This is a genomic window from Streptomyces sp. NPDC006516 (genome assembly GCF_040611875.1).
Taxonomy (GTDB): Bacteria; Actinomycetota; Actinomycetes; order Streptomycetales; family Streptomycetaceae; genus Streptomyces.
Map to the genome: position 1 here is coordinate 1 of NZ_JBEXPD010000004.1, position 115,343 is coordinate 115,343.

97 protein-coding genes, 1 pseudogene and 1 riboswitch (1 of these 99 running past the window's edge) are annotated in these 115,343 nt (G+C 71.4%); of the genes and pseudogenes, 19 read left to right on the top strand and 79 right to left on the bottom strand.

The features are described from left to right. A partial coding sequence (locus ABZY45_RS14360) for an amino acid adenylation domain-containing protein (RefSeq protein WP_356739702.1) occupies positions 1 to 6,188 on the bottom strand: 6,188 nt, incomplete at its 3' end. Between the two features lie 757 nt (positions 6,189 to 6,945). On the opposite strand from ABZY45_RS14360, the gene ABZY45_RS14365 reads away from it, so the two are divergent. Continuing rightward, the gene (locus tag ABZY45_RS14365; RefSeq protein ID WP_356739704.1) at positions 6,946 to 8,154 is read left to right on the top strand and encodes a M23 family metallopeptidase; all 1,209 of its coding nucleotides are present in this window, start codon (positions 6,946 to 6,948) and stop codon (positions 8,152 to 8,154) included. A gap of 113 nt (positions 8,155 to 8,267) precedes the next feature. Here the strand turns inward: ABZY45_RS14365 and ABZY45_RS14370 are convergent, their stop codons facing one another. The 7 genes from ABZY45_RS14370 to ABZY45_RS14400 form a co-directional block, all read right to left on the bottom strand. Next, entirely contained in the window at positions 8,268 to 8,993 is a 726-nt protein-coding gene (locus ABZY45_RS14370; protein WP_356739706.1) for an ABC transporter permease, read from the bottom strand. Then, entirely contained in the window at positions 8,986 to 9,903 is a 918-nt protein-coding gene (locus ABZY45_RS14375; RefSeq protein WP_356739708.1) for an ABC transporter ATP-binding protein, read from the bottom strand. Before ABZY45_RS14375 ends, ABZY45_RS14370 begins: the two co-directional genes overlap by 8 nt. A 170-nt stretch (positions 9,904 to 10,073) precedes the next feature. Then, on the bottom strand, positions 10,074 to 11,258 hold the full coding sequence (locus tag ABZY45_RS14380) for a S8 family peptidase (RefSeq protein ID WP_356739710.1): 1,185 nt from the start codon (positions 11,256 to 11,258) through the stop codon (positions 10,074 to 10,076). A 266-nt stretch (positions 11,259 to 11,524) separates the two neighbouring features. Beyond that, a complete protein-coding gene (locus ABZY45_RS14385; protein WP_356739712.1) occupies positions 11,525 to 12,544 on the bottom strand; it encodes a HAMP domain-containing sensor histidine kinase in 1,020 nt (339 codons plus the stop codon). Positions 12,545 to 12,547: 3 nt separating this feature from the next. After that, on the bottom strand, positions 12,548 to 13,240 hold the full coding sequence (locus ABZY45_RS14390) for a response regulator transcription factor (RefSeq protein WP_356739714.1): 693 nt from the start codon (positions 13,238 to 13,240) through the stop codon (positions 12,548 to 12,550). A gap of 135 nt (positions 13,241 to 13,375) precedes the next feature. Then, positions 13,376 to 14,155, bottom strand: a complete 780-nt coding sequence (locus ABZY45_RS14395) for a PAS domain-containing protein (RefSeq protein ID WP_356739716.1) — start codon at positions 14,153 to 14,155, stop codon at positions 13,376 to 13,378. A gap of 571 nt (positions 14,156 to 14,726) precedes the next feature. Further along, complete coding sequence (locus ABZY45_RS14400) at positions 14,727 to 17,468, bottom strand: helix-turn-helix transcriptional regulator (RefSeq protein ID WP_356739718.1); 2,742 nt, start codon at positions 17,466 to 17,468, stop codon at positions 14,727 to 14,729. A 312-nt stretch (positions 17,469 to 17,780) separates the two neighbouring features. Between ABZY45_RS14400 and ABZY45_RS14405 the strand changes: the two genes are divergently transcribed. Further along, positions 17,781 to 20,204 carry a LuxR C-terminal-related transcriptional regulator gene (locus tag ABZY45_RS14405; RefSeq protein ID WP_356739720.1) on the top strand — a complete coding sequence of 808 codons (2,424 nt, stop codon included), beginning with the start codon at positions 17,781 to 17,783 and terminating at the stop codon, positions 20,202 to 20,204. A 30-nt stretch (positions 20,205 to 20,234) separates the two neighbouring features. Here the strand turns inward: ABZY45_RS14405 and ABZY45_RS14410 are convergent, their stop codons facing one another. Both ABZY45_RS14410 and ABZY45_RS14415 read right to left on the bottom strand, forming a co-directional pair. Continuing rightward, positions 20,235 to 20,942: a LuxR C-terminal-related transcriptional regulator gene (locus ABZY45_RS14410; RefSeq protein WP_356739722.1), complete on the bottom strand. Its 708-nt coding sequence runs from the start codon at positions 20,940 to 20,942 to the stop codon at positions 20,235 to 20,237. A 325-nt stretch (positions 20,943 to 21,267) separates the two neighbouring features. After that, a complete protein-coding gene (locus ABZY45_RS14415; RefSeq protein ID WP_356739724.1) occupies positions 21,268 to 22,641 on the bottom strand; it encodes a peptidase C39 family protein in 1,374 nt (457 codons plus the stop codon). A 184-nt stretch (positions 22,642 to 22,825) separates the two neighbouring features. On the opposite strand from ABZY45_RS14415, the gene ABZY45_RS14420 reads away from it, so the two are divergent. After that, positions 22,826 to 23,440, top strand: coding sequence for a hypothetical protein (locus tag ABZY45_RS14420; protein WP_356739726.1), 615 nt, complete (start codon positions 22,826 to 22,828; stop codon positions 23,438 to 23,440). Between the two features lie 367 nt (positions 23,441 to 23,807). Beyond that, a complete protein-coding gene (locus ABZY45_RS14425; RefSeq protein ID WP_356739728.1) occupies positions 23,808 to 25,712 on the top strand; it encodes an AAA family ATPase in 1,905 nt (634 codons plus the stop codon). Between the two features lie 47 nt (positions 25,713 to 25,759). On the opposite strand, the gene ABZY45_RS14430 is transcribed toward ABZY45_RS14425, so the two are convergent. The 11 genes from ABZY45_RS14430 to ABZY45_RS14480 all read right to left on the bottom strand — a co-directional run bounded on the left by ABZY45_RS14430 (position 25,760) and on the right by ABZY45_RS14480 (position 35,965). Continuing rightward, positions 25,760 to 26,845: a hemolysin family protein gene (locus tag ABZY45_RS14430; protein ID WP_356739730.1), complete on the bottom strand. Its 1,086-nt coding sequence runs from the start codon at positions 26,843 to 26,845 to the stop codon at positions 25,760 to 25,762. Next, positions 26,842 to 28,209: a hemolysin family protein gene (locus ABZY45_RS14435; protein ID WP_356739732.1), complete on the bottom strand. Its 1,368-nt coding sequence runs from the start codon at positions 28,207 to 28,209 to the stop codon at positions 26,842 to 26,844. Before ABZY45_RS14435 ends, ABZY45_RS14430 begins: the two co-directional genes overlap by 4 nt. A gap of 188 nt (positions 28,210 to 28,397) precedes the next feature. Next, the gene (locus ABZY45_RS14440) at positions 28,398 to 28,877 is read right to left on the bottom strand and encodes a PH domain-containing protein (protein WP_356739734.1); all 480 of its coding nucleotides are present in this window, start codon (positions 28,875 to 28,877) and stop codon (positions 28,398 to 28,400) included. A 127-nt stretch (positions 28,878 to 29,004) separates the two neighbouring features. Then, positions 29,005 to 29,853 (bottom strand): ATP phosphoribosyltransferase, encoded by an 849-nt coding sequence (hisG, locus tag ABZY45_RS14445; protein WP_356739736.1) that lies wholly within the window; start codon positions 29,851 to 29,853, stop codon positions 29,005 to 29,007. Between the two features lie 51 nt (positions 29,854 to 29,904). Next, positions 29,905 to 30,177, bottom strand: a complete 273-nt coding sequence (locus ABZY45_RS14450; RefSeq protein ID WP_031097852.1) for a phosphoribosyl-ATP diphosphatase — start codon at positions 30,175 to 30,177, stop codon at positions 29,905 to 29,907. Positions 30,178 to 30,212: 35 nt separating this feature from the next. Next, complete coding sequence (gene ribH, locus ABZY45_RS14455; protein ID WP_073751806.1) at positions 30,213 to 30,698, bottom strand: 6,7-dimethyl-8-ribityllumazine synthase; 486 nt, start codon at positions 30,696 to 30,698, stop codon at positions 30,213 to 30,215. A gap of 25 nt (positions 30,699 to 30,723) precedes the next feature. Further along, positions 30,724 to 32,013: a bifunctional 3,4-dihydroxy-2-butanone-4-phosphate synthase/GTP cyclohydrolase II gene (locus tag ABZY45_RS14460; protein WP_356739738.1), complete on the bottom strand. Its 1,290-nt coding sequence runs from the start codon at positions 32,011 to 32,013 to the stop codon at positions 30,724 to 30,726. Further along, positions 32,010 to 32,654: a nicotinamide mononucleotide transporter family protein gene (locus ABZY45_RS14465; protein WP_356739740.1), complete on the bottom strand. Its 645-nt coding sequence runs from the start codon at positions 32,652 to 32,654 to the stop codon at positions 32,010 to 32,012. Before ABZY45_RS14465 ends, ABZY45_RS14460 begins: the two co-directional genes overlap by 4 nt. Continuing rightward, complete coding sequence (locus ABZY45_RS14470; RefSeq protein ID WP_356739742.1) at positions 32,651 to 33,271, bottom strand: riboflavin synthase; 621 nt, start codon at positions 33,269 to 33,271, stop codon at positions 32,651 to 32,653. The genes ABZY45_RS14465 and ABZY45_RS14470 overlap by 4 nt, the downstream gene beginning before the upstream one ends. After that, positions 33,272 to 34,372, bottom strand: coding sequence for a bifunctional diaminohydroxyphosphoribosylaminopyrimidine deaminase/5-amino-6-(5-phosphoribosylamino)uracil reductase RibD (ribD, locus tag ABZY45_RS14475; RefSeq protein ID WP_356739744.1), 1,101 nt, complete (start codon positions 34,370 to 34,372; stop codon positions 33,272 to 33,274). It lies immediately after the preceding gene. Positions 34,373 to 34,534: 162 nt separating this feature from the next. Then, a riboswitch (FMN riboswitch) is annotated at positions 34,535 to 34,665 on the bottom strand. Positions 34,666 to 34,732: 67 nt separating this feature from the next. Continuing rightward, a complete protein-coding gene (locus ABZY45_RS14480; RefSeq protein ID WP_356739746.1) occupies positions 34,733 to 35,965 on the bottom strand; it encodes an ROK family transcriptional regulator in 1,233 nt (410 codons plus the stop codon). Between the two features lie 141 nt (positions 35,966 to 36,106). On the opposite strand from ABZY45_RS14480, the gene ABZY45_RS14485 reads away from it, so the two are divergent. Continuing rightward, on the top strand, positions 36,107 to 37,333 hold the full coding sequence (locus tag ABZY45_RS14485) for an MFS transporter (protein ID WP_356739748.1): 1,227 nt from the start codon (positions 36,107 to 36,109) through the stop codon (positions 37,331 to 37,333). Between the two features lie 262 nt (positions 37,334 to 37,595). Then, entirely contained in the window at positions 37,596 to 38,987 is a 1,392-nt protein-coding gene (locus ABZY45_RS14490) for a solute carrier family 23 protein (RefSeq protein ID WP_356739750.1), read from the top strand. 15 nt (positions 38,988 to 39,002) lie between these two features. Here ABZY45_RS14490 and ABZY45_RS14495 read toward each other — a convergent pair. Continuing rightward, positions 39,003 to 39,271, bottom strand: a pseudogene (locus ABZY45_RS14495) (glycoside hydrolase family 6 protein); the annotation flags it as partial. A gap of 107 nt (positions 39,272 to 39,378) precedes the next feature. On the opposite strand from ABZY45_RS14495, the gene ABZY45_RS14500 reads away from it, so the two are divergent. Continuing rightward, a complete protein-coding gene (locus ABZY45_RS14500) occupies positions 39,379 to 40,089 on the top strand; it encodes a DUF5995 family protein (protein ID WP_356739752.1) in 711 nt (236 codons plus the stop codon). A 102-nt stretch (positions 40,090 to 40,191) separates the two neighbouring features. On the opposite strand, the gene ABZY45_RS14505 is transcribed toward ABZY45_RS14500, so the two are convergent. The 5 genes from ABZY45_RS14505 to ABZY45_RS14525 all read right to left on the bottom strand — a co-directional run bounded on the left by ABZY45_RS14505 (position 40,192) and on the right by ABZY45_RS14525 (position 46,684). After that, the gene (locus ABZY45_RS14505) at positions 40,192 to 41,883 is read right to left on the bottom strand and encodes an NAD(P)/FAD-dependent oxidoreductase (protein ID WP_356739754.1); all 1,692 of its coding nucleotides are present in this window, start codon (positions 41,881 to 41,883) and stop codon (positions 40,192 to 40,194) included. Between the two features lie 50 nt (positions 41,884 to 41,933). Then, entirely contained in the window at positions 41,934 to 42,731 is a 798-nt protein-coding gene (locus tag ABZY45_RS14510) for a carbon-nitrogen hydrolase family protein (RefSeq protein WP_356739756.1), read from the bottom strand. 220 nt (positions 42,732 to 42,951) lie between these two features. Beyond that, the gene (locus ABZY45_RS14515; protein WP_356739758.1) at positions 42,952 to 43,407 is read right to left on the bottom strand and encodes an Lrp/AsnC family transcriptional regulator; all 456 of its coding nucleotides are present in this window, start codon (positions 43,405 to 43,407) and stop codon (positions 42,952 to 42,954) included. A 130-nt stretch (positions 43,408 to 43,537) separates the two neighbouring features. Next, positions 43,538 to 44,995: an aldehyde dehydrogenase family protein gene (locus tag ABZY45_RS14520; protein ID WP_356739760.1), complete on the bottom strand. Its 1,458-nt coding sequence runs from the start codon at positions 44,993 to 44,995 to the stop codon at positions 43,538 to 43,540. A gap of 222 nt (positions 44,996 to 45,217) precedes the next feature. Continuing rightward, positions 45,218 to 46,684, bottom strand: a complete 1,467-nt coding sequence (locus ABZY45_RS14525) for a GuaB1 family IMP dehydrogenase-related protein (protein WP_356739762.1) — start codon at positions 46,682 to 46,684, stop codon at positions 45,218 to 45,220. A gap of 294 nt (positions 46,685 to 46,978) precedes the next feature. Here ABZY45_RS14525 and ABZY45_RS14530 point away from each other — a divergent pair, with 294 nt between their 5' ends. Next, complete coding sequence (locus ABZY45_RS14530; RefSeq protein ID WP_356739764.1) at positions 46,979 to 48,031, top strand: terpene cyclase; 1,053 nt, start codon at positions 46,979 to 46,981, stop codon at positions 48,029 to 48,031. 79 nt (positions 48,032 to 48,110) lie between these two features. On the opposite strand, the gene ABZY45_RS14535 is transcribed toward ABZY45_RS14530, so the two are convergent. Both ABZY45_RS14535 and rpe read right to left on the bottom strand, forming a co-directional pair. After that, entirely contained in the window at positions 48,111 to 49,097 is a 987-nt protein-coding gene (locus tag ABZY45_RS14535) for a sugar-binding domain-containing protein (RefSeq protein ID WP_325748069.1), read from the bottom strand. A 139-nt stretch (positions 49,098 to 49,236) separates the two neighbouring features. Then, complete coding sequence (rpe, locus tag ABZY45_RS14540) at positions 49,237 to 49,920, bottom strand: ribulose-phosphate 3-epimerase (RefSeq protein ID WP_356739766.1); 684 nt, start codon at positions 49,918 to 49,920, stop codon at positions 49,237 to 49,239. Between the two features lie 659 nt (positions 49,921 to 50,579). Here rpe and ABZY45_RS14545 point away from each other — a divergent pair. The 4 genes from ABZY45_RS14545 (at position 50,580) to ABZY45_RS14560 (ending at position 54,418) form a co-directional block, all read left to right on the top strand. Continuing rightward, complete coding sequence (locus ABZY45_RS14545; RefSeq protein WP_356739768.1) at positions 50,580 to 51,473, top strand: ABC transporter permease; 894 nt, start codon at positions 50,580 to 50,582, stop codon at positions 51,471 to 51,473. A 75-nt stretch (positions 51,474 to 51,548) separates the two neighbouring features. Next, on the top strand, positions 51,549 to 52,601 hold the full coding sequence (locus tag ABZY45_RS14550) for an ABC transporter substrate-binding protein (RefSeq protein WP_356739770.1): 1,053 nt from the start codon (positions 51,549 to 51,551) through the stop codon (positions 52,599 to 52,601). Continuing rightward, on the top strand, positions 52,585 to 53,421 hold the full coding sequence (locus tag ABZY45_RS14555) for an ABC transporter ATP-binding protein (protein WP_356739772.1): 837 nt from the start codon (positions 52,585 to 52,587) through the stop codon (positions 53,419 to 53,421). The genes ABZY45_RS14550 and ABZY45_RS14555 overlap by 17 nt, the downstream gene beginning before the upstream one ends. 61 nt (positions 53,422 to 53,482) lie before the next feature. After that, on the top strand, positions 53,483 to 54,418 hold the full coding sequence (locus ABZY45_RS14560; protein ID WP_356739774.1) for a TauD/TfdA family dioxygenase: 936 nt from the start codon (positions 53,483 to 53,485) through the stop codon (positions 54,416 to 54,418). Between the two features lie 95 nt (positions 54,419 to 54,513). Here the strand turns inward: ABZY45_RS14560 and ABZY45_RS14565 are convergent, their stop codons facing one another. Together ABZY45_RS14565 and fmt are read right to left on the bottom strand one after the other, a co-directional pair. Further along, positions 54,514 to 55,947: a transcription antitermination factor NusB gene (locus tag ABZY45_RS14565; RefSeq protein WP_356739776.1), complete on the bottom strand. Its 1,434-nt coding sequence runs from the start codon at positions 55,945 to 55,947 to the stop codon at positions 54,514 to 54,516. 136 nt (positions 55,948 to 56,083) lie between these two features. Further along, on the bottom strand, positions 56,084 to 57,016 hold the full coding sequence (gene fmt / locus ABZY45_RS14570; RefSeq protein ID WP_356739778.1) for a methionyl-tRNA formyltransferase: 933 nt from the start codon (positions 57,014 to 57,016) through the stop codon (positions 56,084 to 56,086). 238 nt (positions 57,017 to 57,254) lie between these two features. On the opposite strand from fmt, the gene ABZY45_RS14575 reads away from it, so the two are divergent. Beyond that, positions 57,255 to 57,767: a hypothetical protein gene (locus ABZY45_RS14575; protein WP_356739780.1), complete on the top strand. Its 513-nt coding sequence runs from the start codon at positions 57,255 to 57,257 to the stop codon at positions 57,765 to 57,767. Positions 57,768 to 57,802: 35 nt separating this feature from the next. Here ABZY45_RS14575 and ABZY45_RS14580 read toward each other — a convergent pair whose 3' ends face one another. The 14 genes from ABZY45_RS14580 to pyrR all read right to left on the bottom strand — a co-directional run bounded on the left by ABZY45_RS14580 (position 57,803) and on the right by pyrR (position 74,672). Next, positions 57,803 to 59,947: a primosomal protein N' gene (locus ABZY45_RS14580; protein ID WP_356739782.1), complete on the bottom strand. Its 2,145-nt coding sequence runs from the start codon at positions 59,945 to 59,947 to the stop codon at positions 57,803 to 57,805. 263 nt (positions 59,948 to 60,210) lie between these two features. Beyond that, positions 60,211 to 61,419 (bottom strand): methionine adenosyltransferase, encoded by a 1,209-nt coding sequence (gene metK / locus ABZY45_RS14585; RefSeq protein ID WP_356739784.1) that lies wholly within the window; start codon positions 61,417 to 61,419, stop codon positions 60,211 to 60,213. A gap of 230 nt (positions 61,420 to 61,649) precedes the next feature. Beyond that, complete coding sequence (gene coaBC, locus ABZY45_RS14590; protein WP_356739786.1) at positions 61,650 to 62,861, bottom strand: bifunctional phosphopantothenoylcysteine decarboxylase/phosphopantothenate--cysteine ligase CoaBC; 1,212 nt, start codon at positions 62,859 to 62,861, stop codon at positions 61,650 to 61,652. Positions 62,862 to 63,037: 176 nt separating this feature from the next. Beyond that, complete coding sequence (gene rpoZ, locus ABZY45_RS14595) at positions 63,038 to 63,310, bottom strand: DNA-directed RNA polymerase subunit omega (protein ID WP_003970369.1); 273 nt, start codon at positions 63,308 to 63,310, stop codon at positions 63,038 to 63,040. Positions 63,311 to 63,412: 102 nt separating this feature from the next. Continuing rightward, positions 63,413 to 64,030, bottom strand: a complete 618-nt coding sequence (gene gmk / locus ABZY45_RS14600) for a guanylate kinase (RefSeq protein ID WP_356739788.1) — start codon at positions 64,028 to 64,030, stop codon at positions 63,413 to 63,415. A 38-nt stretch (positions 64,031 to 64,068) separates the two neighbouring features. Then, complete coding sequence (locus tag ABZY45_RS14605; RefSeq protein ID WP_014157387.1) at positions 64,069 to 64,392, bottom strand: integration host factor; 324 nt, start codon at positions 64,390 to 64,392, stop codon at positions 64,069 to 64,071. A gap of 244 nt (positions 64,393 to 64,636) precedes the next feature. After that, a complete protein-coding gene (gene pyrF, locus ABZY45_RS14610) occupies positions 64,637 to 65,476 on the bottom strand; it encodes an orotidine-5'-phosphate decarboxylase (RefSeq protein WP_356739790.1) in 840 nt (279 codons plus the stop codon). Next, positions 65,473 to 66,582, bottom strand: coding sequence for a quinone-dependent dihydroorotate dehydrogenase (locus tag ABZY45_RS14615; RefSeq protein WP_356740429.1), 1,110 nt, complete (start codon positions 66,580 to 66,582; stop codon positions 65,473 to 65,475). The genes pyrF and ABZY45_RS14615 overlap by 4 nt, the downstream gene beginning before the upstream one ends. Before the next feature lie 62 nt (positions 66,583 to 66,644). Beyond that, the gene (gene carB / locus ABZY45_RS14620) at positions 66,645 to 69,953 is read right to left on the bottom strand and encodes a carbamoyl-phosphate synthase large subunit (protein ID WP_356739792.1); all 3,309 of its coding nucleotides are present in this window, start codon (positions 69,951 to 69,953) and stop codon (positions 66,645 to 66,647) included. Continuing rightward, a complete protein-coding gene (gene carA / locus ABZY45_RS14625; protein WP_356739794.1) occupies positions 69,946 to 71,088 on the bottom strand; it encodes a glutamine-hydrolyzing carbamoyl-phosphate synthase small subunit in 1,143 nt (380 codons plus the stop codon). The genes carB and carA overlap by 8 nt, the downstream gene beginning before the upstream one ends. Beyond that, positions 71,085 to 71,696: a hypothetical protein gene (locus ABZY45_RS14630; protein WP_356739796.1), complete on the bottom strand. Its 612-nt coding sequence runs from the start codon at positions 71,694 to 71,696 to the stop codon at positions 71,085 to 71,087. Before ABZY45_RS14630 ends, carA begins: the two co-directional genes overlap by 4 nt. Then, a complete protein-coding gene (locus tag ABZY45_RS14635; RefSeq protein WP_356739798.1) occupies positions 71,693 to 72,979 on the bottom strand; it encodes a dihydroorotase in 1,287 nt (428 codons plus the stop codon). Before ABZY45_RS14635 ends, ABZY45_RS14630 begins: the two co-directional genes overlap by 4 nt. Positions 72,980 to 72,981: 2 nt before the next feature. Further along, positions 72,982 to 73,998 carry an aspartate carbamoyltransferase catalytic subunit gene (locus tag ABZY45_RS14640; protein ID WP_356739800.1) on the bottom strand — a complete coding sequence of 339 codons (1,017 nt, stop codon included), beginning with the start codon at positions 73,996 to 73,998 and terminating at the stop codon, positions 72,982 to 72,984. Between the two features lie 89 nt (positions 73,999 to 74,087). Next, positions 74,088 to 74,672, bottom strand: coding sequence for a bifunctional pyr operon transcriptional regulator/uracil phosphoribosyltransferase PyrR (pyrR, locus tag ABZY45_RS14645; protein WP_356739802.1), 585 nt, complete (start codon positions 74,670 to 74,672; stop codon positions 74,088 to 74,090). A gap of 221 nt (positions 74,673 to 74,893) precedes the next feature. On the opposite strand from pyrR, the gene bldD reads away from it, so the two are divergent. Further along, a complete protein-coding gene (bldD, locus tag ABZY45_RS14650; protein WP_014044812.1) occupies positions 74,894 to 75,394 on the top strand; it encodes a transcriptional regulator BldD in 501 nt (166 codons plus the stop codon). Positions 75,395 to 75,548: 154 nt separating this feature from the next. On the opposite strand, the gene nusB is transcribed toward bldD, so the two are convergent. The 13 genes from nusB to ABZY45_RS14715 form a co-directional block, all read right to left on the bottom strand. Next, entirely contained in the window at positions 75,549 to 75,980 is a 432-nt protein-coding gene (gene nusB / locus ABZY45_RS14655) for a transcription antitermination factor NusB (protein ID WP_356739804.1), read from the bottom strand. A 2-nt stretch (positions 75,981 to 75,982) separates the two neighbouring features. Next, complete coding sequence (gene efp / locus ABZY45_RS14660; RefSeq protein WP_311313502.1) at positions 75,983 to 76,549, bottom strand: elongation factor P; 567 nt, start codon at positions 76,547 to 76,549, stop codon at positions 75,983 to 75,985. 51 nt (positions 76,550 to 76,600) lie between these two features. Beyond that, a complete protein-coding gene (locus ABZY45_RS14665) occupies positions 76,601 to 77,707 on the bottom strand; it encodes an aminopeptidase P family protein (protein ID WP_356739807.1) in 1,107 nt (368 codons plus the stop codon). A 69-nt stretch (positions 77,708 to 77,776) separates the two neighbouring features. Continuing rightward, positions 77,777 to 78,616, bottom strand: coding sequence for a Pro-rich N-terminal domain-containing protein (locus ABZY45_RS14670; protein ID WP_356739809.1), 840 nt, complete (start codon positions 78,614 to 78,616; stop codon positions 77,777 to 77,779). A gap of 107 nt (positions 78,617 to 78,723) precedes the next feature. Then, positions 78,724 to 79,167, bottom strand: coding sequence for a type II 3-dehydroquinate dehydratase (aroQ, locus tag ABZY45_RS14675; protein WP_356739811.1), 444 nt, complete (start codon positions 79,165 to 79,167; stop codon positions 78,724 to 78,726). Further along, a complete protein-coding gene (gene aroB / locus ABZY45_RS14680; RefSeq protein WP_356739813.1) occupies positions 79,164 to 80,810 on the bottom strand; it encodes a 3-dehydroquinate synthase in 1,647 nt (548 codons plus the stop codon). Before aroB ends, aroQ begins: the two co-directional genes overlap by 4 nt. Beyond that, complete coding sequence (aroC, locus tag ABZY45_RS14685) at positions 80,807 to 81,991, bottom strand: chorismate synthase (RefSeq protein WP_356739815.1); 1,185 nt, start codon at positions 81,989 to 81,991, stop codon at positions 80,807 to 80,809. The genes aroB and aroC overlap by 4 nt, the downstream gene beginning before the upstream one ends. Positions 81,992 to 82,254: 263 nt before the next feature. Next, a complete protein-coding gene (locus tag ABZY45_RS14690; RefSeq protein WP_356739817.1) occupies positions 82,255 to 83,085 on the bottom strand; it encodes a shikimate dehydrogenase in 831 nt (276 codons plus the stop codon). Beyond that, positions 83,082 to 84,860 carry an endolytic transglycosylase MltG gene (gene mltG / locus ABZY45_RS14695; RefSeq protein ID WP_356739819.1) on the bottom strand — a complete coding sequence of 593 codons (1,779 nt, stop codon included), beginning with the start codon at positions 84,858 to 84,860 and terminating at the stop codon, positions 83,082 to 83,084. The genes ABZY45_RS14690 and mltG overlap by 4 nt, the downstream gene beginning before the upstream one ends. A 100-nt stretch (positions 84,861 to 84,960) precedes the next feature. After that, a complete protein-coding gene (gene ruvX, locus ABZY45_RS14700; RefSeq protein ID WP_356739821.1) occupies positions 84,961 to 85,446 on the bottom strand; it encodes a Holliday junction resolvase RuvX in 486 nt (161 codons plus the stop codon). After that, entirely contained in the window at positions 85,443 to 88,112 is a 2,670-nt protein-coding gene (alaS, locus tag ABZY45_RS14705; protein WP_356739823.1) for an alanine--tRNA ligase, read from the bottom strand. The genes ruvX and alaS overlap by 4 nt, the downstream gene beginning before the upstream one ends. Beyond that, the gene (locus ABZY45_RS14710) at positions 88,112 to 88,408 is read right to left on the bottom strand and encodes a DUF6167 family protein (RefSeq protein ID WP_356739825.1); all 297 of its coding nucleotides are present in this window, start codon (positions 88,406 to 88,408) and stop codon (positions 88,112 to 88,114) included. Before ABZY45_RS14710 ends, alaS begins: the two co-directional genes overlap by 1 nt. Positions 88,409 to 88,415: 7 nt before the next feature. Next, the gene (locus ABZY45_RS14715) at positions 88,416 to 88,865 is read right to left on the bottom strand and encodes a DUF948 domain-containing protein (RefSeq protein WP_356740431.1); all 450 of its coding nucleotides are present in this window, start codon (positions 88,863 to 88,865) and stop codon (positions 88,416 to 88,418) included. A gap of 264 nt (positions 88,866 to 89,129) precedes the next feature. Here ABZY45_RS14715 and ABZY45_RS14720 point away from each other — a divergent pair, with 264 nt between their 5' ends. Further along, positions 89,130 to 91,319: a regulator gene (locus ABZY45_RS14720; protein ID WP_356739827.1), complete on the top strand. Its 2,190-nt coding sequence runs from the start codon at positions 89,130 to 89,132 to the stop codon at positions 91,317 to 91,319. A 14-nt stretch (positions 91,320 to 91,333) separates the two neighbouring features. Here the strand turns inward: ABZY45_RS14720 and rpsD are convergent, their stop codons facing one another. Continuing rightward, positions 91,334 to 91,948, bottom strand: coding sequence for a 30S ribosomal protein S4 (gene rpsD / locus ABZY45_RS14725; RefSeq protein WP_014157362.1), 615 nt, complete (start codon positions 91,946 to 91,948; stop codon positions 91,334 to 91,336). Between the two features lie 188 nt (positions 91,949 to 92,136). Here rpsD and ABZY45_RS14730 point away from each other — a divergent pair, with 188 nt between their 5' ends. After that, positions 92,137 to 92,838, top strand: coding sequence for a DUF2470 domain-containing protein (locus tag ABZY45_RS14730; RefSeq protein WP_356739830.1), 702 nt, complete (start codon positions 92,137 to 92,139; stop codon positions 92,836 to 92,838). A gap of 10 nt (positions 92,839 to 92,848) precedes the next feature. On the opposite strand, the gene ABZY45_RS14735 is transcribed toward ABZY45_RS14730, so the two are convergent. From ABZY45_RS14735 to ABZY45_RS14755, 5 genes are all read right to left on the bottom strand, one after another. Then, entirely contained in the window at positions 92,849 to 94,222 is a 1,374-nt protein-coding gene (locus ABZY45_RS14735; RefSeq protein ID WP_356739832.1) for a replication-associated recombination protein A, read from the bottom strand. A 44-nt stretch (positions 94,223 to 94,266) separates the two neighbouring features. Next, a complete protein-coding gene (locus ABZY45_RS14740) occupies positions 94,267 to 94,902 on the bottom strand; it encodes a vitamin K epoxide reductase family protein (protein WP_356739834.1) in 636 nt (211 codons plus the stop codon). A gap of 12 nt (positions 94,903 to 94,914) precedes the next feature. Then, entirely contained in the window at positions 94,915 to 95,136 is a 222-nt protein-coding gene (locus ABZY45_RS14745) for a hypothetical protein (protein WP_356739836.1), read from the bottom strand. Between the two features lie 160 nt (positions 95,137 to 95,296). Continuing rightward, on the bottom strand, positions 95,297 to 96,559 hold the full coding sequence (hisS, locus tag ABZY45_RS14750) for a histidine--tRNA ligase (RefSeq protein ID WP_356739838.1): 1,263 nt from the start codon (positions 96,557 to 96,559) through the stop codon (positions 95,297 to 95,299). A 14-nt stretch (positions 96,560 to 96,573) separates the two neighbouring features. Beyond that, positions 96,574 to 97,260 carry an MBL fold metallo-hydrolase gene (locus ABZY45_RS14755; RefSeq protein ID WP_356739840.1) on the bottom strand — a complete coding sequence of 229 codons (687 nt, stop codon included), beginning with the start codon at positions 97,258 to 97,260 and terminating at the stop codon, positions 96,574 to 96,576. Between the two features lie 148 nt (positions 97,261 to 97,408). Between ABZY45_RS14755 and ABZY45_RS14760 the strand changes: the two genes are divergently transcribed. From ABZY45_RS14760 to ABZY45_RS14770, 3 genes are all read left to right on the top strand, one after another. Continuing rightward, positions 97,409 to 98,197 carry a peptidylprolyl isomerase gene (locus tag ABZY45_RS14760; RefSeq protein WP_356739842.1) on the top strand — a complete coding sequence of 263 codons (789 nt, stop codon included), beginning with the start codon at positions 97,409 to 97,411 and terminating at the stop codon, positions 98,195 to 98,197. A 187-nt stretch (positions 98,198 to 98,384) separates the two neighbouring features. Further along, the gene (locus tag ABZY45_RS14765; protein ID WP_145806219.1) at positions 98,385 to 99,614 is read left to right on the top strand and encodes a DUF349 domain-containing protein; all 1,230 of its coding nucleotides are present in this window, start codon (positions 98,385 to 98,387) and stop codon (positions 99,612 to 99,614) included. Positions 99,615 to 99,815: 201 nt separating this feature from the next. Then, a complete protein-coding gene (locus ABZY45_RS14770; RefSeq protein ID WP_356739844.1) occupies positions 99,816 to 100,430 on the top strand; it encodes an ALF repeat-containing protein in 615 nt (204 codons plus the stop codon). Positions 100,431 to 100,512: 82 nt separating this feature from the next. On the opposite strand, the gene ABZY45_RS14775 is transcribed toward ABZY45_RS14770, so the two are convergent. The 15 genes from ABZY45_RS14775 to pgsA form a co-directional block, all read right to left on the bottom strand. Continuing rightward, the gene (locus tag ABZY45_RS14775) at positions 100,513 to 103,164 is read right to left on the bottom strand and encodes a RelA/SpoT family protein (RefSeq protein WP_356739846.1); all 2,652 of its coding nucleotides are present in this window, start codon (positions 103,162 to 103,164) and stop codon (positions 100,513 to 100,515) included. 167 nt (positions 103,165 to 103,331) lie between these two features. Next, the gene (locus ABZY45_RS14780) at positions 103,332 to 103,889 is read right to left on the bottom strand and encodes an adenine phosphoribosyltransferase (protein ID WP_356739848.1); all 558 of its coding nucleotides are present in this window, start codon (positions 103,887 to 103,889) and stop codon (positions 103,332 to 103,334) included. Then, complete coding sequence (secF, locus tag ABZY45_RS14785; protein WP_356739850.1) at positions 103,886 to 104,995, bottom strand: protein translocase subunit SecF; 1,110 nt, start codon at positions 104,993 to 104,995, stop codon at positions 103,886 to 103,888. Before secF ends, ABZY45_RS14780 begins: the two co-directional genes overlap by 4 nt. Position 104,996: 1 nt before the next feature. Next, a complete protein-coding gene (gene secD / locus ABZY45_RS14790; protein ID WP_356739852.1) occupies positions 104,997 to 106,760 on the bottom strand; it encodes a protein translocase subunit SecD in 1,764 nt (587 codons plus the stop codon). Positions 106,761 to 106,907: 147 nt separating this feature from the next. Then, positions 106,908 to 107,366 carry a preprotein translocase subunit YajC gene (yajC, locus tag ABZY45_RS14795; protein WP_356739854.1) on the bottom strand — a complete coding sequence of 153 codons (459 nt, stop codon included), beginning with the start codon at positions 107,364 to 107,366 and terminating at the stop codon, positions 106,908 to 106,910. A 168-nt stretch (positions 107,367 to 107,534) separates the two neighbouring features. Beyond that, positions 107,535 to 108,620: a Holliday junction branch migration DNA helicase RuvB gene (ruvB, locus tag ABZY45_RS14800; RefSeq protein WP_145806237.1), complete on the bottom strand. Its 1,086-nt coding sequence runs from the start codon at positions 108,618 to 108,620 to the stop codon at positions 107,535 to 107,537. A 79-nt stretch (positions 108,621 to 108,699) separates the two neighbouring features. Then, a complete protein-coding gene (gene ruvA / locus ABZY45_RS14805; protein ID WP_356739857.1) occupies positions 108,700 to 109,326 on the bottom strand; it encodes a Holliday junction branch migration protein RuvA in 627 nt (208 codons plus the stop codon). Next, a complete protein-coding gene (ruvC, locus tag ABZY45_RS14810; RefSeq protein WP_356739859.1) occupies positions 109,323 to 109,856 on the bottom strand; it encodes a crossover junction endodeoxyribonuclease RuvC in 534 nt (177 codons plus the stop codon). Before ruvC ends, ruvA begins: the two co-directional genes overlap by 4 nt. 117 nt (positions 109,857 to 109,973) lie before the next feature. Beyond that, complete coding sequence (locus ABZY45_RS14815) at positions 109,974 to 110,726, bottom strand: YebC/PmpR family DNA-binding transcriptional regulator (RefSeq protein ID WP_356739861.1); 753 nt, start codon at positions 110,724 to 110,726, stop codon at positions 109,974 to 109,976. A 61-nt stretch (positions 110,727 to 110,787) separates the two neighbouring features. Then, positions 110,788 to 111,381, bottom strand: a complete 594-nt coding sequence (pdxT, locus tag ABZY45_RS14820; RefSeq protein WP_356739863.1) for a pyridoxal 5'-phosphate synthase glutaminase subunit PdxT — start codon at positions 111,379 to 111,381, stop codon at positions 110,788 to 110,790. 6 nt (positions 111,382 to 111,387) lie between these two features. Beyond that, positions 111,388 to 112,308: a pyridoxal 5'-phosphate synthase lyase subunit PdxS gene (pdxS, locus tag ABZY45_RS14825; protein ID WP_033304361.1), complete on the bottom strand. Its 921-nt coding sequence runs from the start codon at positions 112,306 to 112,308 to the stop codon at positions 111,388 to 111,390. A gap of 183 nt (positions 112,309 to 112,491) precedes the next feature. Beyond that, positions 112,492 to 113,037 carry a hypothetical protein gene (locus tag ABZY45_RS14830; RefSeq protein WP_356739866.1) on the bottom strand — a complete coding sequence of 182 codons (546 nt, stop codon included), beginning with the start codon at positions 113,035 to 113,037 and terminating at the stop codon, positions 112,492 to 112,494. A 73-nt stretch (positions 113,038 to 113,110) separates the two neighbouring features. After that, the gene (locus tag ABZY45_RS14835; RefSeq protein WP_356739868.1) at positions 113,111 to 114,271 is read right to left on the bottom strand and encodes a glycosyltransferase family 4 protein; all 1,161 of its coding nucleotides are present in this window, start codon (positions 114,269 to 114,271) and stop codon (positions 113,111 to 113,113) included. Next, positions 114,268 to 115,191 carry a phosphatidylinositol mannoside acyltransferase gene (locus tag ABZY45_RS14840; protein ID WP_356739870.1) on the bottom strand — a complete coding sequence of 308 codons (924 nt, stop codon included), beginning with the start codon at positions 115,189 to 115,191 and terminating at the stop codon, positions 114,268 to 114,270. The genes ABZY45_RS14835 and ABZY45_RS14840 overlap by 4 nt, the downstream gene beginning before the upstream one ends. Continuing rightward, positions 115,188 to 115,343, bottom strand: partial view of a phosphatidylinositol phosphate synthase gene (pgsA, locus tag ABZY45_RS14845; protein ID WP_356739872.1) — the 3' portion only. It continues 516 nt past the right edge of the window; the window shows 156 of its 672 coding nt (coding positions 517-672); the start codon falls outside the window, past its right edge — the gene reads right to left on this strand; the stop codon is at positions 115,188 to 115,190. The genes ABZY45_RS14840 and pgsA overlap by 4 nt, the downstream gene beginning before the upstream one ends.

Sequence of the window (115,343 nt, forward strand, 5' to 3'; positions counted from 1 at the left end):
TTCGACCACCGCTCCAACGCCCCGTAACTCAACTCCACATCACCGAACACCACCGCAACCCGATCCGGAAACGCACGAGCCCGCTCCGAGAACAGTGACGGGAGTGTCGCGGGGCTGAGCGCACGCTCGTTGTGGTCTCCGGTGCCCTCGTGGAGCAGCCGCGCGAGTTCGGTCCCTTCGAGCATCGTCAGACGCCGCACCCGTCGGCCGGGATCGGCCAGCGCGGCTGCCAGCAGGACCTCGAAGTGGTCGGCCATCCGCGCGACCGTCTCCGCCCGGAAGAGGTCGGTGCTGTACTCGAAGCCGACGTGCATCCCCTCGGGGGCGGCCTGGATCATGAGGGTCAGATCGAAGCGGGCCACGCCCACGCTCATCCCCTCGGCCATCAGCTCGTGCATCCACGGTTCCGGTTCCACCTGGTCGGAGGCGTGCTCGAGGAAGGGGAGGCTCTCGTCCGCGAACATCACCTGGAAGACGGGGTTGTGCGCGAGGCTGCGGGTGGGCCGCAGGGCGTCGACCAGTCGGTCGAAGGGCACCTCCTGATGGCTCTGCGCGTCGAAGAGCTGCTTGCGGACCTGCCGCAGGACGTGTCCGAAGCTCGGATCGCCTCGTAGATCCACCCGCACGGCGACCGTGTTGACCAGGAAGCCGATCATGGATTCAAGCTCGACGCGGTTGCGGTCCGCGATGGGCACGCCGATGACGACGTCGTCCTGACCGCTGTGGCGGGCCAGCAGGATCGCGTACGCGCTGAGCATGGTGATGTAGTTGGTGACCTGGTGCTCGCGGCTGACCTCGGCGAGCTGCCGGCTCAACTCGGGCGAGAGCTGCCGCCGCAGGAAGTCGCCCGTGAAGGTCTGCACGTCCGGGCGCGGGAAGTCGGTGGGCAGGGTGAGGAGTTCGGGAGCGCCCGAGAGCCGCTCCTTCCAGTAGTCCAGCTGGAAGGCGAGCCTGTCCTCCTCCTCCGGCCGGTTCTGCTGCCACACCGCGTAGTCGGCGTACTGGATCGCGGGATCGGGAAGCGGGGAGGGCTCGCCGGCGGCCAGGGCCTCGCAGATCCGGAGGAACTCCCGTCCGAAGAGACCGATCGAGTAGCCGTCGAAGACGGTGTGGTGCGCGCTGAAGGCCAGGAGCTGCCGCGCGTCCGGGAGCCTGAAGAGCCGGGCCCGGAGGAGGGGTCCCTCGACGAGGTCGTAGGGCTGGTCCCACCAGTCCCGGATCTCGGCCCGTGCTCGCTGTTGGGCCCGTTCGCCAGGGATCCCCGAGAGGTCGGTCTCGGGCAGCTCGGTCTCCCAGCGGTCCGCGACGACCTGCCAGACCTGGCCGTCCTCCTCCGTGAAGACCGTGCGCAGGGTCTCGTGCCGCCTGATCATCTCGTCCAGGGCGTCCCGGAGCACCGTCGCCCCCAGGACCGGGGGAAGGGGCACGAGCCAGTTGACGGTGTAGGAGGTGGTCCCGGGGCTCAGCCGGTCGATGAACCAGAGCCGCTGCTGGTCGGACCCGGCCGGCAGCAGGCCTCCCCGGGGGGCGGGGGTGAGGGGGCGCGGCTGCGAGGGCTGCTTCTCCTCCTGGCGGCGCTGCAGTTCGCGCGCGACCTCGGCGATCGTGGGCAGTTCGAAGAAGAGGCGGACCGGCACCTCCAGCGAGAACACCTGCCGGATCCGGGCCACGAGCTGCACGGCGAGCAGCGAGTGTCCGCCCAGCTCGAAGAAGTCGTCCAGGACGCCGACGGGGGTGCGGGACAGGGTCCGCTCCCAGATCGGGACGAGCAGGGCCTCGGTGGTGTTGCGCGCGGGGACGTGTGTCCGCGGCCCGGCGGAGGCGGGTGCCGCGGGGAGCAGCAGGGCGCGACGGTCCAGCTTGCCGCTCGGGGTGACGGGCAGGGCGTCGAGGGCGACGATCCCGGCCGGCACCATGTATCCCGGAAGCCGCTCGGCCAGATAGGTGTGGAGCCGGGGGATCAGCAGCTGCTGGATCTCCGCCTTGAGCGGCTGGTTGGCGTATGCGGACCAGTCACGGGATTCCGGGCCACGGAGCTCCCGGTCGCGGGGCTCTCGGCCGTGGGATTCCCGGGGCTCCCCGGAGCGGGTGACGTACTCCTCCGCGTGGGGCGCGGGCGGCACGTCGGAGCGGGTGAGCAGCACATGGAAGGAGCCGTCGGGGCCGTGGCTGCTCCAGTCGGCGGAGGCCTCGTAGCCGGCCTCGGCCGCGAGCTCCCGGACGTCCTCGGGGTCGAGGGCACGGCTGGGGTGGTCCTGCGCCCGCCACGCCTCGGCGGTGTCCGCTCCGGCCCCGCTCTTCACCCAGCTCAGCGTGCGGACCGCTGCCTCGACGCGGGCGTTGGGGACTCCGGTGAGCCTGAGCCTGGCGGGCCGCTCGCCGGCCAGCCTCGCGCGCAGCCCCGCGAGGGTGAGCCGGTGTGCGGTCCAGTCGAGTTCCGGCACCGGCCCGGGCGCGCCGTCGCCCGTACGGTCGTGGGCGGGGCCCACGTGCAGCACGGCCTGGTAGCGGAACATCGACATCTCGTTGCGGTGACGGCCGCCCCGGGGCCGGATCTCCACGCGGACGACCCGGCCGGTCGATGCGGCCCATTCCCTGAAGAGGGCCGGATCGAGGGCCAGTTCCTCCTCCTGCTGCATGCGGCGCCTCACCCGCTGCCGGAGCGTCTGCGGCGTCGTCGCGCCGGAGGCGTGGTGCAGCTCGACGTCGGCGTGGAACGCCTCGAGCAGCGGGAGGCTGCGGATGTCGCCGACGACGATCCGTCCGCCGTCGGCGACCCTGGAGAGTGCGTGGTCCAGCACGCGCAAGAGGTAGTGGACGTCGGGGAAGTACTGCACGACCGAGTTCACGACGACGGTGTCGACCTCGTCCAGCTCCAGGTCGTGGAGGGAGTCCGCCTCCCGCTGGTGCAGGACGACGGTGTCGCGGAGTTCGGGCAGGGAGTCGAGGCGTCCGCGCACGGCGGCGAGGGCAGCGGTGGAGAAGTCGGTGCCGTAGTAGCGGCGGCACTCCGGCGCAAGGGGGAAGAGCAGCAGGCCGGTGCCGCAGCCGATCTCCAGCACGGCGCGCGGCCGGTAGCCGCGGATCAGCTCCACGGTGTCGTCCTGCCAGGCGCGCATCTCCTCCACGGGGATGGGGCCGCCGGTGTAGCTGCTGTTCCACCCGGAGAAGTCGTTGCCGTCCTCGGCGTCTTTCGCGGCCTGCGGATCGAACGCGTCGTAGACCTCGCGCCAGCGGTCGACGCGGCCGTCCGTCAGCGCGTCCGCCTCGTCCTGGACGGCGCTGCGCGCACGCTGCGGGTGCAGGACGACGTAGGACATCAGGGTGCGGTCGCCGGACGCGTCCTCCCGGACCACGGTCGCGGCGTCGTGGACGACGGGGTGCTCGCCGAGCGTGCTGTCGATCTCGCCGAGTTCGATGCGGTAGCCCCGGATCTTGACCTGGGAGTCGGTGCGGCCGAGGAACTCCAGGTTCCCGTCCTCCCGCCACCGTGCCGTGTCACCCGTCCGGTAGATGCGCTCGCCCGGCGAGGTGACGAAGGGCGAGGGCAGATATTTGCTCGCGGTCAGTCCGGGTTCGTTCGCGTAGCCGGAGCTGAGGCAGTCGCCGCCGATGTAGAGGTCGCCGGGTACGTCGAGCGGGCAGGGGCGCAGGCTCTCGTCCAGGACGTAGTAGCGCGCGTTCTGGATGGGCTTCCCGTACGGGATGCTCGACCACGAGGGGTCCACCGTGCCGACCGGGAAGCAGTTCGACCAGACGGTCGCCTCCGTCGCCCCGCCGAGGCCCACGACCTGGACGTTCGGGAAGGCGGCCTTCATCAGCCCGGGCGAGTGGACCGGTATCCAGTCCCCGCTCATGAAGATCAGCCGCAGGGAGTGGGAGACGGTCCCGTTCGCGACCTCGCCGTCCGTGGGGAGGAAGGGTGCGAGCTGCATGAGGGCGGCGGGCGCGGAGTCCCAGAAGGTGATGGGCTCGTCCCTCAGGAGGGCCAGCAGGTCGGCCGGCTCCCGGACGTCCTCACCGGTGGCCACGCGGATCGATCCGCCGGCGGCGAGCACGCCGAAGACGTCGTAGACGGACAGGTCGAAGGTGAGCGCGGTGATGAAGAGGATGCGGTCGTCCGGACCCACCGAGAAGGTCTGGTTGACCCATTCGATCAGGTTCACCGCCGGGAAGTGCTGGACCGCGACGCCCTTGGGGGTTCCGGTCGAACCGGACGTGAAGATGATGTACGCGATGTCCTCGGGGGTGCCCTGCGGCGGGAGGTTCTCGCTGGGCAGGGCGGCGAGACCGGCCGAGGGGTGCACCGTGTACGGGCGGCCCGCGGGGTCGTCCTCTCCGGCGAGGGAGGCTTCTTCCTCGGGCGCGGGGCCCACGCAGACGATGTGGGCGAGGTCGGGCAGCGGATCGGCCTCCAGAAGGCGCGGCACCAGGGCGTGCTGGGTGAGGACGCAGGCGGCCTTGAGCGAGTCGATGATCCAGTGCCAGCGCTTGGCGGGGGCGTTGACGTCGAGCGGGATGTACGTGGCACCGGCCTTGAGGATCCCCAGCAGGGCCGGGATCATCTCCGCCGAACGCTCCATGAGGATCACGACCTGGTCGCCGCGGCCGAGGCCGAGACGGTGCAGCCGGTGTGCGACCTGGTTGGCCTGCTCGTTCACCTCACGGTAGGTACGGCGCTCGTCCCGGAAGAGCACGGCCAGGGCGTCGGGGGTCTGGGCCGCCCGCCGCTCGAAGAGCTCGTGGATACAGGCGTCGCGGGTGTACGGCGTGTCCGTGTCGTTCCACTCGTCGACGAGCTGCGTGTACTCGGCCGGGGTGAGAAGGGTGAGTTCTCCCAGGCGGGCGTCCGGCCGACGCACCAGCTCGGCCAGGATCCGTCCGAGGTGACCCGCCGTGCGCTCGACCGCCCGGGTCGTGAAGCGCCCCGTGTCGTGATGGAGGGTCAGCGTGAGCCGTCGGCCGTGCGTCACCACCAGGCTCAGCGGGTACCCGGCGTGGCTCTCCTCCCGGACCGGGCGCAGAAGGGTGCCCTGCGTGCCCTCCCGTTCGTCCTCGATCATCAGCACGGTGTCGAAGAGCGCCTCGCCCGAGCCGGCTCCGCCCCACTGCTGGACCAGCCGCAGCGGGCTGTACTCGTGCTCCAGGACGTCGGCGTACTTCTGCTGGAGGCCGCGCATCCAGTCGGCCCAGCCTGCCGAGGGCGGCACCTCGGTGCGCAGGGGGAGGGTGTTGATGAGCAGCCCCACCATGTCGTCGGCGCCGGGCAGCCCGGCGGGCCGGCCAGGGGTGGTCACACCCAGCACCACGTCGCCGGCGCCCCGGTAGCGGCTGAGGAGGAACGCCCAGGCGCCCTGGACGAGCGTGGTGAGGGTCAGGCCGTGCGAGGCGCCCACGGCGCGCAGCGCCTCCGTCTCCGGGCCGTCGAGGACCAGTGACACCTGCCCGTACGCGGTGGGCGGGGCCTGCGCGGCGGTGTCCTCGTCGGTGGTGGGCCTCAGCGCGAAGGGCAGCGGCGCGGCCGGCGGGGCCGATCGCAGCTCCTCGCGCCAGAAGGACTCGGACAGCCCCACGTCCTGGCGTTCCCACCAGTCGACGTACTCCTGGAAGGGCGTCACCTGCGGCTCCTCCAGGGGGAGTCCTGAGATCAGGGAGGCATAGGCCTGCTCCACCTCCCGGAGGATCCTCGCCTGGCTCCGGGCGTCCAGCAGGAGGTGGTGGAAGCTCCACAGCACCCGGTGAGCGGTGTCCGTCAGCCGAGCGACGTGCAGACGCCACAACGGCGCCTCCTCCAGGACGAAACCGCGCTCCCTGTCCTCGGCCGGCAGTTCGCGGAGCCGGGCGGAGCGCTGCTCCTCGTCGAGGGAGCGCCAGTCCTCATGGACGAGAGGCACCTTGACGTCGGCGCGGACCGTCTGCACCGGCCGCCCGCCCGGCCCGTCGTGAAATCCCGTCCGCAGGACGGCGTGCCGCTCCGTGACCAGGGCCCAGCTGCCGCGGAAGGCTTCGAGGTCGAGATCCCCGGCCACGTCGAACTCGGCCTGAGCGTGGTAAAGACCGGAACTGCTCCCGTGGCGGGACTGGAAGAGCATGCCCTCCTGTGTGGGGGACAACGGGTAGGACGTTTCCGCCCTCCGGTCGTCGGGCAGAGCGAGGGACATTTCCACCGGGTCACGAAAAGTACTCAAGGCCGCAATCCTCTGAAGTCATGAGAGAGGGAGCGCGCTTCCGGCCGGCCGGAACGGAAATGCGGTCATGGACCGTCCGTTCCTGGACGTGCGGGCGCGCCGAATCGGTCGTTCTTTCCGGACCCGGGCAGGGACCCGTCAATATCTCGTCAGTGAGGCGTAGGTGTACGGCACAATTCCTGATCCGGCGGTCCGCCGAATCGGCGCGCCGCTCCTGAGAAGCCGGGCACCGCGTCGGCCGGTGCGTGCGGGGACCAGGGGCCACCCTCCGCGGCGCCTAAGTCACCACGGCATGAAATCGCTGGTCAACAGCCCCGTACGAACCATGTCCCGATGGCTCGCCCGCTGGGTGCGAGCGCACCGTGCCGGATGTTCCACGTCTTCCCAATTCAAGTCTCCCCGACGCGAACAACGCGTGTACGACTCACGACGAATGGGACCTCGACGGCACGGCCCTCAGTGGGCCACACGCATTCGAGCCTTCGACAACGGTCGGTATGCTCATCCAGCCCTCGGAGCCGTGTCAACCGTCCCGTCGTGCCGCCGGACCGCATGATCGATATCCGGCAACGGTGTCGACCCGACTTTCCGGAACATCATTTCAGCAGGTCAATGCCGAAATCGCGGGGAAGACGCCGGAGCGGATCGCGGCCCGCGGCCGGCCACGCTCGGCGGAGGCCGGGAACCATGACTAGGTAATCAACCATTCTTTTGACGCGTGGAAACCGGACAGAGGCCCGGCGGCTAGGCTTGACACATGTCATGGACCGGCACGGCTCTTCCCTTTCTGACCGCCGCTCTGATTCTGCTTCTCCTGGCCGCTGTGCACCTGTACCTCTACCGGCGTGTGGTCGAGGACGTCTCGCGTGCGGGTTCACCGTGGCGGCGCGTGGGCGCCGTTCTGGTGGGGCTGTCCGCCGCGGCCACGGTGTCCCTGCTCCTCGCCGGGCCCGCGGAGCCTCCGTTCGAGGTCGCGCGCCTCCTGACCGTGACGGGTGACATCTGGCTGCCGCTGCTGGCGTACCTGACCGGGGCCCTGCTCCTGGGCGAACTGCTGCGCCCGCTGCTCCGACGGCTTCTCGACCGGCGTGCCGCGGCCCCGTCCCCGCTGCCCGCCGGCGGGGAAGGCTTGCCCCTCACCGACGGCGGGGCAAGCTCCACGCGGCGGATCTTCGTCGCACGTGGCGTCGCGATCGGCGCCGCCGCGTTCGCGGCGGCGGGCACGGCGGCCGGGGCCTCCGGTGAGCCCTCCGGGCAGCGCCCGGGGGCCCGGGCCGTCGAACTCGCGCTGCCCTTCACGGGGTTGTGGCGTGTCAGGAACAGCCCGGCGCGGCGGATCCCCAGTCATGGGACCGATCTCTTCGGCAGCAGTCACGCGGTCGACTTCCTCGGGGTGGACGAACGCCACCGCACGGCGGGCAGCCGCAGCTGGCGGACGTTCTTCGCCACCGAGCCCCCCGAGCTCTTCGTCAGCTTCGGCCGGCCCGTCCTGGCCCCCGGTGACGGCATCGTGGTCGCGGCCCACGACGGGGAGCCCGACCACGAGGCCCGCAGGTCCCAGGCGGCCCTGGTTCCGTACATGCTGGGCCAGGCTGCCCGCGTGCGCCGGGGGGTGAACGCGATCGCGGGCAACCACGTGGTCATCGCGCTCTCCGGGGAGGGCGGGAAGGGAGCGTACGTGGCCCTGGTGCACCTGCGTTCCGGCTCGGTCCGGGTGTCGGAGGGACAGCGGGTGGTGACCGGGCAGCAGCTCGCCGACTGCGGCAACAGCGGCAACTCCACCCAGCCCCATGTGCACATGCAGGTCATGGACAGCTCCGACCTGTCGGTCGCGCGGGGTCTGCCGATGCTGTTCCGGCGCTTCCGTGAATGGCCGTCCGGCCCGAAGGACTCCCGGATGCGGGATCTGGCGGTTCCTGGCGAGGAAGCCGTGATCGAGTCGTTCACGGCACCGCGGTCCGGCTGAACGGCCCATCCCCGCAGTCGCGTTCGCCACTCACGGACATGCGGGAGCGGCGCTCCCGGCCCAGGGGGGAGCCAGGAGCGCCGCAGGGGTGTCGGCCCGTACCGCTGAAGCGGTCAGGGCCGCCGGGCGGTCATCCGGTAGGTGATGGCGAACCCGATGAGGGACCAGACCGCCAGGACGGCGAAGGGGAGCCCCGCCACTCCCCCGGGTGGTGTGTCGAGCGTGTCCCGCACGGCCTCCGCCATGTACTGGAACGGCAGCACGGCGTGCACCGCGGCGAACCAGTCGGGCAGCCGGGACGCCGGGAAGGTGATCGGCGAGAACATCAGAGCCACGAACACGACGAGCTGGGAGATCAGGCGGGCGACCGCGGGCGACAGCCCGTACCCGATCCCGTAACCCAGGCCGATGGCGGTGAACGCCGTCAGCAGGACGGCGGGGAGGACCAGCGGACTGATGTCGAGGGAGAGGTCGAACCGCAGGCTGGCGACGACGAGGGCGGCCACCATGCCCGGCAGGGCGGTGAGCAGGGCCACCGTGGCGTCCGAGGCGACGAGGGCGCTGCGGGGCACCGGCAGCGACCGGTTGAAGTCGAAGATGCCTTCCTGCTTCGAGGAGGCGACTTCCTGCGGTCCGATCACCATGCCGACGGTGATCAGCCCCAGCACGGGGGCTCCTGTGGCGAGGTAGAGCGCGGTGGCGTCGTCCATCTCGGGCACGAGGTAGGCGAATCCGACGATGATGCCGACCGCCAGACAGGTCTGGATGACGAGGTTGAGGGGCAGCGTCGCGCGGCTGCGCAGCCCGGTCCACGCCAGCAGCAGGCCGTAACTACGCAACCAGTGACTCACTGTGCTCCCCCTTCTCGTCCTGTGCGCTCTCGTCGGATCCGGTCTCGCCGGCCAGGTGCAGATACACGTCCTCCAGGCCGACGGGGACGAGCGCGAACTCGTCGATGTCTCCGGCCTCGCGAAGTTGCTGGGCCCAGGCCAGGGCCGCCGAAGCGGCGCCGGAGTCCAGGGGGATCGCCACGCGCCGGGAGGCGCGTACCGGGGGCCCGGCGGCGGGGATGCCGGCGGGGAGAGGAGGAATGCCGTCGGCGCGCACGGCCGTCAGTTCCAGCCGGAACTCACCGACGGCGCGCGAGCGGAGCTGTGCGGCCGTGCCCTCCGCGAGCACCTTGCCGGAGCCCAGCACGACGATCCGGTCCACACTGCGCTCGGCCTCCGCCACGTTGTGGGTGACGAGCAGGACGGCGCAGCCCTGGTCGGCCAGGGCGCGGATCTGCTCCCACAGCAGCCTCCGCCGGACCGGGTCGACGTCGTTGGTGGGCTCGTCGAGCATCACGACCCGCCCGGGACGGGCCGCGGCCATACCGTAGGCGGTCAGTCTCCGCACACCGCCGGAGAGACGCTCGCCACTGGTGTCCGCCCAGGTGCCGAGGTCGAGGGCCGCGATCAGTTCGTCGGTGCGCACGCGGCTGTCCTGCTTGTTCATCCCGCGGATACGGGCCATGGTCCGGATCGCCTGACGGGGGGTCACACCGGCCAGGGGCGCGTGCGCCTGGGGCATCACCGCCACCATCCGGCGCACCTTCGCGGGCTCGGCGACCGGGTCGCACCCGTCGACCCGGATGGTGCCGGACGTGGGGACGGCGAGTCCGGCCACCTGGTTGATCAGGGTGGTCTTGCCGGCTCCGTTGTGCCCGAGGAGGCCGACGACCTCTCCCGCCGCCACCTGAAGGCTCACGCCGTCATTGGCGCGGGTGCCGTCCCGGTAACACTTCACGAGATCTTCGATGATTAACAAGTCTGCCGCCGTTGGGTCGGGAAAGAGGTATGGGCTGCGGGGCCGCGGGCGGCGCCCGCCCCGGCCGGCGGTGCCGGACCGGTCGGGGGAAGCTACCCGCGGCACCGGTGTCAGTACGCCACGCGCAGGAGTTTGTCGGCCGTGCCGGCCGGTACCCCGGTGAGCGCTCCCTTCACCGAGGCACGGTCCAGCGCGGCACCCACATCGGCGGGCGTGGCACGGGGGTGCCGGCCGAGGTGGAGTGCGGCCGCTCCGGAGGCGTGGGCCGCGGAGACGGAGGTACCGGAGGCGGTGAAGGTGCCGCCGCCGGGCCAGGTGGAGGTGATGTCGACGCCGGGGGCGTAGAGGTCGAGTCCCGTGCCGTAGTTGCTGAAGGAGGCGACATGGTCGGCACAGTCGGTGGAGCCGACGGTGATGGCCTCCGTCACCCGGGCCGGGGACGAGTGGGAGATGTCGTCGGCGCTGGCGCCCGCCGACATCGCGTAGGTGACTCCGGCGGCGAGTGAGTTGCGTACCGCCTCGTCGAGCACCTCGCTGACGGGGGCGCCGATGACGAAGTTCGCGACGGACGGTCCGTGCGCGTGCTCCGTGACCCAGTCGATGCCGGCCACCACCCCGGCCAGCGTTCCGCCGCCCTCGGCGTCCAGGACCTTCACCGAGATCAGGTGGGCCTTCTTGGCCACGCCGTGCTCGGTGCCGCCGATGATCCCGGCCATGTGTGTGCCGTTGCCGTTCTCGTCGCTGCCGTCCCCGCCGAAGGCGTCGAAGCCCGGGCGGGCACGCCCGCCGAAGTCGGGGTGCCCGTAGTCGATGCCGGTGTCGATCACGTAGACGTCCACCCCGGCGCCGGCCGAGCGCGGGTAGCTGTACGAGCCGCTGAGGGGCAAGGCGCGCTGGTCGATCCGGTCGAGTCCGCAGGACGGCGGGGACGACTGCGTCTTCGGGGCGGCGGGCGGGCGTCGCAGCAGGGAGTTCTGCTCGACCAGGCGTACGTCCGGGTCGGCGGCCAGGCGCGCGGCCTGGGCCGCGCTCCCCGTGGCCAGCACACCCTCCAGGGCGTGGTCGTACGTCTCCTCGGCCCGCATGCCGTACTCCGTGACGAGGTCCGGGCCGGCCCCCTCCTCGAGGAGCACCAGGTAACTGCCGTCCAGGGCACCGTCACTTCCGGCGTTCGCCACGGTCCCCGTGTCCTCGGCGTACCCCGGGGCGACCGCGGTTCCCATGCACAGGAGTACGCCCGCGGTGAGTACGGTGACGGTTCTGGCGCGGCGGCCGGTCGACCAGGCTGATGCCACTTCTTCTCCTCGGCTGAGTTCTGCGTTCCGCGACCACGCCCTCACCACGGAAAGCGGAGGTTCGAGCCCTCCGCTTCCCGGGCCGGGAGAACGCCACAGCGAATCCCGCCAGGTCGCCCGAGCCCGGTGGTCGGCCGCCCCCACGGTCCCAGTGACACCCGCGTTTCGGTCCCGAAATCCACGAGCGCTATAAGAACTCCCAGTTTTTCCGCGGTGTCCGGGCGCCGCCGAGGGCATGACACGCCTCACCGGCGAAGCTGTTCGCCTCAGCGGAACGAGGTGCTGCCGGACGGCCCGGGTCCGGCGCGGGGCAGGCGCACCGCGACGCGCAGACCATGGGGCGCGTCGGCGGTGAAGGTGAGCCGTCCTCCGAGGACGGCGGCGAGCTCGTCGGCGATACTCAGGCCCAGACCGGTCCCGGGGGCCTCCCCCGTCGCCGGGCTCCGCCAGAACCGGTCGCCGATCCGGTCGAACTCCCCCCGGGCGAGTCCCGGCCCCTCGTCGGCCACCTCGATGGTCGTCACGGGACCCGCGTCCCGCACGAGTACGGTGATCCGCCCGCCCCGGGGACTGAACTTGACAGCGTTGTCCAGAAGGCTGTCCAGGATCGAGCCGGCGAGGACCGCGTCGACCAGGAGCACGGCCGTCGAGTCGGAGTCGACCTCGATGCGGAGCGAACGGCTCTCGGCCTGGGGACGCCACGCCGTGACCCGGCTGGTCACCAGGTCCATGGCGGGGGTGCTTCCGGTCCCCACGGTGTGCGCCGCGCGTGCGGAGGCCAGTTCCAGGAGCCTGCCCACCATGGCGGCCAGCCGGTCCATCTCCTCCCGGATCAGCTCCACCTCCTGGCGGGTCTCCCCCTCCACGCTGAGGGACAGGGTCTCCATACGGAGACTCAGCACGGTCAGCGGGTTGCGCAGTTGGTGCGAGACGTCCGTCAGGAGGGAGGACTGCCGCTTGCGGCACCTGCGTCCGGCCTCGGCCAGGTCACCGAAGGCCGCGTTCATACGCCGCAGTTCGGGCGGCCAACGGGCGGGTGCCGGGCCGGAGCCCCTCGGGGGGCCGTCGAGGAGATCACGGGCCGCCCGCGCCAGTACGTCCAGCTGCCGTCGGTGCCCGGTCCACCGGGACCACGTGAGGACGGCGACCGTCACGGCGAACAGGTGGGGCATGTCCGCCGTACCGGGGAGGCAGGCTCCCTCGCGGGCCGCCCCGGCGGCGGAGGAAGGCGACCACAGCAGAAGGACGCAGCAGGCCGTCAACGCACTCGCCAGTCTCATCGTCATCGGCTACACGGCACCGTGGGCCGAGAGCCGGTGTCCGCCTCCTTCGACGGATTCGAGGAGGTGCGGAGCGCCGAGGCGTTCGCGCAGTGAGGAGATGTGGGCCGGGAGCGACTGTTCGAGTTCCGCGCGGTGGAGGCGCATCATCTCGTCGACGAGCCGGCCGGCGGGCAGCGTCTCGCCAGGCTGCCGTGCGAGGGCGACCAGGATGCCGAACTCCTCGGCGGACAGTTCGGTGGGGACGCCGTCGACCAGCACCACCCGTTCCCGCAGATCGATGCGTACGGGTCCGGCGAGCAGCAGCCCGCCGGGCGGGTCCTCGGCGTCCTGGTGCGCGCCCGCCCGCTGACGGCGCATCACCGCGCGTAAGCGGGCCAGCACTTCGGCCAGATTGTAGGGCTTCACCAGATAGTCGTCCGCGCCGAGATCGAGTCCTCGCACACACGAGTCGTGGTCGGCGCGGGCGGTCGTCACCAGGATCGGCACCGAGCTCACCGCCCGCATCCTGCCGCACAGGGCGAGCCCGTCGCAGTCCGGCAGACCGAGATCGAGGAGGACGGCGTCCGGACGGGACCGTTCGAGCAGCTCCATGGCGGCCTCGCCGGTGGTGGCGCACACGGCTTCCAGGCCCTGCTTGGCGAGCGCGGACCGCAGGGCCGCCTGTACGCGCTCGTTGTCCTCGACCACCAGTAGTCTCAACTTCGCCCCCGTAGCGCTCGGATCCCGCCGCGGTCACGGGTCAGCCGGCGCGTCCCGCGCGGCCGAGGGGCGTTGCGTCACGACGGTGGCGCACCGCACCACGGGCCCCACCCTACGAGGGCCCCGGACCGGCGTCTACGGTCGCGGATCCGGGCGGCCGTCCTCCGGCCGCTCCCCCGCGTCGGGGTCGGCCCGGATGTGGTCGGGAAGGAGCCGGGGCGGCCAGCAGCCGGGGGTGAAGACGCCCATCGCGTACGCCTTGGCCGCCAGGGCCGTGCGGTTGGGTACCTCGAACTGCCGCAGGAGGACCCCCACGTGGTACTCGATGCCCTGTCGGCTCAGGAAGAGCTTGGCCGCGAGACGTACCGTCGGGTCCCCCGCCGCCACTCCCTCCAGCACCTTCGCGGTGAGGGGTGCGAGCTTCCACCTGCCGTCCACGGGTGACGCCCTGTCGCGCCCACCGGTCTCCGCCGGGGTGAACTGGACGATGAGCACCTTCACCTGGCCGGCGTCGTCCCGCACGGGGTGGGCGGTGAGTCTTCCGGAGACCGCCGTGCTGTGCAGGGAGGTTTCCACGGAACGGTCGCCGGAGAGGGTCTCGGCTCCCTGGACCAGCCGGCCGAAGCTGCCGAGGACGTGCCGGCGCACACTCGGATGGAGGAAGTCGGCGAACTCACGCCCGCGCATCTCCTCGGGCAGCCGCCCGCAGCGGGCACTGAGCGCGCTGTTGACCGATCTCACCCGGAATGCGGTGTCCAAAAGGGCGAGTCCGATGCCGGATCGCTCGAACAGTAAGAGGAACGCGTCGCGGTAATCCTTGCAGGGAATATCCGCGTGCGGCAAAGACGGATCGATATCACGCAATGCGTCGATGGAGTTCAGCACATCGACGGGTTCCAGCACGTCGGACTGCACAGGAGATCTCCCTTCAGCGCTCCGCGGAGGCCCGCTCTTCACCCTGCTTCCTGCCTCGGCCATGTACACCAGACATTCCTCGCTTTCGCCATTTCGTGTATTCGGCCGACGTCCAGCACAGTAATGAGGGCGAACGCCGGGGTGCAATGGGCACCGTGGCCGGGGGCGCAACACTGTGGTCGGCGTGACTCGGTTCGGAGCAGCCCCGGCACACCGCGCCGACCGGCGAGGACGCCCCGGTGCCGCGGGCGGATGTCCGTTCCGGCACACGGTGATCACCGCGCGATGTCCGGACCGCGCCGTTGCGGCACCTGAATGCCCGAACAGCCTGCTCCGGCTACCCGAAAGTAGCCCGTTCGGTGCACCGATCGGTCAGCCGGCGATCCCGTTCGGGCGGACGGGACGGACCGGGGCCCCTGGGCGGGTGGCGCGGTACAGGTGCGCCTGAGCGTGCGGGCGGTAGGGAGCGGTGGCGCGCGGGCGCACGACAGCACGGGCGATACGGAGCGGCGCGGGCGCACGACGGTATTGGGCGGGTACGGATCAGCCCGGCGGCGCACGACGGTGCGTGTCAGAGCCGCTCGGAGAGCATGCCCGCGGCGAAGGCGGCCCTGCCCGCCATGCGCCGTACGACCGGCACGAGTCCGCTCCTGCCCTCGACGTCCATACGGCGGTAGACCCGGGTCAGGGTCTTCTCCACGGCCCGCCGCGTGACGCCGAGCGCGGCTGCCGTCTCCTGGTTGGTGTGCCCGAGCACGACGAGGGCGGCCACCCGGCGTTCGGTGTCGCTGAGTCCGCGGCCTCCGGGCGGAACGGCGTGCCGGGGCTCGCCGCGGAGGGTTCCCGTCCAGCACCACAGCACCGATTCGCCTGCCGCGTCGGCGATCCGGTCGGCCTCCGCGAGGAGTTCGGCCGAGCCCGGCCTGCCCGCGGCCCTGAGCCGGCTGCCGTACGCCGTCAACGCCCGCCCCAGCTCCAGCGTGTTGCCGGTCTCCCGGAGTACGGAGACCGACTCGGCGAGCAGGGACAGTGAATACGCGCCACCGACGACGGTGCCCCACAGGCGCAGGGTCCTGCCGACCTCGGAGTGGGATCCGGCCGTCCTGGCGGCCTCGCAGGCCCGGGACAGCAGGCGGAGGGCGTCCTCCTTGCGCCCCGCGCGGAGCAGCGGAGCCACCGACCACAGGTCCACCGGGAACAACGCCCGGCTGGACCAGGCCTTCTCCTCGGCCAGACGCGCGGCCTTGAGCAGTTCGTCCAGCAGGAGCGGCAGTTCGGTGACCGGCGCCGAGCGGGCACGCAACGCCCGGTCGGCCAGGCCCGCCAGCGAGATACCCACCCCCTGACGCTCCTCCAGGAGGGCTCCCAGCCGGCCGGAGAGCTGGGTGTCACCCGCCTCCAGGGCGACGGACGTGAGACCGACGACAGCCGGCCAGTCGTCGTCCGTCAGGGGCCCCGGCGCGACCGCGCAGGCGTCCGACGCGTCCGCCCAGGCGTCCGCCAGCCGGCCGGCCTGGAGCGCGCCGTACGCGCGCCAGCTCAGCAGCCGTGTCACCAGCGCCTCGTCCCCCCGTTCCCGGGCCGCGACCAGGGCGGAGCCCAGCCAGCGGCTCACGGGCCCGTCCACCCCGGTCGCCGTGCCGGCGGCGATCAGGAGTGCGGGCGCCGCGTGGGCGGAGGCCTCCTGAGGGGCCTCCTGGCCGAGCAGCCGGCGCACCAGACCGGCCGCCTCGGCGCGGGGCAACCGTCCGCCGAGGGTACCGGCGAAGACCAGGGCCGAGGAGAGTTCGCGTTCCGCCGCCGACCCGGGTCCGCGAACCAGCGTGCGCAGTCGCTCGACCGCGTCCTGCGGTGCCTCCGGGGCGGCCACCGTGCCCAGCCGTACGCGCGCCTCCAGCCGCAGCGCGAGACCCTCCGTGTCGGCGCCGGAGTCCCGCAGGGCCTCCGGTCCCCCGGCCGAGGCCAGCACCGAGGCGGTCTGCGGGGCGGTGAGGAACAGGGTGAGCGGGACGCCGGCCACGACCTCGGCGCGTTCCCGGACCGAGGTGAGCAGCTGGTTCGCCTGGACGGCGTGGCGCAGCGCAGCGGAGGTGTCCACACCCTGCTCCGCCGTGGAGAGGGCGGCGAGGAAGGTGCCGCGTTGCGCGCTGTCGGGCGGGAACTCCCGCAGTGCCCGGCGGAGGCAGCGGATCGCCAGGTCGACGGATCCGCGCCGCAGCAGGTCGTCGGCCGCGTCCCCCAGCACTCCGGCGGTTCCGGCCCATTCGCCGGGGCCGATCTCCAGGAGGTGGGGGACGATCCGTTCCGGCGGCGCTCCGCTTCCGTGGAGCAACTCCACGGCGCGGGTGTGCAGCGCGGCGCGGCAGGCGGGCGGGAGCCCTTCCTCGGCGATCTCGCTCACGCAGTCCCACAGGACAGGGGGCTCGCGGTGGTCCACGTCCCAGCCGAGGCGGAGCAGTGCGCGCCTCCCCTCGGCCAGTTGGGCCGGATCGAGGCCCGAGAGCCGGGCGAGGACGGCGGCGTCGCCGGTGTCGCCCAGGATCACCGCACAGTGGGCGAGCCGTCGCGCGGACTCCGGCTGACCGTTCATCACTTCGGACACCCGGCTCCGCAGACTCTCCGGGGCCGGCCGGGCGCGGGTGGCGTCCAGCAGGTCTGCGGGGGCGACAGCACGTGAGGTCCTCGCGCGGTCCAGCAGGGAGACCAGCAGGGCGGGGTTGCCGCCCGTCGCGTGGGTCCAGTCGGAAAGCTGGGTTCCGGTGAGTGTTGCGCCGCGCTCACCGAGCAGTGCCCGGACGCCCGCACGCCCGAGCGGCGCCATGCTGATCACGTGGTCGGCGGCTGCCAGCAGATCGTGTACGCACGGCCGGTCGGTGCGCGGGTCCCCCCGCCGGAACGCCGCCACCACGAGAAGCGGGACGGTCCGCGGGCCGTCGCACCAGCGGGCGAGCCCGGCGAGGGAATCCCGGTCGGCCTCGTGCAGGTCGTCGAGCAGGTAGACCTCCGGGGGGCCCGAGTGCGTGCCGGGTCCGGGCGGACCGAGGAGTCCGGTGGGGCGTGGATCCCTTCGCGTGCCCACGCCACGGCCGTGGCGTACGGCGAAGCCCTCGCCGGCGGCCAGGCCGGCGACGGTGGCGAGGAAGGCCGTACGGCCCGCGCCCGGTGGGCCGACGACCGCCAGGAACACGGCGCTGCCGCCCCGTACCCGGCTCATCGCCGCCCGGACGGACGCGACACCGTGCGTCCGGCCGCGGGTGACCGGATCCCCGCTCGCGGTGGGCGCCGTGAGGCCGTCGTCCCCCTGAGCCGTCATGTCCGCACCGCCTCCGGGTGCCCGGCCGCGAGAGATCGCGGACATCCGGTCCGAGCTTCCTCCGGGGGCACTTCGGTCCGGCAAAGCTTCGGGGCACCCTTCACGGTCTCGGCACGAGGCCGTCTACACATGACACAAGATTTTCATATAGTAACCAACGTGAGCTCGAGCCGATCAGAGCACGGACGTCATTTGAACCCTCCTCCGGCCTTTCGAACCACGCCCCAGCCCGCGGACACATCCCCGGCGCGTTCCCTCTCCACGGGGACCCAGTCCCTCTGGATCCCGCCGGGTCGATACGGCGCCCACTGCGTGGTGGTGGTCGGCGGCGTCGGGCACCGGCCCGCGGACGCGCTGGTGCGTCACGTCGGCCGGCTGAGCGGACGGGAACCGAGCGTCCGCCGCGTCGTGTGCCGCCACGAGGAGGCCGTCGCCGAACACGCGGCGCTGCGCCGGTTACTGAACCTGCACGGGTGCGATTCCCACCCGCGTACGACGCGGCGCACCGCTCAGCGTCTGGTCGAACGGTCGCTGAACCGCGCCCCGTTGGTGCTGGCTGTCGACGACGCCCAGTGGTGCGACGAGGGCACGATCCGCTGGATCGACGGGCTGATGCACGGCTCGGCCGGGGCCCCGCTGACCGTGCTGCTGAGTCTGACCGACGACATCCCCGCCGTCTCGGCAGCGGCGTTCGAGGCACTCGTGCTGCGCGACACCTGCACGGTGGCAGGGGGGCCTCCCCTCTGGCGGCCCGGCGTCAGAGGGAAGGCCCCCGCGCCGCCCGGCGCCGGCCCCGCCTCGGCCCCGCCTGGGACCGCTGGGCCCACCGGGGCCCCCGCTCCGGAGACTGCCTGGTCGCCCGGCAGCCAGGAGAACAGGCTGCTGCGGATCGTCCGGGCGGCCGTGCTGCTGCGCAGCACCGATCCCGATCTCGTCAGTCAACTGGCCGGACTGCCGCGGCAGATGACGGACCGGCTCCTCGGGACGGCCCTGGACCGCGGCCTGCTCCCCCGGCTCGACCCGGTGCTGGGCGCTCCGGCCGAGCTCGACCGGCTGATGGCTGCCCTGCCCCTCGCGGAGCGCGAGCAACTGCGCGCCCAGGCCGCGGAGATACTCAACGACGCGGCCCGCCCGGCCCGGCAGGTCGCCGAACTGCTGCTGGGCCTGCGCACCCTGGACCGCCCTTGGATGCGAACCCTGCTCAGGGAGGCGGCCGTGGCCGCCTTCCGTGAACAGCCGGCCACCGCCGTGTCCTTCCTGCGCCGGCTCCACGAGGCCGTGCCGGACGACCTCACCGTGCGCGCGGAACTGGCCGCCGCGCTCACCGACATCGACCCGGCGGACGCACTGCGGCACCTCGACGAGGTACTGGCCCGCTGCGACGACCCCGAGGTCAGGACGTTCGCCTCGGGAGCCCGGAAGCTGACAGCCCTCATGACACATCGCCTCTCCGATCGTCCCGTAGCGCTCGGCGCCCTGTTGCGCGAGCTGCCCCACCCTGCCTCCTCCTTGTCGTGCGGAGGTCCCGCCGACGACCTGGCGCTCTCCGCCCGGGCCCTGCGCACCGCGCTGACCGGCACCGACATCGGTGCCGCCGTCGCCGATGCCCAGCGGGTCCTGCGGACCGACCGTCCGCGCGCGGCGTGGGCGGCCGTCGCGGCCTCGAGGGTGCTCGCGCTGAGCGACGACACCGGCTCGGCACTCGCCCATCTGGACCGGGTGGCCGCGTACAGCCTGCGCCGGGAGGAGGACTGGGCCCTCGGCCACGCGGGAGCGAACCGGGCACTGCTGCTGCTGGAGTCGGGACGTACGGACGAGGCGGCCGAGGCGGCGCTGGCCGCCACCCGGCTCGCGGAGGCGCAGGGCGGTGCGGCCGGTAACCCTCTCGCATCCATCGCACTGGCCCTGACGTCGGTGGCCCGCGCCGACATCACGGGGGCAGCGGCGGCCCTCCGCCGCCTCGACGGCCTCGACCTCGGCGATTCCGTCTGGGAACACCATCTCCGTCTGACGGCCAGAGCCTTCGTCGAGCGGGCCCTCGGCCGGCCGGCCGAGGCCCTGCGGCTGCTGGAGGCGTGCGGTGCGGGTCTCGACGCGGCCGGAATCGGCAATCCCCTGTTCACGACCTGGTGGCTGCACAGCGCGGAGCTGCACATGAGCCTGGGGCTGCCGGGCCCCGCCAGGGAGCGGGCCGAGCACGGCCGGCGGCTGGCCGAGCGCTGGCCCACGGCCCGTAGCACCGGGCTGAGCCTGCTGGCGCTGGGGACCGTGGCCACGGGAACGGACCGGGTGGACCTGCTCACCGAGAGCGTGCGGGTGCTGCGCGACTCCGCCGACCAGCACGCACGGGTGCTGGCGGAGATACGTCTCGGCAAGGCGCTGCTGCGGCGTGGGGACGACAAGGCGGCACGAGGCAGGTTGCACGCCGCACGGGGTACGGCCGTGCGGTGCGGCATGACCGCCGTGGCGGGTCAGGCCAGGGCGGCGCTCGCGGCGGCGGGCGGCCGTCCCGCGTCGGTGACCCTCACCAAGGCGGAGCGGCCGGTCGCGGAGATGGCCGTGGCCGGTGCGTCCAACCGGTCGATCGCGGACACCCTGTGCTTGACGGTGCGCACCGTCGAGTACCACCTGACCAGCGTGTACCGGAAGCTCGGCGTTACCGGGCGCGCGGGCCTCGCGCAGCGGCTCGCCGCGTCCACCGGACACGGAGCGAGCCCGCCCGGCGAGGAACGCTGAGCGCGGAGGACCTGCCGCAGGCGGCGTCGCTCACCCGCAGTGCGCGCCGCCCGTACCCACGAGCCCCTCGCGCAGGGCGACCGCGACGGCTTGCGTGCGGTTCGGGCAGTTCAGCTGGGAGAGCACGAGGGCGACGCTGCGCTTGGCCACGTGTTCGGAGACACCGAGCGCCTTGCCGATCTGCTTGTTGCTCAGCCCGTCGACGAGAAGTTCCAGCACCTGTCTCTCCCGGTCGCCGAGGCGACCGGTCGACAGTCCGGCCGCTGTCCGCGCCCCCACGGCCCGCACGGGTGCCGCGGCCACCGGCGCCGGACGGGGCAGCAGGCGTTCGCCGCCGGCCACCCTGCGCAGGGCCTCCTCCAGGCCCTCGGTGGTCAGCGCGTCCTGGTCCAGCACGCCGTCGCACGCCAGGGCACCGCCGGACGCCACGCGCCGGACCTCCGCTCCGGGCAGGATCAGCACCACCCGGATCCCGTTCCTGCGGACCACGGCGGCCAGGTCGGCCGCCCAGCCGTCCTCACCCGCCCCGTCGCCGTTCACACACCACAGGGCGAGCACATCGCAGGACAGGACCAGCATCTGGAGCGCGTCGACGGGGGCGGCGGCCCCGAACTCCCCGGGCGGATGGACGGAGTACTGCTCCACGAGGGGGGCCTCCTCCAGCATGGCGGCGAGCCCCTGGCGGGCCACCTCGCCTCTGGCGACGACCGCCACTCTGACCGACTCCGACGTGTTCATGTGCCGCTCCCCGTCCGCCCGACCGACTGCACGGCGCGATCCGGCCAACTCCCGGCACCGTCGCACGCATTGGCGATTATCACTCGGCACGGAGCTCCGCCGTTCCCTCCGGTTCGTCGCGATCTCCTCACGGACGCAACCGCCTGGTGACGCGCGTGGAGCTTCCGCACCGGTACGGTCACGAGGGTGTGACAGCCGGGCCGACGGACTCCGGAGGGCGCGGATTATCAGCCGTCTCCGGCCTCCGGCGGGGTGGGGCCGCACCCGGGTGGACGAGCGGGCCGCCCACGGCCGCCGGGATCCGGCGGCCGTGGGCCTCACACGGTCACATCAGGCCGAGCGCCCGGAGCACGAGACGCTGACGCGCCGTCGGCAGCGCGGGCCAGTAGACGTAGCAGACCCCGCCCGTACCGCCCCTGACCGCCCCGTTCGCGTCGTAGCGCTTCGTGCGGAGCCAGATGTTCTCCCATTCCCGCCGCCGGTAGACGTGGCGGACCGCGTCGTTGTCCGGCGACGCGGGGTCGTTCGCGATCACGTCGCCCTCGGCCGTGAAGCCGATGACCGTCATCAGGTGGCCCGAGGTGCCGTAACCCGCGCCGGTCAGCTCGCCCTTGAAGAACGACTGGGACGTTATGACCGGGATGCCCGCGCCGATCAGCGCCTCCAGTTCGGTCAGCGACCCGAGCCGGGTGACGGCGGCGCTCATGTCCCGGTAGGTCGAGGCGTAGGCGGCGTTGAACGGCCAGTTGCCACACCCCTCGTACTGGTAGTCGAAGGTCTGGCGGGCGGCGTGGCAGACCTGTGGGTCGGCGATGCCCGGCTTGACCCACGCGAGGTCCTCGGCCGTGGGCCGCCGTCCCCAGTACTCGATGATCATCTGCGAGGAGGTCGGGCTGCACCAGGCCTCGCCACCGTTGTCGTACTCCGGGTACTCCCCCACGTGGACGTTCTGCGAGTAGCGGGGCACGGCGAGTTCCCGTACGACCCGGGGCTCTGTGGCCGGGACCGTGAAGCGGTCCGGGACGTCCGACGCCATGGCGCCGATCCGGTGGACGGTGGGGGTGATGCGGCTACCGGGTGTGCGGTACAGGGTGAGCCGCAGCCGGTACGAGACCAGGCGCAGCCCGCTCGCCGGGTCGTCCAGCGAGAAGGTGTCGGTCCAGATCGTGCTCCTGCCGTCGGTCTGGTCGTCCACGGAGGTCCGGCGGATGTCGGTGTCGCCGGCGGCCCAGCGGCCCATCACGTACCAGGGCGTGTCCGTGCCGTCCGAGTAGCTCCCGCGCAGTTCGATCTGGATCCAGGTGCCCTGCGGGGTGTGCGCGTTCCAGGAGGCGATCACCTCGGTGGCCGGGACGGCGGAGCGGTGGACCGGCGAGGTCCAGGTCGCGTACTCCCAGGTGGCGCTCGTACCGGTGTGCGGGTCGGTGTAGTCGGTACTTCCGACGGGAGCGGAGATCACCAGGCCGGCCCGGCGGCCGGCGACCGCGCGGGTGCCGTCGGCCGTCCCGCTCCGCCAGTCGGAGTACGTCGTCCAGAAACGGTTGTCCACGAGCGAGGCGGCCGCCGGGGAGGAGGAGCGGGAGCGGGAGGTGCCGGAGGGAGCGGCGGCGGCCTGAGCGGCGGAGGCCGCAGCGCCGGCACCGGCCGCTGCCGCGATCGCGGCGGCAAGCACGGTCCTGCGTGATGTCGGTCTGGTCATGGGCGAGACCCCCGGTCGGGTGAGCGGATTGGGGCTACGGGTGCCGATCGGGCCAACTATCGCGGGTCGGGGCCGGATCCTGCCAGTGATTCGACTCGCGCCGCGGGAGCAATATTGGTCTGGTCCACTGGCGTGACCTGCGGGAGACCGGGGCCGGGGCCGGCCGCTCTCGTAGGGTGGAGCCATGAACGACCTGGCGGACCGCGCACGCCGGCTGCGCTCCCTGCCGCCGTCCTGCGGGCCGGTGCGGCTGATCGCGGTGGACGGCCACGCCGGTTCCGGCAAGAGCACCTTCACGGGCCGGCTGGCCACCGCGCTCGGCGGCGCCCCCGTGCTCCACCTGGACGACCTGGCCACCCACGACGAGCTCTTCGCGTGGACGGACAGGCTCAGGGACCAGGTCCTGGATCCCCTTTCACGGGGTGAGCCCGCGCGGTACGCGCCGTACGACTGGACGGCCCGGCGGTTCGGGCCGCGCAGGACACTGGAGGCCGCGCCTGTGCTGCTGGTCGAGGGAGTGGGAGCGGGCCGCGCCGCTGTGCGGCCGTTCCTCGCGGGACTGCTGTGGATGGAGGGCGCGAGCTCGGCGTCCTGGGCGCGGGGCAGACTCCGTGACGGCCCGGCGCTCTCGGAGTTCTGGGACGGCTGGACGGTCGCCGAGCGGCGGCATTTCGCCGACGATCCGTCCTACCCGTTCGCGGACGTGGTGATACGGCGGATGCCCACGGGATACGCGTGGCTGAAAGGGCCTCGCATGGCAGCGGGGACGAGTCGGATCATCACAGAGGGTGAAGGATGAGGGTCGGCATACCGGCCAGTAGGAAGATGCCTCGGATGTGCCCCAACTCGGCTTGACCGAGGGGCCGTACAGGTCTTACGTTCTGGATGTGCGGCTTTTCGAAGCCCCCGCAGTCGCGAAGCCCCCGGTTGTTCCCCCGTGACCGGGGGCTTCGTTCTGCCCTTCCGCGCCGCCGGAAAGGGCCGTTCATTCACGCTCGGTGACCGCCCCCGAAGCGCCGGTAACGCCCTTAACCGCTCACTCCCTGTGCAGGTACGATGCGTCTCGGTGTGGTCAATTCCCGTCCACCGGACGGTGATTAGGCGCGCTGCGCTGGGCATGCTGTGCGGGCGGGACATTCGTGGGGGCACGGTTTGTGGGGGACCTGATGGACATCGGCACGCAGGGCACGCAGGCCCCGGCCGACCTCGCCTGGCTGCGCGGGGTGGACGCCTACACCATGGGCGCGTACCCCCAGGCCGAGGAGGAGTTCAGGACCGCGGTGCGTTTCGACCCCGGCATGGCGGACGGCTGGCTGGGCCTCCACGCGCTGCGGATCGACACCACGACGGCGCTGTTACGCATGTACCGCCACCGCGACCGCTTCGGCGAGCAGCGCAGGCGCCATCGCCGCACGCTCAACTCGTGGTACTGGCTGGGCTGGTGGGTACAGCCGGTGCTGGAGAGCCCTCGCGACCTGCTGCTCGCGCACGCCTCACACTGGCTGGACGGTCGCCATGTGCCAGAACTGGACCGCGCGTTGGCAGGTCTGCCGCCGGTCGACGCCGATCCGCAGGTCCGCTTCCTGCACGCCTGCCGCTCCTATCTGGTCAAGGACTGGGAACAGCTCGTCCGCACCACGGAACAGCTCATCGACGATCCGCTGCTCGGCATCGAGGCGGGGCTCTTCGGCGGGATGGCCCGGGTGCGCCTGGAGATGTACGGACAGGCGGAACCCCTCCTGTCCGCCGCGCTGATGCGCTGTCGCAGCGAACAGCCGCAGCGCAAGGAACTGCGCTACTGGCTGGCGCGGGCGCACGAGGGCACCGGCCGCAGCGCGGCGGCCCTGCCGTTGTACCGGGCGGTGCACCGCGTGGACCCGGCCTTCATGGACACCTCCGCCAGGCTCGCCGCCATCTCCGAAGGAGACGGTTTCGACGAGGCGGCCGATCTCGCCGCGGTCTCGCTGGCCGGCTTCGGTTCGGACGGCGCGGGCACGGAGACCCAGCCCGACGGGGACATGATCCTCGGCACCGACCTGGTGGACGGCCGGGAATCGTGGCCGGGCAGTGATCCGCAGCTGCTGTCCGGCGCCACCGTGCCGCCCCCCGGGACCGGCGGGGGTGCGCGGGAGAAGCCGGGCTCGCCGAGGGCCGCGGTCTTCCCCGCCGGCCCCAGCGATCCCGCGCTGCTGGCCGAGGCCCTGGCCGAACTGGAGCGCATGGTCGGCCTCGAACCCGTGAAACGCCAGGTCAGAGCCTTGTCCGCGCAGCTGAACATGGCGCGGCTACGTGCGGAGCAGGGCTTGCCCGTGCAGCCGCCGAAGCGCCACTTCGTCTTCTCCGGCCCTTCCGGCACGGGCAAGACCACGGTCGCCCGCATTCTGGGCCGGGTGTTCTACGCACTCGGACTGCTCGGCGGCGACCATCTGGTGGAGGCCCAACGGTCCGATCTGGTGGGCGAGTTCCTCGGGCAGACGGCGGTGAAGGCCAACGAGCTGATCGATTCGGCCCTGGGCGGGGTGCTGTTCGTGGACGAGGCGTACAGCCTCTCCAACTCCGGTTACAGCAAGGGGGACGCGTACGGCGACGAGGCGCTGCAGGTCCTCCTCAAGCGGGCCGAGGACAACAGGGACCACCTGGTCGTCATACTCGCCGGCTATCCGGAGGGCATGGACCGGCTGCTCTCCACCAATCCGGGACTCTCCTCGCGTTTCACCACCCGGGTGGACTTCCCCAGCTACCGTCCCCTCGAACTGACCGCGATCGGCGGGGTGCTGGCCGCCGAGAACGGCGACGTGTGGGACGAGGAGTCCCTGGACGAACTGCGCAGCATCAGCGGGCACGTGGTGGACCAGGGCTGGATCGACGAGCTGGGCAACGGCCGATTCCTGCGCACCCTGTACGAGAAGAGCTGCGCCTACCGCGACCTGCGGCTCTCCGGATACACGGCCGCGCCGACGCGGGACGACCTGGCCACCCTGCGGCTCCCCGACCTGATGCAGGCGTACGGCGAGGTGCTGTCCGGGCGGGGTCCGGCGGGCCGGGGGAAGCAGGAGCCGGGCGGGCTGTAGGGGCGTGACCGCCGGACGGACCCGAAGGGCCCGCCCGGCGGTGGTGATCAGCCCAGAGGTGCCATGACCTTCGGCGCCTCCACCGTGCGGCGGGGCACCGAGACCCGGTGGGCCGGGTCTCGGACCTCGCCCACGAGCATCTCCAGGACGTCCTCCATGGCGACGAGCCCGAGCACCCTGCCCGACGCGTCGGCGACCTGGGCGAGGTGCGTGGCCGCCCGGCGCATCACCGTCAGCGCGTCGTCCAGCGGGAGTTCGGCCCGTACGGTCGCCATCGGACGCCAGATCTGCTGGGGTACGGCCCGGTCGGTGTCCTCGAGATCCAGCACGTCCTTCACGTGCAGATAGCCCATGAACGGGCCGCCGCCCTCCGCACAGACGGGGAAGCGCGAGTAGCCGGTCCGTACGGTCAGCTCCTCGATGCGGCGCGGGGTGACCGAGGGATCCACCGTCACCAGCGCGGCCCGGTCGAGCAGCACATCGGTCACGGGACGGCTGCCCAGTTCGAGAGCGTCCCCGAGGCGTTCCTGGGCCTCCGGTTCGAGCAGGCCCGCCATGCCGGAGTCCTCCACCAGCCGGTTGAGCTGCTCGCTGGTGAAGACGGCCTCGACCTCGTCCTTCGGCTCGACCTTGAAGAGCCTCAGCACCAACCGGGCACAGGCCCCGAGCGCCGAGGTGACCGGCCGGCAGAGCCGGGCGAAGCCGACCAGTCCGGGGCTGAGCCACATCGCGGTCTTCTCGGGGGCGGCCATCGCCAGGTTCTTCGGGACCATCTCGCCGATGACGAGGTGGAGGAAGACGACGGAGACGAGGGCCACCGCGAAGCCGAGCGGGTGGATGAGGCCTTCGGGCACGTGCACCGCGTGGAAGACGGGTTCCAGCAGGTGGGCGACGGTCGGCTCGGCGACGGCGCCGAGCGTGAGCGAGCAGACGGTGATGCCGAACTGGGCGGCGGCCATCATCTGCGGCAGGTTCTCCAGGCCGTACAGGACCTGTCTGGCCCGGCTCGACCCGGCGGCGGCAAGCGGTTCGACCTGACTGCGCCGTACGGAGACGAGCGCGAACTCCGCGCCGACGAAGAAACCGTTGGCGAGCACCAGGAGACCGGCGAACATCAGCTGTACGAGACTCATCGCACGGCCTCCAGCAGATCCTGGGTGAGGCGCTCAGGCGGCGCGGGCGGTATGTCCGCCAGCCGGACGAAGCGGACCTGCTCCGCGCGGTAGTGGCCGACCTGGCGGACGGAGATCCGCCATCCGGGCAGTTCCGCGCGGTCGCCCGGAGCGGGGATGCGCCCCAGCAGATCGGCGACCAGTCCCGCCACGGTCTCGTACGGCCCTTTGGGCACGTCGAGCCCTGTCCGCCGCAGGCTCAGCACCCGGGTGCTGCCTTCCACGTCCCAGCCCGGGCGCCCGTCTTCGGCGACGACGGGTGTCAGCTCGGGACGGTCGGCACCTTCGGCGTCGTGCTCGTCCCTGACCTCGCCGACGAGCTCCTCGATGATGTCCTCCAGGGTGACGACCCCGGCGGTGCCGCCGTACTCGTCGACCACCACCGCGATCGGCTGCTCGCTGCGCAGCCGCTGGAGGAGCTGTTCGACGGGCAGGGATTCCGGCACCAGGAGCGGTGGTACGGCGATCGTGCTCACCGGGGTGCGCAGCCGGTCCTGGCCGGGGACGGCCAGGGCGTTCTTGAGGTGGACCATGCCGACGACCTCGTCGATGCGCTCCCGGTAGACGGGGAAGCGGGACAGCCCGGTGGCCCTGGTGAGGTTGAGGACGTCCGCCGCGGTCGCCGAGGACTGCAGCGCGCTGACCTTCAGACGCGGGGTCATGACGTGCTGCGCGGTGAGGCCGGCGAGGGACAGGGTCCGTACGAAGAGGTCGGCGGTGTCCTGCTCCAGGGTGCCGGCCTCGGCGGAGTGCCGGGCGAGGGAGACGAGTTCGCCCGGGGTGCGGGCGGAGGCCAGTTCGTCGGTGGGTTCGACGCCCAGCAGCCGCACCAGCCGGTTGGCGACGGTGTTCAGCGCGGTGATCACCGGGCGCAGAAGAGTGGAGAAGCGGTGCTGGGGTCCCGCGACGAACCGGGCCACCTGGAGCGGCCGGGAGACCGCCCAGTTCTTCGGTACCAGTTCGCCGACCACCATCTGGACGGCGGAGGCGAACAGCATCCCGATCACGACGCTCACTCCGGGGACGGCCCCCGCGGGCAGTCCGACGGTGGTGAGCGGTCCGGCGAGCAGCTGGGCGAGCGCGGGTTCGGCGAGCATGCCGACGACCAGCGAGGTGACGGTGATGCCGAGCTGGGTGCCGGAGAGCTGGAAGGACAGTTCACGCAGGGCCGCGACGACGGTGCGGGCCCGGCGGTCGCCTTCGGCGGCGGCGCGCTCGGCGTCCGGCCTGTCCACGGTGACGAGCCCGAATTCGGCTGCCACGAAGAATCCGTTGGCGAGGATGAGAAGGAATGCCGCGAGGAGCAGCAACAGGGGGGTGGTCATGCCGCCGCCTCCGGAGAGAGGGCGGCGCAGGTACTACCGGACGATCCGTCCATTGCTGGAGGGAGTCACTCCTTGGGTCGCAGGAAAGTGCCCCGCGGGCCCAGGGGGCCGTCTGCTGCGGGGCGGGGCGCACCCGGTGCGCCACCGGTCCAAGAATAATCGGGATCCGGCTCGGCGGGGCAGGGGGCTCAGCCGTTCTCCGTGGCGTCGTTCACTCCGCTGCCGTGGAATTCGGCGAGAGCGCGCAGGGTGCGGGCGTCACGGATCGCCCGCTCCTTGGCCATTCCGGGCTGGATTCCGAGTGCGGGCATGCTGGTGCCGTCGCTGAGGTCGAGGAAGACCCAGGGGTCTCCGGCACGCAGGTTGACGCGGAGGATCTCCGCCCAGGCCAGCCGCCGGGTGCGGGTGATGTTGACGACGGTGACCCCGTCCTCGTCCACGGTGATGTGGGGCCTGCTGAGCAGGGCGAGGACGCCGAAGAACAGCAGGGCGACGAGGACGAAGCTGGCGCGCTCCCCCGTACCGAGGTTCTCCAGTATCAGCGCGATCGCGGTGATGACGACGAATGTCGCCGCCCCCACGGCGAGCAGGACCACTCGGGTGAGGGTGGGCCGGAAGGTGGCCGGAAGGGAGGGAAGCCCGGGCGGCCGGGTCGCGGGAGCGGACATGGCGGCGCTGTCGTCCTTAGGTGTGCGGAGTTCCGGGTCTGCGGTGGTGCGGGGAGCACGGTGGTCCGGAGATGTGCGGTGGCCCGGTCGGGTGTGCTGATCCGGCCGGGCCCGGTCCGTCCGGCTGTCAGAGGCGGCAGGCGTGGATGGCCGTCGTGAGGATGGCGCGCGCCCCCAGCTCGTACAGGTCGTCCATGATCCGCTGGGCTTCCTTGGACGCGACCATGGAGCGGACGGCGACCCAGCCCTCGTGGTGCAGCGGGGAGATGGTCGGCGACTCAAGGCCCGGGGTGAGGGCGACGGCGCGCTCCAGGTGCTCGACGCGGCAGTCGTAGTCCATCATCACGTAGGTGCGGGCGACCAGTACGCCTTGCAGGCGGCGCAGGAACTGCTGGACCTTGGGGTCCTCCGCGTCGGCTCCCTTGCGCCGGATCACGACGGCCTCCGACGTCATGATCGGCTCGCCGATCACTTCGAGCCCGGCGTTGCGCAGGCTGGTGCCGGTCTCCACGACGTCGGCGATGACCTGCGCGACCCCGAGCTCGATGGCGGTCTCGACCGCGCCGTCGAGGTGGACGACGGAGGCCTTGACGCCTGCCTCGGCGAGGTGGGCCCCGACGATGCCCTCGTAGGAGGTGGCGATCGTCATGCCGTCGAAGTCCTGGGGACCGTCGGCCGTGCCGGGCTTCGTGGCGTAGCGGAAGGTGGAGCGCGCGAAGCCGAGCTGGAGGATCTCCTCGGCCTCGGCGCCCGAGTCCAGGAGGAGGTCGCGGCCGGTGATGCCGATGTCGAGGCGGCCCGAGCTGACGTAGATCGCGATGTCGCGCGGCCTCAGGTAGAAGAACTCGACCTCGTTCGACGGGTCGACGAGGACGAGTTCCTTCGACTCCTTGCGCTGCTGGTAGCCGGCCTCATGGAGCATCGCCATCGCAGGCCCGGAGAGTGAACCCTTGTTGGGGACGGCGATGCGCAGCATGAGGTCAGGTTTCCTTTGTGCGGAGGGATGTTCGGGGACGTTCGGCGGGGCTCAGAGGTGGGCGTAGACGTCGTCGAGGGAGATCCCGCGGGCGACCATCATCACCTGGACGTGGTACAGCAGCTGCGAGATCTCCTCGGCGGCGGCTTCCTTGCCCTCGTATTCGGCGGCCATCCAGACCTCGGCGGCCTCCTCGACGACCTTCTTGCCGATGGCATGCACGCCCTTGTCCACCAGTTCGGCGGTGCGGGAGGTGGAGGGGTCGCCGTCGGCGGCCTTGAGCTGCAGCTCGGCGAAGAGCTCTTCGAAGGTTTTGTTCGCCATGATGGTCCTTAGAATACGGGGTCCCGGAGCACTGCTCAGCGCCAGGGTTCGCTTACGGTCCGCAGCGTGGCCGCGGTGGCGACGGCCGCGGTGACCGCTTCGTGCCCCTTGTCCTCGTTGGAACCCTCGAGTCCGGCCCGGTCCAGGGCCTGTTCCTCGTTGTCACAGGTGAGGACGCCGAAGCCGACGGGTACTCCGGTGTCGACCGTGACCTGGGTGAGGCCGTTGGTGACGCCCTGGGACACGTACTCGAAGTGGGGGGTGCCGCCACGGATGATCACGCCGAGGGCGACGATCGCGTCGTAGCCGCGGCCGGCGAGCACCTTGGCGACCACCGGGAGCTCGAAGCTGCCGGGGACCCGCAGCAGCGTCGGCTCGTCGATGCCCAGGTCGTGCAGGGCGCGCAGTGCCCCGTCGACCAGCCCGTCCATGACCTTCTCGTGCCACTGGGCCGCGATCACCGCCACCCGCAGGTCTCCGCAGTTGCGTACGGACAGTTCGGGTGCGCCCTTGCCGCTCATGTCTCTCCTGTGTGTTCGTCGGTGGTTACTGGTTGCCGCAGGCGGACACGACGGTGGCGTCGAGCCACGGCAGGTCGTGCCCCATCCGGTCCCGCTTGGTGCGCAGGTAGCGGAGGTTGTGCTCGCCGGCCTGGACGGGCATGGGCTCGCGCCCGGTGATCCCGAGGCCGTACCGGACGAGCGCGGCGGTCTTCTCCGGGTTGTTGGTCATCAGCCGCAGGGTGCGCACGCCGAGGTCCCGCAGTATCTGCGCGCCCGCCGCGTAGTCCCGGGCGTCGGCGGGCAGGCCGAGTTCGAGGTTGGCGTCGAGCGTGTCGGAGCCGCGCTCCTGGAGTTCGTACGCGCGCAGCTTGGACACGAGCCCGATGCCCCGGCCCTCGTGGCCGCGCAGGTAGACGACGACCCCGCGCCCCTCGGCCGTGACACGCTCCATGGAGGTGTGCAGCTGGGGGCCGCAGTCGCAGCGCTGGGACTGGAAGATGTCGCCGGTCAGGCATTCGGAGTGCATCCGGACGAGGACGTCCTCGCCGTCCCCGATGTCGCCGTGGACGAGCGCCACGTGCTCGACGCCGTCGACGGTGGAGCGGTACCCGTACGCGGTGAACGGGCCGAAGCTGGTGGGCAGCCGCACCTCGGCCTCACGGCGCACGGTCGGCTCGGCGCTGCGACGGTAGGCGATCAGGTCCTCGATGGAGATGATCGTGAGGCCGTGCTTGCGGGCGAACGGGACGAGTTCGGGCAGCCGCAGCATCACGCCGTCCTCGCCGGCGATCTCGACGATGGCTCCGGCGGGGCGCAGCCCGGCGAGCCGGGCCAGGTCGACGGCGGCCTCGGTGTGGCCGTTGCGCACGAGGACACCGCCGGTGCGGGCGCGGAGCGGGAAGACGTGACCGGGCCGTACGAAGTCGCCGGGGCCCGCCGTGCCGCCCGCCAGCATCCGGAGGGTGGTGGCACGGTCGGCTGCGGAGATCCCGGTGGTCACCCCGTGTTCCGCGGAGGCGTCCACGGAGACGGTGAAGGCCGTCTTCATGGACTCGGTGTTGTGCGTGACCATCTGCGGGAGTTCGAGGCGTTCCAGCTCGTCGTCCTCCATGGGCGCGCAGATCAGGCCCCGGCACTCGCTCATCATGAAGGCGATGATCTCGGGGGTCGCCTTCTCGGCGGCGATGACGAGGTCGCCCTCGTTCTCCCGGTCCTCGTCGTCGACGACCACGACGGGCCGTCCGGCGGCGATGTCGCGGATCGCCTGCTCCACGGGGTCGAGCGAGAGGTCGTCGAGGGTGCGGTCGTGCAACCAGGCGGGCTGGGCTGTCATGCCGTGGCTCCCTTCAGAGCGGGTGTCCGCGTACGCAGCCACCAGTCGCGCATGCCCCACAGGACGAGCGCCCCGTAGACGACGTAGATGAGGCCGGAGAAGGCGAGGCCGCTGTGGAAGTTCAGCGGTACGCCGACGAGGTCGACGAGCAGCCAGGCGAACCAGAACTCGACCATGCCGCGCGCCTGGGCGATCATCGCCACGAGGGTCCCGGCGAAGATGTAGGCGTCGGCCCACGGGCTCCAGGAGAGCGACGGGAAGGCCGTGAACAGTCCGCCGACCGCGAGGGTGCCGAGTGCGGCGCCGCCCACCAGATACCCGCGCTCGCGCCAGGTGGCGAAGCGCACGGCGATGGAGCCGTCCTGGGCCTGCTGCCTGCCGCGGGTCCACTGCTGCCAGCCCCAGACGGCGACGGCGATGACGATCAGCTGCTTGCCGACGCTGCCCGCCTGCTGCACGGAGACGTTGGCGGCGACGAGGACGACGCCGGACAGAAGCTGGGCGGGCCAGGTCCACACCGAGCGAAGCCAGCCGAGCGCCAGGGCGATCAGGCCGATCGTGTTGCCGATCATGTCCGACCAGATGATGTGCTGCCCGAAGGCGGTGAAAGCCTCCGAGTTCAGCCAGTCCAGGGCGCTCATGCGACCGGCTCCCCGGCTTCGGGGGCGGAGCCGTGGGCGAGCAGCCGCTCGACGTACTTCGCGAGGACGTCCACCTCGAGATTGACCGGGTCGCCTGCCTTCTTGATGCCGAGCGTGGTCAGCGCGAGGGTGGTGGGAATGAGGCTGATGGTGAAGTAGTCGGGACCCGCGTCGACGACGGTCAGGCTGACGCCGTCGACGGTGATCGAGCCCTTCTCCACCACGTAGCGGGTCAGACCGGCGGGCAGGGAGATCTTCACGATCTCCCAGTTCTCGGAGACGGTGCGTTCGACGATGGTGCCCGTGCCGTCCACGTGCCCCTGCACGATGTGCCCGCCGAGCCGGCCGCCCAGCGCCATGGGGCGCTCCAGATTGACCCGGGAGCCCGCCGCCAGCGCGCCGAGGCTGGAGCGCTCCAGCGTCTCGGCCATGACGTCGGCGGTGAACTCGTTCTCCCCGAGGTCCACGACGGTGAGGCATACACCGTTGACGGCGATGGAGTCGCCGTGCTTGGCGCCCTCGGTGACGACGGGACCGCGCAGTCGGAAGCGGGAGGCGTCGTCGAGTTCCTCGACGGCGGTGACCTCACCCAGTTCTTCGACAATTCCGGTGAACACTCAGTTTCCCTTCCGAGCAGGGACGGGGACGGCGGTGATGCGCAGATCGGGGCCGATTCGGACGGTCTCGGTCACATCGAGGCGCAACGCCTGGGAGATGGTGGAGATTCCGGCGTCGGCGAGGGCCGCCGGGCCCGAGCCGAGGAGGACCGGAGCGAGATAGCCGACGACGGTGTCGACCGCTCCCGCGGCGACGAACGAGCCGGCGAGGACCGGCCCTCCTTCGAGGAGTACGGAACGGATGCCGCGCCCGTGGAGGGCGGCGAGCAGCGCGTCGATGTCCAGGCCGGGGCCTGTGGCGGCGCGCGGGAGGCGCAGCACGGCCTCCTCGGGGAGGTGACCCGCGTCGGCGTCGGCGGCGACCGCGACCAGGGTGGGCGCGGTCCCGTCGAGGACCCGGGCTCCCGGCCGTACGGCGGTGGCACCGGTGTCGACGACCACCCGGAGCGGCTGGGTGGCGCCCTCGACGCCGCGTACACCCAGCTGGGGGTCGTCGGCGCGGGCGGTGCCCGAACCGACCACGACCGCGTCGGCCTCGGCGCGCAGCCGGTGGACGTCGGCGCGGGACTCGGGGGAGGTGATCCAGCGGCTGGTGGAGTCGGCGGCGGCGATCCGGCCGTCGAGGGTGGCGGCGTACTTCCACAGGACGTACGGGCGGCCGAGGCGGACCGAGGTGAGCCACGCGGTGTTGCCGGTCTCCGCCTCGTCGGCGAGGAGACCCTGCTCGACCTCGACCCCCGCGGCGCGCAGGGTGTCCGCGCCGCCGGTGGCCTGCGGGTTCGGGTCGCTCACCGCGTAGACGACACGGCGGACGCCGGCCTCGATGAGTGCCTGGGCACAGGGGCCTGTGCGTCCGGTGTGGTTACAGGGTTCGAGGGTGACGAGGGCGGTCCCGCCACGGGCCCGTCCGCCGGCCTCACGCAGGGCGTGGATCTCGGCGTGCGGTCCCCCGGCGCGCCGGTGGAAGCCCTCTCCGGCCTGTTCCCCGGCGGCGTCGAGGATGACGCATCCGACGACCGGGTTCGGGCTGGTGGCGCCGAGTCCGCGGGCTGCGAGCGTGATCGCCCGCCGCATGGCGGTTCTTTCGGCTGCGGTGGCCACCGGGTCCTCCTGCCTCTTCGGGCACGGACTCCGGGGCCTGTCGATGACGACAGATGAAGCGGAACGCGAACAGGCACACGCCGAGTCCCGAAGGGACGGATGTGCTCGCCCCGGGACACCCCGGAACGCATCCGCCTACGGCGGCATACCTGTGACGGCCCGCCGCGCACTGCCTCCCATCCGGACTTTCACCGTCGGTCCAGGAATCTCACCTGGTCAACCGGCCGCTGGATGCGGACGGGTCGCGGACTATAACCGCCGGTTCGGAATTACACCGACCCCGGAGTGCGCTGCTGCTGGTACAGAGGTCATTCTGCCACGTATGGCAACGGTCCATACGGGTGACTTCTGTGGGACGGCTCACAGGTGACCGCGAGCCACGGGGTCGGCGGACCCGGCCCCCGGGGCGAAGAGAGCGTCCTGGGCCGCGTCCCGGGCGGCGATCAGTGCCCCGCTCATGACCGCGCCGCCGCCGAGCATCCCGGCCCTCACCTCGGTGCGCAGGGGTGACATACGGGCAAGCCGCTCCTCCACCCGCGCGGCGAGCGCGTCGCCCCCGGCGCGGCCGACCTCACCGGCCAGGACGAGGCAGCCCGGGTCGAGCACGGAGACGACGGCGGCCGCACCGAGGGCGAGGCGGTCGGCGAGTGCGGCCAGAAATGCCTCGCCACGCGCACCGCCGTCGCGCAGGGCGGCCCGTACGGCGAACGCGGCGGCGGGGTCCTGCTCCTGCGCCGCGTCGGGCGAGGGGGCCCAGGCCCTGATGCCGTGCTCCGTGGCCAGCTCGCAGACGGCCGCCGATCCCACCAAGGAGTGGAAACCGCCGTCACAGTTGACCGAGGAGGGGACCCCGGACGTTCCCGGCACGGGCAGGAATCCGATCTCCCCGGCCCCTCCCGAAGCACCGCGGCGCAGCTTCCCGTCGAGCATGACGGCCGCGCCGATTCCGTGGCCGAGCCAGAGCAGGACGAAGGTGTCGCGGTCCTCGGCGGCGCCGATACGGTGTTCGGCGACGGCGGCGAGATTGGTCTCGTTCTCCACGAGGACGGTCGCGGGCAGCCGTCGCTGGAGCTCCTTCACCAGGCCCCGGTGCCAGGCGGGGAGCCCCGCGGTGGACCTGAGTTCGCCGCTGAGGGGGTCGATCAGGCCGGGGGCGCCGATTCCCACGCTGTGGAGCGGGGCCGGGCCCGCGCTGCGGGCGGTGCGCTCCAGCATCGCCACGGCCCTCGCCACGGCCGGCCCCGTCCCGGTGTCGCTGCCGATCGGCAGGGTGGCCTCGGCGAGCGTGACACCGAGCAGGTCGGCGACGGCCACGGCGACGCTGTCCGTACGGACGTCGAGGGCGGCCAGGTGCGCACGGTCGGCGACGATCCCGTACAGACGGGCATTGGGCCCACGACGGTCCGCGCCGCTCTCCCCGACCACCCGGACCAGGCCGGCGTCCTGGAGCCGCTCCACCAGATCGGCGACCGTGGGGCGGGACAGCCCGGTCAGGGTCTTGAGCTGAGTGGCCGTCAGCGGGCCGTCCTGCTGGAGCAGTCGCAGGGCGAGCCGGTCGTTGATGGCCCGGGCGGTGCTCGGGGATGCGGGCATGCCGGGATCCTTCCAGATCGCTGACGGTCCGCCGCCAGGGGGTTATTTATCAGGCAGGGTTCCTGATAGTTTACGGCCCGCACCACGCGACGGGCGCCGGAGTCACCGGCGAGCGAGAATTCCCAGGGGAGGGCACGGCGTATGACAACGGACCCAGCGGTCCCGGTCTTCGGTACGGAGCAGATCAGACGGGCCAGGTACGCGGTCGCCGCGGTCTTCGCCGTGCACGGGGCGGTGACCGGCAGCTTCGCTACCCGGGTCCCCTGGATCCAGGACCACGCCTCGGTGAGCGCGGGGCAGCTCGGTCTCGCCCTCGCCTTCCCCGCCATCGGCGCGTCACTGGCCATGCCCCTGGCGGGCAGTGTCAGCCACCGTTTCGGGGCCCGGACCGCCCTGCGCGGGCTGCTGGCCCTGTGGACGCTCGCGCTGATCCTGCCCGCGCTGGCGCCGAACCTGCTCACGCTCTGCGCCGCGCTGTTCGTGTACGGGGCGAGCGCCGGGATGTCGGACGTGGCGATGAACGCGCTCGGTGTCGAGGTCGAGAACAGGATGGACAAGTCGATCATGTCCGGGCTGCACGGCATGTGGAGCGTGGGCGCCCTGGTCGGTTCGGCGGCGGGCACGGTCGCGGCGCACATCGGGGCCGACGCCCGGTTGCACCACACGCTGGCCGCCCTGGTGCTGACGGGGCTCGGCCTGGCCGCCTGCCAGGGGGTCCTGGACCTGCGCAGCGAGCCCGACGAGGAGCCGCCGCCGCGCTTCACCCTGCCGCCGAAGTCCGCGTTGGTCATCGGCGCTGTGGGTTTCTGCGCGGTGTTCGCCGAAGGGGCGAGCATGGACTGGTCGGCGGTGTACCTCCGTGACGTGATGGGCAGTTCGGCGGGTCTGGCTGCGGCTTCCACCACGGCGTTCGCCCTCATGATGGCCATCGCGAGGATCGCCGGCGACAAGGTCGTCGACCGGTTCGGAGCGGTGCGCACCGTCCGGGTCGGAGGCGTCCTGGCCACGGTCGGCGGACTGCTCGTGGTCCTGTCTCCCGGCCCGGCCCTCGCGCTCTGCGGCTTCGGACTGCTGGGCCTCGGCGTGGCCGTCGTCGTACCGCTGGCGTTCGCGGCGGCCGGTCGCAGCGGTACGAACCCCAGCCGGGCCATCGCCGGTGTCGCCACCATCACGTACACCTCGGGGCTGATCGCCCCGTCCGCGATCGGTTCGCTGGCCGAGGCGACCTCGCTGCTCGTGTCCTTCGGCCTGGTCACGGTGCTGGCCTTCGGGCTGGTCCTCGGTGCGGGGGTGCTGCGGGCCGGCGACCGCACGGTCGCGGGGGGCGTCCCGAAGCAGGCCCCGGCCGAGAGCCCGACGGGCGGCTGACGGCCGCCGCCAGGACGGCGAGGAGACCGGCGGAGCCCTCGCCCCGGCGCATCCCGGCGTGGTGGCGGGGTCCGCACGCCGGCTTCGCGGACCGTGCCCCGCCCGGGCGTGGCGCGGTCCGCCGCCCTCTCGTGACACGGTCCCGCGCCGGGGGTGGCGGGGCCGAGCACGAGGTCACGGCGCTGCGGCACTACCATGGCTCTGATCTTTTTCCGCGGATGGACCCACAGGGCGCACCGCACACACCAATCAGGGAGCGACCATGGGCCTCGGCGTGCGCTGGACCTTGCACGGCGACGGAAAGACGCCCGCACCGGGGGCCGTGGTGCGCCCCGACGAGCGGCTCTCCTGGCCCCGGACGTTCGGCCTGGGCGCCCAGCACGTGGTGGCGATGTTCGGCGCGTCCTTCGTCGCGCCCGTCCTGATGGGCCTCGACCCGAACCTCGCGATCATGATGTCCGGTGTCGCGACCGCCATCTTCCTGCTGGCGACCCGGGGCAGGGTCCCCAGCTATCTCGGCTGCTCCCTCTCCTTCGTGGGCGTGGCCGCCACGATCCGGGCCAGTGGCGGCAGCAGCGCAACGGTCACGGGCGCGGTCCTGGTCGTCGGCGCCGTGCTCTTCCTGGTGGGGCTCCTGGTCCAGCGGTTCGGGGCGCGAATCATCCACGCGGCGATGCCTCCGGTGGTCACGGGCGCGGTCGTCATGCTGATCGGGTTCAACCTGGCCCCCGTCACCGCGTCGACGTACTGGCCCCAGGACCAGTGGACCGCTCTGCTGGTCATGCTGTTCACCGGGCTGGCCGTGGTCTGCCTGCGCGGGTTCTTCTCCCGTATCGCGATCTTCCTCGGGCTGGTCTTCGGATACGTCCTGTCCTGGGTACTCGACCTGGTCTTCGGGAAGATCCACTCCCCGGCCGGCGGCGCCGAGGCCGTCGACCACTGGCGGCTGGACCTGTCGGCCGTCGCGGACGCGGACTGGATCGGGCTGCCGTCCTTCCACGCGCCGAGCTTCGAGTGGTCGGCGATCCTGGTCGCGCTGCCCGTCGTCATCGCGCTGATCGCGGAGAACGCGGGTCATGTGAAGGCCGTGGGGGAGATGACCGGCGACTCGCTCGACGACAAGCTGGGCACCGCCATCGCGGCGGACGGCGCCGCCTCGATGCTGTCCACGGCGGTGGGCGGCCCGCCGAACACCACGTACTCCGAGAACATCGGGGTCATGGCGGCGACCCGGGTCTACTCGACCGCCGCCTACTGGGCCGCGGCCTGCTTCGCCCTGCTCTTCGGTCTCTGCCCCAAGTTCGGCGCGGTGGTGGCCGCGATCCCCGGTGGGGTGCTCGGCGGCATCACCGTCATCCTCTACGGCATGATCGGTCTCCTGGGCGCCCAGATCTGGCTGAACGCCAAGGTCGACCTGCGCAACCCGCTCAACCTCGTACCGGCCGCCGCGGGCATCATCATCGGGGTCGGCGGGGTCAGCCTGAAGATCAGCGACAACTTCGAGCTGAGCGGCATCGCGCTCGGCACGCTCGTCGTGATCACCGGCTACCACGCCCTGCGGGCGTTCGCCCCCGCCCATCTCAAGACCCAGGAGCCCCTGCTGGACTCGGGCACCTCCCAGTACGACGAGGAGCCGCCCGCCGGCAAGGCCTGAGCGAGGCCGTGGCGCTCAGCCGGTGGCCAGTTCGTAGGCGTGGTCAGGGGTGAAGGATCCGGCCGAGCCCCTGCAGCCGTCGGACTCCCCCGGCGGTTTCACCCAGACATACGCGTCGGTCCCGGCCGCGCCGGTGTCCGTGGTGGGGGGGCCCTGCCCAGGGCCCGTCCGGCCGGGTCGCACCACTCAACGGCCGCCGGCGCGCCGTTGCCGTTGCGGCTGGTGTCGATGACGGCACCCATTCCGGGCGGGCCGCCGAGCGCGGCCGGCACCCGCCGCCCGTACACCCGACACCCCTCGTCCCCTCCTCCGGCGCCCGCTGTTCGTCCGTTCCGATGAAGTCTCCGGCCCGTCGGCGCCGTGGCGAGCCCATGGCTGGGAGGCTGCCCGGATGGACCGGATCGAGCAGTTCGCAATTCCGGCCGGCGCTGCCGGCACGGTGTCCGACGTCGGCGCGGTGATCGAGCGGATGCGCGCGTTCCGCTCCGACTGGCCCCCGGGTGACGGGCTGGGAGTCTTCAACCAGGTGTATCTGACGGTCACGGAGACGCTCCGCCGGAACCTGAGGGACGGGACATTCGGGGACGCCGAGGCCGTGTCCGCGCTGGACGTCCGGTTCGCCCGGCGTTATCTGACGGCGGTGGACACGGCCGCCGCGGGCGGAAGCCCGCCGGCGTGCTGGCGCCCGCTGTTCCAGTTCCGCCGCCATCCCGGCGTACGCCCGCTGCAGTTCGCCCTCGCCGGTATCAACGCGCACATCGGACACGATCTCGCGCTGGCCGTCGTGGACACCTGCCGTACGCTCGGCTGCGCTCCGGCGGACCTGGAGGAGGAGTTCGACCGGGTGGGCGATCTCCTCGTGATGCTGGAGGAGCGGATCCGCGACGATCTGATGCCCGGTCCCGATCTGCTGGAGATCGCCGATCCGCTGACGCATCTGGCGGGTGCCTGGAGCCTGGAGCGGGCCCGTGAGGCGTCGTGGACCGCTGCCGGCGTGCTGTGGCGTCTGCGCGGACTGCCGCTCCTGGCCGAGGAGTTCAGGGTGCGGATGGACGCGGGGGCCGGGCTGGTGGGCCGCTTCCTGCTGACTCCGTGCCGCTGATACGTTCCTCCTCGGCAGGGTCCTGCCGAGGAGGAACCGGCCCCGCGACCGGGGCGGCGGGTGGTCTCAGCCTCCGCGAGAGCGAGCCGCGCGACGGTGGTCTCAGCCCTCCGGGAGCTCGACCGGTGCGATCTCGTCGAAGACGTCGCCCGGCCCCGGGTTCGTCGGATCGGTGGTGCCGCCGAACTGGGCCATCACGCCCCACACGGCGTTGAGTGCCGTCTGCACAGCGCCCTCGGCCCATCCAGCGGTCCAGGAGATGTCGTCGCCGGCGAGGAACAGGCCGCGCTTGTCGGCCGGCAGCCGGTCCTGCATGAAGTGGGTGAACAGGCGGCGCTGGTAGCGGTAGTGCCCGGGCAGGTTGGCCTTGAACGCGCCCATGAAGTACGGCTCGTTCTCCCACGACACGGTGACCGGGTTGCCGATGACGTGCTTGCGGATGTCGACACCCGGATAGATCTCGCCGAGGGACTTGAGCATGACCTCCATGCGTTCCTCCGGCGAGAGGGGCAGCCACTTCAGGCTGTCGTCGCACCAGGTGTAGGAGAGACAGATGACGGCCGGCTTGTCGGGTCCGTCGTCCAGGAGGTAGGTCCCCCGGGTCATCCGGTCGGTGAGCGTCATGGACATCGTGTCCCGGCCGGTGGCCGCGTCCTTGTCGAGCCAGAACGGACGGTCGACCGGCACGAACAGCTTGGACGACTCCATGTAGTGGGTGCGCTCCATCGCCGTCCAGTGGTCGATCGGGAAGAGGGCGTCGTCGCAGGCGATCTTGGAGAGCAGCAGCCAGGACTGTCCGGTGAAGACGGCGGCCCGGTAGGTGCGGATGTCGCCGGTGGCGTCGGTGACGGTGATCCGGTTCCCGGCGGTGCGGTCGAGGCGGGTCACGGCGGTGCGCGGGTGCCCCCCGTGCAGGGAGGACAGCGACGTGCCGAGCGGCCAGTGCGTGATCTTCTGCGGCTCGCGGTCCCAGAGGCGCAGCGGCAGTTGCTGGCTGCCGCCGACGATCCCGCGGTGGTGGTCGTCGGCCTCGGTGTAGACGACGCGGAGGATCTCCAGGATGGAGTTGGGGAAGTCGGTGTCCCAGCCGCCGGTGCCGAAGCCGACCTGCCCGAAGATCTCGCGGTGCCGGAAGGAGGAGAAGGATTCGGAGCCGCAGAGGAAGCCGTAGAAGGTCTGGTCGTCGAGCTTCTCCACGAGCTTCGACCAGATCTCCCGGATGCGCGGTACGTCGCGCTCGCGCATGGCGCGGTTCATGTCGGAGAAGTCGGCGCCCTCCTCCAGGCAGGTGTTCCAGGCGTCCATCACCTCGCGGTACACCGGGGGCAGGTCGTCGATGGTGCGCGCGTAGTGGGACTCACCCTTGAGGTCGACGACGGTCGACGGGGTGGCCGGGGAGAGCGGGTTGGGAAACGGCTTCGTCTCCAGTCCCACCAGGTCGATGTAGTGCTGGAGCGCCGTGGACGAGGGCGGGAAGCGCATGGCGCCCATCTCGGCGGTCAGCGAGGGGTCACAGCCGTCGAAGCCGACGGTCCGGAGCCTGCCGCCGATCCGGTCGGCCTCGTAGACGACCGGCTTCAGGCCCATCTTCATGAGTTCGTACGCGGTGATGATGCCGGAGAGCCCGCCGCCGATGACGGCGACCTCGGTGCCGTGCTCGGTCGCCGGTATCTGCCCGATGCCCGCCGGATGGGCCAGGAAGTCGTCGTAGGCGTAGGGGAAGTCCGGCCCGAACATGGTGATCGGCGGCTGCGCGTCGGTGTGCTGGACGGCGTTGGGCACCGTGGACGTCATGGGGTACGGACTCCTAGCGGGGGAAGCGTGGGACGACGGGGGCGGAGGGCTCAGACGAGGGAGCCGTACAGACCGGGTACGCGGTCCCGCAGATAGGGGTTGGCCGCGCGGGACGCGGCGAGCAGGCCGGGGTCCACCTCGCCGAGGACGAGCTCCTCGCCCCGGCCGGCGCGGGTGCGGACGGCACCGTCGGGGGCGGCGATGCAGCTCAGCCCGGTGAACTCGAACTCACCTTCGCTACCCGTCCTGTTGACGTAGGCGATGTACATCTGGCTCTCGAACGCGCGGACCGGTACGAGGGATTCGGCGACGAACGGGTACGGGTGCATCAGCGCGGTCGGCACCAGCAGCAGCTCTGTCCCGGCCAGGGCGTGGGCGCGCACGTTCTCCGGGAACTCGACGTCGTAGCAGATCAGCAGTCCGATCCGTACGCCGTCCAGCTCGGCCTGCACCACGGGACGCTCGCCGGGGGTGAACCACTTCTGCTCGAAGGCGCCGAAGAGGTGGGTCTTGCGGTAGGCGGCGAGCCGGGTGCCGTCGGGGCCGATCAGCTGGGCCGCGTTGAAGAGCCGCTCCCCCTCCCGCTCCGGATAGCCGTAGTGGACGGCGAGCCCGTGGCGTACGCAGATGTCGGCGACGGCCCGCGCGCCGGGGCCGTCGGCGGGTTCGGCGAGCTCGAGGAGCGCGTCGCCGACGGCGTACCCGGTGAGGAACAGCTCCGGGCAGACCAGCAGCCGGGCGCCGGCGGACGCGGCACGCCCGGCGGCCTCGTCCAGGGTCGCCAGGTTGTCGGCCACGGAGCCGGGACGTCCTGAGCTCTGGAGCAGGGCGGTACGCAACGGCGGCATGGCTGACCTCGGGCGGGACGGGCGGGGTGGGAGACGTATCGAAGGTACGGCGCGGGCCGCACGGGCGACAAGACGCGTTTGTTGCGCGTACACCGTCGATCCGTTGCGTGCCCGGGCCGCTGTGCGAAGATTCGTTGCGTGCGGCGTCATCGCAGGTCAGGCAAGTGATTTCGGTCTCGGTACGCTCCGCCCGGCCACCCGTGGGCCGGGGGCGGAGGGCTCAGGCGGGTGGGCCCGAGGTGTAGCGCCGAAGGAGCGGGGAGAGCACGAGCACGGACTTCGTCCGCTCGATGTACGGCTCGCCCGCGATCCGCTCCAGCACCTGCTCGAAGTGCCGCATGTCGGCGGCGAAGACCTGCACGATCGCGTCGGCGTCGCCGGTCACGGTGGAGGCGGACGCGACCTCCGGGTAGGCGGACAGCCCACGCTTGATCGCCTCGGGGGCGGTGTTGCGGCTGCAGTAGATCTCGATGAAGCCCTCGGTCTCCCAGCCGAGCGCCGCCGGGTCGACCCGCACGGTGAAGCCCGTGATGGCACCTTCGGCGCGCAGCCGGTCCACTCGGCGTTTGACCGCGGGTGCGGAGAGGCCGATGAGCGCGCCGATGTCCGCGTAGGACCGTCGGGCGTCTTCGGCGAGGGCGTGGACGATGCGTTCGTCGAGGTCGTTCAGGCGCACTTCGGGTGGGTCACTTCTCTGCGACGGACGGTTCGGGGGCGGCGATGGCCGCCCCCGAAGTAGACCACGGGTCCGCCGCGCGGGGCGCGCCCGCCGCGGGGAGGGTAAGTCCGCCCCGCGGGGAGGTGGGTCAGAAGGGGAACTGCGAACGTCCGTGCTGGACCGAGATCCACTTCTGCGTGGTGAAGGCCTCCAGCATCGAGTCGCCGTTGAGCCGTCCGAGGCCCGAGTTCTTCTCCCCGCCGAAGGGGACGATGGGCTCGTCGTGGACCGTGCTGTCGTTGACGTGGATCATGCCGGTGCGGATTCGCTGCCCCACCCGTACGCCGCGCTCGACGTTCGCGGTGTGGACCGCGCCGCTCAGCCCGTACGGCGTGTCGTTGGCGATCCGGACGGCCTCGTCCTCGCCCTCGAAGGGGACGAGCAGGGCCACGGGGCCGAAGATCTCCTGCTGGAGCACGGGGGAATCGGCGGCGAGGCCGGTCAGTACGGACGGGCTCACCACGTTGCCCTCGGCCCGTCCGTGCAGCAGCGCCGTGGCGCCGGCCTCCACGGTCTCGTCGACGAGCCTGGACACCGCTTCGGCCTGCGAGGAGTTGATCAGCGGGCCGATGTGGGTGGCGGGGTCGGCTGGGTCCCCGACGTGCAGGGAGGCGACCTTGGCGACGAACTTCTCGGTGAACTCCCGCTCCACCGCGCGGTCCACCAGGATGCGGTTGGCCGCCATGCAGACCTGCCCCTGGTGGATGTAGCGGCTGAAGACGGCGGCGTCGACGGCGTAGTCCACATCGGCGTCGTCCAGGACGATCAGGGCGCTGTTGCCGCCCAGTTCGAGCACGGCGCGCTTGAGGTTGGCCGCGCAGACCGTCGCGACGTGCCTGCCGACCTTGTCGGAGCCTGTGAAGGAGATCACCTGCGGGACCGGGTGCTCCAGCAGGCTGTCCCCGATCTCGGCGATGTCGGTGACCACGACGTTCAGCAGGCCGGCGGGGAGTCCCGCCTCCTCGAACACCCTGGCTATGAGCGTGCCGCCGCAGACCGGGGTGTTCTGGTGCGGCTTGAGGACCACGGCGTTGCCCAGGGCGAGGGCGGGCGCGACCGACTTGAGGGACAGCAGGAAGGGGAAGTTGAAGGGGCTGATGACTCCCACGACGCCCACGGGCACCCGGTAGACGCGGTTCTCCTTGCCGTCGGTCGGCGAGGGGAGTATCTGGCCGGTGGACCGCAGCGTGAGCTGGGCCGCCTCACGGAGGAACTCCTTGGCCAGGTGCAGCTCGAAGCCCGCCTTCAGCCGGGTGCCGCCGAGCTCCGCGACGATCGCCTCGGCTATCTCGGCCTCGCGCTCCTCGACGACGCGCAGCGCCTTCTCCAGCACGGTCCGCCGGGCGTACGGGTTGGTGTCCGCCCACTGCTCCTGGGCTCGCTCGGCGGCCCGGTAGGCCTGGTCGACCTCGCCCGCCGTGGCGACGGTGATCGAGGCGAGCTTCTCCCCGCTGTACGGGTTGAAGTCGATGATGTCCCAGGACCCCTTCCCCGGCCTCCACTCGCCGTCGATGTACTGCTGGGCCAGTTCGGTGAAGAAGGTCATGAGATCCCTTACCGCAGAGACGAGGGGGCCGTTGATTGGCGCTCATATTACTTACCCTTCAACCAAGTTGAGGGAAGTCCGGCTCGCTCATACGTGAAAACAAACAGTCACCCAGCGGTCATCGACGTACAGAAGTCGACTGCGTACAGAAACAGGTGCCCCTTCCGGGAGACTCCCGGAAGGGGCACCTGTGGAGCACGGCGGCCGACAGCCGCCGCGCCGTCAGCTCCAGCTGGCGTGCAGCGGCTTGCCCTCCGCGTAACCGGCGGCGCTCTGGACACCCACGATCGCCTTCTCGGCGAACTCCTCCAGCGAGGCGGCGCCCGCGTAGGTGCAGGACGACCGCACACCGGCGATGATCGAGTCGATCAGGTCCTCCACACCGGGGCGGGTGGGGTCGAGGAACATCCGCGAGGTGGAGATGCCCTCCTCGAAGAGCCCCTTGCGGGCACGGTCGTAGGCGGACTCCTCCGAGGTGCGGTTCTTGACCGCGCGCGCCGAGGCCATGCCGAACGACTCCTTGTAGTACCGCCCGTCGGCGGACTGCTGGAGGTCACCGGGCGACTCGTACGTCCCCGCGAACCACGACCCGATCATGACGTTGGACGCACCGGCGGCAAGGGCCATGGCCACGTCGCGCGGGTGCCGGACGCCGCCGTCGGCCCAGACGTGCTTCCCGTGCTTCCTCGCCTCGGCGGCGCACTCCAGCACGGCGGAGAACTGGGGCCTGCCGACACCGGTCATCATCCGGGTGGTGCACATCGCGCCGGGGCCCACACCGACCTTGATGATGTCGGCGCCCGCCTCGATCAGATCGCGTACACCCTCCGCCGCCACGACGTTGCCCGCGACGATCGGCACCTGCGGGTCGAGCGCGCGTACGGCGGCGACGGCGCTGATCATGGACTCCTGGTGGCCGTGCGCGGTGTCCACCACCAGGGTGTCGACACCGGCGTCCAGGAGCTGCTTGGCCTTGCCCGCGACGTCGCCGTTGATGCCGACCGCGGCCGCGATGCGCAGCTTGCCGTTCGCGTCGGTCGCGGGGGTGTAGAGCGTCGCGCGCAGCGCGGCCTTGCGGGTGAGGATGCCGACGAGCCGTCCGTCCGCGTCGACCGCGGGAGCGAGCTTGCGGTTGGCTCCGTCCAGTCTGTTGAAGGCCTCGCGCGGGTCGATCTCCGCGTCGAGCACGACGAGGTCCTTGGACATGACCTCGGACAGCTGGGTGAAGCGGTCGACACCGCTCAGGTCGTGGTCGGTGACGACGCCGACCGGCCGGTGCTCGGCATCGACGACGACACCGGCGCCGTGTGCCCGCTTGTGCAGGAGGGACAGCGCGTCGGCGACGGTCTGGCCGGGGGCCAGCACGATCGGCGTGTCGAGCACGAGGTGGCGCTTCTTGACCCAGCTGATGACCTCGGTGACGACCTCGATCGGGATGTCCTGGGGGATGACGACCAGGCCTCCGCGGCGGGCGATCGTCTCCGCCATGCGGCGGCCCGCGATGGCGGTCATGTTCGCGACGACGAGGGGGATGGTGGTGCCGCTGCCGTCGGGCGACGAGAGGTCGACGGCCTGCCGGGATCCGACCGCGGAACGGCCGGGGACCATGAAGACGTCGTCGTACGTCAGGTCGTACGGGACCGAGGGGGAGGCCGTGTAGCGACCGGTGCCGGGTTCAAGAAAACGCATAACACCCATTTTTTCATACGAATCGGTGCAGGTCGCTTCCACGAAGACACAGCAATGCGCCCCCTCGTTCGTCGGTTCCTCCAAGGAGCCGCTTCGGGGACCGGGCAAGTGGAACCCTGCCTTACCCATGGACCTTACCCGAACAGGATTCGAGCACTCCCGATCATTATCCCTGGACCAGGTGACGAAGGGTCAGGTAGCTTCAAATTCGCAGGTCTCTGGGGTAAAGGCAACGCCGCCCGACAACCGGAACACCTGCCACACGCTCGACCGGAGAGGATGTGGGGTCTGCCTGTGGAGAGCGAACTGCCGGACATCTACTGCCCGTTCCCCCAGCGGAGTAATCCGCACGTGGAACACACCCGCGAGCATCTCGGCACATGGACGCGACGCACCGGCCTGGTCCACCGGGAGGCCGCCAGAGAGCGGTTCGAGCAGGCCGACTTCGGCGCATTCGTCGGCATGGTCTACCCGACGGCGAACGAGGAGCATCTCGATCTGGTCGCCGACTGGTTCGTCTGGCTCTTCCTCGTCGACGACCAGCTGGACGACGGTCACCTCGGACGCGACCCCGAGCGGGTACGCCATGTGGTCGAACGCATGCGCGCCGTGGTCGAGGGCACCGCCCCCGGCCTCCTGCCGGACGAGGAGGCCCCGGCCGCCGTCGTGGCCCTGATCGATTTGTGGGAACGTACGGTCCCCAAGGCCGCGCCGCACTGGCGCAGCCGGTTCTCATGGCACCTCATGGCCTATCTGACGACGGCCACCACCTGGGAGGCGGGCAACCGCGCCGCCGACGTCGTGCCGTCCGAGGCCACCTACATCACCCGGCGCCGGCACACCGGGGCCATCCACGTCTGCATGGACCTGATCGAGATCGTGGCGGGCATCGGCGCGCCCGAGTGGGTCCACAACGATCCCCGCTTCATCACGGCGCTGGAGGCCTCCTGCAACGTCGTGTGCTGGGCCAACGACGTCTATTCCTACGAGAAGGAGCAGGTCCTCGGCGAGATCCACAATCTCGTCCACCTGGTCCGGCACCATCGGGGCTACGGCAAGCAACAGGCACTCGAGCACGTGTGCGCCGAGATAGCCACCGAGACGGAACGGTTCCTCACGGCCGAGGAGGAGCTGCTCGAGCTGTACCCGCAGCTGGCGGGGGTGCTCGTGCCCTATCTCGACGGGATGCGGAGCTGGATGCGGGGCAATCTCGACTGGTCGCGGCAGACCCCGCGCTACAACCCGGACGCCGTCAGCCAGTACGCGGAGCCGGGGGCGTATCTGGAGGAGGCCGTACTGGGCGTGCGCACGGAGCACGCGCGGCAGACGGCGGGCGAGAGCCGCTGAGCCCGGACAGCACGGAGGCCGGACCCCCGCCCGGGTGTCCGGCCTCCGTGCTGTCCGGCCTCGGCCGGCGTGATCCGTCTCAGTCGTCGGGGTCGGCACGCTCCAGCGCCGGGCGCTGGCCCGCGGCGGACTCCGTCAGGAGGTAGTCGGCCGCCGCCGTGTCCGTGACGAGGCTGGTGACCAGGCCCGAGCGGAGTACCGCGCCGATCGCCGCCGCCTTGCGCTGGCCGCCGGCGATGGCCACCACCTCGGGAATCCGGCGCAGCCGGTCGGCCTCCACCGTGATGCACCGCTCGCCGAGATCCCGGCCGACCCTGCGGCCGTCGGCGTCGAAGAGGTGCGCCGACATCTCCGCGGCGACACCGAGCGAGGCGTAGTGGCCGCGTTCCTCGTCCGAGAGCATGTCGTGGACGGTGGAGATGCCCGGTTCCCACGACCCGATCGAGACCGCCGCCACCGTCACCTTGTCGAAGTACTCGAAGGCGCGTGCGATACCCGTCTGGTGGCGCAGGGCGGCGGCCGTGGCCGGGTCGGGCAGCAGCATCGGGGCGTAGATGGGGTGCGCCTCGCCTCCGGACACCTGGGCCGCGCGACGCACCGCCTCGACCGACCCGCGCTCCGCCGTCCCCGCGTCGTAGACGCCGGTCAGCTGCACGACCGTGCACGGCGGCAGCCGGTCGAGGGCCGCCGCCATGTGGATGGTGGAGCGGCCCCAGGCCAGCCCCAGCACATCTCCCTCGTTCACCAGCTCACCGAGCAGATCGGCCGCGACCTCACCGAGGTTCTCCGGGTCGGCGGCGTCGTCCTGCTCCTCCGCCGGGGATTCGACCACGACAGCGTGCCGCAGGCCGTAACGCGCCCGGAGCGCGTCGGAGCGCTCCGCGTCGAGCTCCGCCGGTACCCGGATCTCGATCCGTACGAGATCACGCTCGAGGGCCGTCTCCAGAACCCTGGCCACCTTGAAGCGGCTGACGCCGAACTCCTCGGCGATCTGGATCTTCGACTTTCCCTCGAGGTAGAACCGGCGGGCCATGGCCGCCGCCTGCACCAGCTCCGCGGGTCCCATCCGCATGGCTGACCGACCCGCCGAGATGCCAGACACCGCGATCTCCTCACTGCTGTTCACACGCCCGATACGCCGCTCATCCTGTCAGATCCGGCGATCCTTGATCCGGCCCGTCGGGCCGCGTTCATCTGCTCTTGTCTCAGTGGCCGCACGCCCAGGCGGCCGCGGCCGTGGCCGTGTCCGCCTGCGCGCGCAGCGCCCGCACCGCCTCCGCCGGGTCCTCGGCCCCGTACACCGCCGAGCCGGCGACGAACACGTCCGCGCCCGCCTCGGCGCACCGCTCGATGGTGGTGGCGGAGACGCCGCCGTCTACCTGCAGCCACAGTTCGAGTCCGTGCTTGGAGATCAGCTCACGGGTGCGGCGGATCTTCGGCAGCATGATGTCCAGGAACGCCTGGCCGCCGAAGCCCGGCTCCACGGTCATGATCAGCAGCATGTCGAGCTCGGGGAGCAGGTCCTCGTACGGCTCGATGGGCGTGGCGGGCTTCAGCGCCATGGAGGCGCGGGCCCCCTTCGCCCTGATCTCCCGCGCGAGCCGCACGGGCGCGGCGGCGGCCTCCGCGTGGAAGGTCACCGACCCCGCACCGGCCTCGACGTACTGCGGGGCCCAGCGGTCCGCGTCCTCGATCATCAGGTGGCAGTCCAGCGGGGTGTCCGTGGCCTTGCTCAGGGCCTCGACGATGGGCACCCCGAGCGTCAGGTTGGGCACGAAGTGGTTGTCCATGACATCGACATGGAGCCAGTCGGCGCCATCGACGGCCTTCGCCTCCTCGGCGAGGCGGGCGAAGTCGGCGGACAGGATGCTGGGGTTGATCTGGGCCATGCACCCAAGCCTGCCATGCTCCGCGCCACTTCCCCGCCTCGGTGCGCCCCAAAGCCTCACGGGATCATTACGGTTCTCACGATCCCGGCCTTTTCACCCCGCGATTCCGTCTCCCGGAGCCGGCCGGGGAGGCGGCTCCGGCGGGCAGGGTGGGATCCCACCGCCCTCACCGTCTCCCTTCCTCCCCTCCGCCCCGCCCGCTCGGCACACCCCGCGGGCCCCGCGGGAGCGGTCGAACCCGCCTCGGGCCGTACCAGGGCGCGGACAGCCTCTGGTGCCGGCCTTGAGGCTGTGTTAGAAACGCTGCGTGATCAGCGACCAGTTCCTGAGGGAGCGCCTCAGCATCGATCTCTGCCGCGTGACCAGCTGCTCCTGTTGAGCCTGGCCCGGCAGCGCTGAGCGCTTCCAGAACTGTGCGGCGTCGTCCGCCCGCCTTCCGGCCGCCCCTCGGGTGAGCCGGCGATCCCCTCCAGAACTCCGTCCGCGAGCCTGACCGGACCTGTGTCCGCGTACGGCGAGCCGGCGCACGCACGTTCTGCGGGGCCCCTCCCCCGTTGCCGCGGGCGCCCCACTCCGCGCCCCGCACCCGCCTGCCCGGCCCCGTCCGCCCGTTTCTTTCGGCGGCCGGGTGCCTTCGGCACCTCCCGACGGAGCCCGCCATGACCACACCCACGACGGAGCAGCGGCCACCCGGCCCGGCACCCTCCCGTGATCCCTCGGCCGTACCCCCGCCGAGCCGCCGCTCGCCCGGGAGCACCGCCGAGAGAACCGCACGGCTGCGGCGCGTGGGGCTGCGGCTCCTCGCGCTGGCCGTACTGCTCGCCCTCTGGCAGCTCGTCACCACCCTGCGCCTGTGGTCGCCGTTGCTGGTGCCGCCGCCGTCGGCCGTCTGGGACGCGCTCGTCGCGGCCTCCGGCACCCATGACGGGGTACGCGGCTACCAGGGCCACACTCTGATCGAGCATCTGGGCATCAGCCTGCGCCGGATCGCGATCGGCGCGGGCGCCGGTGTCCTGGCCGGGCTCGTGGCCGGGGTGCTGATGGGCACGCTGCCCTGGGTGCGGGTGGTGTTCGAACCAGCGGTGGCCTTCCTCCGGACGCTGCCGCCGCTGGCCTACTTCAGCCTGCTGATCATCTGGTTCGGCATCGACGAGGCACCCAAGCTGTGGCTGCTGGCGATCGCCGCCATGCCGCCCGTGGCCGTCGCCACCGCGTCCGCCGTCGCCTCCGCGCCCGCCTCGCTGGTGGAGGCGGCACGGGCCATCGGGGCCCGCCGCTCCCAGGTGGTGGCCTCCGTCGTCCTGCCGTCCGCGCTGCCGGAGATCCTCGTCGGCGTACGGCTGGCGTTCGGGATCGCGTACTCCTCGGTGGTCGCCGCCGAGACCGTCAACGGACTGCCCGGCATCGGCGGCATGATCCGTGACGCCCAGCGCTACAACCAGTCCGACGTGGTCGTTCTCGGGCTCTTCGCCATCGGTGTCTCCGGCCTGCTGATCGACGCGCTGCTGCGGGGTGCCGAGAACCGTTTCGCCCCCTGGCGCAGGCTCTCGTGAGCCACCTGCGCCGTACCACCCGAGCTTCCTGCCCGTGCGGATCCCACGATCGACGAACGAACGAAGGACTACGCCATGCCCGGAACACGCGGTCTGCGCCGCACCTCCCTGCTCGTAGCGGCTCTGGGGGCTCTCGTCGTCACCACGGCCTGCGGAACCGGCGGCGGAGGCGGTGACGGCCAAGGCGGCGGCAGCACGATCCGGATCGGCTACCAGGCCTTCCCCAGCGGCGACTTGATCGTGAAGGAGAAGGGCCTGCTGGAGAAGGCCCTGCCCGGCCACACCGTCAAGTGGATCAAATTCGACTCCGGGGCGAGCATCAACACCGCGTTCGTCGCCGGCTCGATCGATCTGGCCGCGATCGGCTCCAGCCCGGTGGCGCGCGGACTGTCCGAGCCGCTGAACATCCCGTACCAGGTCACCTGGGTCCTGGACGTCGCCGGTGACAACGAGGCGCTGGTGGCCCGTGACGGCTCCGGCATCGAGGACGTGGAGGACCTGGTGGGCCACAAGGTCGCCACACCCTTCAGCTCCACCTCGCACTACAGCCTGCTGGCCGCGCTCGACAAGGCGGGAGTAAACGCTTCGAAGGTGGAACTGCTCGACCTCGAACCGCAGGACATCGTCGCGGCCTGGTCGCGGGGCGACATCGACGCCGCCTACGTGTGGCTGCCCACGCTCGACGAACTCGGGAAGACCGGCAAGACCCTGCTCTCCAGCCGGGAACTGGCCGCGTCCGGGAAGCCGACGCTGGACCTCGGGGTGGCGTCCACCGCCTTCATCGAGAAGCAGCCCGAGGTGATCGCCGCCTGGCGCAAGGCGCAGGCACAGGCCCTGGACCTCATCCATGACGACCCGTCGGCCGCCGCCGACGCCGTCGGCAAGCAGCTCGGGATCGACCCCGGCGACGCCGCCACCCAGCTGAAGCAGGGCATCTTCCTCAAGCCTGCCGAACAGGCGGACGACAAGTGGCTGGGCCGCCCCGGAAAGGTCGGCGGACTGGCGGAGAACCTGCACAGCGCGGCGGAGTTCCTGGCCGGGCAGAAACAGATCCCCGCCGCGCCGGAGCTCTCCGAGCTGGAGAAGGCCGTCTACGTGGAAGGGCTGAGCGATGCCGTCTCCGGATGACCCCCGCGAGAACACCCGGGACGGTGCACGGGAGGCCGGACCCGCGACCGTCACTCCCGCCGTCTCCGTCCGTGACGTGACCCATCGCTACGGTCGCGGCCCGGACACCGTCACGGCCCTCGGCCCGCTGTCGCTCGATGTCCCGGCCGGCGAGTTCCTGGTGCTCGTCGGCCCTTCGGGAAGCGGCAAGAGCACACTGCTGCGGCTGATCGCCGGCTTCGAACGGGCCTCGTCCGGTGACGTGAGCGTGCACGGCGGGGCACCCGAGCCGGGGCGTCAGGCGGGAGTCGTCTTCCAGCAGCCACGGCTGTTCCCCTGGCACACGGTCGGGGAGAACATCTCCCTGGCGCTGCGCTACGCGGGGATCCCTCGAGCCGAACGCCCCTCACGCGTCGAGGAGTTGCTGGAGCGGGTCGGTCTGGCCGGCACCGCCCGGCGCAGGACGTGGCAGATCTCCGGGGGCCAGCAGCAGCGGGTGGCCATCGCCCGGGCCCTGGCCGGCGGCAAGGACCTGCTCCTGCTGGACGAGCCGTTCGCCGCGCTGGACGCGCTGACCCGTGAGCGCCTCCAGGAGGACCTGAGAACGGTGAGCGCGCGTACGGGGATCACCTCGGTCTTCGTCACGCACAGCGTGGACGAGGCCGTCTTCCTGGGCACCCGCGCGGTCGTCCTGAGCGGTGGCCCGGGCACCGTGGCCCTGGACGTCCCGATCCCCCTGCCCCGTACGGGCGCCGACGACCCGGACGGGCTACGCGGACTGCCGGAGTACGCCGCGTTGCGCGCCGAGATCGGCGCAGCCGTACGCGACGCGGCCCGCTGATTCCCCGGGGCCGCCCGTCCCGGCGGGCGGCCCACACCCCCCGACGGAGACAGGAGTCCCCATGTCCCTCACCACGCCCCTCGGTCCCGCCCCCGCACTGCGCTCCACCCGGCTGCCTCCGGACGGACTGTACGAGGGCACCCGCGAGCTGCGCAGGCTGGCGCCGGGTCAGCCCGACCGGCCCTACACGCTGTTCGACGTCGTTCCGCTCGGGCCGCTCATCGGCGCGGAGATCGGCGGTGTCGACCTGACCCGTCCGCTCACGCCGGCCGTGCGCGGGGAGCTCGACCGGGCGCTGCTGGAGTGGAAGGTGCTCTTCTTCCGGGGGCAGCACCCCAGTTCGGCCGAGCAGCGTGCCTTCGCCCGCAACTGGGGCGAGCTGGAGACCAACCCCCTGCTGGCCACCGGCGACGATCCGGAGGTGGCGCGCTTCGACCGCTCGGCCACGCCGAGTTTCGAGAACGTCTGGCACACCGATGTGACGTTCCGCGAGCGGCCCGCGCTCGGCGCGGTCCTCCACCTGCGCGAGGTGCCTCCCTACGGCGGGGACACCATGTGGGCCGACATGGCCGCCGCGTACGACAACCTTCCGCCGGAGACCAGGGCACGTCTGGAGGGGGCGCGGGCGGTGCACGACTTCGTGCCGGGGTTCGCGCGGTTCACCCCTCCGGAGCGGCTGCTCCCCTTCCAGGACCGCTTCCCGCCGGTCGAGCACCCGGTGGTGCGGACGCATCCCGCCACCGGACGCCGGATGCTCTTCGTCAACACCTCGTTCACCACCCGGATCGTGGGCTGGGACCAGGAGGAGAGCGACCGGATGCTGCGGCTGCTCTTCCAGCAGGCACACGTCCCCGAGTACCAGGTGCGCTTCACCTGGCGCGCGGGTGACGTGGCGTTCTGGGACAACCGGGCGACGCAGCACTACGCGGTGAACGACTACGCCCCGCACCGCCGGATGGCCGAGCGTGTCGCCGTCGCCGGGGACCGCCCGCGCTGACCGGGAACCCGCGCGACCTGAGAGCCCGTGCGGCACCGCGCCGCGTCGGTCCGTACGGAGCCGCTCGGCGCCGGCCCGTGCGGCACCGCGCCGCGTCAGCCCGTTCGGCGCAGCAGGGCCAGGTACATCGCGTCGGTGCCGTGCAGGTGCGGCCAGAGCTGGATGTCGGGCCCGTCGCCCAGCGCCGGCACTCCGGGGAGCAGCGGACGGGCGTCGATCCACTCGGCCTCGGCCGGTGCCCCTCCCCGTCCCTTGAGCACGTCCTCGACGACGACACGCGTCTCGGCCAGATGCGGCGAGCAGGTCGCGTAACCGACCACCCCGCCGACGCGTACGGCCTTCAGCGCCTCGCGCAGCAGACCGCGCTGCAGGGGTGCGAAGCCCTCCAGATCCTCGGGCCGGCGCCGCCAGCGGGACTCGGGGCGCCGGCGCAGTGCGCCGAGGCCGGAGCACGGGACGTCCATCAGGACCCGGTCGAAGGAGCCGGGCCGCCACGGCGGCCGGGTGCCGTCGGCGGTGATCACCTGGTAGGGCCCGGGGTTGCCGGCGAGCGCGCGCTCGACGAGCCGGGCCCGGTGCGGCTGCTTCTCGGCCGCGAGCAGGGTCGCGCCGCGCCCCGCGGCCAGCGCGGCCAGCAGCGCGGCCTTGCCGCCCGGTCCCGCGCAGCCGTCGAGCCACCGGCTGTCCTCGCCCTCGACGGGCGCGGCGGCCAGGGCGGCGGCGACGAGCTGACTGCCCTCGTCCTGCACACCGGCGCTGCCGTCCCGCACAGCGGCCAGGGCCCCGGGCTCGCCGCCCTCGGCCATCCGCACGGCGTACGGCGACCAGCGGCCGGGCAGGCCGCTCTCCTCGCCGAGGGCGTCCAGCAGTTCGTCGGGGGTCGAGCGGCCGGGGCGCGCCACCAGCGTGACCTCGGGCCGCTCGTTGTCCGCCTCCAGCAGGTCCTCGATCCCCGCGCGGCCTCCGCCGAGGGCGTCCCAGAGCGCGGAGACGACCCACCGGGGGTGCGAGTGGACGACGGAGAGGTGCTCCTCGGCGTCCTCCTCGTACGAGGGGGCGACACGCTCCATCCAGCCGTCGAGGTCGTGCGCGGTGACCTTGCGGAGCACGGCGTTGACGAACTTGGCGCGCCCCTCGCCCAGCACCACCCGCGCGAGCTCCACACTGGCCGAGACGGCCGCGTGGGTCGGGATGCGGGTGCCGAGCAGCTGGTGCACACCCATGTTGAGCACGTCGAGCACCGGCGGGTCCACCTCGCGCAGCGGCCGGTCGATGCAGGCGGCGACGATCGCGTCGTAGGTGCCCTGGCGGCGCAGCGTGCCATAGACCAGCTCGGTCGCCAGCGCGGCGTCCCGGCCCTCGAAGTCGCCCTTGGCGCGTGCCTTCTTCAGCAGCGGCGGGAGGACGAGGTTGGCGTAGGCGTCGCGCTCGTCGACGGCCCGGAGCACCTCGAAGGCGAGGAAGCGGACCGGGTCCTTCTTCGGGCGGCGGTGGGGCTTGGCGGGACGGCGACGCTGCTGGTCGTTCACGTGAAAGGTGCTCCGCTGATGGTGAGGGGGCGATCCCGTCCAGCGTACGTCGCCGGTCCCCGCCGGCCGGTCCCGAGGCCGCCGACGGGTCCCCGGGCCGGGCGGCCGGTCCCGAGGCCGCCGGCCGCCCGGGGCCTCAGAGGCCCAGCAGCTCCCCGTGGGCGATGCGCACCCCGCGGGCCCAGTCGGCGGCGCGCATCGGCTTCTTCCCCTGCGGCTGCACCCACAGGAGCTCCACGGCGTGCGAGCCGGTGCCCACGTACACGTTGTTCTTGCCCACGGACAGCTCGCCCGGGGCGAGATCCGTGCGGTCGAGGACGGGCACGACCTGGACCAGCTTCAGGCGTTCCCCGCGGAAGAGGGTCCAGGCGCCCGGTGCGGGGGTGCAGCCGCGCACCACGCGGTCGACCCGGAGGGCGGGCGCGGACCACTGCACCTGGGCGTCCTCGACCGTGATCTTGGGGGCGAGCGTCACGCCGTCGGCGGGCTGCGGGACGGCGTGCAGGGTGCCGTCCTCGATACCGTCCATGGTCGCGGCGAGCAGCCCGGCGCCCGCGAAGGCGAGCCGGGTGAGCAGGTCGCCGCTGGTGTCGGTGGGCCGGACCTCCTCGGTCAGGACGCCGTACACGGGTCCCGAGTCCAGCCCCTCCTCGATCAGGAAGGTCGAGGCGCCGGTGACCTCGTCCCCGGCCATCACGGAGTGCTGCACGGGCGCGGCCCCGCGCCAGGCGGGCAGCAGCGAGAAGTGGAGGTTCACCCAGCCCCTGGCCGGGACGTCCAGCGCGGTCCTGGGCAGCAGTGCGCCGTAGGCGACGACGGGGCAGCAGTCGGGTGCGATCTCACGCAGCCGGGCCAGGAAGTCCTCGTCGCGCGGCCTGACCGGCTTGAGCACCTCGATCCCGGCCTCTTCGGCGCGCTCCGCCACGGGGCTGGCCACGAGCCGGCGCCCTCGCCCGGCAGGGGCGTCGGGGCGGGTCACCACGGCGGCCACCTCGTGGCGGCCGGAGGCGATCAGGGCGTCCAGGGCGGGAACGGCGACCTCGGGGGTGCCTGCGAAGACGAGCTTCATGGGTGGCGGACTGCCTCTCGGGCCGGAACGTACGTGGCGAGCAGCACACCAGTCTAGGGCCTCGCGTGAACCCGGCCACGGGGAGCGTACGCGGGCGTCGTGCGCCCCGCGCACATGCACATACGCCCCTATTGCGTGACCACATGGCCGGGTGACGCGTTGGTCAAGTGAGATTGACCGAAGTGGACCGCCCTCACGCGGTCCGATCCCTTTCAACGCCGGTTCGAGAGGCTTCTTCATGGCCGACCACGCAACCCACGACGCCCAAGCGCGTGCCAGCCTGCACCTGTTGGTGCGGGACATCGAGCGGGTCCGGCGGCAGGTGGACGCCCTGCGCACCCTCACTGCGCAGCTGGGCAACGTCTACCGTCCGCGCCGCTCCGGCCCGTCCGCGGGCTTCGTCGTCTACGGGAGGGCGCCGGCCCCGACGGTGCGGCTGGCCCAGGAACTGCGGGACAGCGTCGAGACGCTGGTGACGGCGGCGGTGGACTTCGACCGTTCGCTGGGGTTCTCGTGGGACGCGGTGGGTTCTGCCCTCGGCGTCACCAAGCAGGCGGTGCACCGCCGTTACGGCGCGCGCCGCAACACCCCGCAGCCGGGGTCGGCGGAGGCGGCTGCCGAGACCGTGAACCGCCCGCTGCCCGCGGCGCAGAACTCCTCCCCCGCGCTGCCCTCCGTGCCCGCGGCCCGCTCCATGCCGCCGCAGCCCTCGGACCGCCCGGGAGCGTTTCCGGGGCCCCGTAACGGCTGAGGAGCGCCAGGACCCAGGACCCGGCCCAGGCGTCGTCAGCCGATGTCCAGGGGGTCGATCCTGATCCGTACCGGATCGCCGGTGCCCTTGGCCGTCCGGGCGGCCTGTGCCGTCTTCAGGGCGGTCGCCAGCGCCGCGCCCCGCCCCGGCGGAACCCTGATCAGCGCCCGCTCCCAGGTGTCGCCGGGCGGGGCGTCACCCTGCCTGCGGGGCCTGCCGGGAGCGGCGCCCGGCACCTGTACCGGTCCGAGCACCTGCGCCTCAGGGGGCAGCTCGGCACCCGCGAGGAAGGCGGCCACCGCCTCGGCGGGGCCTGTCACCGAAGCCATCCGGGACACGGGCGGGAAACCGAGCTCGGCCCGTTCCGCGAGCTCTCGGCGGGCATGGCCGACCGGGTCCCAGCGGACCAGGGCCTGGACGGGCCGCAAGGTCGGTTCGGCCACGATCACGACCGTGCCCCCTTCCGGCTGGCCCCGCACCAGCGCGGCGGCGGCCGTCCAGCGCCGCAACGCCTCCTCGCCGGCCCGCAGGTCGGGCCTGCCGACCATCGCCCAGCCGTCCAGGAGCAGCGCAGCCGCGTACCCGCCCTCGGCCACCGGTTCGGCCCCGGGGGTGCTGACGACCAGGGCCGGCTGTCCGGGCACGGAGTCCAGCACGTGGTCGCGGCCCGACGTCCGCACGGGAACGGCCGGGAACGCCCGGCCCAGCTCCTCGGCGGTCCGGCGGGCCCCGACGATCTGCGCCCGCAGCCGCACACCGCCGCAGGCGCCACAGCTCCAGGCCGTTTCGGCGCGCCCGCACCAGGCGCAGTCGAGCTTCCGCTGGTCCGGCGCTTCCAGGGGACCCGCGCAGTGCCGGCACCGCGCGGGTTCGCGGCAGCGCTCGCAGGCCAGTCGGGGGGCGTACCCCCTGCGCGGGACCTGGACGAGCACGGGCCCGCTGCGCAGTCCGTCCCGTACTGTCTGCCAGGCCAGGCTGGGCAGTCGCGCCGAGCGGGCCGCGCCGTCGCGTGCGAGCTCCCCGTCGCCGACCGTACGGACCAGGGGTGCGGCGATCCGCAGCTGGTCCCGGTCCGCGCGCAGGGGCAGGGCCCAGCCGCTCTCGACCAGCTGCGCGGCCTCGACCGTGCAGGTCGTCCCGCCCAGCAGGAACGCACACCGGCCGTGCGCGGCCCGCAGCTCCAGAACCTCCCTGACGTGCGGGAAGGGGGCGTTGTCGTCGCTGTGGCTGGAGTCCCCGTCGTCCCAGACGGCCACCAGCCCGAGATCGGTGACGGGGGCGAACATGGCGGCCCTCGTGCCGACCACCGCGCGCACCGATCCGCGCCGGACGGCGAGCCACTGGCGGTAGCGCTTCTCGGGGCCTGACTCGGCCGTCAGCAGCGCGTGCCGCCCCTCCCCCAGCACCCCGGTCAGGGCCGCGTCGACCCGCCCGGCACTGCGCCCGTCCGGTACGACGACGAGCGCGCCGCGGCCGGAGGCCAGGGTTGCGGCCACGGCGCGGGCGATCTCCTCGGGCCAGTGCGGTCCGGGCAGCGCGGTCCACACGGCGCGTGGCGCCCCGCCCTCCGCCAGAGCCCGCAGGAAACCGGGCCCCTGGGCGTAGCGCTCCCAGGTACCTGGTTCCGGAGCGGGCGGGGGCGGAAGGGGCGCGGGCGACGGTTTGGACTCGGCTCGGCCGTTCCTGGGCGGCACGGCGAGCTGCAGCACATCAGCGAGGCTGCCGGCATAGCGGTCGGCGACGGCCCGGGAGAGCTCCAGCAGCTCGGGCCCGAGCACCGGCTCGGGTGAGACGACGTAGGCCAGGGCGGCGAGGGCGCCCTGGTAGTCCGAGGAGGCGCGCCGCTCGATCAGGAAGCCGTCGATGAGACCGCCGCCCTCGCGCCGCCCGCCGCGGACCTGCCGGCCTCCGGCGCCGAACCGGACCCGGACGCGGACACCGGGCTGTGCCGCGGCGTCGAGCTCCTCCGGGACGGCGTAGTCGAAGTACTGGTCGAGGTGGAGCGCGCCCTTGTTCACCAGGACACGGGCGACCGGCAGCTCCGCGGCCAGCGCAGCTCCCCGCCAGGTCCTGGGCTTGGCGCGCGGCACCTTGGCCTGGCGCACCGTCTCCCGGATGAGCGCAAGCTGCTCCGGGGCCCCTGCGCCGGGGTCGTCGGACCGCTCGTTGTCGCTGCTCACAGCCAAATTCCTACCAGACGCCACCGACAGAGGCGCCGGACGGCGAAACGGCCCCCGAGATCAGGATCGGCCGCGGCGGGGTTCTTTCACTGCGGGGACACCGCCCCGCTCCAGAAGTATCCGCAGCCTTCGCACCGGGAGCCGGAGCCACCATGGGGCACGGCACCCGCGCACCGCACCCCGATTTCCGGGCCCTGGCACACGCCCGGGGCCCGGACCCGCGTCGCGGTGTCCGGGCCCCGGGCGAGAACGAGGGGCTCGGCTCAGAGCCCCGCCGCCTGGCGCAGCGCGTCCACGCGGTCGGTGCGCTCCCAGGTGAAGTCGGGGAGTTCCCGGCCGAAGTGGCCGTACGCCGCGGTCTGGGCGTAGATCGGGCGGAGCAGGTCGAGGTCGCGGATGATCGCGGCCGGGCGGAGGTCGAAGACCTCGCTGATGGCGTGCTCGATCTTCTCCGTGTCGACTGCGGCAGTGCCGAAGGTCTCGACGAACAGGCCCACGGGCTCGGCCTTGCCGATCGCGTAGGCGACCTGGACCTCGCACCGGGTGGCGAGTCCGGCCGCGACGACGTTCTTGGCGACCCAGCGCATGGCGTAGGCGGCCGAGCGGTCCACCTTGGACGGGTCCTTGCCCGAGAAGGCACCGCCACCGTGGCGGGCCATGCCACCGTAGGTGTCGATGATGATCTTGCGGCCGGTCAGACCGGCGTCGCCCATCGGGCCACCGATCTCGAAGCGCCCGGTCGGGTTCACCAGGAGGCGGTAGCCCTCGGTGTCGAGCTTGATGCCGTCCTCGATGAGCTGCGCCAGGACGTGCTCCACGACGAACTCGCGGATGTCGGGCGCGAGCAGCGAGTCGAGGTCGATGTCGGAGGCGTGCTGCGAGGAGACGACGACGGTGTCGAGGCGGACGGCCTTGTCGTCGTCGTACTCGATGGTGACCTGGGTCTTGCCGTCGGGGCGCAGGTACGGGATGGTCCCGTTCTTGCGGACCTCGGACAGCCTGCGTGAGAGGCGGTGCGCGAGGTAGATCGGGAGCGGCATCAGCTCGGGCGTCTCGTCGCAGGCGTAGCCGAACATCAGCCCCTGGTCGCCGGCACCCTGCTTGTCGAGCTCGTCCTCGTCGCCCTCGACACGCTTCTCGTACGCCGTGTCGACACCCTGGGCGATGTCCGGGGACTGCGCCCCGATGGACACGGAGACGCCGCAGGAGGCTCCGTCGAAGCCCTTCTTGGAGGAGTCGTAACCGATCTCCAGGACCTTGTTGCGCACGAGGTTGGGGATGTCGGCGTAAGCCTTGGTCGTGACCTCACCCGCGACATGCACCAGACCAGTGGTGATCAGGGTCTCGACGGCGACGCGCGAGGAAGGGTCCTCACGCAGGAGCGCGTCCAGAATCGTGTCGCTGATCTGGTCAGCGATCTTGTCGGGGTGGCCCTCGGTGACGGACTCCGAGGTGAAGAGACGGCGGGACACATCGCTCCCTGGGGTTGCAGCGGCTGCTGGCTGATCATTGGTGGACCGCCGGGAGCTGCGCCCGGCACATTCCGTCGACCAGTTTATCGGTCGCTCCCGGTGAATGGGCGACACGTCTCGCCCCTTGGAGGGTCTGTGACCTGCGGCACCGTTGACGGCAGTACGAAAATTCGCCCTTTCGGGGGCACAATAAGGCTGATTGTCGTGAGATTCCTCCCAGTCGGTCCGGCCTAGCCGGTCTGGCCGAAACGGGCCGCCACCAGGTCCCACACCGTGTCGGCGAGTGCCTCCTTGGGACCGTACGGCACAGCGGTCTCCGCTCCGTCCGCCGCGAGCACGACCGCCTCGTTCTCCTCCGAGCCGAAGGTCTTGCGCTCCCCTACCTCGTTGACGACGAGGAGGTCGCAGCCCTTGCGGCGGAGCTTCTCGCGGCCGTTGGCGAGGACGTCGTCCGTCTCCGCGGCGAAGCCCACGACGATCTGCCCCGGCCGGGCACGCTCCGCGGCGACCTCGGCGAGGATGTCGGGGTTGCGGACGAGGGCGATGGGCGCGGGCTCCTGGCCGTCCTTCTTCTTGATCTTGCCCGAGGCGTAGGCCGCGGGCCGGAAGTCGGCGACCGCCGCCGCCATCACGACCACGTCGGCGTCGGCTGCGGCCTTCAGCACGGCTTCACGCAGCTGCACGGCGGTCCCGGCGTGCAGGACGTCGGCGCCCGCCGGGTCGGGGAGCCCGGTGTTGGCCTCGACGAGGGTCACCCGGGCGCCACGGGCGACCGCCGTGCGGGCCAGGGCGTACCCCTGCTTGCCGGAGGAGCGGTTGCCCAGGTAGCGGACCGGGTCGAGCGGCTCACGGGTGCCGCCCGCGCTGATCACCACATGCCGGCCGGCGAGGTCGGCGGCCACGGGGCCACGGGCCAGGACGCCCCGGCAGACCTCGAAGATCTCCCCGGGGTCGGGCAGCCTGCCCTTGCCCGTGTCCACGCCGGTGAGCCTGCCCACGGCGGGCTCGATGACGACGGCGCCACGGCGGCGGAGGGTGGCGACGTTCTCCTGGGTGGCGGGGTGCTCCCACATCTCCGTGTGCATGGCGGGCGCGAAGACGACCGGACAGCGCGCGGTGAGCAGGGTGTTCGTGAGGAGGTCGTCGGCGAGGCCGTGGGCGGCCTTGGCGAGCATGTCCGCGGTCGCGGGCGCGACGACGACGAGATCGGCGGCCTGGCCGATCCTGACGTGCGGCACCTCGTGCACACCGTCCCAGACCTCGGTCGACACCGGGTTCCCGGAGAGGGCGGACCAGGTCGCCGCTCCGACGAAGTTCAGCGACGCGGCGGTCGGGACGACCCGGACGTCGTGGCCGGACTCGGTCAGCCTGCGCAGCAGCTCGCACGCCTTGTACGCGGCGATGCCTCCGCTGACCCCCAGGACGACCTTCGGCTTCTCCACTGCGTCTCCCCGCACTCGTGTCTCCGCGCACTCGCGTGCGGCCTCATGACGTACGTACTCCATGCTGCCTCACCGCGCCCTCGGCACTGCGGCGGGCCCGGCCGCGGACACACCACAGGCCCGGCGGACGTGCCGCCGGGCCTGTGGTGAAGGTGCGTTTCCTGCGTACCGCCTGATTACTGCGCGGGGCCCTCGATGGCCTCGGAGGTCAGCAGGCCCGCGTTGATCTCGCGGAGCGCGATCGAGAGCGGCTTCTCGTGCACGTGGGTGTCGACGAGCGGACCGACGTACTCGAGGAGGCCTTCGCCGAGCTGCGAGTAGTACGCGTTGATCTGACGCGCGCGCTTGGCGGCGTAGATCACGAGGCTGTACTTCGAGTCGGTGGCCTCGAGGAGCTCATCAATCGGCGGGTTGATGATGCCCTCGGGCGTGGTGATGGAAGAGGACACTCTCTGCCTTCCGAAGGGGATAGAGATCAAAGAGATCTTTGATCATGCTGGGTTCCGCAGTGGTGCTGCTCTGCGTCCGTGGACCGGTGAGGATCTGTGAGATCAGCCGTCGGTGCCGCGGAGGCCGGAAGCCTGCAGCATCAACGTTAGCAGCTCGCGTGCGACGTCCTCGACGGAGGTGTTGACGAGCGTCGTGTCGAACTCCGCCTCGGCGGCCAGTTCGACCTTCGCCGCGGCGAGCCGGCGCTCGATCACGTCGGGCGCCTCCGTCCCCCGGCCGGTGAGCCGGCGCACCAGCTCGTCCCAGCTGGGCGGCGCGAGGAAGACGAGCCGCGCATCGGGCATCGACTGGCGGACCAGCCTGGCGCCCTGCAGATCGATCTCCAGCAGCACCGGCTCACCCGCCTCCAGGCGGTCGAGGACCGCCCGGCGGGGGGTGCCGTAACGGTTGCCTGCGAATTCGGCCCACTCCAGCAGTTCGCCGTTGGCGACCAGCTTGTCGAACTCCTCGTCGTCCACGAAGAAGTAGTGGACGCCGTTGCGCTCGCCGGGGCGGGGCTTACGGGTCGTGGCGGACACCGAGAGCCAGACCTCGGGGTGAACCTTGCGCATATGAGCGACGACCGTGCTCTTACCGACCCCGGAGGGGCCGGAGAGCACGGTCAGCCGCGGACGTGCGTCCGGGGGCACGGGGGACGTCCCCCGGGATGTTGCAGCCATGGGGCGATTATCCCCGTTCTCAGGAGTGCCTGAGAACGTCAGGCGGCGCTGCCGCCGAACTCACGCTCCAGGGATGCGATCTGGTTGGAGCCGAGACCCCGGACCCGGCGGCTCTCGGAGATGCCGAGCCGCTCCATGATCTGCTTGGCGCGGACCTTGCCCACGCCCGGCAGGGACTCGAGAAGAGCGGAGACCTTCATCTTGCCGATGACGTCGTTCTCCTGGCCCTGCTTGATGACCTCATGGAGCGAGGCGCCGGAGTGCTTGAGTCGATTCTTGACCTCGGCCCGCTCCCGGCGAGCCGCGGCGGCCTTTTCGAGCGCGGCTGCGCGCTGTTCAGGGGTAAGGGGCGGAAGAGCCACGCCTACGTCACCTCGGATGTCGATCTGTCGGATACGGACCGGTGAGGAACCCTGTAGCCCCACACCTGGTGAGCAACGAACAACGAGTGCTCGTTGGCTCTCGACGGAGACTAGCGGCCATGGCCGCCTGAGTCAGCGAGAACAGACGAAAAGTCCTGGTCAGCCTTGGCCGACCGGGACATTTCGGCCATAACAACCCGGATTTCTGGTCAGGATTCCGTCAACCGCCTGTTACGTGGCATCGTCAGTCCTCCGAGACGGCCGCACGGACCTCGTCCGCGAACCGTCCGGCGGCTTCGCGCAGCCCTGACGCGTCCGGTCCGTGGCACAGCACGCCCCGGCTCACGCTCGGCACCACGTTGCCCACGGCGGCGCCGAAGACCCGGGGAAGATCCGCGGGGGTCGCGCCCTGGGCGCCGATGCCGGGAGCGAGCAGCGGACCGTTGATCGACAGATCGGCCCCCGCGTCCCCGAGCGTGGCACCCACCACCGCGCCGACGGAGCCGAGCGGCGTCGCGCCGGCGTTCTCCGCCGCCATGTGGTCGAGCATCAGCTGGGCCAGCGAGCGCCCGTCCGCCGCGGTGGCGCGCTGGACCTCCGCGCCCTCCGGGTTGGAGGTGAGCGCGAGCACGAAGACCCCCGCCCCGGAGATCGCCGCGGCGTCGAGCGCCGGGCGCAGCGAGCCGAAGCCGAGGTACGGCGAGACGGTGACCGCGTCGGAGAACAGCGGTGAGTCCTTGTCGAGGTAGGCGGCCGCGTAGGCCCCCATCGTGGAGCCGATGTCGCCGCGCTTGGCGTCCATGAGCACCAGGGCCCCGGCCGCGCGGGCCTCCTCGACCGCCTTCTCCAGGACGGCGATGCCGCGCGAGCCGAAGCGCTCGAAGAAGGCGGACTGCGGCTTCAGCACGGCGACGCGGTCCGCCAGGGCATCGACGACCGTACGCGTGAAGCGCTCCAGGCCCGCGATGTCGTCGTTCAGGCCCCAGGAGGCGAGCAGGGAGGCGTGCGGGTCGATGCCGACGCAGAGCGGCCCGCGGGTGTCCATGGCGTGGCGCAGGCGCGCGCCGAAGGGTGCAAGGGTCACTGCATGACCTTCCGTGTCTCGGCGCCGACGGCTTCGGCGAGGGTGGCGTACGGGGAGGCGGCCAGCCGGGCGGCCAGGCCCTTGTGGATCGCACGGGCGTAGAACGGGCCCTCGTAGATGAAGGCGCTGTAGCCCTGCACCAGCGTGGCGCCGGCGAGGATGCGCTGCCAGGCGTCCTCGGCGTTCTCGACGCCCCCGACCCCCACGAGGGTGAGCCGGGTCCCCACGCGGGCGTACAGGCGGCTCAGTACCTCCAGGGAGCGCTCCTTGAGGGGTGCGCCGGAGAGCCCACCGGTCTCCGCGACCAGGGACGCCGCGGAGCTCAGGCCGAGACCTTCGCGGGCGATGGTGGTGTTGGTGGCGATGATGCCGTCCAGGCCGAGCTCGACGGCCAGGTCGGCGACCGCGTCGACGTCCTCGTCCGCGAGGTCCGGGGCGATCTTGACGAGCAGCGGGACCCGCCGGTCGGTGACGGTGCGGTCAGCCGCCTCGCGCACGGCGGTGAGCAGCGGGCGGAGCGCCTCGGTGGCCTGGAGGTTGCGCAGGCCGGGGGTGTTCGGCGAGGAGACGTTCACGACGAGGTAGTCGGCGTGGGCGGCGAGCCGCTCGGTGGACTTCACATAGTCGCCCACGGCCTCGGCCTCGGGTACCACCTTGGTCTTGCCGATGTTGACGCCGACGGTCGTGCGGAAAACCGGGGTGCGGGCGGCGAGGCGCTCCGCCACGGCCGCGGAGCCCTCGTTGTTGAAGCCCATGCGGTTGATCAGGGCCCGGTCGGCCACCAGGCGGAACAGCCGCTTCTTCGGGTTGCCGGGCTGCGGCTCGCCGGTGACCGTGCCGATCTCGACGTGGTCGAAGCCGAGCATCGACATGCCGTCGATCGCGACGGCGTTCTTGTCGAAGCCGGCGGCGAGCCCGAAGGGTCCGTGCATCCGCAGGCCGAGGGCCTCGGTGCGCAGCTCCTCGTAGCGGGGGGCGAACGCGGCGGCGGCGAACGTGCGCAGGACCGGGGTGCGGGCGGCGAGGCGGATCCAGCGGAAGGCGAGGTGGTGCGCCCGCTCCGGGTCCATCCGCTTGAAGACGAGGCGGAAGAAGAGTGTGTAGATCACAGGTGTCCTCATGAAGAGGGGGACACCGTTTCCGGTGTCCCCCTGTGGGCGGCTGGCCCTCAGTCGCGGGCCGCGGTCAGGTGTTCCGCGTGTTCCTGGAGGGAACGTACGCCGACGCCGCCGTGGTTGAGCGCGTCGATGCCCTGGACCGCGGCGGCCAGCGCCTGGACCGTGGTGAGGCACGGCACGGACCGGGCGACGGCCGCGGTGCGGATCTCGTAGCCGTCGAGCCGGCCGCCCGTCCCGTACGGGGTGTTGACGATGAGGTCGACCTCGCCGTCGTGGATCAGCTGGACGATGGTCTTCTCGCCGTTGGGACCCTCGCCCTCGGAGAGCTTGCGCACGACCGTGGCGTTGATGCCGTTGCGCTTGAGGACCTCGGCGGTGCCGGAGGTGGCCATCAGCTCGAAGCCGTGGGCGACCAGCTCGCGGGCCGGGAAGATCATCGTGCGCTTGTCGCGGTTGGCGACCGAGATGAAGGCACGGCCCTTGGTGGGCAGCGGTCCGTAGGCGCCGGCCTGCGACTTGGCGTACGCCGTGCCGAAGACGGAGTCGATGCCCATGACCTCACCGGTGGAGCGCATCTCCGGGCCGAGGACCGTGTCGACGCCGCGGCCCTGGATGTCGCGGAAGCGCGACCACGGCATGACGGCCTCCTTGACGGAGATCGGCGCGTCCAGCGGCAGGGTGCCTCCGTCGCCGGTCTTCGGCAGCAGGCCCTCCTCGCGCAGCTCGGCGATGGTGGCACCCAGCGAGATGCGGGCGGCGGCCTTCGCGAGCGGGACCGCGGTCGCCTTCGAGGTGAAGGGGACGGTCCGCGAGGCGCGCGGGTTGGCCTCCAGGACGTAGAGGATGTCGCCGGAGAGCGCGAACTGGATGTTGATCAGCCCCCGTACGCCGACGCCCTTGGCGATGCCCTCGGTGGAGGCGCGCAGCCGCTTGATGTCGTAGCCGCCCAGGGTGATCGGGGGCAGCGCGCACGCCGAGTCGCCGGAGTGGATGCCGGCCTCCTCGATGTGCTCCATGACGCCGCCGAGGTAGAGCTCGGTGCCGTCGTAGAGAGCGTCGACGTCGATCTCGATCGCGTCGTCGAGGAAGCGGTCGACCAGGACCGGCCGGGTGGGGCTGATCTCGGTGGACTCCTCGATGTACGAGGACAGGCGGGTCTCGTCGTAGACGATCTCCATGCCCCGGCCGCCGAGCACGTACGACGGACGGACGAGGACGGGGTAGCCGATCTCGTCGGCGATGGCCTTGGCCTCGGTGAAGGTCGTGGCGGTGCCGTGCTTCGGGGCCGGCAGGCCGGCCTCGGCGAGAACCCGGCCGAAGGCGCCGCGGTCCTCCGCGGCGTGGATGGCCTCCGGGGAGGTCCCCACGATCGGCACGCCGTTGTCCTTGAGCGCCTGCGAGAGGCCGAGCGGGGTCTGGCCGCCGAGCTGGACGATCACACCGGCGATCGGGCCGGCCAGCGACTCGGCGTGCACGATCTCCAGGACGTCCTCGAGCGTGAGCGGCTCGAAGTAGAGCCGGTCGGAGGTGTCGTAGTCGGTGGAGACGGTCTCCGGGTTGCAGTTGACCATCACGGTCTCGTAGCCCGCGTCGCTCAGGGCGAAGGAGGCGTGGACGCAGGAGTAGTCGAACTCGATGCCCTGGCCGATGCGGTTCGGGCCGGAGCCCAGGATGATCACCGCGGGCTTGGTGCGGGGCGCGACCTCGGTCTCCTCGTCGTAGGAGGAGTAGAAGTACGGCGTCTTGGCGGCGAACTCGGCGGCGCAGGTGTCGACCGTCTTGTAGACCGGCCGGATGCCCAGCGCGTGCCGGACCTCGCGCACGACGTCCTCGCGCAGGCCGCGGATCTCAGCGATCTGGGCGTCGGAGAAGCCGTGCCGCTTGGCCTCGGCGAGGAGGTCGGTGTCGAGGCGCTCGGCCGCGGCCAGCTCGTCGGCGATCTCCTTGATCAGGAAGAGCTGGTCGACGAACCAGGGGTCGATCTTCGTGGACTCGAAGACCTCTTCCTGGGTGGCGCCGGCGCGGATCGCCTGCATCACGGTGTTGATGCGGCCGTCGGTGGGACGGACGGCCTCGGCGAGAAGCTCGGCCTTGTCGCCGGGCTCGCCGGTGAAGGCGAACTGGGAGCCCTTCTTCTCCAGGGAGCGCAGCGCCTTCTGGAGCGCCTCGGTGAAGTTGCGGCCGATCGCCATGGCCTCGCCCACCGACTTCATGGTGGTGGTGAGGGTGGAGTCGGCGGACGGGAACTTCTCGAAGGCGAAGCGGGGGGCCTTGACCACGACGTAGTCGAGCGTCGGCTCGAAGGAGGCCGGCGTCTTCTCGGTGATGTCGTTGGGGATCTCGTCGAGCGTGTAACCGACGGCCAGCTTGGCGGCGATCTTGGCGATCGGGAAGCCGGTGGCCTTCGACGCGAGCGCCGAGGAGCGGGAGACGCGCGGGTTCATCTCGATCACGATGATCCGGCCGTCGGCCGGGTCGATCGCGAACTGGATGTTGCAGCCGCCGGTGTCGACGCCGACCTCGCGGATGATCGCGATGCCGATGTCGCGCAGCCGCTGGTACTCACGGTCGGTGAGCGTCATCGCGGGCGCCACGGTGATCGAGTCGCCGGTGTGGACGCCCATCGGGTCGAAGTTCTCGATGGAGCAGACGACCACGACGTTGTCGTTCTTGTCGCGCATCAGCTCCAGCTCGTACTCCTTCCAGCCGAGGATGGACTCCTCCAGGAGCACCTCGGTGGTCGGCGAGAGCGTGAGGCCCTGTCCGGCGATGCGGCGCAGCTCCTCCTCGTCGTGGGCGAAGCCGGAGCCGGCGCCGCCCATGGTGAAGGAGGGGCGGACGACGACGGGGTAGCCGCCGAGGGTGTCGACGCCTGCGATGACGTCGTCCATGGTGTGGCAGATGACGGAGCGGGCGGACTCGCCGTAACCGATCTTGGCCTTGACGGCCTCGACGACCCCCTTGAAGAGGTCGCGGTCCTCGCCCTTGTTGATGGCCTCGACGTTGGCGCCGATGAGCTCGACGCCGTACTTCTCCAGGACACCGTTCTCGTGCATGGAGATCGCCGTGTTGAGCGCGGTCTGCCCCCCGAGGGTCGGGAGCAGCGCGTCGGGGCGCTCCTTGGCGATGATCTTCTCGACGAACTCGGGGGTGATCGGCTCGACGTAGGTGGCGTCGGCGATCTCCGGGTCGGTCATGATCGTCGCCGGGTTGGAGTTCACCAGGATGACGCGCAGGCCCTCGGCCTTGAGCACACGGCAGGCCTGGGTGCCGGAGTAGTCGAACTCGGCGGCCTGCCCGATGACGATCGGACCGGAGCCGATGACCAGGACGGACTGGATATCGGAGCGCTTAGGCACGCTGGCCCTCCATCAGGGTGACGAAACGGTCGAAGAGGTACGCGGCGTCGTGCGGGCCCGCGGCTGCTTCGGGGTGGTACTGGACGCTGAAGGCAGGCTGGTCGAGCAGCTGGAGCCCTTCGACGACCTGGTCGTTCAGGCATACGTGGGAGACCTCGGCGCGGCCGAACTCCGTGTCGGAGACCTTGTCGAGCGGGGCGTCGACGGCGAAGCCGTGGTTGTGCGCGGTGACCTCGACCTTGCCGGTCGTGCGGTCCTGCACGGGCTGGTTGATGCCCCGGTGGCCGTACTTCAGCTTGTAGGTGCCGAAGCCGAGCGAGCGGCCCAGGATCTGGTTGCCGAAGCAGATGCCGAAGAGCGGGGTCTTGCGCTCCAGGACACCGCGCATGACGGAGACGGGGTGGTCGGCGGTGGACGGGTCGCCAGGGCCGTTCGAGAAGAAGACACCGTCGGGCTGGACCGCGTAGACGTCGTCGAGAGTGGCGGTGGCCGGCAGGACGTGCACCTCGATGCCGCGCTCGGCCATGCGGTGCGGGGTCATGCCCTTGATGCCGAGGTCGATCGCCGCGACGGTGAACTTCTTGGTGCCGAGGGCGGGGACGACGTACGCCTCCTTGGTGGCGACCTCGGCCGCGAGGTCGGCGCCGCTCATCTCGGGGGCCTGGCGCACCTTGGCGAGCAGTGTGCCCTCGTCCTGGATCGCGTTGCCGGAGAAGATGCCGACGCGCATCGCTCCGCGCTCGCGCAGATGGCGGGTGAGCGCACGGGTGTCGATGCCGCTGATGCCGACGACTCCCTGGCTCGCGAGCTCCTCGTCCAGCGACCGGCGGGAGCGCCAGTTGGAGGGCACCCGGGCGGGGTCGCGGACGACGTAGCCGGAGACCCAGATCCGCTTGGACTCGTGGTCCTCGTCGTTCACGCCGGTGTTGCCGACGTGCGGGGCCGTCATGACGACGACCTGGCGGTGGTAGGAGGGGTCCGTCAGCGTTTCCTGGTAGCCGGTCATGCCGGTGGAGAACACCGCCTCGCCGAAGGTCTCCCCCACGGCCCCGTAGGCGCGGCCGCGGAAGGAGCGGCCGTCCTCCAGGACGAGTACGGCGGGAGCTTTTCCGGCTCCCCGGGTGGAGATCGTCATCGTGCGGTGCCTTCCGTCGAGCTGGTGAGGTTGTTGTCGGTGTGGCCGGCGAGCCGGTTGACGGCGTCGACCCATGCCTGATGCTCGGCCGCGTGGTCGGAGCGGAAGCCCGAGTCGATCAGCTGGTCGCCGTGCGCCCAGGTGATGACGAGCAGGCCGCCCTCGGGCAGGACCTTCCCGGCGAGCGCCTTGTCGAGCCTGGCCTCGCGCAGCGCGCCGGCCGGTACGAAGAAGTCGGCGGCCCCGGGGCGTACGACGTCGAGACCCTGGTCCGTGAGGGTCAGCTCGACCCTGCTGCGGGTCCCGAGGCCGTGGGCGACGATCCGGTCGAGCCACTGCCCCGCGGTCGTGGACGCGTGGTAACGCCCGGAGAGTGTGAGCAGGCTCTCCCCGTCCGGGAACCCGTCGGGGGTGGTGGCGAGCTCGGGCAGGCCGGACTGGAGACTTCCCCGCCACTTCCATCCCTGGCGCATCAGCCAGTAGACGAAGGCGACGAAGACGATCAGTCCGACGACCCAGCTGATGCGGGCGGACCAGTCCGTCACTTCGGCCGACTTCTGCTCGGCGGCCAGTCGGTACAGCTGGTAATTGGGGTGGAGTGTTGTCACGCGAGCTTCCCGTCGACGACCGTGGCACGGCCCCGCAGGAAGGTGTGGGTCACTCGGCCGGGCAGCTCGCGACCCTCGTACGGAGTGTTGCGGCTGCGGGAGGCGAAGCCCGCGGGGTCCACAGCTCCACGGTATGCCGGATCGACCAGGGTGAGGTTGGCGGGCTCACCCGCCGAGACGGGCCGGCCGTGTCCTTCGAGCCTTCCGATGGCCGCGGGGCGGAAGGACATGCGGTCGGCCACGCCCGCCCAGTCGAGGAGCCCGGTGTCCACCATCGTCTGCTGGACCACGGAGAGCGCGGTCTCCAGGCCCACCATGCCCATGGCGGCGGCGGCCCACTCGCAGTCCTTGTCCTCGTGCGGATGCGGGGCGTGGTCGGTGGCGACGCAGTCGATGGTGCCGTCGGCGAGCGCCTCGCGCAGGGCCATGACGTCGGCCTCGGTGCGCAGCGGCGGGTTCACCTTGTAGACGGGGTTGTAGGACCGCACGAGCTCGTCGGTGAGCAGCAGGTGGTGCGGGGTGACCTCGGCGGTGACGTCCCAGCCCTTGGACTTGGCCCAGCGGACGATCTCCACGGACCCGGCGGTCGAGAGGTGGCAGATGTGCACGCGGGAGCCGACGTGGGCGGCGAGCAGCACGTCACGGGCGATGATCGACTCCTCGGCGACGGCGGGCCAGCCGCCGAGACCGAGCTCGGCCGAGACGACGCCCTCGTTCATCTGGGCGCCTTCGGTGAGGCGGGGCTCCTGGGCGTGCTGGGCGACGACGCCGTCGAAGGCCTTCACGTACTCCAGGGCGCGCCGCATGATCACGGCGTCGTCGACGCACTTGCCGTCGTCGGAGAAGACCTTCACCCCGGCGGCGGAGTCGTGCATGGCGCCGAGCTCGGCGAGCTGCTTGCCCTCCAGGCCGACGGTGACGGCGCCGACGGGCTGCACGTCGCAGTAACCGGATTCCTTGCCGAGCCGCCACACCTGCTCGACGACGCCGGCGGTGTCGGCGACGGGGAAGGTGTTGGCCATGGCGTGGACGGCCGTGAAGCCGCCGGCCGCCGCCGCCTTCGTGCCGGTGAGGACGGTCTCGCTGTCCTCACGGCCGGGCTCGCGCAGATGCGTGTGCAGGTCGACGAGGCCGGGCAGCAGGACCTGGCCGGCCGCCTCGATCACGGTGGCGTCGCCGGCCTCGAGACCGGTGCCGGTGCGGGCGATGGTCTCCCCGTCGATGAGGACGTCCAGCGGCTCGCCGCCGAGGACCTTCGCACCGCGGATCAGGATCTTGCTCATGATTACTTGTTCTCCTCGGTACGGGCGGACGCGGAGGGCAGAGCGGTCTCGGAGCCGCCCAGAAGCAGGTACAGGACGGCCATGCGGGTGGAGACGCCGTTCGCGACCTGCTCGACGGCCGTGCAGCGGTCGGAGTCGGCCACTTCGGCCGTGATCTCCATGCCGCGGACCATGGGGCCGGGGTGCATCACGATGGCGTGCTCGGGCATCCGCGCCATGCGCTCGCCGTTCAGGCCGTAGCGGCGGGAGTACTCGCGCTCGGTCGGGAAGTAGGCGGCGTTCATCCGCTCACGCTGCACACGCAGCATCATGACCGCGTCCGACTTGGGGAGCACGTCGTCGAGGCGGTAGCTGACGTCGCAGGGCCACTGCTCGACGCCGACCGGCACGAGGGTGGGCGGGGCCACGAGGGTGACGTGCGCACCGAGCGTGTGCAGCAGGTGGACGTTGGAGCGGGCCACCCGGCTGTGCAGGACGTCACCGACGATCGTGATCCGGCGGCCTTCGAGGTCCCGGCCGATCCCGGCGTCGGCCCCGACCAGCCTGCGGCGCATCGTGAAGGCGTCCAGCAGGGCCTGGGTGGGGTGCTCGTGGGTGCCGTCACCGGCGTTGACGACGGCACTGTCGATCCAGCCGGAGGTCGCGAGGCGGTACGGGGCCCCGGAGGCTCCGTGCCGGATGACGACGGCGTCGGCGCCCATGGCCTCCAGGGTCAGGGCGGTGTCCTTGAGCGACTCTCCCTTGGAGACGGACGAGCCCTTCGCGGAGAAGTTGATGACGTCGGCGGAGAGGCGCTTGGCGGCGGCCTCGAACGAGATGCGGGTCCTCGTCGAGTCCTCGAAGAACAGGTTGACGACCGTGCGTCCACGCAGGGTGGGGAGCTTCTTGATCGGCCGGTCAGCTACCCGGGCCATCTCCTCGGCGGTGTCGAGGATCAGGACGGCGTCGTCGCGGGTGAGGTCAGCGGCGGAGATGAGGTGACGGGGGGTCCGGGGGCTTCCCCCGGGAGGGCGCAGCATCTGGGGTCTCCATGAAGGGTGGAGGGATCAGGCAGGCGGGCGTGCCGGAGCAGCCGTGCGGCCGGTGGGGCGCACGGGAGGTGATGCGGCTACTGCTCGCCTGCCGGGACGGTCTGCTTGACGCCGAGCAGCACGGCGTCGCGGCCGTCCTCCTCGGCGAGCTGGACCCTGACCGTCTCCCGCAGCGACGTGGGGAGGTTCTTGCCGACGTAGTCGGCACGGATCGGGAGTTCGCGGTGACCACGGTCGACGAGGACCGCGAGCTGTACGGCACGGGGCCTGCCGATGTCGCCGAGGGCGTCGAGCGCGGCGCGGATCGTCCGGCCGGAGAAGAGCACGTCGTCGACCAGGACGACCAGCCGGTCCTCGATGCCCTCACCGGGGATCTCGGTACGTCCCAGGGCGCGCGCGGGGCGCATGCGCAGGTCGTCGCGGTACATCGTGATGTCGAGCGACCCGACCGGCGTCTTTCGGCCGGTGATTTCTTCGAGCTTTCCGGCGAGCCGCCGCGCGAGGAAGACCCCGCGGGTCGGGATGCCGAGCAGCACCACGTCGTCGGCGCCCTTGGCGCGTTCGACGATCTCGTGGGCGATACGGGTCAGAGCCCGGGCGATGTCGGGAGCCTCGAGAACGGGGCGTGCCGCATTGCCGGTCCGGTCATGCTGTGCGTCCATAAGAAACGGACCTCCTTCTCCGCCTCACTGGACGGACGTTAAAGGACGTCGAAATTGCGTCATCCACACTACCAGGGCTTGTGTGAGGCCCCGGCCCCGCCCCCGGGAGGTGGCAGTCCGGACCTTTCGGCTTGACGCAGCCAAGTAACGCTGCGTAACCTCACAGTGAGTTACCAGCCACGCGGCCCAGCCGCAGAATGTTCCAGCGTCCGGGGAGCCTTATGTCCAGCGAATACGCAAAGCAGCTCGGGGCCAAGCTCCGCGCCATCCGCACCCAGCAGGGCCTCTCCCTCCACGGCGTGGAGGAGAAGTCGCAGGGCCGCTGGAAGGCCGTCGTGGTCGGTTCCTACGAGCGCGGCGACCGCGCCGTGACCGTGCAGCGCCTTGCCGAGCTGGCCGACTTCTACGGCGTTCCGGTGCAGGAGCTCCTGCCCGGCACGACCCCCGGCGGTGCCGCCGAGCCGCCGCCGAAGCTGGTCCTCGACCTCGAGCGTCTCGCCCACGTGCCGCCGGAGAAGGCCGGACCGCTGCAGCGTTACGCCGCGACGATCCAGAGCCAGCGCGGCGACTACAACGGCAAGGTGCTCTCGATCCGCCAGGACGACCTCCGCACCCTGGCCGTGATCTACGACCAGTCGCCGTCCGTGCTCACGGAGCAGCTGATCAGCTGGGGTGTGCTGGACGCCGACGCGCGTCGCGCCGTCGCCCACGAAGAGGGCTGAGCAGCTCTCGCGTTTGACGTCCCGCCGGCCCGGCGGGGTCCCGAGGACCCCGCCGGGCCGGCTTTTTCGTGCCGTCCCTCATCCGCTCGCAAGAACGCCGAAGGGCCCACGGTCCATGACCGTGGGCCCTTCGTCCGGCTCGACGCCGCCAGGATCACTGATCCCGGCGGAGGTTCGGCTTGAGGTCCTTGAACCGGGCCAGCAGGCCGTTCACGAAGGCCGGGGAGTCGTCCGTGGAGAACTCCTTGGCGAGCTGGACCGCCTCGTCGATCACCACGGCGTCCGGGGTGGAGTCCATCCAGATCAGCTCGTACGCGCCGAGCCGCAGGATGCTCCGGTCGACGACCGGCATGCGGTCGATCTCCCAGTCGACGGCGTAGGTGACGATGAGGTCGTCGATACGGTCCGCGTACTGCGCGTACCCCTCGACCAGCTCCATCGTGAATTCACCGACCGGCGGCTGACGGTCGTCGGTCCGCGAGAGCCGTACCCAGTCCGCGAGGACCGTCTGCACGGACTCACCGCGCTGGTCGGCCTCGAAAAGGATCTGGAAGGCGCGCTTGCGGGCCTTGTTCCGGGCAGCCACGGTTAGCTGTTCACCCGGCCGAGGTAGTCGCCCGAGCGGGTGTCGACCTTGATCTTCTCGCCGGTGGTGATGAAGAGCGGGACGCCGATCTCGTAGCCGGTCTCCAGGGTGGCGGGCTTGGTGCCACCGGTGGAGCGGTCGCCCTGGACGCCCGGGTCGGTGTGCTGGATGGTCAGCTCGACCGCCGCGGGCAGCTCGACGTACAGCACCTCGCCCTCGTGCTGGGCGACCGAGGCGGTGAAGCCCTCGATCAGGAAGTTGGCGGCGTCGCCGACGGCCTTGCGGTCGACCATGAGCTGGTCGTACGTGTCCATGTCCATGAAGACGAAGTACTCGCCGTCCATGTACGAGAACTGCATGTCCCGGCGGTCGATGGTGGCCGTTTCGACCTTCACGCCGGCGTTGAACGTCTTGTCGACGACCTTGCCGGAGAGCACGTTCTTGAGCTTGGTGCGCACGAAGGCGGGGCCCTTGCCGGGCTTGACGTGCTGGAACTCGACGACGGACCAGAGCTGGCCTCCGTCGAGCTTGAGCACCAGGCCGTTCTTGAGGTCGTTCGTGGAAGCCACGGTTGCGGAATCTCCTGGACTGAAAGCTGGTGGACAACCAACGAACGCGCGCTAGAGCGCGAGCAGCTCCTTGGTCGTAATGGTGAGTAGCTCGGGTCCGCCGTCCGCCTCGGGGCGCACGACGAGCGTGTCATCGATCCGGACACCGCCCCGGCCCGGGAGGTGGACCCCCGGTTCGACGGTGACCGGCACACAAGCGTCCAGTTTACCCATGGCTGTCGGTGCCAACTGCGGGTCCTCGTCGATTTCGAGCCCGACCCCGTGCCCGGTGCTGGGCGGAAGGCCGTCCGAGTGGCCCGCCGAGTCCAGGAGATGGCGTGCCGCGCGGTCGACGTCACGGTAGGCGGCTCCGGGCACGAGAGCCTCCCGTGCACCCCTCTGAGCGGCGAAAACGAGGTCGTAGAGCTCGATCTGCCAGTCCGCGGGACTGGTTCCGATGACGAACGTCCGGCCGATCTCGCAGCGGTACCCGCGGTAGTTCGCCCCGAGGCACACCGAGAGGAAATCCCCTTCCTCGACCCTCCGGTCCGAGGGCCGGTGGCGGCCCAGGCCAGAGTGGGGTCCGGTCCCGACGGAGGTGGGGAACGCCGGGCCGTCCGCACCGTGGTCGACGAGCCGGCGCTCCAGCTCCAGGGCGAGGTGGCGCTCCGTACGGCCCACCAGGATCGATTCCAGGAGCTCTCCGAGGGCCTGGTCGGTGATCTCGGCGGCGATCCGGAGGCAGGCGATCTCCTCCTCGTCCTTGACGATCCGCAGCTGTTCCACGGTGTGCCCGAGGTCGGCCAGGCGCAGGTGAGGGGCGACGGAGAGCATGGCGCGGTGCCGGGCGACGGTGAGGTCGTGCTCCTCGACGGCCAGCGAGTCCGTGTCCGCCGAGAGGGCCAGTCCGGCCGCGGCGACGACGGGGTCACCGTCGGGATCGGGCAGCACGTCCACCCGCAACTGCTCGTCGGGACGCCCGTGGGAGGGGTCGCCGGTGGGTGCGCGGGGGCAGAGCAGGACGTCCTCGCCCGCTCCGAGCAGCAGCACGGCGCCCGGCGGGGCTCCGCCCGCCAGATAACGGACGTTGGCGGGACGGGAGACCAGGGCTGCCGCCGACCCGGCGGCGGCGTACCGGTCGCGCAGCAGCCCGCGTCGGACGGCGTACACCTCTGACATGTTTTCGAGCCTACGAGCGCCGGAGAGCGCCCGCCCGGTCAGCGCACCCGACCGGGGACGCAAGCGGCGCTACCAGGTCGGCGGGCTGGCTATGGAGCGGGCCAGGACGTCGTCGAGCACTCGGGCGGTCGTCTCGACGTCGTAGGTGGAATTGTCGATGATCGGCAGGCCCGAGCCGTACCAGCCGGCCATCCGGCCGTGGATCCGGGCCACTTCCTCGTCGGAGAGCCTGCGGTTCCCGCTGCGGGCGGCGTTGCGCTCCAGGACGACCTCCAGGCCGGGCAGGAGGACGACGGGCAGCAGTCCGGGTCCGACGTGCCGCTTCCAGCCGCCGAGGCCGACGACGGGCCGGTCGGGGAAGACGGCGTCGTCGAGGATGCAGGAGATGCCGTTGGCCAGGAAGTTACGGGCGGCGAAACCACAGGTGCGCCGGGCCAGGCGGTACTGCGCCTCGGAGTGGTCGTTCCATCCCGCCTGCGGGTCGGCGAAGCCGGAACAGACCCACTCGCGGACGTCGTCCAGGGAGACGTGCGCGGTCGGGACCCGGCGACGGCCGGCCCAGAGCTTGGCGACGGTGGTCTTGCCCGCTCCGGCCGGACCGATCAGGAGCACGGCCAGGGTCGCGGCGCCCGTGCCCGGCTCGGCGGGCTGCGCGGGCAGCGGTACGGGGCCGCCCGGCGGCAGCTGGACGTGCCCGGTGGTCTCCGGGGACGGCGGCCCCGGGGCGTGCTGGGGCGCGGGCGCCTGGGTCACAGGGGCCTGGGGCATCGGCGTCAGGGGCGCCGGGGGAGGAAGGGGCGGCCCTTGCGGGCCGGGCCTGCCTGAGTGCTGGGCCTGGGCCTGGTGCGTCCACGGCCCGTTCCCGGGACCCTGGGGCGGCGGCAGCGGGGCCCCCACTGCATGCTGCATCCGGTGCCACTCCGTCTCGTACAGGCAACTGGCGCTGGTCGACGGCAACCGTACCTTCCCCGGCCGCCAGGCTGTGAACGGGCGGGGAAGGCACGAAGTGCCCGGTGTCAGTCCGTCAGTTCGTCGGCCAGGGCGCGCAGGGCGAGCCGGTAGGAGCCGATTCCGAACCCTGCCACGGTGCCTGTGGCCACGGGAGCGACCACCGAGGTGTGGCGGAATTCCTCCCGTGCGTACGGATTCGAGATGTGTACCTCGATCAGCGGGGCGGTGCGCTGGGCTGCCGCGTCCCGCATGCCGTACGAGTAGTGCGTGAACGCACCCGGGTTGAGAACGACCGGAATTGATCCGTCCGCCGCCTCGTGCAGCCAGCGGATCAGTTCGCCCTCGTCGTTGGTCTCGCGCACGTCGACATCGAAGCCGAGCTCCTTGCCGAAGGCCCGGCAGGTGTCGACGAGACCGGCGTAGGACGTCGCCCCGTACACGTCGGGTTCGCGGGAGCCGAGGCGGCCCAGGTTCGGGCCGTTGAGCACGAAGACCCTGCGGGCCGTCATGCGGAGACCTCCCCGTAGGCGGCGAGCAGGACGGCCGGGTCGGGCCCCTCCAGGACGGTGGGCTTGCCGATGCCGTCGAGGACGATGAACCGCAGCAGATCACCGCGGGACTTCTTGTCGACCTTCATGTTCTCCAGGAGCTTGGGCCACTGGTCACCGCGGTAGGTGAGCGGCAGCCCGACGGACTCCAGGACGGCCCGGTGCCGGTCGGCGGTCGCGTCGTCGAGACGTCCGGCGAGCCGGCCCAGCTCGGCGGCGAAGACCATACCGACGGAGACGGCGGCGCCGTGGCGCCACTTGTAGCGCTCGTTCTTCTCGATGGCGTGGGCCAGGGTGTGCCCGTAGTTGAGGATCTCCCGCAGGCCGGACTCCTTGAGGTCGCTGGAGACGACCTCGGCCTTGACCCGGATGGAACGCTCGATGAGCTCCGCGGTGTGCGGCCCCGCGGGCGTACGGGCGCCCTGGGGGTCCGCCTCGACGAGGTCGAGGATGACCGGGTCGGCGATGAAGCCGGCCTTGATGATCTCGGCCATACCGGAGACGTAGTCGTTGACCGGCAGCGAGTCCAGCGCGGCGAGGTCGCAGAGCACTCCGGCCGGCGGGTGGAAGGCACCGACGAGGTTCTTGCCCTCGGCCGTGTTGATGCCGGTCTTGCCGCCGACCGCCGCGTCGACCATGGCGAGCACGGTCGTGGGCACGGCGATCCAGCGCACCCCTCGCAGCCAGGACGCGGCGACGAATCCCGCCACGTCGGTGGTGGCGCCGCCGCCGACTCCGACGATGACATCGGTGCGGGTGAAGCCGGTCTGGCCCAGCGCCTTCCAGCAGTAGGCGGCGACCTCGACGGTCTTGGCCTCCTCGGCGTTCGGCAGCTGGATGGCGATCGCCTCGTAGCCCTGGGCGGCGAGGTCCTCACGGACGGCCTCGCCCGTCTCCGCGAGCGCCTCGGGGTGCAGGACGGCGACCCGCTTGGCGCGCTCACCGATGAGGCCGGGCAGCTCGCCGAGGAGCCGGCGGCCCACGAGCACCTCGTACGGGTCGGTGCCTGCCGTGCCGGCGATCTGGATGCGCGTGGTGCCCTGCTCGCTCATGCGTGTGTTCTCCCGGCCGGGCGGCACGGTCCCGACCGTGCGATCCGGCAGTTCCGTTGCGTCGAGGACCGCCTGGGCGACCTCTTCGGGGGTACGTTCGTCGGTCGCGACGGTCGCGCCGGCCACTTCCTCGTACAGATGGCGCCTGGCGTCCATGAGTTCGCGCCACTGCCGTCGTGGGTTGACGGCGAGCAGGGGGCGGGCGGTGTTCAGCCCCACCCGCTTGACCGCCTCGTCCACGTCCATCGACAGGTAGACGACCCGCCGGCCGGCGAGCAGCCCACGGATCTCCTCGTCCAGCACCGCACCGCCCCCGAGCGCGAGGACACCCGGGTGGACGGCGAGCGCGTCCCGCACCGCCTGGCGCTCCAGGGCGCGGAAGTGTTCCTCGCCCTCGTCGACGAAGATGTCCGCGATCGGCTTGCCGGTGGTGGCCACCACGTCCGCGTCGGTGTCGCGGTAGGTGGTCCCGAGCCGCTCGGCGAGCAGCTCGCCCACCGTCGACTTGCCGACACCCATCGGGCCGACCAGGACGATCAGCGGGCCGCTCACCGGATCTGGAGGTGGGAGAGGTAGGACTGCACGTTGCGGTGGGTCTCGGCGACGCTGTCGCCGCCGAACTTCTCCGCGACCGCGTCGGCCAGGACCAGCGCGACCATCGCCTCGGCGACGATCCCGGCGGCGGGGACCGCGCAGACGTCCGAGCGCTGGTGGTGCGCCTTGGCGGCCTCACCGGTGACGACGTCGACCGTGGCGAGCGCGCGGGGCACGGTGGCGATGGGCTTCATCGCGGCACGGACCCGCAGCAGCTCCCCGGTGGTCAGTCCGCCTTCGGTGCCACCGGAGCGGCCGGAGGCGCGCCTGATCCCGTCGGCGGTGGCCACGATCTCGTCGTGCGCCTTCGAGCCGGGGACCCGGGCGAGGTCGAAGCCGTCGCCGACCTCGACGCCCTTGATGGCCTGGATGCCCATCAGGGCGGCGGCGAGGCGGGCGTCGAGCCTGCGGTCCCAGTGGACGTGCGAGCCGAGGCCGACGGGGACGCCGTACGCGAGCACCTCGACGACCCCGCCGAGGGTGTCGCCGTCCTTGTGGGCCTGGTCGATCTCCGCGACCATCGCCTTCGACGCGTCCGCGTCCAGGCAGCGCACCGGGTCGGCGTCGAGCCGCTCCACGTCGGAGGGCTTGGGGTAGACGCCGTAGGGCGCCTTGGCCGCTGCCAGCTCGACGACGTGGGAGACGATCTCGATGCCCGCGGTCTCCTTGAGGTAGGAGCGGGCGACGGCGCCGAGGGCCACACGGGCGGCGGTCTCACGGGCGCTCGCGCGCTCCAGGACGGGCCGGGCCTCGTCGAAGCCGTACTTCTGCATACCGGCCAGGTCGGCGTGACCGGGCCGGGGGCGGGTCAGCGGGGCGTTACGGGCCTGCGCGGCCAGCACCTCGGGTTCGACCGGGTCGGCCGACATGACCTGCTCCCACTTGGGCCACTCGGTGTTGCCCACCATGACGGCGACGGGCGAGCCCATGGTGAGGCCGTGCCGGACGCCGCCGAGGAAGGTGACCTCGTCCTTCTCGAACTTCATCCGCGCGCCGCGCCCGTAACCGAGCCGCCGCCGGGCGAGCGCGTCCGCCACCATCTCCGTGGTGACCGGGATGCCGGCGGGAAGACCCTCCAGCGTCGCCACCAGTGCGGGGCCGTGCGATTCCCCCGCGGTCAGCCAGCGCAACCTGCTCAACGGTGCTCCTCATGCTCGCGCCTGAAACTGCAACGGCGCGACCGGGTGCGCGGCCCTGGCCCGCCGCCTCCGATCCTCCCACGACCAGGAGGCCTGACCCGCCGCCGGTCCAGCAGACGGACGTTTCGGCCGTGTCTCAGCGGAGTGAAGGGGGGTCCGGAGGGCGAGGAGGACCGCCTGCCGCAGTTCACAGCGGTGACGGCGGCCCCGGTCCGGCGTCACCGCTGTGAACTGCGGCAGGCATGATGAGAGGAGCGGCTGCCCTAGCGTCCGCGCGCCGCGAGCGCCGCTTCTCCGGCCGCCCGCATGACGGCGAGCGGGGCGTCGCGCCCGGTCATCTGTTCCACCTGGAGGACGGCCTGGTGCACCAGGAGATCGAGGCCCCCCACCACGCCGGCTCCGGCTGCCGACCATCGGGAGGCCAGCGCCGTCGGCCAGGGCTCGTACAGCACGTCGAACAACGTTCCCGGGGCCTGCGGCACGGCGTCCGCCAGGGCGTCCGTGGTGCCGGCCGGCGTGGTGGCGATGACCAGAGGCGCGTGCAGGGCCTCCTCGGCGCGGGCCCAGTCCGCGATCCGCACGTCGAGCCCGAGACGGTCGCCCCAGCCGCGCATCTCGTCGGCCCGTGCGGCGCTGCGCACGTAGGCCGTGACCGGGCCGGTGCAGATCTCGGCGAGGGCGGCCAGCGCGGAGGACGCGGTGGCTCCGGCGCCCAGGACGGAGGCCGACTCGGCCTTCTCGACGCCACGTTCGCGCAACGCCGCGACCATGCCTGGGATGTCGGTGTTGTCGCCGACGCGTCGGCCGTCCTCGGTGAGGACGACCGTGTTGACCGTCTCGATCGCCGCCGCCGCGTCGCTGATCCCGTCCAGCAGCGGGATGATCGCCCGCTTGAGCGGCATGGTCAGGGAGAGACCCGCCCACGAGGGGTCCAGGCCCTCGACGAAGCCCGGGAGCCCGGCCTCGTCGACGTCGAAGCGGTCGTACGACCAGTTGACGAGCCCGAGTTCGGCGTAGGCGGCCCGGTGCAGGTCGGGGGAGAGCGAATGGGCGATGGGCGAGCCGAGTACGGCGGCGCGACGGGTGGTGCTCACTGGTCTGCCTTGTTCTCTTCGTACTGCCTGCGGTTGCGCTCGTGCTCCTCGTTCGTCACGGCGAACAGCGTCTTGTCCTCGGTGACGGAGACGAAGTAGTACCAGGGACCCGACGCGGGGCTGATCGCGGAGTTCAGTGCGTCCGCGCCCGGATTGGAGATCGGGCCGAGCGGCAGCCCCTTGACGCTGTACGTGTTGTACGGGTCGTCGATCTTCCGCAGATCATCGACGGCCCCCACGTCCAGCGTGCTCTCCGCCCGGATGTAGTTGATCGTCGAGTCGAATTCGAGCCTGCCGACGGTTTCGAGATTGTCCGGCTTGAGCCGGTTGTACACGACCCTCGCGACCTTGTCGAAGTCGTGTTTGTACTTGCCCTCTTTCTGGACGAGGCTCGCCACGGTGATGACGTCGAGCGGAGAGTCCAGATTCAGCTTCTCCGCGTTCTCCTCGAGATCGAGTTTCGCGTATTCCTTCTTCGCCCGGGTCACCATCTTCTTCAGCGCGTCCTCGGGCTTGGAGCCCTCGGGGACCGCGTACGCCGCCGGGAAGAGGAACCCTTCCAGCGGATCCTTGATCTCCGGGTCGTCGTCCGCCCATTCGGGCAGCCCGAGGCTCTCCGCCTTAGTCTTCGCGACACCGGCCGTGGTGCCGGACTTCAGCTTCAGCCGCTTGTCGATCGCATCGTAGACACCGATGGTGCTCGTGCCCTCGGGGATGATCATCGCGTTCTGGCTGGCAGGGTCCAGCATCATTTCCAGGGCGTTGTCCGCCGACATCTCCTTCTTCAGGAGATAGACACCGGCCTGGATGGATTTCCCCTTGGGATTTCCGTTCTGCGCCGAGATGAAGGCGCCGGACGATTTCACGACGCCGGCCTTCTTCAGGATGCTCGCGATCTCGTTCCCCAGAGCGCCCTCGGGGATCTCGACCTCCACCGAGCCGCTGCCGCTGCCCGCGTAGTCGGGCGCCTCGCCGAACTGGCTCTGGTAGTAGGAGTAGCCGAAGTAGCCCACTCCCCCGAGCCCACCGACGAGGATCACGGAGACGACCAGGCAGGCGCAGCCGTTGCGGTTCTTCTTCTTGCTCTTGCCCCGGCAGTCACCGCCGCCCCGCCTGCTCTCCCGCGGGTCGTCGTCGTACTCGTCGCCGTAGCCCTGGCCGTCCCCGGGCTCCCCGGAACCCCTGGAACCGCGGTCCGACGGCTGCTCGTCGGCGCCCGTGAAGAAAGGATGCGTCTCTTCCGGCTGCACCTCGGGGTCCCAGTCCGGGCTCTGCTGCTGGGCTGCCTGCTCGCGTCGTCCCGGAGGCTGCGGCGGGGGGTAGGCATCGGGGGTGCCGTAGTGGTCGGGCTGCTCGCCGTAGCCACCGGCGCTGCCGTACGGGGGCTGGGCCCCGTACGGCATCGCCGGCTGCTGGCCGGTGTCCCAGCCGCCGTCGTAGGGCGGCTGCTGGGGAGGCTGCTGCCCGTACGGGTCCTGCCCGCCGTACGGCTGCTGGGGGTGCTGCTGGGCGTAAGGATCCTGCTGGTGCTGCTGGGCGTAAGGGTCCTGCTGGTGCTGCTGCTGCGCGTAGGGGTCCTGCTGGTGCTGCTGCTGCGCGTAAGGGTCCTGCTGGTAGCCCTGCTGGGCGTACGGGTCCTGCGCGTAGGGCTGCTGCTGGCCTTCGTACTGGCCCTGGCCGTGGGCGGCCTCACGGCCTCCCCATCCCTGGTCCCCGTACAAGGGGTCCTCGGGATGCCACGGTTCGGAGCCGGAGCCCCGGCCATACTCAGTCATCGATCCCCTTGAGCCGCGAGACGACGCTCCGCCTCTTCGCTTTGCTGTGCGGTGCCTGTTCGAACACCGGCGCATCGCGCGGAACGTTACCGTATCGCGATCAGACAACCACTTCGACGCCCTCGCCCGGAGCAGCGCCTGACGCCCGTTCGGACTCCAGAGCGTTCTGGAGGATCACCACAGCGGCAGCCTGGTCGACGACAGAACGGCCCTTCTTGGACTTCACGCCCGAAGCGCGCAGCCCCTGAGTGGCCGTCACTGTGGTCATCCTCTCGTCCACCAGGCGCACCGGGACCGGCGCGATCGCCCGGGCGAACACCTGGGCGAAGGCACGGACCTTGACCGCCGCCGGGCCCTCTCCCCCGCCCAGGGAGCGGGGGAGTCCGACGATGACCTCGATCGGCTCGTACTCCTGGACGAGCTGCCCGAGCCGCCGGTGGGCGGCCGGGACGTCACGTCCCGGAACGGTCTCCACCGGCGTCGCGAGGATCCCGTCGGGGTCGCACGAGGCGACCCCGATCCGGGCGTCGCCGACATCGATGGCGAGCCGGCGGCCACGGCGCATCTCCGGCATGCCGGACGTCACGCGGTCTCGGTGACGAGGCGTTCGACAGCGGCGACGGCGTCACCGATGGCGTCCGGGTTCTGGCCACCGCCCTGGGCGACGTCCGGCTTGCCGCCGCCTCCGCCACCGAGGGTCTTGGCGGCGGTGCGCACCAGGTCACCGGCCTTGAGGCCGCGCTCGCGGGCGGCCTCGTTGGTGGCGATGACCGTCAGCGGGCGGCCGTTGGCCGTGGTGAACAGGGCCACGACGGCCGGCCGGCCGCCCTGGATGCGCCCACGCACGTCGAGGACCAGCTTGCGCAGGTCGTCGGCCGAGGTGCCGTCCGGCACCTGGCCGGTGACCAGGGCGACACCGCGGACGTCCTTGGCCGACTCCACGAGCCCGGCGGCGGCGGCGAGGACCTTCTCCGCGCGGAACTTCTCGATCTCCTTCTCGGCGTCCTTGAGCTTGCCGAGCATGCCGGAGATCTTCTCGGGAAGCTCTTCGGGGCGGCCCTTGAGCAGCTCCTGGAGCTGGGCGACGACCGTGTGCTCCTTGGCGAGGAAGTTGTACGCGTCGACGCCGACGAGGGCCTCGATGCGGCGCACCCCGGAGCCGATGGAGGACTCGCCGAGCAGCTTCACCAGGCCCAGCTGGGCGGTGTTGCCGACGTGCGTTCCGCCGCACAGCTCCTTGGAGAAGTCGCCGATGGTCACGACGCGGACCCGCTCGCCGTACTTCTCGCCGAACTCCGCGATGGCGCCCTGCTTCTTGGCCTCGTCGATGGACATGACCTCGGCCTGGACGTCGAGTTCCCGGGAGAGGACCTCGTTGATCTTCTGCTCGACGTCGGTGAGGACCGTGCCGGGCACGGCGGCGGGCGAACCGAAGTCGAAGCGGAAGCGGCCGGGCGAGTTCTCCGAACCGGCCTGGGCGGCCGTCGGGCCGAGGGCGTCGCGCAGCGCCTGGTGCGTGAGGTGCGTGGCGCTGTGGGCGCGGGCGATGGCACGGCGGCGGGTGTTGTCGATGGCGGCGTAGGCGGAGGCCCCGACCGTCACCTCTCCGACCTGGACCGAACCCTTGTGCACGGAGACGCCCGGAACCGGCTGCTGCACGTCGCGGACCTGGATGACGGCGCCGCTGTCGAGCTTGATCCGGCCCTGGTCGGCGAGCTGGCCGCCGCCCTCGGCGTAGAACGGGGTGCGGTCGAGGACGACCTCGACCTCGTCGCCCTCGGTGGCTGCGGGCGAGGGCACGCCGTCGACGAGGAGGCCGACGATCTTGGACTCCCCCTCGATGCTGGCGTAGCCGGTGAACTCCGTGACGCCCGCGTTGTCCGCGACCTCACGGTAGGCGGACAGGTCGGCGTGGCCGGTCTTCTTGGCCTTGGCGTCGGCCTTGGCGCGCTCCCGCTGCTCCTTCATCAGACGGCTGAAGCCGTCCTCGTCCACCGAGAGGCCCTGTTCCGCGGCCATCTCCAGCGTGAGGTCGATCGGGAAGCCCCAGGTGTCGTGCAGCAGGAACGCCTTGTCGCCGGCCAGGACCTTGCCGCCGGCGGCCTTGGTCTCGGTGACGGCGGTGTCGAGGATGTTCGTGCCGCCCTTGAGGGCCTTGAGGAAGGCGGCCTCCTCGGCGAGAGCGACGGTCTCGATGCGCTTGCGGTCGGTGATCAGCTCCGGGTACTGCTGCCCCATGGTGTCGACGACGACGTCGACGAGCTCACGCACGACGGGACCGGTGGCGCCCATCAGCCGCATGTTGCGGATGGCGCGGCGCATGATGCGGCGCAGGACGTAGCCGCGGCCCTCGTTGCCCGGGGTGACGCCGTCGCCGATGAGCATGACGGACGTGCGGATGTGGTCGGCGACGACCCGGAGGGAGACGTCGGAGCCCTGCTCGGCGCCGTAACGCACGCCGGTGAGCTCGGTGGCCTTGTCCATGACGACGCGCAGGGTGTCGGTCTCGTACATGTTCTGCACGCCCTGCAGGATCATGGCGAGGCGCTCGAGACCGAGTCCGGTGTCGATGTTCTTCGACGGCAGGTCCCCGAGGATCGGGAAGTCCTCCTTGCCGTCACCGGCACCCCGCTCGTACTGCATGAAGACGAGGTTCCAGATCTCCACGTAGCGCTCGTCGTTGACGGCCGGGCCGCCCTCGACACCGAACTCCGGGCCTCGGTCGTAGTTGATCTCCGAGCACGGGCCGCAGGGCCCGGGGACGCCCATGGACCAGAAGTTGTCCTTCTTGCCCAGGCGCTGGATGCGCTCGGCCGGGACGCCGATCTTGTCGCGCCAGATGGCCTCGGCCTCGTCGTCGTCGAGGTAGACCGTGATCCACAGCCGCTCGGGGTCGAGGCCGAAGCCGCCGTCCGCCACGGAGCTCGTGAGAGCGGCCCAGGCGAACTCGATGGCGCCTTCCTTGAAGTAGTCACCGAAGGAGAAGTTGCCGCACATCTGGAAGAACGTGCCGTGCCGGGTCGTTTTGCCGACCTCTTCGATGTCCGGCGTACGCACGCACTTCTGCACGCTGGTGACGCGCGGGGCGGGCGGCTTGACCTCACCGAGGAAGTAGGGCTTGAAGGGAACCATGCCCGCGGGGACCAGCAGCAGAGTCGGGTCGTCCGCGATGAGCGACGCCGAAGGCACGACGGTGTGACCGCGCTCCTCGAAGAAGCTCAGCCAGCGGCGGCGAATTTCAGCCGACTCCATCAGTAGTCCTCATTCCGGTTGTTCGAGTTGTAGGGAAGTGCGCGGCGGGCGGCGAGTTCGGGGTCGGCAGGTGCCTCGATACCGAGAGCCCCGCCCAGTTCCGCCTCGCGTCTGACCATGCCCTCACGGACGTCGAGGGCGAAGTCCTTCAGCTTGTGGCCCGCCTCGATCGCCTTGTCGGCGGCCTGCGCCGCGAGGCTCTCGGGGGTCAGCTGCCGGATCTTGCGGTTGACCTTGGTGGTGGCCCAGACACCGGCGGCTGCGCCGGCGGTGAACCAGAACGTACGGCGGAACATCGCTGCGTCAGTCCTTCTGTCCGCGGGAGCTTCGGCCGTTCCGCTTCCTGTCACGGGCGGACGGCACGGTACGGCCGACGATGACGGTGCGGCGGGAGGCCCTGCGCGCGGGCTCGGACTCTCCGGCGGTACGGCGGCCGATCGCCTGGCGCACGCCGTAGCCGAAGGCCGCGACCTTCACGAGCGGACCGCCGAACGTCGAGGCGACGGTGGTGGAGAGCGCGGAGGCGTTGGAGGTGACCTCCTGGACGTCGCTCGCGATGGCGTCGACCTTGTCGAGCTGGGTCTGCGCGGAGCGCAGGGTGGCTGAGGCGTCGGCGAGCAGCGGAACCGCCTGCTCCGTCACGTCCGCCACCAGTGCCGTCGTCGCCTTGAGCGTCTGGGCCAGCCTCACCAGTACCACGGCGAGGAAGGACACCAGGATCGCCCAGAAGACAGCCACCAGGATGCCGGCCACCTCTCCACCGGACACAGTGCACCGCTCTCTGCTCGTCGCCCGCATCGGCCGGGGCATCTCCCGGCCGGCGTTCTGTCTGTCTCTGTTCGGCCGGCGCGTACCGCCACCACTGCCGATCGTCGTCCCCCGAGCCTATCGCGCCGGGCGTCACGCGCCGTACCGCATTACGGGCGGGTGGTGCGGGTGGCGGGGCGGGTGGTGAGACGGGCGCCGGGAGCGGGGAGATTGTACGGAGAGCTTATGTGCCAGTACTCTGCGTGTTTCATGCGACGCCCTCAGCGCCCCTCGCCCACCCCCGACGACGCGGAGCCCGTCCCTGTACGTGGAAATCTCCCGGCCGAGCTGGACAGCTTCGTCGGCCGCGAGGACGAACTGGCCGAACTCGACGCACTTCTGCGGGAATCCAGGCTGGTCACCGTGGCCGGAGTCGCCGGGGTGGGCAAGACCCGCTTCGCCTCCCGGGCGGCGGCGCTCATGGAGAAACGGTACTGCGACGGGGTGTGGATCGCCGAGCTCTCGACCGTCCGTGATCCCGAGCTGCTCGAACACGCCCTGGTCGACGCACTGGGGCTGACCGACCACACCCACCGGCCGCCACGCACCGTTCTGGTCGAGCACTGCGTCGGCCGCGAGCTCCTGCTCGTGATCGACGGTTTCGAGCATCTGCTCGACGTGTGCGCCGATCTCGTGCGGGAGCTGCTGCGCCGGGCACCGCGCCTGCGGGTACTCGCCGCCGGCCGCCGGCCGCTGCGGGTGGACGGCGAACTCACCTTCCCCCTGGCGCCGATGGCGGACGACGAGGCCATGGAGCTCTTCGCCCGGCGCGCCGCCGCGGTGCGGCAGGGGTTCAGGCTGACGGACGGCAACCGGGAGACGGCCCGGGAGCTCTGCCGGCGTCTCGACGGCATCCCGCTCGCCCTCGAACTCGCGGCGGGAAGGCTGCGCGCCCTGACGATGGAGCAGGTGCTGCACCGCCTCGACGACCGCTTCCGGCTGCTGACGGGAGGGAGCCCCAACGCGCTCCCCCGCCACCAGACGCTGCGTACGGCCATCGGCTGGAGCCATGAGCTGTGCGCTCCGGAGCAGCGGTTGCTGTGGGCACGGCTCTCGGTGTTCGCCGGGCAGTTCGACCTGGAGGCCGTCGAGTACATCTGCAGCGGCCCAGGGCTGCCGGCCGACTCGGTGCTCGACGTCCTCGACGCACTGCTGGCCCAGTCCGTCGTGCTGCGCGAGGACTCGGCCCTGGGCAGCCGGTTCCGGCTGCTGGACACCGTGCGGGAGTACGGCGCCGAGTGGCTCCGGGCCACGGGGGACGCCGAGCGGCTGCGCCGCAGGCACCGGGACTGGTACCTGGGGCTCGCCACCTGGTGCGAGCTCGACTGGTTCAGCCCCCGGCAGGCCGATGCCGCGACCAGGATCGACAGCGAGCTGCCCAATCTCCGCCAGGCCATGGAGTGCTCGCTCGAGAGCCCCGACGAGGTCCATCTCGCGCAGTACCTGGCGGGCACCCTCTGGTTCTACTGGACCGGGTGCGGGCACCTGTCCGAGGGCCGCCACTGGCTGGACCACGTCCTCGCCGAGGAATCCCCCCACGACCCCTCGCGGCTGAAGGCCCTGTGGGTCCTCGGTTACGTCGCGGTGCTCCAGGGCGACCCGGCCGGCGCGGTCTCGGCGCTGCAGGAGTGCCGCGAGGAGGGCGAGCGCTCCCAGGACGCCTCCGCCGTGGCCTACGCGGTGCACCGCACGGGCTGCCTCTCGCTCGTCACGGACGACGCTGCGCGCGCGGAGGAACTGCTGCGCGAGGCGCTCGCGCGCTACCGGGAGATCGGCGAACTGAACAGCAACGTGCTGATGGCCCAGGTCGAGCTGGGCATGGCCATGGCCTTCCTCGGAGATCTGGACGGCGCCGAGGCGATCTGTGACGAGGTCCGCGAGATCTGCGAGGACCACGGCGAGCGGTGGGCCATGGCCTACGCGCTGTACGTCCTCGGCTTCGCGGCACTGCAGGCGGGGCTGAGCGGACGGGCCCGCCGGATGCTGGAGGAGTCCTTGTCCATCGGGCACACCTTCGACGATCTGCTCGGCACGGCGCTCTCCCTGGAGCTGCTCGCCCTCATCACGGTGGTCGAGGGTGACGCGACGGAGGCGGCGGTGCTGCAGGGCGCGGCGGACCGGATCTGGCCGTCGGTCGGCCTGCCGCTGTTCGGATCCGCCCACTACGGCAGGCCCCGGCTCCAGTGCGAGGAGAGAGCCAGGGCGGCGCTGGGCGACACGCGGTACGACGCCGCACGGGCCGCGGGCCGTCTGCTCGACACGAGGACGGCGGTGGCGCGGGCACTCGGCGCGGGCGCGGGCACGGCTCCGGAGGCCGCTCCCGGCTGCGGGGCCCCAGGGGAAACGCGAAGGCCCGCCGCCTCCCGTACGACGGGAAGGGGCGGGCCCGAACTCGGTTGAGAGCTACGCCTGCGTCAGCGGGCGTAGTACTCGACGACGAGCTGCTCGTCGCAGATGACCGGGATTTCCTTGCGGTTCGGGTCACGGTCCAGGCGGAAGGCCAGGGCCTTCAGGTTCACCTGGAGGTAGCGCGGGGTCTCGCCATCGGTGTCGTAACCACCCTCGCGGGCCACCTGGAAGGGGACCTTGGAGCGGCTGCGCTCGCGGACCTGCACGACGTCGTCGGGGCGCACGCGGAAGGACGGCTTGTCGACCTTGCCACCGTTGACCTCGATGTGGCCGTGGACGACCATCTGGCGGGCCTGGTAGATGGTGCGGGCGATGCCCGAACGCAGGACCAGGGCGTCGAGGCGGCGCTCGAGCTCGACGACCAGCGCCTCGCCCGTCTTGCCCTCGGCCTTACGGGCGCGGTCGTAGGCACGCGCCATCTGGCGCTCGCTGATGTCGTACTGCGCACGCAGACGCTGCTTCTCGAGCAGACGGACCTTGTAGTCCGAGTTCTGCTTGCGGCCACGGCCGTGCTCGCCCGGCGGGTAGGGGCGGGCTTCGAAGTACTTGACAGCCTTCGGCGTCAGGGCGATGCCGAGGGCACGCGACTTCTTGACCTTGGGACGCGACTGGTTAGGCACGTTCTCCAGACCTCCGTTGTAGGTTAGGTTAGGCTTACCTTACTCAAGGAGATCGCATGTCTCGCCCTGGGAACACCACACACGTCACGGACAGCACAGACAGCGACGGCGCACACGAAGGCGCCGTAACGACGGAAGGCCGATCTGATCGTGGTCAGCCGCGTCCCAGCGGGCTTGATAACACTCGGATGCCGTCAGCAGCCGAGCGCACACGAACTCTCGTACAGAGTACCTGCTCCGCGGTGCTGCTCGTACCGGGGCTGTCGGTGGCCCATCCCGGCCAGCTGATGCCCGACTCCAGGAGCGTCGGCCCGGAAGGGGATCTGTTCCTCGGCTTCCTCGCGGATTCGCCGGTCGTACGGGCCGCGACGCGCGCTCAGGGCGACGAGCTGACCGCCGTGCTGGAGCTCACCGATGTCGCACCGGTCTCGGTCCCGCACCGCATCCGCGGCCGTGCCCGCGTCGGCGGCTGGCTCACCTCGGTGCCGGGCCTGGCACAGCCGGGCCGGATGATGCTCCGGCTGGAGTTCGGCGAGGCGTCGGTCGACGACCTGTGGGGGTACGAGGAGGTCGAGCCGGAGGACTTCCGGGACGCCGTGGCCGACCCGCTGGTGGCCCACGAGGCCGAGCTGCTCCAGCACCTGCACGCGGCCCACGGCGATCGGATGGCGACGCTGTCGGCGCTGCTCGGTGAGAGGGGCGACTGCGGCTGCGCCGAGGGCGGGACCAGGGCCGTGCCGGTCGCGCTCGACCGCTTCGGTCTGCGGGTGCGGTTCGTCGAGGGCGGCGGGGCCTGCTTCGATGCCCGCTTCGAATTCCCCGAGCCGGTACGCGACATCGCCGAGCTCCGCCGTGCCATGCACACGCTCTTCGAGGCCGCGGCCTGCTGAGCCGCGCGGCTCACGCAGACGCCCCGCCCCCCTGCTCCGTGCGGCCGAGTCGCTCGCGGACCCGGTCCACCACGTCCGCGTACCGCGCCTCCGCGCCGTACCGCGTGGGTTCGTAGTAGCGGCGGTCCCGGACGGCGTCCGGGGCGTACTCCTGGGCGGCGATCCCGCCGGGCACGTCGTGCGGATAGACGTAGCCCTGGGCGTGGCCCAGCTTCGCGGCGCCCTTGTAGTGGCCGTCGCGCAGATGGGGCGGGACGGGGCCCGCGAGGCCCCGGCGCACGTCATCCTGCGCCGCCGAGATCGCCAGGGTCGCCGCATTGGACTTGGGGGCGAGAGCGAGCGCGATCGTGGTGTGACTGAGGGTGAGCGCCGCTTCGGGGAAACCGATCATGGCCACGGCCTGGGCCGCCGCGACGGCGAGGGGCAGGGCCGCCGGATCGGCGAGCCCGATGTCCTCGCTGGCGGAGATCATCAGCCGGCGCGCGATGAAGCGCGGGTCCTCCCCCGCCTCGATCATCCGGGCCAGGTAGTGCAGTGCGGCGTCCACGTCGGAGCCGCGGATCGACTTGATCAGGGCACTCGCCACGTCGTAGTGCTGGTCGCCGTCACGGTCGTACTTCACGGCGGCGCGGTCGACGGTCTCCTCCAGCGTCGTGAGCGTGATCTCCCGCTCGTGCGTCGCGAGGGCCGCTCCGGCGGCCGCCTCCAGTGCGGTCAGCGCCCGCCGGGCGTCGCCGCCGGCGATGCGCAGCAGATGCGCCTCGGCGTCCTCGGGCAGGGTGACGGCACCGCCCAGTCCCCGCTCGTCCGTGAGGGCCCGGCGCAGCAGCGCGCGCAGATCCTCGTCGGTGAGCGGCTCCAGGGTGAGGAGCAGGGAGCGCGACAGCAGCGGGGAGATGATCGAGAAGTACGGATTCTCCGTGGTGGCCGCGATCAGAGTGACCCAGCGGTTCTCCACGGCGGGGAGCAGGGAGTCCTGCTGGGCCTTGGAGAAGCGGTGGATCTCGTCGAGGAAGAGGACGGTCTCCTTGCCGAAGCCGCCGGTGGCGCGTCGAGCGCCCTCGATGACGGCCCGGACCTCCTTGACCCCGGCGGTGATCGCCGAGAGCTCGACGAAGCGCTTGTTGGTGGCCTTGCTGACCACGTACGCCAGGGTCGTCTTTCCCGTGCCGGGCGGGCCCCAGAGGATCACCGACGAGGGCCCGGCGGGTCCTCCACCGCCCTCACCGACCAGGCGGCGCAGCGGCGATCCTGGCTTGAGCAGATGCTGCTGGCCGACGACCTCGTCCAGCGTACGAGGGCGCATCCGGACAGCGAGGGGGCTGCTGGACGGGTCCTTCTCCTGGCGGTCTTCGGCTGCTGCGGTAAAGAGGTCGGGCTCCACGTCACGAAGCCTATGTCACCCCACCGACAGGACCGCCCGGCGCGTCAGCTGGTCCAGAAGTCCCACCAGCGGGTCAGGATCAGCATGCCGATGATCCCGATCCAGAGCACCGGCGGCACCCAGTGGAACTCGGTGAGGGCGTTCCGCAGCCAGGCGGGCGCGGGCAGGATGCCGTGCTTGACGTTGTGGACGGTGACGTAGCAGAACATGACGATCGTGGCGACCCAGGCCAGGCAGCACCACAGGCAGAGCGAGTTGATGTTGTACAGCGACTGGTACTGCAGCCAGGTGCAGAAGCCGACGCCGAACAGCGTGCCCGCGTTGAGGCCCAGCCAGTACCAGGCGCGGAAGCGGGCGCCGGCCAGGAGCGCCATGCCGATGCCGATGACCACCGAGTAGGTGGCGATGCCGAGCATGGGGTTGGGGAAGCCGAAGGCGGACGCCTGCTCGCTCTTCATGATGTTGCCGCACGCGACCACGGGGTTCAGGCTGCATCCCGGCGTGAAGCTCGGGTCCTCCAGCAGCTTGAACTTGTCGATCGTGATCACCCAGGCGGCGAGCAGTCCGGCGGCGCCCGTGATCACCAGCAGCAGCGCGAGCGCGCGACTGCCGCCGAAGGTCCTGGCTCCGTTGTCCTCGTCCTGCCGGGAGGAGGGATGATCTACCGCTGCCATCGTCATATCGCCGTTCCATCACTGAGTAGCCAGCCGGGCACGGTCATTGTGCCGTACCGCTGTCGCGCCCAGCCGTTCGATCGGCGTAAAGACGTTCGTGCGGCCCGCCCGGAATCCGGGGCCCCGCAGGGCGTCCGGCTCGGCGAAGGAGCCCATGGCGGGCGTACGCAGCGGGGACGACGGAGCGGTGCGGGAGCCCGGCGTGCACCGGGCCGTCAGCCACTGCTGGCGACGGCCCAAGATCGGAATCACCTGGCGGGATTAATTCGCTCCGGCCAGGTTGACGGCGGGACTCCCGCCGGACTGACGGCGAAGGCGGATCCAGGAGGACCCACCGCCCCGGCGCGCCCGTGCCCGCCCGGACGAACCGGGCGGGCACGGGGTGAGCACGCGGCGGCGGTCAGGCCAGCCGGGCCCGTACGGTGTCCACGAGGGCGTCGAGCGCGACCGCCTCCTGGTCGCCCGACTCCATGTCCTTGAGCTGCACCGCGCCATCGGCGAGATCACGCTCACCGGCCACGATCGTGTAGCGGGCGCCGGAGCGGTTCGCGTTCTTCATCGCGCCCTTCAGGCCGCGCCCGCCGAAGGCGAAGTCCGTGGCGACGCCGGCCTTCCGCAGCTCCGTCACCAGGCCGAAGAGCACCCGCCGTGCCTCTTCGCCGAGCGGTACCGCGTACACGCTGGTGGTGGCCGGGATCCCGAGCTCGATGCCTTCGGCCTCCAGGGCGAGCACCGTACGGTCCACGCCGAGGGCCCAGCCGACAGACGGCAGCGACGGGCCGCCGATCATCTCGGACAGGCCGTCGTAGCGGCCGCCGCCGCCCACCGCGGACTGGGAACCCAGGCCGTCGTGGACGAACTCGAAGGTCGTGCGGGTGTAGTAGTCGAGGCCCCGGACCAGCTTCTCGTCGTCCTCGTAGACCACACCGGCCGCCGTGAGCAGCTCGCGGACCTCCTCGTGGTACGCCTTGCAGCCGTCGCAGAGGAAGTCGCGCAGCATCGGTGCGCCGGTCAGCTGCTTCTGGACGTCGGTCCGCTTGTCGTCGAGCACCCGGAGCGGGTTGATCTCGATGCGACGGCGGGTCTCCTCGTCGAGGTCGAGGTCGCGCAGGAAGGTCTGGAGCGCCTCGCGGTAGACGGGGCGGCACTCCTTGTCGCCCAGCGAGTTCAGCAGGATGCGGAACTGGCTGAGGCCGAGCGAGCGGTACGCCTGGTCGGCGAGGATGATCAGCTCGGCGTCCAGCGCGGGGTCCTCGGCGCCGATGGCCTCGGCACCCACCTGCGAGAAGTGGCGGTACCGGCCCGCCTGCGGCTTCTCGTAGCGGTAGTACGAGCCGGAGTACCAGAGCTTGACGGGGAGGTTGCCCGCCTTGTGCAGGTTGGCCTCCAGCGCCGCGCGCAGCACGGAGGCGGTGCCCTCGGGGCGCAGGGCGAGCTTGTCGCCGCCCTTGGTCTCGAAGGCGTACATCTCCTTGGACACGATGTCGGTGGACTCACCGACACCGCGTGAGAACAGGGCGACGTCCTCGAATCCTGGCGTCTCGATGTAGCCGTAGCCGGAGTTCTTCAGAGGTGCGGAGATCGCCTCGCGCACCGCGAGGAACTTCGCGGAGCGCGGCGGGATCAGGTCGTACGTGCCCTTGGGGGCCTGGAAGGTACTCACGGTGTTTTCTCTCGTCACATTCCTCGGCGGGGCGCGTCCAGGCCGTGCAGATACGGATTGGAGGCGCGCTCTCGGCCGATGGTCGTCTGGGGGCCGTGGCCGGACAGCACCACGGTCGAGTCGTCGAGCGGCAGGCACACGCGGGCCAGCGACTCGAGCAGCTCGGCGTGGTCGCCACCGGGCAGGTCGGTGCGTCCGACGGAGCCGGCGAAGAGCAGGTCGCCCGAGAAGAGGACCTGCGGCACGTCCGCGGCCTCGGGCATCCTGAACGTCACCGACCCCTTGGTATGGCCGGGCGCGTGCGCGACGCCGAACTCCAGGCCCGCCAGCTTCAGGAGGGAGCCGTCCGTCAGCTCCTCGACGTCGGCGGGCTCGCCCACGGTCAGCTCTCCCATGAGCGGCATCCCGATGGAGCGGCCGAGGGCCTTCTCCGGGTCGCTCATCATGTAGCGGTCCTCGGGGTGGATCCAGGCGGGGACGTCGTGGGCGCCGCAGACGGGGACGACCGAGGCGACGTGGTCGATGTGGCCGTGGGTGAGCACGACGGCGACGGGCTTGAGCCGATGCTTCTTCAGCGCTTCCTCGACGCCCTGGGCGGCCTGGTGGCCCGGGTCGATGATCACGCACTCCTCGCCTGCGGCGGGGGCGACCAGGTAGCAATTGGTCCCCCAGGCCCCGGCGGGGAACCCGGCAATGAGCACGATCGTCCTTAGTGTTCGTCCGACGGGAAGGGCCGCGGAGAGGAAGGCGGCAGATCAGAGCCTACCGGCGCTCCTCATTCCACAGCTAACCCATATACCGTACGGGGCAATCCAGGCCCGATCACACGACGTACAAGGAGACCATCCGGTGGTCAGCAGCGATCAGCGGCGGCGGCAGCTCGCCCGGGAGAAGTTCGAGCGGCAGCAGCAGCGCCGGGAGGAGGCTCGCCGCAGGACGAGGCGCCTCACGGCGATCATCGCATCGACGGTGGCGGTGGTGGCGGTCATCGGAGTGGGCTCGTACGTCTTCATCGACGGCGACGACTCGAAGGACTCCGCGGACGCGGCCGCGAGCGCGAGCCCTTCGCCCTCCCCCTCGGCGAGCGAGAGCAGTGAGCCCGAGCCCGAGATGACGATCGACAAGAAGGCCGATTACACGATGGCCCTCGCCACGAGCCAGGGCGACATCGCGATCGAGATGGACGCGGCGAAGACGCCGCACACCACGAACTCCTTCAAGGCCCTCGCGGACAAGAAGTACTTCGACGGCACGAAGTGTCACCGGCTGACCACGGAGGGCATCTTCGTCCTGCAGTGCGGTGACCCGAAGGGCGACGGCACGGGCGGTCCCGGCTACACGATCCCGGACGAGAACCTGACCTCGCTGGGCAAGGCGGGCGACGACGGTGCGGTGACGTATCCGGCGGGCACCGTCGCGATGGCGAACACCGGTCAGCCGGGCACCGGCGGCAGCCAGTTCTTCCTGGTCTACAAGGACACCAAACTGCCGCCCAGCTACACGCCGTTCGGCACCATGGACGATGCCGGCCTGAAGGCGGTCCAGAAGGTCGCCCAGGCAGGCGTCGCCGACGGTGCGAGTGACGGTGCCCCCAAGAAGACGGTCACGGTCGAGAAGGTGACCGTCGACAAGGCCTGACCCCGGGTGGCCACCCGGTGTCCGTCCCCCGCGGGCGGACCGGAGAATTTCAGCCGCGCTGAGTGCGGACAGCCGGGTGGCCGGTCGCCTAGATTGGCGTTGTGCAGGGCGGGCGCTGCCCGCCCCAGGAAACTGTGGACGATGCACGGGGGCGAACTCCCCCGATGCATCAGGTGGAGGAGGCGCTGTGAGCAGCGACCCGTGGGGCCGTGTCGACGAGACGGGCACCGTGTACGTGCGTACAGCCGAGGGCGAGCAGGTCGTCGGATCGTGGCAGGCCGGTTCCCCCGAGGAGGCTCTGGCCTATTTCGAGCGCAAGTACGAGGGCTTGGTGGTCGAGATCGGCCTCCTCGAGCGGCGGGTGAAGACCACCGACCTCTCGGCGAAGGACGCCACGGCGGCGATCGATCACCTGCGTCAGCAGGTCGACGAGCACCACGCCGTCGGCGACCTGGCCGCGCTCGGCAAGCGACTGGACACGCTCGTCGCGACCGTCGACTCGCGCCGCGAGGAGCGCAAGGTCCAGAAGGCGAAGCAGACCGACGAGGCGCGTCAGGCCAAGGAGGCCCTGGTCGTCGAGGCGGAGGAGCTGGCGCAGAGCGAGCAGTGGCGGTCGGCGGGTGAGCGTCTGAGGGCGCTGGTCGACACCTGGAAGGGGCTGCCTCGTCTGGACCGCAAGTCCGACGACGAGCTGTGGCACCGCTTCTCGCACGCCCGTTCCGCCTTCTCCAAGCGCCGCAAGGCGCACTTCGCCGCGTTGGACGCCCAGCGCGAGGAGGCCCGCAAGGCCAAGGAGAAGCTGGTCGCCGAGGCCGAGTCGCTCTCCGGCTCGACCGACTGGGGCGCGACCGCTGCCCGCTACCGCGACCTGATGACCGAGTGGAAGGCGGCCGGACGCGCCCAGCGCGAGGCCGAGGACGAGCTGTGGAACCGCTTCCGCGGTGCCCAGGATGTGTTCTTCGCGGCCCGCAGCGGTGTCTTCGCCGAGCGGGACGCGGAGCAGGGCGAGAACCTCAAGCTCAAGGAGGAGCTCGCCACCGAGGCCGAGAAGCTGGTCCCGGTGACGGATCTGAAGGCGGCCAGGGCCGCGTTCCGTTCGGTCAACGAGCGCTGGGAGGCCATCGGCCACGTTCCGCGTGACGCCCGCCCGAAGGTCGAGGGCCGGCTGCACGCGGTGGAGCGTGCGCTCCAGGAGGCCGAGGAGGCCGAGTGGCGCCGGACGAACCCGGAGGCGCGGGCACGCGCGGAGGGTCTGACCGGTCAGCTCCAGGCGGCCGTCGACAAGCTGCGTACGCAGATCGACACGGCGCGTGCCTCGGGCAACAACGCCAGGGCCGACAAGCTCTCCCGTGAGCTGGAGGGCCGTCAGGCTCTGCTGGACCAGGCACTGAAGGGCCTGGAGGAGTTCGGCGGCTGACGCCGCCCACGCCACAGCGACGTGAGGGCCCCCGTGCGCGTGCGGGGGCCCTTCCGTGTGCGGACCGGCAGCGAACGCGCGCCATGACTGCCGGGTTCCCGCAATGAATCCTGAGCCGCGGGACGCGAGGCTCTTCGCACCGGCAGCGTCGTACGACCGCCGGATCCGACGACCACACCACGTCCCTGAGGCAGGCCCGCCATGAGAGCGACCCGTACCGTTCTGGCCGTCACGGCCACCGCCCTTTTCCCGGCCCTCCTTCTCGCCGGCCCGGCCTTCGCCGCAGGTCCGGCATCACCGGCATCCCCGGCGCACGCCCTCGCGACGGCGGGGGTGCCCGATGGGCCCGCCACCTCGGCGGGCGACGTGTCCGACGACGACCTCCGGGTCGCGATCCTGCGCATCCTGGCCGACGAGGACAGCGGCAGAAGGGTGATCCGGGAGGCGAACGAAGCACTCGACATCGGCACCACGGAAGCCATGCGGTACTTCCTGGAGACCGGCTACCCCCTCGCCCAGGCCGAGGACGACCAGGTCGCCCTCTTCCGCATCCTGGCCGACCCAGACTCCGGCAAGCGGGTCACCCAGGAGATCGGCACGCTGCTCGACAGCGGCACACCGCAGGACGTCCGCCGATGGCTGGAGACCGGCTACCGGCTCGCCCAGGCCGAGGACGACCGCGTCGCCCTCTTCCGCATCCTCGCCCGCCCGGACATCAGCGACGCGCTCCGCGCGGCCGTCGCCGAGGTGATCGACGGCACTCCGGAGGAGATGCGCCACTTCCTGGAGTACGGGCAGTACGAGATCGACGGCTGAGGCCGCGCACCGCGTCCGTCTGCCGGGGCGGTGCCTGCCGGGGCGGCCCGGCAGGCACCGCCCCGGCGGGCGGGACGAGGTGTTACGGCCGCCGGGCCGAGGTGACCCGGTAGACGTCGTAGACGCCCTCCACGCCCCGTACGGCCTTCAGGACGTGACCGAGGTGCTTCGGGTCGCCCATCTCGAAGGTGAACCGTGAGGTGGCCACCCGGTCCCGGGAGGTCTGCACGGCCGCCGACAGGATGTTGACGTGCTGGTCGGACAGGACGCGCGTGACGTCGGAGAGCAGCCGCGACCGGTCCAGTGCCTCGACCTGGATGGCGACGAGGAAGACCGACGACTGGGTCGGCGCCCACTCGACGTCGAGGATGCGCTCCGGCTGCTGCGAGAGCGAGTCGACGTTGACGCAGTCCGCGCGGTGGACGGAGACTCCGCTGCCCCGGGTGACGAATCCGATGATCGGGTCGCCGGGGACGGGTGTGCAGCAGCGGGCCAGCTTGACCCAGACGTCCTCGACGCCCTTGACGACCACGCCCGGGTCCGCCTTGGCCCGGCGCTTGTTGCGGCCGTGCGAGGGCGGCGAGCTCTCCGCCAGGTCCTCGTTGGCCGCGTCCTCACCGCCGAGCGCCTGGACGAGCTTCTGGACGACGCCGGCGGCTGCGACATGGCCTTCGCCGATCGCCGCGTACAGCGAGGAGATGTCCGGGTAGCGCATCTCGTGGGCGAGCGTGACGAGGGAGTCGCCGGTCAGGATCCGCTGGATGGGCAGGTTCTGCTTGCGCATGGCCCGCGCGATGGCGTCCTTGCCCTGCTCGATCGCCTCGTCCCGGCGCTCCTTGGAGAACCAGGCGCGGATCTTGTTGCGTGCCCGGGGCGACTTGACGAACTGGAGCCAGTCACGGGAGGGTCCCGCGCCTGCCGCCTTGGAGGTGAAGACCTCCACCAGATCGCCGTTGTCGAGCGTGGACTCCAGCGGCACGAGCCGCCCGTTGACCCGCGCCCCTATGGTCCGGTGGCCGACCTCCGTGTGGACGGCGTACGCGAAGTCGACCGGCGTCGCGCCGGCGGGCAGCGCTATGACGTCGCCCTTGGGCGTGAAGACGAAGACCTCGTTGCGCGAGAGGTCGAAGCGCAGCGACTCCAGGAACTCGCCGGGGTCCTCGGTCTCCTTCTGCCAGTCCAGGAGCTGCCGCAGCCACGCCATGTCGTTGACGGTGTCCTGGCCCCGGCCGCCGCCCGTGTTCTTGGGGACGTCCGTGCGGACCTTGGAGGCACCGGCGACGGCCTCCTGCTTGTACTTCCAGTGCGCGGCGATGCCGTACTCGGCGCGGCGGTGCATGTCGAACGTACGGATCTGGAGCTCGACGGGCTTGCCGCTGGGACCGATCACCGTGGTGTGCAGCGACTGGTACATGTTGAACTTGGGCATCGCGATGTAGTCCTTGAACCGCCCGGGCACCGGATTCCACCGGGCGTGGACGGTGCCGAGCGCCGCGTAGCAGTCGCGGACCGTGTCGACGAGGACCCTGATGCCCACCAGGTCGTAGATCTCGGCGAAGTCGCGGCCTCGCACGATCATCTTCTGGTAGACGCTGTAGTAGTGCTTCGGCCGGCCGGTGACGGTGGCCTTGATCCGGGCGGCGCGCAGGTCGGCCTGGACCTCGTCGGTCACTATGGCGAGGTACTCGTCCCGCTTGGGCGCGCGCTCGGCGACGAGGCGGACGATCTCGTCGTACATCTTGGGGTAGAGGATCGCGAAGGCGAGGTCCTCCAGCTCCCACTTGATGGTGTTCATGCCCAGGCGGTGGGCGAGCGGCGCGTAGATCTCGAGGGTCTCGCGGGCCTTCTTCTCCTGCTTCTCCCGCTTGAGGTACCGCATGGTGCGCATGTTGTGCAGCCGGTCGGCCAGCTTGATGACGAGGACCCGGGGGTCCTTGGCCATCGCGACGACCATCTTGCGCACGGTCTCGGCCTGGGCGGCCTCGCCGAACTTGACCTTGTCCAGCTTGGTGACGCCGTCGACGAGCAGCGCGACCTGGTCGCCGAAGTCCTTGCGCAGGGTGTCCAGGCCGTACTCGGTGTCCTCGACCGTGTCGTGCAGCAGCCCGGCCATCAGCGTCGCCGGGTCCATGCCGAGCTCGGCGAGGATCGTGGTGACGGCGAGGGGGTGGGTGATGTACGGGTCGCCGCTCTTGCGCTTCTGGCCCCGGTGCCAGCGCTCGGCGACCTGGTAGGCCTTCTCGATCTGGCGCAGGGTGGCGGACTCGATCTTGGGATCGTTGCCTCGGACCGTGCGCAGGAGGGGTTCGAGGACCGGGTTGTACGGGCTGGAGCGCTGCACGCCCAGGCGGGCGAGGCGCGCACGGACCCGGTTGGAGGAGCCGCCGGAACGGGCGGGCGGGGCCGGCGGTGTGGCGGAGGGCCTGGCCGGGGGCTTCGCCGCCGGGGCCGAGGACTCGGCGGCGGGAGGCGCCGGGGGCGCCTGCTTCGACGCGGGAGGGGACGGCGGCTTCGCCCCGGAGACGGGCGCGGCCTTCGTCCCGGGGGGCGGGGCCGGCTTGGCGGGACCGTCGGGAGTCTGGGGGGCCGGAGCCTGGGCGGGGCCCTGCGTGTGCTCGCCGGAGGACCCGGACTCGCCCGCCGCCGCGGCGGGCTGGGCCTTCCCGGGCGTGGCGGAGGCCGCCGCGGGCTTTTCGGGCTGCGGGGCGGCGACTGGCTGGGCCTCGTCTGGCAAGAGCGCTCCTCGTGCGGATCCGGGCTACCGGAAAGCCCATGGTATCGACCTCGGCGCAGGACCTCGCCCGGGGACGGTGGAACCCCTCACAACGCAGGACGGGCACCCGGTGTTCCCGGGTGCCCGTCCTGTTCGTCCTTACACGCGCCGAGGTGGCGCGGCGCAGGTCAGAGGGTGATCAGAGCCTCCAGCGGAGCGTCCCGCAGCCCTGCCTCCAGTCGTGCGCGGCCGGCCAGGAATCCGAGCTCCATGAGGACCGAGACGCCGGCGACCTGGGCCCCGGCCCGCCGGATCAGCTCCAGCGAGGCCTCGGCGGTGCCGCCGGTGGCCAGGACGTCGTCGATGACCATGACCCGGTCGTCGGCGCACAGGTCCTCGGCGTGGATCTCGATCTCGGCCGTGCCGTACTCCAGCTCGTACGCCTGCCCGAGCGTGGCACCGGGCAGCTTCCCGGCCTTGCGCACGGGCACGAAGCCGAGGCCTGCCCTGACCGAGACCGGTGCGGCGAGGATGAACCCGCGCGCCTCCAGTCCGACGATCTTGGTGGCTCCGTGCCGTACGCACAGTTCCGCGAACCAGTCCGTGAGCGCGCTGAAGGCCACCGGGTCCGCGAGCAGCGGGGTGATGTCCTTGAACAGCACTCCGGGCTTCGGGTAGTCCGGTACGTCACGGATCCGGCTGAGCAGGAGCTCCCGGGTCGCCTGGTCGATGCTGGTGCTCGTCATCGGCGGTTCCTCGGACTCCGGCCGTGGCCTCCGGGCTGGCGGCGCTGGCCGACGACGGCAGCGGCGGGCTCGGAGTCCTCGTCGAAGTCCTGCTCCCGGTCGTCGCGCTCGTCCTCGAGGGACTCGCCCTTGGCCGCCGCGGCGGCGCGCTTGGCGAGGATCCGCTTCTTCAGTGCCTTTATCTGCGGCTCGCGTTCCTTGAGGTCGGCGACCAGCGGGGTGGCGATGAAGATCGAGGAGTACGCACCGGCGGCGAGGCCGACGAAGAGCGACAGCGAGATGTCGTTCAGCATGCCGGCGCCGAGCACACCGCCGCCGATGAACAGCAGACCGGCGACCGGCAGCAGCGCCACGACCGTGGTGTTGATGGAACGCACCAGGGTGCCGTTGATGGAGCGGTTCGCGATCTCGCTGTAGGTCCAGCGGGTCTGCTTGGTGATCCCCTTCGTGCCCTCCTTGAGGCTGTCGAAGACGACGACCGTGTCGTAGAGGGAGTAACCGAGGATGGTGAGCAGACCGATCACGGTGCCCGGCGTGACCTCGAAGCCGACCAGGGCGTAGACACCGACCGTGATGGTGATGTCGTGGATCAGCGCGATGAGGGCGGCGACGGCCATGCGCCACTCGAAGGCGATGGCCAGGTAGACCACGACCAGGACCATGAAGATGCCGAGGCCCGTCCAGGCCTTGTTGGCGATCTGCTCGCCCCAGCTGGGACCGACGAGGTCGGCGTTGATCTTCGCCTCGGGGATGCCGAGGTCCTCGGAGAGCCGGGCCTTGATCTGGTCGGCCTTGTCGGTGTCGACCTCGGTGATCTGGATGCGGAGCCCGCCGTTGCCGAGCTCCTGGACGATCGCCTCGTGGCCGGAGGCCGCGACCGCGTCCTCGTGGGCCTGGCTGACGGACACCTTGGCCTTGGTGTCGGTCGTGAAGACCGCGCCGCCCTTGAACTCGATGCCCATGTTCAGTCCGCTGACCGCCAGGCCGAGGATGGCCGTGATGGTGATCAGGATCGAGACGCCGTACCAGATCTTGCGCTTGCCGATGAAGTCGTAACCGACCTCGCCACGGTAGAGCCGGGCGCCGAGATTGCCGAGTCGCGACATCTCACGCCTCCTTCGGGTGGTCGGTACGGACGTTGACGCGGCGCGAGCGACGCAGCGGCGGCTTGGCGCCGAGCCGCTTCGGGTCCAGGCCGGACCACGGGTGACCGCCGCCGAAGAACTTGGTGCGGGCCATCAGCGTCATGACGGGCTTGGTGAAGAGGAAGACCACGACGACGTCGAGCAGGGTGGTGAGGCCGAGCGTGAAGGCGAAGCCCTGGACCTTGCCGACGGTGACGAGGAAGAGCACGGCAGCCGCGAGGAACGACACGAAGTCGGACACGAGGATGGTGCGCCGGGCCCTGGGCCAGGCACGCTCGACAGCCGGCCGCAGCGTGCGGCCTTCCCGGATCTCGTCCCGGATGCGTTCGAAGTACACGATGAACGAGTCCGCCGTGATACCGATCGCCACGATGGCACCACAGACGGCCGGGAGGTTCAGCGCGAAGCCGATGGCCGGGCCGAGCAGCGCCATGATCGTGTACGTCAGGATGCCGGAGGCCAGCAGGCTGAGCAGCGCGATGAGAGCCAGGCCGCGGTAGTAGGCCACCAGGTAGATGACGACCAGGGCCAGGCCGATGGCGCCGGCGATGAGACCGGCCTCCAGCTGCTCGCCGCCGAGCGCGGCGGTGACGGTGGTGACGGTGTCCTCGCTGAAGGACAGCGGGAGCGCGCCGTAGGACAGGACGTTGGCCAGGTCCTCGGCGGACTGCTGGGTGAAGCTGCCGGAGATCTCGGCGCTGCCGCTGAGGGTCTCGTTGACCTGGGGCGCGGAGACGACCTCGCCGTCGAGGGAGATCGCGAACTGGTTCATCGGCGACGTCTGCGTCGACAGCTTCTTGGTGATCGTCTGGAACTTCTTGGAGCCCTTGTCGGTGAACTCCATGGAGACGAGCCAGATGCCGCGCTGCTGGTCGAACTGGGCCTTGGCGTCGTCGACGTCCGTGCCGGAGACCTCGGCCGGGCCGAGGAGGTACTTGGCGTCACCCTCGGAGCTGCACGCGACGGTGGGGTCCTCGGGCTTGACGCCGTCGCCGGCCTTGGCGCGGGCCGCCTCGTCGGTGCAGTCCAGGGCGGTGAACTTCTTCTCCAGCGCCGCGGTGGCGGCGTCGGGGGTCTGGGTCGCCGCGGGGCTCTTCGACGAGTCCGCCCCACCGGAGGCGCTGCCGGACGGGGTCGGCGTCGTGTCCTTCTTCAGGGCGTCGGTGACCGCACGGCCCTGGGTGGTCGCGCTCGCCGAGGGCGTCGTCTTCGAATCGGAGGCCGTTTCCGGGTCGGTCGCCTTCGCGCTGGGCGTGGCGCTCGCCTCTCCGGAACCGCTCGCGGACGGGCTCGCGGAACCCTCGGGCGTCGGCCCCCCACCGGTGACGGTGAGCACGGGCCGGAAGTAGAGCTGGGCGGTCGTGCCGACCTGCTCCCTGGCCTGCTTCGAGTTCGTGCCCTTGGGGATGTTGACGATGATGTTCGATGCGCCCTGGGTCTGAACCTCGGCCTCGGAGACACCCAGACCATTGACACGGCGTTCGATGATGCTGACCGCGGTGTTCATGTTGGTCTCGTTGATCGCCTCAGGCTTGCCGGGCTGGCTCTTCGCCTTGAGTGTGATCGACGTGCCGCCGGCCAGGTCGATCCCGAGCCGGGGCGTGGTGTGCCCGGACAGGAACATCCCACCGGTCAGGGCGACCATGGCGATGAGGATCAGAGCCAGGGCACGGCCCGGCCTGCCCTGTCCACCGGTTGAGCCCCGGCCTTTCTTCGGTGCTGCCACCTTTTCGTTTCTCCCTGTCCAACCGCCCCGCGCCGGGTACGCGCCCGAGCGGCCACGAAGTGTTGTGGGGACCCGCCCCCGCAGAAGACCGCACGTCCCGTGAGACGCCGGACACCCGTGGGTGTCCGGCGTCTCTGGGTCGTGGAACTACTTCGCGTCGCCCTCGCCGTCGGCCTTGGCGTCCTTGACCTCGGAGTCCTTCGCGGCGGTGTCGTCCTCGGCCTTCTTGCCCAGGTCGATCTTCGCGACGTCGTCGTCCGCGTGCTCACCAGTGAGCGAGGAGGCGTCGTCGGGCACGACCGTGCCGTCGGTCTCCAGCTCGTCGTCGCCGTGGACGATGCGGTTGTACTCCGCGTCGTCCAGGACGGCCCCGATGGCGTTCTTGGCGTAGACGGCGTGGACGCCGGGCGCGACCTCGAGGAGCACCGTGTCGTCCTGGATCTCCTTGACGGTGGCGTACATGCCCCCGATCGTCCGGACGCCCGTGCCGGGCTGCATGTCGTCGCGCATCTGCGCAGCGGCCTGCTGCTTCTTCTTGGCGGACCGGGTCATCAGGAACATGGCCCCGATGAGCACGATGAAGGGGAGGAGGGTCACGAGACTCACGGGACGGAACTTCCTTCGCACGACCACGTCGAACTCACGCGGCCTGGTCTACGGGGGTGGGTACACCGACCTGTACGGGCGGCATCGGCGGAGTCTAAGCGAGTCCGCATCATTGGAACAACGTCCAGCATCGCACCCTGGTTCCCGTGCTGGCCAACCTGTCCTGTGTCACGCCCCGAACAGGCCCTGTTGTCCCTTTACGCCGTGCTGAGGGGGGACGAGCCCGAGGTGGGCCCAGGCCGCGGGGGTCGCGACCCGGCCACGCGGGGTCCTGGCGAGCAGACCCTCCCGTACGAGGAAGGGCTCGGCGACCTCCTCGACCGTCTCGCGCTCCTCCCCCACCGCCACGGCGAGGGTGGAGAGCCCGACGGGGCCGCCCCCGAACAGCTTCAGCAGGGCGCCGAGCACCGCGCGGTCCAGCCGGTCCAGGCCCTTGTCGTCGACCTCGTACACCCGCAGGGCCGCCGCGGCGATGTCCCGGTCGATGCGGCCCTCGGCCTTGACCTGGGCGTAGTCACGGACGCGGCGCAGCAGCCGGTTGGCGATACGGGGCGTGCCCCGGGAGCGCCCGGCGATCTCGGCGGCGCCCGCCGGGTCTATGGCGACGTCGAGCAGGCCCGCGGAGCGGTGGATGACCCGCTCCAGCTCGGTGGGAGCGTAGAACTCCATGTGTCCGGTGAAGCCGAAGCGGTCACGCAGCGGGGGCGGCAGCAGCCCGGCCCGGGTGGTGGCGCCGACGAGGGTGAACGGGGGGAGCTCCAGGGGGATGGCGGTGGCCCCGGGTCCCTTGCCGACGATGACGTCGACGCGGAAGTCCTCCATCGCCATGTAGAGCATCTCCTCCGCGGGCCGCGACATGCGGTGGATCTCGTCGAGGAAGAGGACCTCGCCCTCCTGGAGCGAGGAGAGGATCGCCGCGAGGTCTCCGGCGTGCTGGATGGCGGGCCCGGAGGTGATGCGGATCGGGGCGCCCATCTCCGCCGCGATGATCATGGAGAGTGTCGTCTTGCCGAGGCCGGGGGCGCCGGAGAGCAGGACGTGGTCGGCGGTGGCGCCCCGGGCGCGGGCGGCCTTGAGGACCAGGTCGAGCTGTTCGCGCACCTTCTCCTGGCCGACGAACTCATGGAGGTCCTTCGGGCGCAGGGCGGCCTCGACGGCGGTGTCCTCGCCGTCCGCGCCGGCGTCGACGAGGCGGTCGTCGAGCCGCTCGTCGGTCAGTTCGCCGGTGTCGGGCCCGGTCTCGTCCCAGTTCATCTCGTCAGTCCCGCCTCGGGTGTTTCGGTGCCGGACCGTGCGGTGTTCCGGCCGGCGTACGGGGCGTGTGGCCCCTGGGTCAGCGTGCGCGGTTCAGTGTCTGCAGGGCCGCGCGCAGCAGTTGCGGCACGGGGGCCTGGCCGCCGTCCGCGATCGCGGCCTCCGCCTGCGGTGCGACGGCGCTGACGGCCTCGTCGGCCTCACGGGTCGCGTAGCCGAGGCCGATCAGGGCGGCTCCCAGCTGGTCGCGCCAGGAGGAGCTGACGGCCGTGCCGACACCCTGCTGCCCGATGTGCGCGCCGACCGGCTCGCCGAGACGGTCCTTGAGCTCCAGCAGGAGCTTCTGCGCGCCCTTCTTGCCGATGCCGGACACGGCGGTGAGCGCCTTCTCGTCACCGGTGGCGACGGCGATGCGCAGGGCGTCCGGGCTGTGGGTGGCGAGCATGGCCTGGGCGAGCCGGGGGCCCACACCGCTCGCTGTCTGGAGCAGCTCGAAGACCTGGCGCTCGTCGTCGTCGGCGAAGCCGTAGAGGGTGAGCGAGTCCTCCCGGACGACCAGGGAGGTGGCGAGCCGGGCGTCGTTGCCGATCCGCAGGCCGGCGAGGGTGCCGGGGGTGCACTGGACGGCCATGCCGATGCCGCCGACCTCGATCACGGCCGTGGTCGGGGCGAGCGCGGCCACCGGGCCGGAGACGAAGGCGATCATGCGGTACGGCCTTTCAGCGTGCGATGGGCGGCGACGGCCCGCTGCAGTCGGTTCTGCGCGGGCGCGCGCCAGATGTGACAGATGGCGAGAGCGAGGGCGTCGGCCGCGTCCGCGGGCTTCGGCGGCGCGTCGAGCCGCAGCAGCCGGGTCACCATGGCCCCGACCTGCGCCTTGTCGGCGCGTCCCGAGCCGGTGACGGCGGCCTTGACCTCGCTGGGGGTGTGCAGGGCCACGGGGATGCCGCGGCGGGAGGCGCAGAGCATGGCGACCGCGCTGGCCTGGGCGGTACCCATCACCGTGCGCACGTTGTGCTGGCTGAACACCCGCTCCACGGCGACGAATTCGGGCCGGTGCTCGTCGAGCCACGCTTCGATGCCCTGCTCGATGGCGACGAGCCGGTGGCCCAGCTCCGCGTCGGCCGGGGTTCGCACCACGCCGACGCCGATCATCGTGAGCGGCCTTCCGGCGACGCCCTCGACGACTCCGACACCGCACCGGGTCAGCCCCGGGTCCACGCCCAGCACCCGCATGAAAGGGCCCCCTCCGCCGCTCGGTCATCTGTTCCCGCAGGCTATCGGGTCCCGCTGACAATGCGACGGGCCGACGGGGTGTGTCCCGTCGGCCCGTCGGCGTACCGCAACGCCGTCTCAGGCGTCGACCTTCTCCATGACCTCGTCGGAGACGTCGAAGTTGGCGAAGACGTTCTGCACGTCGTCGCTGTCCTCCAGCGCGTCGATGAGCTTGAAGATCTTGCGGGCGCCCTCTTCGTCGAGCTCGACCTGCATGGTCGGGACGAAGTTCGCCTCGGCCGAGTCGTAGTCGATGCCGGCGTCCTGCAACGCGGTGCGGACCGCGACCATGTCGGTGGCCTCGCTGAGCACCTCGAAGGTCTCACCGAGGTCGTTGACCTCCTCGGCACCCGCGTCGAGCACCGCTCCGAGCACGTCGTCCTCGGACAGCTCGCCCTTGGGGACGATCACGACGCCCTTGCGGTTGAAGAGGTACGAGACCGAGCCCGGGTCCGCCATCGAGCCGCCGTTGCGGGTCATGGCGACACGGACGTCGGAGGCGGCACGGTTGCGGTTGTCGGTGAGGCACTCGATGAGCACCGCGACGCCGTTCGGGCCGTAGCCCTCGTACATGATCGTCTCGTAGTCGGCGCCGCCGGCTTCGAGACCGGCGCCGCGCTTGACCGCGGAGTCGATGTTCTTGTTCGGGACCGAGCTCTTCTTGGCCTTCTGGATGGCGTCGAAGAGGGTCGGGTTGCCGGACACGTCGGCGCCGCCCGTGCGGGCCGCGACCTCGATGTTCTTGATCATCTTCGCGAAGAGCTTGCCGCGCTTGGCGTCGATCACGGCCTTCTTGTGCTTCGTCGTAGCCCATTTAGAGTGGCCGGACATCTGCCTTCTCCTTCGCGTCACCAAAATCGATCCGAACCCGAGAGATCCTACCGGGATCGGATCAGCCCACGGCGCGCACCATGTCGGTGAAGAGCGCGTGCACCCGGTGGTCGCCCGTCAGCTCGGGGTGGAACGACGTCGCCAAGGCGTTTCCCTGGCGTACGGCCACGATATGACCGCCGTGCACCGCGACGACCTCCGCGGCGGCGCCGACGGACTCCACCCAGGGGGCCCGGATGAAGACTCCGTCGACGGGGCCGCCGGGCACGCCCTCGACCTCGACGGCCGCCTCGAAGGACTCGTTCTGCCGCCCGAAAGCGTTACGGCGCACGATCATGTCGATGCCGCCGACGGTCTCCTGGCCGGAGCGAGGATCGAGGATCTTGTCCGCGAGCATGATCATTCCGGCGCAGGTGCCGTAGACCGGCATCCCGGCGGCGACCCTCTCGCGCAGCGGTTCCAGCATGCCGAAGAGGACGGCCAGCTTGGACATCGTGGTGGACTCGCCACCGGGAATGACGAGGCCGTCGACCTCGGCGAGCTCCTCGGGCCGCCGGACCGGCCTGGCCACGGCGTCCGCCGTGGCCAGGGCGATCAGGTGTTCCCGTACGTCGCCCTGGAGAGCCAGGACTCCGATGACAGGGGTGTCGGTCATCGGTGCTTACCAGCCGCGGTTGGCGTAGCGCTCGCCCTCGGGCAGCGTGTCGCAGTTGATGCCGACCATGGCCTCGCCCAGGTTGCGGGAGGCATCCGCGATGATCTTCGGGTCGTCGTAGAAGGTGGTGGCCTTCACGATGGCGGCGGCGCGCTTGGCCGGGTCGCCGGACTTGAAGATGCCGGAGCCCACGAAGACGCCCTCGGCGCCGAGCTGTCGCATCAGGGCGGCGTCGGCGGGGGTGGCCACGCCACCGGCCGAGAACAGGACGACGGGCAGCCGGCCGAGCTCGGAGACCTCCTTGACCAGCTCGTACGGGGCGCGCAGCTCCTTGGCGGCGGCGTACAGCTCGTTGTTGTCGTAGCCGCGCAGCCGGGCGATCTCGTTCTTGATCTGGCGCAGGTGACGGACCGCCTCGACGACGTTGCCGGTGCCCGCCTCGCCCTTCGAGCGGATCATCGCCGCGCCCTCGGCGATACGGCGCAGCGCCTCACCCAGGTTGGTGGCGCCGCAGACGAAGGGGGTGGTGAAGGCGAACTTGTCGCTGTGGTTGACCTCGTCGGCCGGGGTGAGGACCTCGGACTCGTCGATGTAGTCGACGCCGAGGGACTGCAGCACCTGGGCCTCGACGAAGTGGCCGATGCGGGACTTGGCCATCACGGGGATGGAGACGGCCTCGATGATCTCCTCGATCATGTTGGGGTCCGACATCCGGGCCACGCCGCCGTCCTTGCGGATGTCGGCCGGCACCCGCTCCAGGGCCATGACCGCCACGGCGCCCGCGTCCTCGGCGATCTTCGCCTGCTCGGCGTTGACGACGTCCATGATCACGCCGCCCTTGAGCTGCTCGGCCATGCCGCGCTTGACGCGGGCGGTGCCGGTGGCCGGGGTCTCGGTGGACTGCGGGGTGCTGGGGAGCGTGGACACGGATCGACCTCACTGGGGTGGAAGAGCTGAATACTGCAGCCCCGAGCAAACGCTCCGGAAGCAGTCCACAGCAAGGGCCAATGAGGAGCCTGTGGATCCTTCTCCCGCCGGCCGGCTCCGGCACCCCTGCGGGCCGGCTGCCGGGACAGGCCCCGCCAGGCCCCTGGCCCGCCGCTTCCTCCCTCAGCTGCCGGGACGGTCGGCCAGGGCGACGGGCGGCGCGTCGTCCATCTCGAACGCGAGGGGGAACGGGGCGTGGCCCGCGAGCCGGAACAGCCGAACGGTCCGGTGCCTGCGCAGCGCGCGGGCCGCGCGCACCGCGTCGTTGTGGAAGCGGCGCGCCATCGGTACGCGGCGCACGGCGGCGGCCAGTTCCCTCGCCGCGTCCTCGCCGCCCGGCACCTCCTTGACCGCGTCGACCTGCGCGGTCTCGCCGAACACGGCGCGCAGGGCGGTGGTCAGTTCGCTCTCGGCGACCTCGCGCTGCTCCTCCTCGGCCTGCCGCGCCGCGTGCGCCGCCTCGTAGAGCACGATGGACGCCGCGGGGTCCAGGACACCGGACGTGGCCAGTTCCTGGGTGACCGAGGCACGGCGCAGCAGCTGGGCGTCCAGCGCCGCGCGTGCCGCGTCGATGCGGGCGTGGAGCCGGTCGAGCCGCCCGGCGGTCCAGCTGAGGTACAGGCCGATCGCGAGGAGCGCGACGACGATCCAGATGAGGGTTTCGATCACGGGCGCAAAGGCTACCGTCGGCGCGCCCCGCCCGGTTCCGCCGGTGCGGCCCTGAGGCGGGGCCCTGTCCCGCTCAGTCCCTGGCGAGGCCGAAGCGGGCGCGCAGACCCGTGCGTTCGTCGGTGTCGACGGCGGCGGCCCCGTCCGTCACCGTCTCGTACACCGCCAGGATGTCCGCGCCGACCGTCGTCCAGTCGAAACGGCGCACGTGCGCGCTGCCGCGCTCACGCAGTCCCGCGCGCCGGTCCGCGTCGCCGAGCAGCCGGATCGCGGCCTCGGCCAGCGCGTCCGCGTCCTCGTTGGCGAACAGGTCGCCCGCGGAGCCCTGGTCGAGCACCTGCGCGAAGGCGTCCAGGTCGCTGGCGAGCACCGCCGCGCTCGCCGACAGCGCCTCGACCAGGATGATCCCGAAGCTCTCACCGCCGGTGTTCGGCGCCACGTACACGTCCACGCTGCGCAGCAGCCGCGCCTTGTCCTCGTCGCTCACCATGCCGAGGAACTCGACCCGCGAGCGCATCTCCTCGGGCAGCGAGGCCACGGCCTCCTCCTCGTCACCGCGTCCCGCGACCAGCAGCCTGGCGTCCGGGCGGGCGGCGAGGATCGCGGGGAGTGCCTTCATCAGGACGGGCAGCCCCTTGCGGGGCTCGTCGATGCGCCCTATGAAGCCGAGCGTGCCGCCCTGCCATTCGGCCTTCGGCTCCGCGCGGGCGAAGAAGTCCACGTCCACGCCGTTGGGGATGACCACGGCGTCCCCGCCGAGGTGCTCGACGAGGGTCCGCCGCGCGTACTCGCTGACCGCGATGCGCGCGCTGATCTTCTCCAGCGCGGGCTGGAGGATCGGGTACGCCGCGATCATGGCGCGGGAGCGCGGGTTGGACGTGTGGAACGTGGCCACGATCGGCCCCTGGGCCGCCCAGCAGGCGAGCAGGCCCAGCGAGGGCGAGGTGGGCTCGTGGATGTGGATGACGTCGAAGGTGCCCTCGTTCAGCCAGCGCCGGACGCGCGCGGCGGACAGGAAGCCGAAGTTGAGCCGGGCGACCGAGCCGTTGTAGGGCACGGGCACCGCCCGGCCCGCGGACACGACGTACGGCGGCAGCGGCGTCTCCTCGTCGGCGGGCGCGAGCACGGAGACGTCGTGACCGAGGCGGATCAGGTGCTCGGCCAGGTCCCGGATGTGGAACTGCACTCCGCCCGGAACGTCCCAGGAGTACGGGCAGACGATGCCGATCTTCACGGCGCTTCCCTCTGAGGGTCCAGATCGGAGACCCAGAGCCGCTGCAGCATGTGCCAGTCCTCCGGATGCTCGGCGATCCCGGTGGCGAAGGCGTCGGCCAGCGCCTGTGTCATGGAGGACGTCTTCTCGGCGCGGCTGCCTGACTCCGGTACGGGGACGGGCGGATGGACCCGCGCCCCCATGACGGGCGTGCCGTCGTACCAGAGGGTCGCGGGCAGCAGCAGGGCGCCGGTGTGCTGGGCCAGCAGGGCCGGACCGGCGGGCATGCGTGCGGTCTCCCCGAAGAAGTCCACCTCGACGCCGGAGGCCGACAGGTCACGGTCGGCGACGAGGCAGACCAGCCCGCCCGCGCGCAGCCGTCGCGCGAGGGTGCCGAACGCGGCACCTCCGCTGTGCGGCAGGACCTCCATGCCGAGGCCCTGGCGGTAGGCCACGAAGCGGTCGTAGAGGGTCTCGGGCTTCAGCCGCTCGGCGACCGTGGTGAACGGCACCTTGAGGCCCGTGGTGACCCACGCGCCCGCCAGGTCCCAGTTGCCCAGGTGCGGCAGCGCGAGGACGACCCCCTTGCCCGCCTCCAGGCCCTCCGTGACCCGGTGGATGTCGCGTACGTCGATGGACGCCGCGATCCGCTCCGGGCTCCAGGCCGGGAGCCGGAAGGACTCCATCCAGTAGCGCATGTACGAGCGCATGCCGGCCTTCGACAGCTCCGCGAGCCGGTCGGCGTCCGCGTCGGGCACCACCCGGGCGAGGTTCGACTCCAGGCGCAGCACGGACTTGCCCCGCCGCTTCCACACCTGGTCGGCGAGGGTGCGGAAGAGCGCGGCCGCGGCGGGCTCGGGGAGCTTCTTGACCGCGCCCCAGCCGAGGCCGTAGAGCCCGTCCGTCAGGCGTTCCTTCAGGTCGGATCGGGTGCCGCTCACTGTGCGGACTCGCTCCCGCCCTGGACGGCCGCCGCGGCGGCGTCGGCCTCGGCCGACTCCCTGCGGACGGTCACCACGCGCTGGACCAGCGTCACCAGGCTTCCCACCGCGACGATCCACAGCGCGATCGGCAGCAGGACCTGGATGCCGGG

Bases quoted from the DNA above. Each gene is read 5' to 3' on its own strand.
- ABZY45_RS14365 (WP_356739704.1), top strand. From the start codon at position 6,946: ATGTCATGGACCGGCACGGCTCTTCCCTTTCTGACCGCCGCTCTGATT.
- ABZY45_RS14385 (WP_356739712.1), bottom strand. From the start codon at position 12,544: ATGACGATGAGACTGGCGAGTGCGTTGACGGCCTGCTGCGTCCTTCTG.
- ABZY45_RS14400 (WP_356739718.1), bottom strand. From the start codon at position 17,468: ATGACGGCTCAGGGGGACGACGGCCTCACGGCGCCCACCGCGAGCGGG.
- ABZY45_RS14410 (WP_356739722.1), bottom strand. From the start codon at position 20,942: ATGAACACGTCGGAGTCGGTCAGAGTGGCGGTCGTCGCCAGAGGCGAG.
- ABZY45_RS14415 (WP_356739724.1), bottom strand. From the start codon at position 22,641: ATGACCAGACCGACATCACGCAGGACCGTGCTTGCCGCCGCGATCGCG.
- ABZY45_RS14420 (WP_356739726.1), top strand. From the start codon at position 22,826: ATGAACGACCTGGCGGACCGCGCACGCCGGCTGCGCTCCCTGCCGCCG.
- ABZY45_RS14425 (WP_356739728.1), top strand. From the start codon at position 23,808: ATGGACATCGGCACGCAGGGCACGCAGGCCCCGGCCGACCTCGCCTGG.
- ABZY45_RS14430 (WP_356739730.1), bottom strand. From the start codon at position 26,845: ATGAGTCTCGTACAGCTGATGTTCGCCGGTCTCCTGGTGCTCGCCAAC.
- ABZY45_RS14435 (WP_356739732.1), bottom strand. From the start codon at position 28,209: ATGACCACCCCCCTGTTGCTGCTCCTCGCGGCATTCCTTCTCATCCTC.
- ABZY45_RS14440 (WP_356739734.1), bottom strand. From the start codon at position 28,877: ATGTCCGCTCCCGCGACCCGGCCGCCCGGGCTTCCCTCCCTTCCGGCC.
- hisG (WP_356739736.1), bottom strand. From the start codon at position 29,853: ATGCTGCGCATCGCCGTCCCCAACAAGGGTTCACTCTCCGGGCCTGCG.
- ABZY45_RS14450 (WP_031097852.1), bottom strand. From the start codon at position 30,177: ATGGCGAACAAAACCTTCGAAGAGCTCTTCGCCGAGCTGCAGCTCAAG.
- ribH (WP_073751806.1), bottom strand. From the start codon at position 30,698: ATGAGCGGCAAGGGCGCACCCGAACTGTCCGTACGCAACTGCGGAGAC.
- ABZY45_RS14460 (WP_356739738.1), bottom strand. From the start codon at position 32,013: ATGACAGCCCAGCCCGCCTGGTTGCACGACCGCACCCTCGACGACCTC.
- ABZY45_RS14465 (WP_356739740.1), bottom strand. From the start codon at position 32,654: ATGAGCGCCCTGGACTGGCTGAACTCGGAGGCTTTCACCGCCTTCGGG.
- ABZY45_RS14480 (WP_356739746.1), bottom strand. From the start codon at position 35,965: ATGCCCGCATCCCCGAGCACCGCCCGGGCCATCAACGACCGGCTCGCC.
- ABZY45_RS14485 (WP_356739748.1), top strand. From the start codon at position 36,107: ATGACAACGGACCCAGCGGTCCCGGTCTTCGGTACGGAGCAGATCAGA.
- ABZY45_RS14490 (WP_356739750.1), top strand. From the start codon at position 37,596: ATGGGCCTCGGCGTGCGCTGGACCTTGCACGGCGACGGAAAGACGCCC.
- ABZY45_RS14500 (WP_356739752.1), top strand. From the start codon at position 39,379: ATGGACCGGATCGAGCAGTTCGCAATTCCGGCCGGCGCTGCCGGCACG.
- ABZY45_RS14505 (WP_356739754.1), bottom strand. From the start codon at position 41,883: ATGACGTCCACGGTGCCCAACGCCGTCCAGCACACCGACGCGCAGCCG.
- ABZY45_RS14510 (WP_356739756.1), bottom strand. From the start codon at position 42,731: ATGCCGCCGTTGCGTACCGCCCTGCTCCAGAGCTCAGGACGTCCCGGC.
- ABZY45_RS14520 (WP_356739760.1), bottom strand. From the start codon at position 44,995: ATGACCTTCTTCACCGAACTGGCCCAGCAGTACATCGACGGCGAGTGG.
- ABZY45_RS14525 (WP_356739762.1), bottom strand. From the start codon at position 46,684: ATGCGTTTTCTTGAACCCGGCACCGGTCGCTACACGGCCTCCCCCTCG.
- ABZY45_RS14535 (WP_325748069.1), bottom strand. From the start codon at position 49,097: ATGGGACCCGCGGAGCTGGTGCAGGCGGCGGCCATGGCCCGCCGGTTC.
- rpe (WP_356739766.1), bottom strand. From the start codon at position 49,920: ATGGCCCAGATCAACCCCAGCATCCTGTCCGCCGACTTCGCCCGCCTC.
- ABZY45_RS14545 (WP_356739768.1), top strand. From the start codon at position 50,580: ATGACCACACCCACGACGGAGCAGCGGCCACCCGGCCCGGCACCCTCC.
- ABZY45_RS14550 (WP_356739770.1), top strand. From the start codon at position 51,549: ATGCCCGGAACACGCGGTCTGCGCCGCACCTCCCTGCTCGTAGCGGCT.
- ABZY45_RS14555 (WP_356739772.1), top strand. From the start codon at position 52,585: ATGCCGTCTCCGGATGACCCCCGCGAGAACACCCGGGACGGTGCACGG.
- ABZY45_RS14560 (WP_356739774.1), top strand. From the start codon at position 53,483: ATGTCCCTCACCACGCCCCTCGGTCCCGCCCCCGCACTGCGCTCCACC.
- fmt (WP_356739778.1), bottom strand. From the start codon at position 57,016: ATGAAGCTCGTCTTCGCAGGCACCCCCGAGGTCGCCGTTCCCGCCCTG.
- ABZY45_RS14575 (WP_356739780.1), top strand. From the start codon at position 57,255: ATGGCCGACCACGCAACCCACGACGCCCAAGCGCGTGCCAGCCTGCAC.
- gmk (WP_356739788.1), bottom strand. From the start codon at position 64,030: ATGGCTGCAACATCCCGGGGGACGTCCCCCGTGCCCCCGGACGCACGT.
- carA (WP_356739794.1), bottom strand. From the start codon at position 71,088: ATGACGATCTCCACCCGGGGAGCCGGAAAAGCTCCCGCCGTACTCGTC.
- ABZY45_RS14635 (WP_356739798.1), bottom strand. From the start codon at position 72,979: ATGAGCAAGATCCTGATCCGCGGTGCGAAGGTCCTCGGCGGCGAGCCG.
- ABZY45_RS14640 (WP_356739800.1), bottom strand. From the start codon at position 73,998: ATGCTGCGCCCTCCCGGGGGAAGCCCCCGGACCCCCCGTCACCTCATC.
- pyrR (WP_356739802.1), bottom strand. From the start codon at position 74,672: ATGGACGCACAGCATGACCGGACCGGCAATGCGGCACGCCCCGTTCTC.
- bldD (WP_014044812.1), top strand. From the start codon at position 74,894: ATGTCCAGCGAATACGCAAAGCAGCTCGGGGCCAAGCTCCGCGCCATC.
- ABZY45_RS14665 (WP_356739807.1), bottom strand. From the start codon at position 77,707: ATGTCAGAGGTGTACGCCGTCCGACGCGGGCTGCTGCGCGACCGGTAC.
- ABZY45_RS14670 (WP_356739809.1), bottom strand. From the start codon at position 78,616: ATGCAGCATGCAGTGGGGGCCCCGCTGCCGCCGCCCCAGGGTCCCGGG.
- aroQ (WP_356739811.1), bottom strand. From the start codon at position 79,167: ATGACGGCCCGCAGGGTCTTCGTGCTCAACGGCCCGAACCTGGGCCGC.
- mltG (WP_356739819.1), bottom strand. From the start codon at position 84,860: ATGACTGAGTATGGCCGGGGCTCCGGCTCCGAACCGTGGCATCCCGAG.
- alaS (WP_356739823.1), bottom strand. From the start codon at position 88,112: ATGGAGTCGGCTGAAATTCGCCGCCGCTGGCTGAGCTTCTTCGAGGAG.
- ABZY45_RS14710 (WP_356739825.1), bottom strand. From the start codon at position 88,408: ATGTTCCGCCGTACGTTCTGGTTCACCGCCGGCGCAGCCGCCGGTGTC.
- ABZY45_RS14720 (WP_356739827.1), top strand. From the start codon at position 89,130: ATGCGACGCCCTCAGCGCCCCTCGCCCACCCCCGACGACGCGGAGCCC.
- ABZY45_RS14730 (WP_356739830.1), top strand. From the start codon at position 92,137: ATGCCGTCAGCAGCCGAGCGCACACGAACTCTCGTACAGAGTACCTGC.
- ABZY45_RS14740 (WP_356739834.1), bottom strand. From the start codon at position 94,902: ATGACGATGGCAGCGGTAGATCATCCCTCCTCCCGGCAGGACGAGGAC.
- ABZY45_RS14770 (WP_356739844.1), top strand. From the start codon at position 99,816: ATGAGAGCGACCCGTACCGTTCTGGCCGTCACGGCCACCGCCCTTTTC.
- ABZY45_RS14780 (WP_356739848.1), bottom strand. From the start codon at position 103,889: ATGACGAGCACCAGCATCGACCAGGCGACCCGGGAGCTCCTGCTCAGC.
- secF (WP_356739850.1), bottom strand. From the start codon at position 104,995: ATGTCGCGACTCGGCAATCTCGGCGCCCGGCTCTACCGTGGCGAGGTC.
- ruvB (WP_145806237.1), bottom strand. From the start codon at position 108,620: ATGAACTGGGACGAGACCGGGCCCGACACCGGCGAACTGACCGACGAG.
- ruvA (WP_356739857.1), bottom strand. From the start codon at position 109,326: ATGATCGCCTTCGTCTCCGGCCCGGTGGCCGCGCTCGCCCCGACCACG.
- ruvC (WP_356739859.1), bottom strand. From the start codon at position 109,856: ATGCGGGTGCTGGGCGTGGACCCGGGGCTGACCCGGTGCGGTGTCGGA.
- ABZY45_RS14815 (WP_356739861.1), bottom strand. From the start codon at position 110,726: ATGTCCGGCCACTCTAAATGGGCTACGACGAAGCACAAGAAGGCCGTG.
- pdxT (WP_356739863.1), bottom strand. From the start codon at position 111,381: ATGACCGACACCCCTGTCATCGGAGTCCTGGCTCTCCAGGGCGACGTA.